The organism is Novosphingobium sp. TK71 (assembly GCF_055361505.1).
Map to the genome: position 1 here is coordinate 693057 of NZ_JBSZKA010000001.1, position 115343 is coordinate 808399.

A 115343-nucleotide genomic window follows, 5' to 3' on the forward strand; every position below is an offset into this window, starting at 1 on the left:
GGGGGTGGGGAAGGGTGCCCGGAATATGGTTCGGGTCCAACAACACGTCGCAAGCGAGAATTGTCCCATGGAATACGATTACGTTCCCCTTCCGCAGCGCCAGCCCCTCAAGTGGCCGAACGGCGCGCGGGTTGCCCTGATCCTGACGTTCAATCTCGAAACCTGGGACCTCACCAAGGATACCGACAAGCCCTATTACGCGGGCGGCCCGGCGATCCTGCCTGACGTGCTGCCGGGCAACACGCCCGATTTCCCGAACTTCACCTGGCGCGAATATGGCCAGCGCGTGGGCATCTGGCGCCTGTTCGACCTGTTCGACGAACTGGGCGTTCCGGCCAGCTGCACCACCAATGCCGTGACCTTCGAACGCCGCAAGGCGATGACCGACGCCGTGCTCGAACGCGGCTGGGAACTGCTGACCCACAACTGGGAACAGGGCGAACTGCTGACCAACTTCGCACACCAGCCGGAAAAGGAGCGCGACATCGTCCTGCGCAGCCTTGAGCAGTTCGAGAAGTACACCGGCCGCAAGTCCAAGGGCTGGCTCTCCTCCAGCCTGCGCGGCACGATGCAGACCGCCGATATCCTCGCCGAGCAGGGCTGCACATTCTACTGCGACATCATGAATGATGATCAGCCGTTCCTGCTGCGCACGCCCAACGGCCCGATTGTTTCGGTGCCATATTCCAATGAAATCAACGATTTCACTTTCATTACTCGAAAGAACTTCACCACCGACCAGTTCCGCGATGCGCTGATCGAGGAACTTGATGTGCTTTATGAAGAAGGCGGCAAGACCGGCCGGATCATGAACGTCGGCCTGCATCCGCACGTCTCCGGCCGTGCCCACCGCGTTCGCGCGCTGCGGGAGTTCATCGAACATGCCAAGTCGCTCCCCGGTGTCTGGTGGGCCACCCGCGAAGAGATCGCCGAATGGTATCTCCAGAACCATGAGAGCCACATTCCCGGTCAGTTGACCGGCGGATCGGCAGCCTGACGATGGCGCGCGCCGAAAGCATCGTCATTGTCGGCGGTGGCATCGCGGGCATGACCGCCGCCGCCGCTCTTGCGCAGGAAGGCTTCAAGGTCACGCTGCTGGAAAGCGCGCGTGAATTCGGCGAGATCGGGGCGGGCGTTACGCTCTCCCCGAACGCCATGAAGGGCCTCGACTTCATCGGCGTCTGCGAGGAAGCGGCGAGCGCGGGCGTGGAGCCCAGCCGCCAGCGCATCCAGCACTGGCAGGACGGCCGCACCATCGTCGCCAAGGACCGTTCGGACCAGCGCGACAAGTACGGCGCGCCTTACGTCACCATCCACCGCGCCGACCTGCACGAAGTCCTGCTGGGCGCGGCGCGGCGGGCGGGCGTCGATCTGCGCACCAGCGCGGGCGTGGTCTCCAGCGAAGGCAATACGGTGACGCTGGTGGACGGTTCGACCGTGACCGGCGACCTGATCGTCGGCGCGGACGGTGTGAAGTCGGTGATCCGCGAACGGTTCGAGACCACGCCGCCGCACTTCACCGGCCATGTCGCCTGGCGCTGCCTGGTGCCGGTGACGCCGGAATTGCAGGAACTTTCGGACTTCCCCGGCATCATCATCGGCCCCGGCGCGATGATCACGCGCTACAACATTCGCGGGTCCACGGCGATGAACCTGGTGTTCTTCTCGCGGCAGGACGGCTGGAACGAAGAGGGCTGGACCACTCCGGTCGATCCCGGGGAGGTCCGCAAGGTCTACGAAGGCTGGTGCACCGATGCGCAGAAGCTGATCGCCGCGGCCTGTGAGCAGCCGATGTACAAGTGGGCAATCAACGCCCGCACCGCGCTGCCGGGCTGGATCATCGACGACAACGTGACCCTGATCGGCGATGCCGCCCATGCCATGACGCCGTTCCTCGGCCACGGCGCGGCCTGCGGGATCGAGGACGGCGTGGTCCTTGCCCGCGCGCTGGCGGCATCGGCCACCATCGGCGAGGGTCTTCGTCGCTACGAGGCGGCGCGCCACGAACGCGCGACTTTCATCCAGGCGGAAAGCAACGCCAACGCAGACCGGATGCAGGGCCAGAACACCGACTTCTTCGGCCTTGAAGGCACCAAGGACGAGGAATCGCTGGGCCTGTTCAACTACGATTGCAGGACAGTACCGGTATGAGCGCGGTTCCCTTTGCCCCCGTTCCCTTTGATGGCCATAAGATCGCGCCTGAAACCGAGGCGTTTCTCGGCCAGACCCACAAGCTGCTGATCGGCGGCGAATGGGTGGAAGGCAGCGGGGAACTGGCCAGCCGCGATCCGGCGACCGGCCTCGAACTGACCCGCGTGCAGACCGGCGGTGCGGCGGAAGTGGACCTTGCGGTTGCCGCCGCGCGGCGCGCCTTCGACGGGCCGTGGTCGCGCAAGACCGTGGCGGAGCGTACCGCGCTGATGCACCGGCTGGCCCGGATCATGGAGCAGAACGCCACGCTGCTCAGCCAGCTCGACATTCTCGACAACGGCATGCCCGGTTTCATCGCCGGGCTCACCACCGCCAACTGCGTCGAGATGATCGACTATTATGCCGGCGCGGTGATGCGGATCGAGGGCACCACCACTGCCCCGCCGCGCCATATCGCGGCCGAGACCGAGGCGCTGACGTATACCCTGCGCGAGCCTGTGGGCGTGGTTGGCCAGATCGTGCCGTGGAACGTGCCGCTCTCCACCGCGATCCTCAAGCTGGCCCCGGCGCTGGCGGCGGGCTGCACGGTCGTGGTCAAGCCTTCGGAAGAGACGCCGCTTTCGGTATTGGCGCTGGGCCAGATGGTGCTCGATGCGGGCTTCCCGGCGGGTGTGGTCAATATCGTCAACGGTCTTGGCGGTGATGCCGGGGCGGCGATCGCGGCGCATCCGGGGATCGACAAGGTCTCGTTCACCGGCTCCACCGCGACCGGGCGCAAGATCGTTTCGGCGGCGCTGGGCAATCTCAAGAAGGTCAGCCTCGAACTGGGCGGCAAGAGCCCGGTCATGATCATGCCGGATGCCGACCTTGCGCTGGCGGTGCCGGGCACGGCGATGGCCACGTTCTTCCTGCAGGGCCAGAACTGCATGGCCGGAACGCGCATCTTCGCCCATGCCGATGTGCATGACGAACTGGTGGCGGGGCTCAAGGCTTTCGCGGAATCGATGACGCTGGGTCACGGGCTGGACCCTGCGACGATGCAGGGGCCGATGATCTCCGACGCCCATTGCGCCAAGGTCATGGGCTATATCGAGGGGGCCGAGGCGGCCGGGGCCAGGCTGGTGACGGGCGGCGGGAAGCTGGACCGTCCCGGCAACTTCGTGCGCCCGACGATCTATACCGAATGCCGCCCGGACATGGCGCTGGTGAAGGAGGAGATCTTCGGCCCGGTGATGGCGGTGATGAAAGTGGAGACCACCGACCTCGACGAGCTGGCGGCACTGGCCAACGACACGCCTTACGGGCTTTCCGGCTCGGTCTGGACGAAGGACCTGTCCACCGCGCACCGGCTGGTGAAGCGTATCCGGTCGGGCCATGTCTCCATCAACTGCCACGGCGCGGTGGGGACGAACATTCCGTTCGGCGGCTACGGCCAGTCCGGCTGGGGCCGGGAGTTCGGCAAGGAAGGGCTGGACGGTTACCTGGAAACCAAGGCGGTAACCGCGCGGCTCTGAACGGGCGCTACATCGGGAAACAGGAAAGGGAGGCCCATCGGGACCTCCCTTTTTTTATCCCGGGCTTCAGGCATTTCCCATCGGAACGGGGTTCGACAGATCGTGGCTGATCGCCGCCGCCGTCGACTTGAGATCGTCTAGATAGAGTTCCAGCGCCTGCGACAGGCGCATGGCGGCCACGAAGAACACCATGGTCATCGCCGCCTCGAAGTGGCCGTTGCGGAAGATCGGCACCGAGACCGACGAGGTCTTGCCCGGCGTGAGGTTGAAGTGGTTGCGGCCCTGCACGGCGTAGCCCTCGGCGCGGATGCGATCGACATCGAGGCTGACTTCGGCGGTGGCGAGGTAATTGAGGTCGATGTCCTGCGAGACGCGCATGAAGCGCAGGATCATCTCGCGCTCGTCATCAGGCGCATAGGCCATCGACACCTTGCCCGAGGCGCTGTCGAGGATCGGCAGGGTGAAGCCGGGGTAATAGTGTTCGAACGTCAGCGAGGAGTTCGAATGGGTGCTGTCGCGCAGCATCATCTCGCGGCCCACGCGGATGGCGATCGACACCGGCCAGCCGAGCCGCTTGGTCAGGCCCACGATGTGCGGCCGGGCAAGACGGACCAGTTCGTCGTCATGCTGGAAGCCGGTTGCCAGTGTCTGCACCATGGCCGTGGCGCGGTAGCGCTTGCGCGAGGGTTCCTGTTCGATCAGGCCTTCATAGAGCAAGGTCTGGACGATGCGGCAGGCGGTGGGATAGGGCACCTCGGATGCCTTGGCGATCTCCATCATGGAGAGCGAGCCGTGGCGGTTGATCGCCTTCAGCGCCGCGATTGACCGCGTGATAGAGCGAATTGGAACCCCTTTTTCCATCGTCAGACCCCGTCCGTTTTTTGTGTTATCGGAAGAGTGACAAGGGAATGACGTTTGCTCGAAATAATCAAGACGATATCCGCCTGTCGGATAGATATGCCGACAGGCGGAACCAAAACGGGTTCATAGTTTTCCGCCAGCGCCCTTTTTCTTGATCGGAACGAAAATTAATTTCGCGCCGGGCCAGCGGGAGGGCCTGATCGCAAAGGCCGGCGCCTCCATGCGGTAACGATTCGCTGCTTACCAGCCGGGCACGATCACCTGGCGGATCGCCTCGCCCGAGGCGAGCTTGTCCATGGCCTCGTTGATCTCCTCCAGCGGGCCGACCGAGGTCAGCAGCTTCTCCACCGGCAGCCGTCCCGCGCGCCAGAGCTTGATGTAGCGCGGAATGTCGCGTGCGGGGATCGAGGAGCCCATGTAGCTGCCCATCAGCGTCTTGGCGTCCGCCACCAGCGACAGTGCGTTGATGGCCAGATCCTCCGACGGGTTGGGCAGGCCCACCGTCACGATCCGGCCGCCGCGCCGGGCAGAGCGATAGGCATGGGCCAGTACGGCGGCCTTGCCGACCGTTTCCACCACCACGTCGCTGCCCATGGCCGCATCGTCCTCTCCGGGGGCGGAAGCGCTTGCCGCGCCCAGTTCCAGCGCCAGCGCGCGTTTGGCAGGGGACGGGTCCACCGCATGGACCGGCTGCGCGCCCGCCGCCAGCGCGCCGAGCAGCGCGGAAAGCCCGACGCCGCCCAGCCCGATCACGGTCACGCTTTCGCCCGGCTGGACTTTGGCCGTGTTCATCACCGCGCCGACCCCGGTGAGCACTGCGCAGCCGAACAGTGCGGCGGTCTCGGGCGGGATATCGGCGTCGATCTTCACCAGCGAGCGCCGGTCCACCACCGCCTGCGTCGCGAAGGCCGAGACGCCGAGATGGTGGTGGACGACGCCGTCCTCGCAGGAGAGGCGGCTGCCGCCGCGCATCAGTTCGCCCTTGCCGTTGGCGGCGGCGCCTTTCGCGCAGAGGTAGCCCTCGCCCGAAAGGCAGGCCGCGCATTGCCCGCAGCTCGGCAGGAACACCAGCACCACGCGGTCCCCCACCGCGAGGTCCGGTTCATCGGGATCGCCCAGCGCCAGCACGGTGCCCGCCGCCTCGTGCCCCAGCGCCATCGGCATCGGCCGGGGCCGGTCGCCGTTGATGACGGAGAGGTCCGAGTGGCAGATCCCCGCCGCGTCGATCCGCACCAGCACTTCGCCGGGCAGCGGATCGGAGAGATCGAGCGGCCGGACCGCCAGCGGCTCGTTCTCGGCATAGGGCCGGGGATGGTCCCCGGAGCGGGAGAGGACGGCGGCGGCGATCCGGCGCTTCATCGGCTTACTTCACCGGAGCCGGAGCAGGCGCCCACTGCTTCTCGAAGTCCCACACTTCGTCGAAGCCGATCAGCGAGCAGAACTCCTTGAAGTTGAAGATGCCCTCGGGCTCGCCGATGCCGTGGTCCTTGAGATCGCGCAGCGACTTCTCGATGGCGGTGCAGGCGACCAGGCTGGTGAGCGAGGGGTAGATCGCATAGCCATAGCCGATCTCCTCCAGCACCGAGGCGAGCGGGATCGGCGTGGAGCCGCCGTTCGCCATGTTGGCCATCAGCGGCTTGTCGAAAGCGGCGCAGGCTTTCGCCATTTCCTCCTCGCTTTCCAGCGCTTCGGGGAAGAGGACGTGGGCGCCCGCCTTGTCGTAGGCTTCGAGGCGGCGCATCACGCTGTCCAGCCCCTCGCTCTGGCGCGCGTCGGTGCGGGCGATGACGAGGAAGTCCTCGCTCTCGCGCGCGGCGATCGCCACCTTGATCTTCTCCACCATGTCTTCCACCGGGATCACCCGGCGGAACGGCGTGTGGCCGCACTTCTTGGGGAATTCCTGATCCTCGAGCTGGATCGCGGTGACGCCGGCGGCCTCGTAGCCCTTCACGGTGTGATGGACGTTGAGCAGGCCGCCATAGCCGGTATCGCCGTCCGCGATGACCGCCGCATTGCTGGTGCGCACCAGCGTTTCCATGCGGTTCTTCATCTCGGTGTAGGTGGCGATCCCGGCGTCGGGCAGGCCCCAGGCCGAGGCGGTAAGCCAGTAGCCGGTGCCATAGACGAGATCGAAGCCGACCTTGTTGGCGATCACCGCGGTGATCATGTCCTGGATGCCGGGAATGACGAAGAACTTGCCGCTCTCCAGCTTCTGGCGGAAAATCGGATTGGCCATGATGGTGCTCTCCTGTGTTCTGTTTATTCGGCGGCTTCTGCGAAAGCAGGAGCGGCCACATGCGTCCACTGCGGCGCGATGGGGGCGGGAAGGCCGGTTTCGGCAAGGCAGTTGGCGCGCAGCGTCTCGATGTCCGGGCCGAAGTTGAACACGCCGATTTCGCCGCGGGCCTTGCGCATTTCGGCGCGCAGGGCCTGCGTCGCGGCTTCGTCCACCGCGCCATCCACCAGCACCACGCCGTAGTCCTTCGCGCCTTCGGCGGTGACGAGGCCCTGCTTCAGTTCCTTGGCCAGCAGCGCGGGATCGCGGTCTAGCGGGTCGCCCCAGCCGCCGCCGCCCCAGGTGATGAACTGCAGCTCGTCACCGGCCTCGACCGGATAGTCCTCCAGCTTGTTGCCGACCACGATCTGCGTGCCGTCCGCCTTGGTGAGGATCTTCTTCGCACGCTTGCCCGGAAGGCCGCCGTTGACGCCCCAGGGCGGAACGAACCAGCGGTCGTCATGGATCGCGATCACGCCGCTCTCAAGGAAGCGGTAGACCATGTTGATGCCGTTGCCGCCGCGATGGAGGCCCGCGCCGCCCGAATCCGCCACTGTCTCGTACTTGACGATCTCCAGCGGGAAATAGCGTTCGAGGAACTCGTTGGGGACGTTGGTGAAGCCGGGGAACAGCGAGTGTCCGTCCGGCCCATCGCCCAGCGGACGGCCGGGGATGCCGCCGAAGCCGATCTGGAACAGCTGGAACCACTTACCGGCCTTGTCGTGCCCGGCATAGAACAGGTGCGGCGAGGACGAGAAACCGGCGGCGTTGAGGAATTCCGGCGTCTTCTGGCCGAGCAACCCGCCCAGGATGTCGAACAGGCGGCCCAGGACGTGCGTGCGGCCCGAAAGCGCGGCCGGGAATTTCGGCTTGAGCAGCGAGCCTTCCGGGATGCGCACGTCGATCAGGTCGTAGTAGCCATCGTTGAACAAGATCTGCGGATCGAAGATCATGATCATGTAGATGCCGAAGAACATGCGCATCATGTTCTCGTTCAGCAGCATGTTGATCGAGGCCTTGGACTGCGGGTCGGTGCCGTCGAAATCGAGCACCACGCGGCCGTTTTCGCGCCACATCGTGCACTTGATCCGGTAGGGACCGTAGCCCATGCCGTCATCGCAGATGTAGTCTTCGAACGTGACCTTCTCCTCGCCGATGGAGGTTTCGATCAGGTGCTTCATCGCGCGGTGGTTGCGTTCGAGCAACATTTCCGTGGCGGAGACGAACACGTCGTCGCCGAAGCGTTCCACCATTTCCACCACGCGGTGCGCGGCGACGCGGCACGAGGCGATCAGCGCGTTGAGATCCGCCTTGCACCAGTCCGGCGTGCGCGACTGGTGCATGACCAGCTTGACCAGATCCTCGTTGTATTCACCCTTCTTCCAGATCTTCACGGGCGGGATGCGCACGCCTTCCTGGAAAATCTCGGTGGCGTGGATCGGCATCGAGCCGGGGACCATGCCGCCGATGTCGCTCTGGTGGCCGAACATCGAGGTATAGGCGATCAGGCGCCCGTCCTTGAACACCGGCAGCAGCACCAGCCAGTCGTTGCAGTGGCTGATCGCGCCGCCAACCGAGTAGGGGTCCGACAGGAAGATCAGGTCGCCGTCTTCCACGGTGCCGTCGAACCCTTCGAGGAAGGGGCCGATGTAGGAACCGAACTGGCCGACGATCATCTTGCCCTGATGGTCGGCGATCAGCGGGAAGGCGTCTCCCTGTTCGCGGATGCCGGGCGACATCGCGGTGCGCACCAGCGTGGCGTCCATCTCGATGCGGGCGTTGCGCAGGGCGTTCTCGATGATGTCGAGGGTTACGGGATCGACGGGAACCGTCTGGAACGGGGCTTCATTGGCCTGAATGATACGTGCGGGCATGGTCTTGGCTCCCCTCAGGCGAGGTTGATGAGGATGTTGCCGGCGTGATCGACGGTACCGACGCAGTCGGCCTCGATCAGCGTGGTGGAGTCCATCTCGGTGACGACGGCGGGTCCGGGGATCACGTCTCCGGCGCGCAGCTTCGCGCGGTCGTAGATGACGGCGGCCTGCATTTCGGTGCCGGTCCACAGTTCGTGGTCGCGGATCTTGGCGCGGATCGGATCGCCGTCTCCCTGCTCCAGCGGCGGCGAGGGCAGTTCGAGGGCAGGGCCCATGGCGACGGCGCGCAGGTTCACCAGTTCATGGGCGCTGTCCATGTTGAAGGTGAAGAGGCGCAGGTGCTCGGCATCGAAGCGGGCGGTGACGCCGGCAAGGCCATTGGCGCGCAGCGTTTCCGGGTCGATCGAAAGCGGCACTTCGAAGGCCTGGCCTTCATAGCGCACGTCGAGTTCGAACTGGCTGGTGATGTCCGCCTCGGCAATGCCTTCGGCGGCGAGTTCGGCGCGGGTCTGCGCGGCCATTTCCTCCAGCAGGGCCAGCACGTCGGCCTCGCTGGTGTCCGCCACGCGCTGCGAGAACGAGCGCGCGGTTTCGGTGCGCATGCGGGTGGTGGCATCCCCGAGCGCGCAGAGCACGCCGGGCGAGACCGGCGAGACGGCGGGCCAGGAACCCATCAGCTTGGACACGGCATTGACGTGGAGCGGCCCGGCGCCGCCGAAGCCCATCACCGCGAAGTCGCGCGGGTCGTAGCCCTGCTGCACCGAGATCATGCGCAGCGCGCCGAACATGTTCTCGTTGACGATGTCGATGATGCCGCGCGCCGCTTCCATCAGGCCGATGCCGAGCGCGTCGGCAATGGTCTGGACGGCCGCCTTGGCGCCTTCGCGGTCGAGCTTGAAGGTGCCGCCGAGGAGGTTCTCGGGCAGGTAGCCGAGCACGACGTTGGCGTCGGTCACGGTGGGCAGCTTGCCGCCCTTGCCGTAAGCGACCGGGCCGGGCACCGCGCCTGCCGATTGCGGGCCGACGCGCAGCGCCTTGGTCAGTTCCGGCACATAGGCGATCGAGCCGCCGCCCGCGCCCACCGTCTTCACGTCCAGCGCCGAGGCGCGGACCGAGAGGTGGCCGACTTCGGTGGTCCGCTGGCGGCGCGCCTCCAGGTTCTCGATCAGCGCCACGTCGGTCGAGGTGCCGCCCACGTCGAGCGTGAGGATGTTCCTGATCCCCGCATTGCGGCCGACCCAGATCGCGCCAGTCACGCCGCCTGCCGGACCCGACATCAGCAGCGAGACGGGGTGTTCCTCCGACTTTTCGGAAGACATCAGCCCGCCGTCGGAGCGCAGCAGCGAGAGCGAACCCGCCATGCCGGCGCCGCGCAGCGATGCGCGCAAGTTGCGCACGTACTTGCCGACGACCGGACGCACCGCCGCATTGGCGACCGTGGTGAGCGTGCGTTCGTATTCCTGCATTTCGGGCAGGACCAGATGGCTGAGCGAGATCGGCACCTCGGGCATGATCTCTGCCGCCAGTTCCGCCACGCGCGCCTCGTGCGTGCCGTTGAGATAGGCGTTGACGAGCGCGACGGTCAGCGCCTCGACGCCGGAAGCCTTGAGCGCTTCGAGCGCGGCGCGGATCTCGCCTTCGTCGATTCCGGCGGTTTCCTGTCCGCGCGCGTTCATGCGGCCGCTGATCTCGAAAGTGTCCTCCAGCGCGGCCAGCGGCTCTGGCTTGGGCCAGACGATCCAGCCGGCCAGGCCGCCCGGCACGAAGGAACGGGCGATCTGCATGACCTGCCGGTAGCCCTGCGTGGTGATGAGGCCGACGCGCGCGCCCTTGCCTTCAAGCACCGCATTGGTGGCCACGGTGGTGCCGTGCAGGAAGAATTCCACGTCGGACGGGGCGATGCCGCCCTTTTCGCAGACCGCGGTGACACCGTTCAGGATGCCTTCGGAACTGTCGTGCGGGGTCGAAGGCGTCTTGTGACGCCAGAACTCGCCGTTGTCCTGGTTGAAAAGAAGCAGATCGGTGAACGTCCCTCCGACGTCCACGCCCAAACGATAGGTCATGCGTTCCCCATCCGGCTTTGCCCTCAGGCAGTGTTCGGTTCCGGATCTCGGGCGCGGATTGCGGCCGACGACTCCGGGTGATGAAATGGTATATTGATATGACAATACGGCAAGGCCGCATTGCAGTCTGCGTACCGCGCCGGGGGTCGGGCGCTGCGGTTTCGGACAGAGTTATCCGCCAAGCGAATTTTTGGGGTGGCGGGGGGCCGCCGCGCCGTTCACCAGATTAGGAAAGGTCGCAACAAAGGAGACAGCCATGCCACTCGACTTCAGCACGCTTCGCCCCGGCACGAAGGAGTTTCTCGCCCGCCGCGCGGGCGGTGAGGGCCTGCTTATCGGCGGGGCATGGGGCACGGCTGCGCAAGGCGCCACCTTCGCTACCCTCGATCCGGCCACCGGCAGCGAGCTGGGACAAATCGCCAAGGCGGGCGCGGCCGATGTCGATGCCGCCGTTTCGGCCGCCCGCGCGGCGCTGGCCGGCTGGGGCGCCACCGTGCCGGTGGAGCGCGCGCGCATCCTGTGGAAGATCGCCGACCTTATAGAAGCGAACATCGACGACCTTGCCGAACTGGAAACGCTCGACCAGGGCAAGCCGCTGTTCGTCGGCCGCTGGGCGGAGATTCCCGGCGCGGTGAACCAGTTCCGCTTCTTCGCCGGGCAGGCCATGGCGATCGAGGGAAGCACCCTCGAAAGCTCGATCAACTACCAGCCGCAGGGCAAGCAGATGCGGACCTGGACCGTGCGCGAGCCGGTGGGCGTGGTGGCGGCCATCGTGCCGTGGAACTCGCCGCTGGTGCTCACCGCGATGAAGCTGGCGCCCGCGCTGGCAGCGGGCTGCACGGTGGTGCTCAAGCCCGCCGAGGATACCTCGCTCACCGCGCTGCGCCTCGCCGAGCTGATGGTCGAGGCGGGCGTTCCGGCGGGCGTCATCAATGTCGTCACCGGGCTTGGCGGAGAGACCGGCGCGGCGCTGGCCGCCCATCCGGGGGTGGACAAGATCGCCTTCACCGGCTCCACCGCCACCGGCCGCGCGGTGCTCGATGCCGCCAAGACCAACTTCAAGCGCGTGACGCTGGAGCTGGGCGGCAAGTCGCCCTCCATCGTCATGCCCGACGCCGATCTTTCGCTGGCGATCCCCGGCGTGGCCAATGCCATCTACTTCAACGGCGGGCAGGTCTGCATCGCCGGATCGCGGCTCTACGTCCACCGCTCGGTCCATGACCAGGTGGTGGAGGGCGTGGCGGAATATGCCAAGGGCCTGAAGCTCGGCCACGGCCTTGCCGCCGATACGCAGATGGGCCCGGTGGTCTCGCTGCGCCATGCCGAGCGGGTCGAAGGCTTCCTGCAGCGCGCGCGGGCCGAGGGGGCGACGATGCTGGCGGGCGGCGAACGCACCGGCGAGGCGGGCACCTTCATCACCCCCACCGTGGTCGTCGACGTGAAGCCCGGCATGGAGATCGTGCGCGAGGAAGTGTTCGGCCCGGTGCTGGTCGCGCAGGCGTTCGACGATGTGGAGGAAGTGATCGCCGCCGCCAACGACAGCGAATATGGCCTTGCCGCCAGCGTCTGGACCGAGGGGCTGTCGAACGCCCACCGCATGTCGAGCGCGATCAAGGCGGGCACGGTGTGGATCAACTGCCATGCCATGTATGACGCCACTCTAGCCATCGGCGGGGTCAAGCAGTCCGGATGGGGCCGGGACAGCGGGCGGCAGGCGCTGGAAAACTACCTTGAATGGAAGACCGTCTGCGCGGTCGTCTGATCGGGGGCATCATCGCGGGTTGAGGGAGGAGGGGCGCATCGCAAGGTGCGCCCCTTTTCGTTGTCCTGCCTGCGCCGCTCCGTGCCGGCTGCCCCCCCGGACCGGCTGCGCGCGGGCGGAGTGTCCGCCAACCGGCGCGCCTCCCCGAACCTCGGATAGTTCCGCGACTTCGCCCGCCCCGCCGGACCGCCCGGTCCATAGCGGGGAACGGAACAGGAAATGGAGTCTGCTCGATATGGCGGCAGTTGAACGGTGTCAGGTGGCGATCGCGGGGGCGGGACCGGTCGGAACGGTTCTGGCGACGCTGCTGGCGCAGGCGGGTATCGACGTTGTGGTGCTGGAAGTGAACGGCGATTGTGCGCAGGATCTGCGCGCCTCCACGTTCCATCCGCCGACGCTGGAAATGCTCGACCAGATCGGGGTCACGCCGATGCTGCTGGAGAAGGGGCTCAAGGCGCCGGTCTATCACTGGCGAGACCGTCACTCGGGCGAAGTGATCGACTTCGACCTTGCCGAGATCGACGACGTGACCCGCTACCCTTTCCGCATCCAGTGCGAACAGTATCACCTGTCGCGCGCGCTTGCCTCGGGGCTTGAGAAGCAGGGCAATGCCGATGTCCGCTTCGGCCAGCGCCTGCTGACCTTCGAGGAGGACGCGGACGGCGTGAACCTCGCGGTCGAGACGATGACCGGCATCGCGCAGATGCGCTGCGATTATCTGATCGGTGCGGACGGCGCGAATTCCATCGTGCGCAAGTGGCTGGGCATCGAATTCGACGGGTTCACTTATCCCGAACGCTTCCTCTGCCTCTCGACCGCGTTCGAACTGGGCGACCACATCCCGAACCTGGCCTGGGTCAACTACGTGTCCGACCCGGACGAATGGCTGGTGCTGCTGCGCGTGCCCACGCTCTGGCGCGTGCTGGTGCCGACCGACGGTTCGCTCAGTGACGAGGAACTGCGCTCGGATGCGATGAAGAACGCGATCTTCGGCAGGCTGGTGGGCGACGGGGAGATGGTGAAGACCGAGCACCGCACGCTCTACCGGGTCCACCAGCGCGTGGCGAAATCCTTCCGCGAGGGCCGCGTGCTGCTGGCGGGCGATGCCGGGCATCTCAACAACCCGCTTGGCGGCTTCGGCATGAATTCGGGCGTGCATGATGCCTTCAACCTGTTCGAGAAGCTGCTGCCGGTGCTCAAGGGGCAGAAGACGGGTTCGGGGGCAGAGGAGAACCTCGCGCTTTACGACCGGCAGCGCCGCGAAGTGACGCACAGCTTCACGCAGATGCAGACCAAGGAAAACATGGCGATGATCCGCGGCGGGCAGGACGAGGCGCACAAGCGCCGCCGCGAAGCCATGCTGGCGATCAAGCAGGACGATACGCGCCGCCGCGCCTACATGCTGCGGCAGGCAATGTACGAGAGCCTCGCCCAGGCGGCCGAGATCCGCTGAACCAGGTCGTAAACCAGACCCCCGGCACCCCATCAACCAGCGGCACCGGCACCGGTCCGCAACAGGAGTATCTGCAATGGGAGACGTTCTCGGTTGGCGAAAGCTGCTGGGTGTCATCGCCCCCTCCACCAACACCGTGGTCCAGCCGGACATGGAGCGCATGCGCCCTGCGGGCGTGACCAACCATTTTTCGCGCATCTATGTCAAGGACCCGCTGGCGCTCTCGAACGAGGATTTCATCGCCGGAACCACGGCGATCGCCGAAAACACGCTGGACGCGGTGCGATCGGTGATGACCTGCAAGCCGGACTACCTCGTGCTCGGCATGTCGGCGATTACGTTCTACGGCGGGGTCGAGGGTAGCCGGAAATGGAAGAGGCAGGTCGAGGAACTGGCGGGCGTCGGCGCGTCTACGGGGGCGGAATCGGTGGCGGCGGCGCTTCATGCCTACGGCGCGAAGACGGTGAGCTTCGTTTCGCCCTATTACCCGGTCGCCAATGCCGAAGTGCGCAATTTTCTGGAGGAATCGGGCTTCACCGTGAAGCGCGACGTGCCGCTGGAATGCCGCTGCTGGACCGACATCGCCAAAGTCGGCCCAGACCGCCTGCGCGAGGTGATCGAAGAGCTGGACGGGGATGACGTTGACGCCATCGTGCAGGTCGGCACCAATCTCTCGATGGTGGACCTTGCGGCCGAATACGAGGCGAAACTGGGCAAGCCGGTGATCGCGATCAACACCGCAACCTACTGGCACGCCCTGCGCGCGCAGGGGATCGCGGACCGGATCGAAGGCATGGGCCGCCTGCTCGCCGAATACTGAGACATGCGCCGCCCCGGACCTGCTCCGGGACGGCGCAAAGGATCGCCGGTCACGAACCCGAAGGCATCGACAGTTCGAAGACCGTCAGGTTCTTGTCCGAGCTGACATGTACCGTGCCGCCGTGCGCCTTGGCGATTTCGGAAACGATGAACAGCCCGAGCCCCAACCCGTTCCCCCGCTCGTTCCCGTTCGCCATGGTGAACGGTTCGAACAATGTGGGGACGAGCTCCGGGGCGATCGGACCACCTTCATTGGCGATCGACAAACTGAACCGCCCTTGCCCGCTGCGCGCGTGCACGGTGATCGGCCGGTTCGGCGTTCCATGGACGAGCGCGTTGCCGACCAGGTTGGAAAGCAATTGCGAAATCCGGGAAATGTCGCAGATGATCGGTTCTTCCAGATCGAGGATCACATCGATCGATGCCTCTGGATGAACAATCTGCAATTCCTCGATCACCTCTCGAACGGGCGCTTCCAGCGAGTCCGTCGTCTGCAGATCGAGGAATACGCCGTCGCCCAGGCGGCCGCGCGCAAAGTCCAGCAGGTCGTCGATCAGCATTTCGATGCGCCGGGTGCTCTGGCCCATTTTCTCGATCACCAGGGCGGCCCGAGGTGAGGGATCCATCCTTGCAAGCAGCCTCATTCCCGAAACCACGGCGGCGAGGGGATTGCGCAGATCGTGGCCGAGGATGGCGATGAAACGTTCCCGGATCAAAGCGGAACGATCCGCATTCGCCAGTTCCTGCTCCTTGCGGTGCAGATCGTCCTGAAGGTCGAGTTGGAGGCCGATCAATCTGGCGAAATTCTCGAATGTGGCTACGATTCCCGGATCGGACAGTTTGGCGGGAAGCGGGTCCAGCGCACAAAGGGTTCCGAAGAAACTGCCGTCGCGGCGGAAGATCGGGATCGAGATATAGCTTTCGAATCCATATAGACGCGGCGTGTGGTGATTGTGGAATATCGGGTCCAGGGCCACGTGATCGATGATCACGCCGGTTCCCGAATCCCGGATCTCGTCGCAGATCGTCGTCTTGAGATCGAGCGAGCCGCCCACTTCCAGGCCGAAGGCAATTTCGTCCCTGACCGCACAGGCCGTCCAGCTGGTGCTGGTAACCCGGGCCACGGCGGCGAAGCGCAGGCCGGTAATGCGGCAGGCTATCTCCAGGATGGAGGGCACCGCGTCGATACGGGCGACCGCTTCCATATCATTTGCGATCAGGTCCGACATCGCGTGCATTTGCTTCCCTAGCCTTGAACCCGATTGGCCTAGCTCAGTATGACTACGCGATCAAATTCAAGTCTGGGCCTTCATCCTTCCGGCTGCAGGGCGCGGGGGCGGCGCCCCGGAAACGGAAAGCTCAGGCCCCTACCGCGCCTTGCGCGACGAGGGCTTCGATCCGCTCCGGCGCATAGCCCAGCGTTTCGAGCACCGCGCGGCTGTTCGCGCCGGGGGCGGGCAGCGTCACCGGCGCGCCGGGGCGCAGGCCGCCCATCTGGAGCGGGATCGTCGGCAGGCGGGTTTCCTCGCCGGTGTCGAGCACGACCGGCTCCAGCCCGCCTTCGGCCAGCTGCGGATCGTCGAACATGTCCTCCGGACGGGCGATGGGGGCGAAAGGCAGGCCGGTGCCTTCCAGCTTCGCCACGATTTCGGCCCGCGTCATCGAGGCGACGAGCTGGCGGACCTGCGGCAGGATACGGTCGCGGGCGAGCACGCGCTGGTTGTTGGTTTGCAGGCTCTGGTCGGCCCAGAGCTCATGCAGTTCGAACAGGGCGCAGAACTTCTGCCACAGCACGTCGGAAACCACGCCGATGAACACGGGCTCGTCGCGGGTTTCGAACACGTCGTAGATCGCCCAGGCCGAGATGCGCGCGGGCATCGGCGCGGCGGCTTTCCCGGTGACGGCGAACTGCGCCATGTGCTGGCCAACGAGGTAGGCGGTGGTCTCGAACAGGCTGGCGACGACCTTCTGGCCGCGCCCGGTGCGATGGCGCTCCTCCAGCGCGGCGAGGATGCCGATCACGCCGAACATGCCGCCGGTCACGTCGATCACGCTGGAGCCCGCGCGCAAGGGACGTCCCGGCGGGCCGGTCATATAGGCAAGGCCGCCCATCATCTGCGCCACTTCGTCCAGCGCGGTGCGCTGTTCGTAGGGGCCGGGCAGGAAGCCTTTTTCCGAGCAGTAGATCAGGCGCGGATTGGCCTGTGCCAGTTCCTCGTAGGACAGGCCGAGCCGGTCGAGCGCGCCGGGGCGGAAATTCTCGATCAGCACGTCGGCGCCCTCGGCAAGGTCGCGGGCGACCTGCAGGCCCTCGGCCGACTTGAGATCGAGGCAGATCGACTGCTTGCCCCGGTTGTACATCGGGAAATAGCCCGAGCCCGAGCCGAGCAGGCGCCGGGTCTGGTCCCCGCCGATGGGCTCGATCCGCACCACTTCGGCGCCCAGCCCGGCGAGGATGTGGCCCACGGCGGGGCCCATGACCATGTGCGTGAATTCGGCGACGCGGATGCCGGCCAAAGGCTGCGGGACCGCTGGCTGCGGGGCGTTCTCGCTCATCGGGCGATCCTTTCGTTGTAGTCGAGCATCGGCCCGGCATCGGGCGTGAAGCCGTAGAGCGGTTCGCCGGGCAGGGCGGCGGCCAGGATCTGGCGCACTTCCAGCAGGCGTTCGAGGTCGATGCCGGTATCGAGCCCCATGGCATTGAGCATGAGCACGAGATCCTCGGTCACGAGATTGCCCGAGGCCCCCGGCGCGGCGGGGCAGCCGCCGAGCCCGCCGAGCGAGGCGTCAAGCGTGGTGATGCCCTCCTCCAGCCCGGCCAGCGCATTGGCGAGGCCCAGCCCGCGCGTGTTGTGGAGGTGGAGCGTGGTCAGCATGTCCGCCCCCACCGCGGCCCTGACCTTGCGCACCAGCCGCCGGACCTGCGCGGGGTCGGCATAGCCGGTGGTGTCGGACAGGCTGAACTCCTGCGCGCCTGCCTCGGCCGCGGCAAGGGCGAGGCGCACGACCGTATCTTCCGCCACGGCGCCTTCGATGGTGCAGCCGAACGCGGTGGCGAGGCCGACGGCGAAGTGAACGCCTGCCGCCCTTGCGATTTCGGATGCGGCCGCGATTTCCGCCAGCATCGCCGGATGGTCCTTGCGCACGTTGCGGATGGAGTGGGTCTCGCTCATCGAAAGGGGGATCGACATGGCGTGGACACCCGCCTCCACCGCCCGCTGCGCCCCTTTGGCATTGGGCACGAGGGCGACGACGTTGAGCCCCTCGATCCCCCGCGCGAAGCGGACCAGTTCGGCGGTGTCGGCCATCTGGGGTAGCAGGCTGGGCGGCACGAAGCTGCCCACCTCGATCTCGCGCACCCCGGCGGCGGCCTCTGCGGCGATCCACGCCTTCTTGGCCTCCAGCGGCATGATCGCCTTGATCGACTGCAACCCGTCACGCGGGCCGACTTCGGAAACGAGTATCTGCGTCATGGTGTTCTTTCGAGAGTGGCCCCGAGGTAGACCCAGGGCCGCGCCTTGCGGTCGGCCGAGGTCCAGTCCTCGATTTCCGGCAACGACTTGAGGGTGAGGTCGATGGCATCGAGCCCTTCGAGCAGCATCTCGCGCGGTTCGGGCTCGATGGCGAAGCGGTGGATGGCGGCGCCGCAGCGCACTTCCTGCGCGGGCAGGTCCACGGTCACCTCCTGCCAGGCCATGGCGGCGATGGCCGCTTCGGGCAGGACCACGGGAAGAAGCCCGTTGCGGATGCAGTTGGCCCGGAAGATCGGTGCGAAGCCTTGCGCGATCACGCAGCGCATGCCGTACTCCGCCAGCGCCCAGACGGCATGTTCGCGGCTTGATCCGCAGCCGAAGTTCGCCCCGCCCAGCAGCACTTGCGCGCCCGCCGCTTCGGGGCGGTTGAGCGGGAACGCCGGGTCCGGCACGCGCGCGGCGGCGTCGATATAGCGCCACGGCGCGAACAGCCCGTCGGCAAGGCCGGTGCGCCCGGTGCTTTTCATCTCGCGGCTGGGGATGATCGCGTCGGTATCGACATTGTCGCGCAGCAGCGCGGCCGCGCGCGAGGTGAGGGTGGTGAACGGGGTCATCGCGCCGGCTTCCGGGTCATGAGTTCGCGGGGATCGGCGATCGCGCCGGCAATCGCGCTGGCAACCACGGTCTCCGGGCTGGCGATATGGGTGCGGATGCCCGGACCCTGCCGCCCCTCGAAGTTGCGGTTGGTGCTGCTGATCGTCCGGCTGCCTTCGGGGAAGCGTTCGCCCCCTGCGAAGAAGCATAGCGAGCAGCCGCTCTCGCGCCATTCGAACCCGGCCTCGGCAAAGATCGCGTCGAGCCCCTCGGCCTCGGCGGCGCGCTTCACGGCGGAGCTTCCGGGCACCACCATGGCCTTGCGGATCGAGGGCGCGACATGGCGCCCCTTCATCAAAGCGGCGGCGCGGCGCAGGTCCGAGAGACGGGCATTGGTGCACGATCCCAGGAACGCCACGTCGATCGGCGTGCCCAGCAGCGGGCTGCCGGCATCGAGGCCGATATAGTCGTGCGCCCGCGCCGGTCCCTGCGGCACCGTGCCGTCCACCGGCACTGCATGTTCCGGGCTGGTGCCCCAGCTCACCATCGGGGCGAGCGCGGCGGCGTCTATCACGATCTCGCGGTCGAACCGGGCGTCCTCGTCGGTTTTCAGGCCGTGCCAGTATGGCTCGCCGAAGTCCTCCGGCGCATAGCGGCGGCCCGCCAGATATTCGAAAGTCTTCGCATCCGGCGCGACGATGCCGGTCATGGCCGCGAACTCGGTGGCCATGTTGCACAAGGTCATGCGCGCCTCGATGTCAAGCGCGCGCACCGCCTCGCCCGCGAACTCCACCACATGTCCCGCGCCGCCGCCCGCGCCGTGCGCGGCGATGAGCGCCAGCACCATGTCCTTGGCGGTGACGCCGGGCGCAAGCGTGCCGGTATAGGTGACGCGCATCGTCCCCGGCCGGTCCAGCCGCAGCACGCCGGTTGCCATGGCATGTTCCGCCTCGCTGGAGCCGATCCCCCATGCCAGCGCCCCCAGCGCGCCCTGCGTGCAGGTGTGGCTGTCGGGCGCGACAAGGGTGACGCCGGGCAGGACGATACCAAGCTCGGGCGAGATGACGTGGGTGATGCCCTGGTCGCGGTCGTTCACGTCGAACAGGGTGATCCCGGCGGCCCGCGCGGCGGCGCGGGTCTCGGTGATGAAGGCGGAGCCGCCCTCCATCAGCGTGCCGTCGCCGCGGCCGGGGCGGGTGTCGACGATATGGTCCATCACCGCGAAAACGCGCGCCGGATCGCGCACGGGGCGCCCCGCCGCCGCCATCGCCTTGAGCGCGGCGGCGCCGGTCCGTTCGTGCAGGAACACGCGGTCTATGGCGATGAGCGCGGCCCCGGTCGCACTGTCCGCGACATGGTGGGCCTGCCAGATCTTTTCGAAGAGAGTCTTGCCTGTCATGTGTCGTCGCACCCGCTTTCGCGCGGTTTCAGTCGTCCTGTCCGGCAAGGTCGACCACGACCTTGCCCATCGATCGGCCCGAGAGCAGCCGCTCCACCGCGCCGAACACGCCCTCGATGCCGAGGTTGGGCTGATCGTCGAACCGCACCTTGATCCGGCCTTGTGCGTAAAGGTCGAAAAGCCGCTCGCGCGCATCGGCCCAGTGGGGCGTGAGCAGCCCGTTCATGAAGCCGCGCACCGATGCGCCCTTGTAGTAGATGGCATGGGCGATGCGCGGGCCGGTGACGATCTCGGGCTTGCCCTCCAGGTCCGAGGCGGCGCCGCCCACCACGAGGCGGCCATGATTGGCGAGATTGGCGAGGAAGGCATCGAAGATCGCGCCGCTCACCGTGTCCACCGCCACGTCGAGGCCGCCGGGATATTCGGCCGCCAGCACGGCGCCCACATCCTCGGACTTGTAGTCGATCACCCGTTCTGCCCCGAGCGAGGCGACGAAATCGCATTTCGCCCGGCCGCCCGCCACGCCGATCACCCGCGCGCCCATGAGAACGGCAAGCTGAACCAGCAGGTGGCCAAGGCCGCCCGCCGCCGCCGAGATGGCCACGGTTTCGCCGCGTTTCAGCTCGCCGATCCGCTCCAGCGCGACAAGCGCGGAAACCCCGGTGGAGGCCAGCGCCAGATATTCGCGCGTGGCGGCGGGCGCCTTCACGAACTGGCTGGCGGGGCCGGTATTGGCCTCGCGGTAGCCGCCGGTGAAGCGCACCGTGACCGCCGCATCGCCCACCGCGAAGTCGCTCACACCTTCGCCCACCGCCTCGACCGCGCCGATGGCCTCCACGCCGGTGAAAGTGGGCAGGGCGATCTTCACATAGTCCACCGCGTTGCGGGCGATCTGGGTGTCGAAGATGCCGTTGACGCCGCAATGCAGGTTGCGCACGCGGATCTCGCCGGGGCCGGGCGCGGCCAGCGGCAGTTCGACGATCTCGCTTCCTTCGCGGAACGAGGGCGCGACGCGTTCGAGGCGGATGGCGCGGTAGATCTCGCTCATTGCGCGATCTTTCCCTGCGGGAAGGCGAGCCCGCCCGGATTGAACAGGCCCTTGGGGTCCATCACGTTCTTCACCGCATCCAGCACATCGAGGAACGCGGGATCGCGCGTCTCGCGGTAAGGATAGGCGCGGCCGATCTGGAAATGGGCGGCGCCGTATTTCTTGCAGATCGCCTTCACCTGCTCGCGCGCTTCGGCGACCAGCGCGGTCGCCTCCGGCGCGGGGCCAAGCTGCTTCAGGCGCTTGAGGTGCTCGGGCTCGACCATGGATTCGTGGACCGGGCGATAGCCTTCGGGCCAGAAGAACACCGGCTCGATGACGATGGCATTGGTGGAGAGCGAGGAGAACAGGAAACCGTTGTGAATGCCCAGCGCATCGAAGCGGGCCTTCATCGCATCGAAGTAGGCGCGGATTTCGCCGAACATGGCAGGCGCGGTGGAAAGCGAGGCCTGTCCGTGAACCGGCACCCAACTTTCGCCTTCGGGGCCGAGGATCGAGTTCGGCGCCGGGAACGGCATGGCGCGGATCACCTTGGCGATCGAGTTCTCGATCTCGGTGCCGCCGAAGCGCCTGGCGATATCGCGGGCACTGGCGATATCGGCGGCCACCGATTCCTTGCAGCGGCCCTCGGCGGTGATGTGAAGCGGGTAGTCGTCCTCCGGGATGAAGTCGCGCCCGCCCATGGCGATCTTGGCGGCGGCCAGCAGGCCCTTGCCCAGCGACTTCTCCTTGGCCACGACTTTGCCCAGCGTCTTCACGTCGCTGGCGAGCGACATGCGGCGCATGCGGACCTTGGTGAGGCCGGGGTCGAAGCCGCAGGTTTCCGAAGCGATGCCGGCGCGGGTCATTTCCGCCAGCGCCTCGATCATGATCTGGCCGGTGGGGAACGAGAACGAGACCGAATCCTCGAACCGGGGCGTGCGGATCAGGCGGAAGGTCACTTCGGCCTTGAGCCCCAGCGTCCCGGAATCGCCGCAGAACAGCCCGGCGAGATCGGGGCCGAAGTGGCGGTAGTGCGGTGTGTCGCCGTCAGGGCCGCGTGCGCCGGTGCGCAGCGTCCGTCCGTCCGCCAGCACCATGGTCACCGCGATCATGCTCTCGCTGGAGGTGCCGTGGTGCCCGGCGCCGAACATCGCGTTGAGCTGCGAAAGACCGCCGCCGATGGTGGAATAGATGCCCGACATCGGCCCCCAGAAAGGGGTGCGCAGGCCGTGCGGCGCGAGCGCCTCGTTGAGCGCGCGCCAAGTGCAGCCGCACTGCACGGTCACCGTCATGTCCTCGGGGCTGATCTTCAGCACCTTGTCCATGCGGGTGGTGTCGATGGTGACGGTGTCGTCCGTGACCGGGAGATAGCTTTCGGTATAGCTCATGCCCGCGCCGCGCGGCGCCAGCGCCACACCTGCCTCGTTCGCGGCCTTGACCACGGCGGCGAGCTCCGCGGTGGTGGCAGGCGCCACGGCCAGCATGGCGACGTGATCGGCGCGGGTCCACACGTCCTCGCTGAACAGGCGAAGGCGCGCCTCGTCGTCGCTGACGTTCTCCGGCCCGACGATGGCCACCAGCGCGGCGCGCAGGTCGGCGGGGCAGGGGGCGATCCCGGACAGGGTTTCGTTCGTGGCAGGGTTGGCGGACATGGCTTGGTTCCCCGGACGCTGGAAGCCTTGAATTGGCTTTGTCTTAGATCAATTGAACGCGGGTTTCGCGATTGCCCGCCTGTCGGATGAACATGGTCACCTGTCGGACAGTTCGGCCTCTGCGAAAGCGCTCCCCACGCGCGCGGCGCCCATCCCGGCGAGCCGCCCGAAGGTCACTGCCGTGGCAAGGCCCATCGCGGGCAGGTAGCCCCAGTAAGACGGTCCCGAGACCGACCTTGCGGCGCCGCCGCCGGCGAAGAGATTGGGCAGCTGCGTGCCATCGGCGCGCAGGACGCGGGCCTCGCCGTCGATCTGGAGGCCGCCCTGCGTGTGGAAGATCGCGCCCACCACCCTGAGCGCCCGGTACGGGGCGGCAGGCGGCAGGTCGGTTCCCCAGACGCGGCCGAAGGGGTCGGCTCTACCCTCGCTCTGTGCCGTTTGTGTCGCTTTCAGTGTCGCCTCGAGCGCGGCGGCAGGAACGCCCATCGCCTCGGCCAGATCGGCGATGGAATCGGCCTTTTTCAAGGCGTTGAGGGCCTTGAGCTGCTGCATCTCGGGTATATAGTCGGCAGCGGCCTCGATCCTGGCGTCGAACACCACCCAAACGTGATCGCCCTCCTGCCGAAGCACCGGATGGACCATGCCGGCGATGTCGGCGGTCTCGTCGGTAAACCGCTCGCCCGCCATGTTGACGAGCACGCCGCCCTCCACCGGAACGCCCGGCGGCACCGGGATTCCCTGCGGTTCGGTCAGCATGGCGTAGCCCTGGTAGGCCCCCATGTCGCCCAGGGCGGCGCCCAGCTGCTCGCCCACCCGCACTGCCGTTCCCCGGCTGCCTTCGTGGCCGTTGTTCCGGGCATGGGCCATCTCGGGCATGTACCGGGCGACCATGGCGTGATCGGCGGCAAAACCGCCGCAGGCCAGCACCAGCGCGCCGCAGCCCACACGCTCTACCGAGCCATCGCGCCGGGTCAGGGAAACGCCCAGAATTCGGCCGTTTCCATCGGATTCTACCCCGGAAAGCCGGGTGGCCGCCATCACGTCCACCCCGGCGTCATCAAGCCGCCGGTGCAGCAGTTCCACCATGTCCTGCCCCGAATGGCCGCGCCATCCGTGAACCCGGTAAGTGCTGTTGCCATAGGCCGGGCGGAAGCCGGTATCGAGCTGCCACGGCATGTCGAGAGCGCCGACCATCCAGTCCACCGTCGGCCCTGCGTGATCGGCGATGGCGCGGGCCAGCACCGGGTCGGTCTGCCCGCGGGTCTTGGCGATGATATCGGCGTAATAGCGCTCGGCATCATCCTCGATCCCGTGCTCTGCCTGCGACCGGGTGCCCGCCGCGCAGATCAGGCCCTGCGACATTCCGGTGGAGCCCATGGGCCGCTCGTCCTGCTCGACCAGCAGCACTTCGGCACCGGATTCCCGCGCGGAAAGCGCGGCAATGCAGCCGCATGCCCCCCCCCCGACCACCAGGACCGGGACGCTGAATTCGAAGGCCTCGCCGCTCATACCTCGCTCGCGAGTTCGTCGCCCACATCGCCCGAGGCGACATCTTCGGCGAGCATGGCGGCCTCGTTCTCCTGCTGCACGATGCGCAGGATGCGGGCGATATATTCCTGATTCCACATCTGCCGCTCGGCCGAGGCAGCGCGGTCCGGCGTGAAGGCGTCGATCTCGCCTTCCGACAACACGCCCTTTTCGAGCAGCAGGCGTTCCAGCGTGTCCGCGCGCTGGCGGGTAACCGCCAGTTCCTGCGCCACCGCCATGGTGATGGCGAGGACCCGCTCCACTTGCGGTTCGAGGAAATAGGGGCGTTTTCCTGCTGGTTTGGCGCCGGCGTGGTTGAGGGCGTCGGTAAAGCTCATGCCACGGCTCCGATCACGTGCCAGGCCGCCTTGCGGCCGTAATCCTCGGTTTCGTCCTCGGCCGCATCGGGGAACAGTTCGCGGTCGACGACGCCGAACACGCCGCCGTGGATCAGACTGTCGGCGGCGAACCCCGCGGCGACCATTTCGGCATCGAGGTCCATCTCGTGCATCCGGCTCCAGAACGGCTCGTTGTTGTAGAAGGCATCCCAGTCGCGCATGGCCTGCTCGAAAAGCGGCATTTCAGGCGCGTACTGCGGCTGCTCCACGTGAAGGACGACGCCGCCGGGCCGCAGCAGGCGGCGGGTCTCGGCGAAGATATTGCGCAGCGCCCTCGTCGAAAGCTCGTGCAGGAACATCGTCGTCTGGATCCAGTCGAAGCTCTGGTCTTCGAACAGCGAGAGATCCTCGCCGCTGGCCTGCACGAAGCGCACGTTGTCAACGCCGAGCGACTTGGCGCGCGCAAGACCGTAGCGCAGGACCGGCGCGCCGAGATCGGCGATCGTCAGTTCGGCATCGGGAAAGGCCTGGGCCAGCGGCAGGCTGGAATGGCCCACCGTGCCGCCGATTTCGAGGATCCTGCGGGGCTTGAAATCCGGAAGGTTGCGGCGGACCCAGTTGACCACGGCATGCCCGCCGCCGTCCGAATACTTGCCCAGCAAGCCGCTGGTGGTGACGAAACCGGCGTGGTCGTAATTGGCGCCGTTGGTCACGTCGCCGGGGAAGTATTCCGTGTGGTAACTGCCCGGCATGCAGTGATGATCCACGGCCGAGACGTAGCGCGGGATCGCCAGCGCGGGATCGAGGGCCAGTCGCTCGTCGCCATCGGTAAGATCGGCGGCGATCCGGGCGAGCCGTTCGTTCTGGCGCAGCGCGGTCCAGCGCCCGGCCTGCTGCCGCTGCTCCATCGTCATGCGGCGCAGCGCCGACCAGGTCTGGAACGCCGGGTCATCGAGCATGGCCTTGCGCGCTTCGTGGCGATTGGCGAGCGGACGGCCGTTCTGCGCGGCGAAGCCCGGCGCAACGCGGTTTTCAAACGATGCCTTGACCCCCGGCACCACGCGCGCGGCGAGATGGCGGTTCATCTGCGCGAGGAAGTTGATCCGCTCGATCTCGTCATGGCTGGTCTCGGGGAAAACCGCGTGGCGGCCAATCACCCGATAGTCCGGCGGGCCATCGTAGGCCGCGTTAGGGTCGTTGCCGGCCGGGGCTGGGGAATGGGGTTTCTGAGACGTCTTCACGGCCTACCTCATTTGTTATAGAGATATGATATAATGGCCGGGCGCCGGAAGCAAGCACGCTAAGCGGCGATGACCGGCAGGCGACAAGAAAGGGACGAAGAATGCTGATTTTCGCGCTGTTCAACCTGAAGCCGGGGGTCTCGGTCGAAGCCTATGAGAGCTGGGCCCGCGAATCGGACCTCCCCACGGTGAATGCATTGTCCTCGATCGAGAGCTTTCGCGTTTTCCGCACGACCGGCGTGCTCGGCAGCGATGCGCCGCCGCCGTTCGGCTATGTCGAAGTGCTGGACGTGAAGGACATGGAGCAGTTCGGCGCCGAAGTGGCTTCGGCGGCGATGCAGGAAGTGGCCGCTGCATTCCAGGGCATGGTCGAAGTGACATTCCTCACCACCGAGGAAGTGACCATCGGAGAATTGGCCGCATGAGGTTCGCGGGCAAGGTTGCGGTCGTCACCGGGTCGGGCCGCAAGGGCGGTCTTGGCGAGGCCATTGCGCGGCGGCTGTCGGAAGAGGGGGCAAGGGTCGTCATCTCGGACATCGGCGGTTCGCGCGATGCGGCGACGCCGGATGGCATGATCGGCGGAACCGAGGAAATGCGCGAGATTGCTGCCTCGCTGCCCTCCGGCGGCTCGACGTTCGCCTGCGACGTGCGCGAACCGGACCAGGTCGAGGGATTGGCCGATCATGCCATGGAAAAGCACGGTTCGCTCGATATCTGGGTGAACAATGCGGGCATTGGCTACATCATGAAGCCGCTCGCCGAAGTCTCGCCGGAAGACTGGCGCGCGGTGATCGATGTGAACCTGAGCGGGGCGTGGTTCGGCCTTCAGGCGGCGGCGGCGCGCATGGTGCGCCAGGGGCGCGGCGGCCGCATCGTCAACATCGCCAGCCAGGCCGCCAAGTCGGGCTTTCCCCATGCTCAGGCCTATACGGCTTCCAAGCACGGGCTTGTCGGCCTTGTGCGGTCTGCCTCGATCGAGCTTGGACCGGAAGGGATCACCGTCAACAACGTCTGCCCGAACCATGTGACGACCGGCCTTGGCAAGTGGCAGAACGAGCATTTCGCCGAAGTCCAGGGCATCTCGGTGGAGGAATACCTCAAGCGCATGGCTGCGCGTATTCCGATGGGCCGCCCCGGCCTGCCGCAGGATACCGCAAGCGCGGTCGCTTTCCTGTGCTCGGATGAAGCGGCCTATATCACCGGGGAAAGCATGAATGTCTCGGGCGGTGAGGAACCGCACTGAGATGAACGAAAATCCCGCCGAAGTCCTGATCGATCACGCCCTGTCGCTTCGCTGGGAGGCCATTCCCGGCGCGGCGCACGAGCGGGCGTCCGTCTTCCTGCATGACAGTCTTGCCGTGGGGGTGGCCGGACGCAACGCCGCCCATGCCGACGGCGTGCTGGAAATGGTGAAAGGTTGGGGCGAGGGCGGCGCCGCTGGTGTGCTGGGGCGGCCGGGGCTGCGCCTTCCGGCGGCTTCGGCGGCTTTCGTCAATGCCTTCCAGATTCACGGGCAGGAGTACGACTGCGTCCACGAACCGGCGGTGCTGCATCCGATGGCGACCGTGCTGGCAGCCCTGCTGGCCGAGGCCGAGCGCGGCGCGCCGGTGAGCGGGGAACAGTTCCTGACCGCCATTGTCGCCGGCGTGGACGTGGCGGTCACGTTGGGTATCGCCGCGCCGGATGCGCTCCGGTTCTTTCGTCCGGCCACGGCAGGCATCTTCGGCTGCGTCGCTGCCATCGCCAGCCTCAGGGCGATGCCGCGCGTCATGGCGCTCGATGCTTTTGGGCACGCGCTCGCGCTGGCTTCCGGCACCATGCAGGCGCATGTCGAAGGCAAGCCCGCGCTGCCGGTGCAGGTTGCCGGTGCCGCGCGCTCCAGCCTTGTCGCCATCGATCTCGCGCGTGCCGGAATGCCGGGTGTCGCGCACCCGCTGGACGGCCCTTTCGGCTACTTCGCCCTGATGGAGAAGCGCGAGGAACTCGGCGCGGCGCTTGCGCGGCTGCAGCAGGGGCACCGGATCACCGAAGTGAGCTGGAAGCCGTTTCCGACCGGGCGGGCCGGCCATGGCGGTATCGTTGCCGTCCAGAGGCTGATCGAGCGGGGACTGATCGCGGGCGCGCCGGGTGCTGAAGGGCTGGAAAGCCTTGAATATCACGCGCCGCCGCTCATCCACCGCCTCGTCGGAAGGCCCGCCAGGGCGGCGATGGAGCCGGGCTATGCGCGGCTTTGCCTGCCTTTCCTGGCGGCGGTGACACTGCTGCGGGGAACCGTTTCGCTTGGCGATTTCCAGAGGGAGACCCTCGACGATCCGCAAGTCCTTGCGCTCGCCGCCCGGATACGGGTGGTGGCTGACGACAATCCCGATCTTGCCGCCTTCGTTCCCGCAAGAGCGGTGGCGCGAACCCGCGATGGCCGGGAATGGACGGAAGATGTCGCCGCGCAGTTCGGCTCGCCCGAGTGGCCGCTGTCCGGGGCAGAGCATCTCGCCAAGGCGCGCGCCTGCCTTGCCTATGCAGGACTGGAGCATCGGCACGAGGCTCTCGCCCAGGCCATCGCGGACATGCCTGGCTCTGCCGATGCGGTGGCACTTCTGAACGATGCCGGCGTGATGGGCTGAGGGGTGGTTTCTCCGCTGTGCGGAGAGCCGTGCCGCAGGGCGGACAGGTCATGTGCAGGCAAGGCACGATTGTCACTTGCATTATGATATAAAACTATATCAAATAATCGAGCGGATCGGGCAGGGAAGCGAAATGACCTTACTCAAGTGCGCCACTCACGTCGTTGCGGACCTTCCGGCGGCGGTGGATCGGTATCGGGACTGGATGGGCTATCGCCTCGTCGAACAGGGAGCGGTTCCCCCCGATCTCGCTGCCGCCTGGCAGGCACCTGCCAGTGCCGGACGCGGCTATGCGCTGATGCAGCCCGCCTCGGGCGAGGCGGTGTTCCTGCGCTTCGTCGAAGGCGATCCGGTACCCGGCTACGCGCCGATCCGCAGCTATGGCTGGGCCGCCATCGAACTGTGCGTTTCCGATGTGGAAGCGGTGAACCTGCGGATGCTGGAAAGCCCGTTCGAGGTGATCGGTCCGCCCAGGGAACTGGACGGTTTCGCCACCGTGAAGCCGATGCAGGTGCGCGGGGCAGACCAGGAGACCGTCTACCTCACCGAAATCCTTGCTCCGGGGCCGGAAACCGGCCTTCCCCAGCCTCGCTCCCTCGTCGACCGGCCCTTCATCATGGTGCTGGCCTGCCCGGACCTGCGCAAGTCGGCGCAGTGGGTGAAGGACGTGCTCGGATTGCCGGTAATCGATCCGGTGGCGATCCGCTATTCGATGATCACGCTCAGCTTCGGTCTCGACGAGGATGCGAAGACGGAACTGGTGACCGCCAAGGGCGCGGGGCAGGTCTTCCTTGAGCTCGACCAGTATCCCGAAGGTGCGACCGAGCGTCCGCGCCATCCCGGCGCTCTGCCGCCGGGCGTTGCCATCACGACCATGCTTCATCCCGATCTTGCGCGGCTCGAAGGGCACTGGGCCGCGATGCCGGTGGTGCGCGAAGGGCCGCTCTATGATGGCCGCCGCAGCGGGGTGCTGGTGACGCCGGAGGGCGCGCTGCTCGAAGTGATCGAAGGCGGGGAGCTTTGACGATGAATACGCAGATCCGCATCCGGCGCGGTTTCGCCGATCTTGCGCAGGGGCAGGTTCACTACAGGGCGGCCGGCACGAAAGGCGCGCCGCTGCTCATCCTTCACGCCTCGCCGGGCAGTTCGCGCCAGCAAGTGCGCCTGATCGAGGATTTCGCGGGCGAAGCCATGGTCTTCGCGCCCGACACCCCCGGAAACGGCGATTCCGATGCGCTTTGCGCCGAGGAGCCGGAGATTACCGCGCTGGCGGCAGCCATGGTGGACTATCTCGACGCAATGGGGCTGGAGCGGGTGCGTCTCTACGGTTCGCACACCGGCGCCGCCATCGCCGCGGAACTGGCGATACTCGCTCCGGAGCGTGTCAGCCATCTCGTGCTTGACGGGGTGAGCCTGATCGAAGGCGCCGAACTGGAAGAGATTCTCGCCACTTACGCTTTCCCGTTCGAGCCCGACCTCGACGGCGCCTATCTGGCGCGGCTGTTCCAGTTCTGCCGCGATCAGTACCTGTTCTTCCCGTGGTATCGCCGCACCCGCGCCGGGCGGCGGGACGGCGGGCTGGGCAGCGCGGAGGACCTGCACGCCTGGGTCACCGAAGTGATGAAGGCGAGCACGACGTACCATCTCAATTACCGGGCGGCCTTCAAGTGGCCCGCAGACCGGCGCCTGTCGCTGATCCAGTGTCCCTCGCTGGTGACGGCGGCGACCAACGATCCGCTCTACGATGCCAGCGTGCGGCTGGCGCCGTTGCTGCCGAACGGCCGCTTCCTGGAACTGCCGCGCTTCGACGATCCCACATTCCGCGCTGTTCGCCATGACGCGATGGCCGCCTTCTTCGCAGGACATTCCTGAACCATGGATATCGGTCTTTCGCTGCTTACGCTGCTTCACATCCTGATTCCGGTCTACTGGCTGGGCGGCGATCTTGGCGCATTCTACGGTTCGCGCTTCATGGTCGATCCGAAGCGTTCGGTGGCAGAGCGCATGATGGCGCTCAAGATCCTCAACAATATCGACATGGCGCCGCGCACCACGCTGATCCTCGCATTTCCGACCGGTTTCGGGCTTGCTGTCGCCAAGGGATGGCTGGATCTGCCCGCAAGCTGGGCGATCCTCGCAGGGGTGCTGGGCCTGGCATGGCTGGCGCTGGCCTGGACGGTACACCTCAAGCACGGCCCGCAGGGACAGGCGTTCAAGCGCTTCGACATTCTCGTGCGCTACATCGTGCTGGCCGGGCTGGCGGCGGCGGTGATCCTGGGACTTTCGGGCGAGATCGCGCTGCCGCTGTTCATCACGCTCAAGATGCTGGCGCTGGGCGCCTGCATCACGCTCGGTCTTGTCGTGCGGCGCCAGTTGGTGCCGCTGTTTCCCGCCATCGTGCAGATGCGCGAAAGCGGCCCGACGCCCGAGACCGACCGCGTGATCGCCGCCGTCAACGGCCGCGCGCGCATCAGCGTCCTCACCATCTGGGTGCTGGTGCTGATCGCCTGCTTCCTCGGCATTGCAACCCCTCTCTGACTTACGGAGCAACCATGCAGCAGCATCGCACGATCAGCGGAAAGATCCTCTACACCTCGCGCAAACCGGGCCGTGAAGGCCAGGAACGCGGGCGCGAATGGTTCACTTTCACGGACCACACCGACGGCAAGCGCTCCCTGCGCGCACGATGCGAGATCGACGAGCCCGCGCCCACCGTTCACCGCGACGTGGTCTACAGCCTCGACGAGAACGACCGTCCGATGGATTGCTTCGTCCGCCTGACGATCGGCGACAGGTTCATGGGTTCGGGCCTGTTCATCATCGGCGAGGACACGGTGGAATGCGAAAGCTACGGTCCCTCGATCGGCCGTATTTCGCAGAAGATGCCGATCGGCGGCGATTTCGACGGCTTCGGCACGCATCCGATCTCGGGCGATGCCTATATCACCAAGAAGATCGACCGCTCGCTGGGCGTGCACAAGCGCAATTTCCGCTGCTTCCTGCCTTCGCCCGACCATCGCGGCGCGACGCCGCCGCTGATCGCGGAATCGAACATCGATCTCGGCTTCGTCGGAGAGGAGACCGTTACCGTCGCGGCGGGGACGTTCGATTGCTACAAGTACCAGTTCACCGACGATGCAGGCGGCATGATCTCTGTCGATGGTCATGCCCATCCGCCCTACGAGCTGTGGGTGACGGCAGACGATGATGCGATCTTCGTGCAGGGCGGTGTCGGCGGATATATGCAGACATGGTATGAACTTGTCGAACTAAGTCGCTGATAAAAGTTATTCAGGCTGAGCCGGATGGAACCCCGGCTCAGCCCAGTTCGAGCGCGCCGGGGTTCATCAGCCCTTGGGGATCGACCGCGCGCTTGAGCGCTTCGAGCAGCGCGCGCGCTTGCGGGCGCAGGACCGAGGCATAGGGATAAGTGCGCCCGATCTGGTTCGACGCTGCGCCCAGTTGCGCGAACAGGGCGATCAGTTCCTCGCGAACTTCCATGACCAGCGCGCGTGCATCCGGCGCGGCGGGCGGCTCCTCCAGACGGCTCGCCGGGCCCAGCACGTCGCGGTGCAGCGGCAACCAGGCATCGCGCCAGTTCAGGACCGGCTCGTAACTGAAGGCATGGGTGCCCATCACGGTTATGAGGCGCGAGACGGTCACGCCGGCGGCGTCCAGTGCGGACTGGCGGCGGGCCAGCAGCGCTTCCACCGCCGCGGTGAGGCGCTGCGCCTCGCTGTGCGGGACTTTGGCGTTAAGGGCGATCCAGCGGTCTGCCAGGGGGCCGAGGATCATGTCCCTGACCGGCGGGAACAGGTCGGCGCGGCCCGCGCGCGGAATGGAGTCCGGCAGTTCGCGGCCGCCGAAACGGGCGGCGATTGCCCGCGCCGCGTGCCTGTCCGCCGCGATGGCCGCCTCGCTGCGGCCGGCGAGGACGAGGTGGAGCGAATGGCATCCCGCCGCGATGAACGAGCGCCCCGCCAGGGCGAGTTTCGCACCGGCCCTCAAGCCCTTCAGGAGCCCGCGTTCCTGCCCGGCGACCTTGGCCAGCATCCGGGCGTCGCGGAGGAGATCGGTCGGGCCGGAGAGAGCGCTGCGGGTCTTGTCGGCGTCCATCAGGTAGGCATCTTCGGCAAGGTCGGCGCGGGCGACTTCGCAAAGCGCGGCGATGCCGTCGGCCTGTCGCTCGAAACCGAAGGAGAGATAGCCGAAGTGTCCCGGGGCGCGGATCAGGCGCAGGGTAATGCGGGCCTTGATACCCAGCGCGCCTGCGTCATGAACGAAAAGGCCGGTGGTATCGGGGCCGAAGGTGCGCAGGAACGGGCGCGGGGCGCGGGCGACGGCCCTTTGTCCGGTATGGAGGATCGAACCGTCCGCCAGTACCACTTCCATGCCAACGACCGCTTCCGCCGCCGAGACGTGACGCGCGGTGCCGAGGAACAGCGCGCCGTTCGACAGGCCGCCGCCCACCGTGGCCCGGCTGCCGGAAAAGGTCCCGAAAAACGGCAATCGCAGGCCGAGCGGAGCAAGCGCATCGTGGACCTGCTTCCATGTCGCGCCGGCCTCCACGGTGATGGTCATGTCCTCCTCGCTCACCGCGATCACGCGGTCGAGGCGGGACAGGTCGATGGCGGCGAAGCGGCGGTCGGCGGGCGTATAGCCGCGAACATAAGTAAGGCCGCCGCCGCGCGGGGCCATGGCGATCCCGGCCCGCCCGATCAACCCGACCGCTTCCGCAAGCGCCTCCACCGTAGCGGGGCGGACGACAAAGGCGCAGTCCGCGCCTTCGTCCAGCAGGTCCGAGCCATGGAGGCGCAGGCTGGCGGGATCGGTGAGGATGCCGTCCGGGCCGAGCGTCTCGGCCAGTCGGTCCAGCAGCGGGGCGAGGCCGGTCATGCCGTTTCTCCCGCAAGTTCGGCGGCGGCGGCGCGGAAGCTGCGCCGCGCCGCCATGAGGACGAAGAAGGCGCCGAGGCCGCAGCCGAAGAATACGCTTCCCAGCGACCAGGCGATGCCGCTCCTGCCGGTGAACACCGTGTCCGACAGGAAGCCGACGATGAAATTGCCCGCCGTGAGCGCGATCAGGCCCGAAGCGATCGTCTGGAGCGCCATGACCTGCGCACGCAGGGCATTGGGGGTTATCTGCGCGAAGCCGGAATAGACGGCCGAGGTGTTCCAGTTGAGGAACAGGGCGTTCAGCAGATATCCCGCCAGCGCAAGGCTGCCGCTTGGCGCAAGGCAGGCAAGCGTGCCGAATACCGCCATCGAGGCGGCGCAGCCCATCGCGCAGAGGATCGGTGCGTCGGCATGCCCGCGCCGGGCCAGCCAGGCGATGACCCAGCCGCTGTTCACTGCCGCGAAGATCGAGACGGGAAAGCCGTAGAGACCGAGAATCTTCCCGGTTTCGGCGGCGCCCCAGCCATGCACGCGGATGAACAGCGCCGGGAACCAGCCGACGATGGCATAAACGCAGACGAGGTTCAGGACCGATCCCAGCATGAACAGCGCGAATGCGCCAGGACGGCGGGCGAACAGGCGAAGGATCGGGCGCAGGCTGATCGGTTCGGTCGCCCTTGCGCCGCCCTGCCGGGCCGGTTCCCGCGCCGTGAGCCAGAGCAGCAGGGCAAGAACGATGCCCGGCGCTCCGCAAAGCACGAAGACCACCTGCCAGGTCTGCATGCCGCCGAATACGGCGGGCAGGCCCGCGATCAGCCCGTCGGCCCAGTCGAGGAACAGGCCGCCCAGCGCCATGGCTCCGGCCGTGCCGAGCGAACTGCCGGTCACGAACAGGCCATAAGCCTTGGGCCGCACGTCCGGTGCGAAGTAGTCGGCGATCAGCGATGTCGCGACCGGCACCAGCGCCGCTTCACCCACGCCCACCATCATTCGCGCGGCGAAGAGTTCGTGAAAGGTGGTGGCGAGCGAACAGCCGATCGTTGCCAGGCTCCAGAGCGTAAGCCCGCCCAGCAGCAGCGGCACGCGCCGCCAGCGATCGCTCAGCATCCCCAGCGGTAGCCCCAGGACGCTGTAGACGACGCTGAACGCCATGCCTTGCAGAAGGCCGAACTGGGTATCGTCAATCGCCAGCGACTTTTGCAGCGGTTCGATCAGCAGCGCGATCGAAACCCGGTCAAGGATAGCCAGCGCATAGGCCAGCGTCAGGAGCGCGAGGACGTACCAGGCATAGGACCGGCGCGGGAACGCGGCGGCGAGCGGCGCTGCGCTCTCGATGCCGGCGCTCACGATGCGGCCGGGACGGCGGCGCCGAGCACGGCGGTCAGGATGGCCGCGCCTTCCTGCGGCGAGGCGGGCAGGACGAAGGTTTGCCCATCGCGCAGGAGGCCTGCTACTTCCTCCGCCTCGCGCTGGGCCGGATCGTCGCCAAGGGTCACGAAGGTCGGGACCGTGACTTCCCGCCACTTCTCTGCAGAGGCGGCAGTCAGGGCGGCGGCCACGCAGTCGCCATAACGCGGGAGTTGCTTGAGCACGCCGGTCAGCGCGGCGTGCATCTGCGCCGGTTCGGGCAGCGCCGCGGACTTGCGCGCTGCGCCTTGCGTGCCGTCGAACCATGGCCACTGCACCTGACTGTCCCGCAGCATATGCCAGATGCGGTGGAGATGGGTTCCGGCATGGGCATCGAAGGGGATGACCGGGCAGCAGGCCGCGTTGAACGCGGCGTCGATGTCCATGTGGGGCGCGCCGTGGATCACGAGGGCTCCCACCAGATCGGGACGCCGCGCCGCCAGCCTGGCGCCCAGCGGCGCGGCAAGGCCGATGGCGAGCACGTCCACTTTGCCGAGAGCCAGATGCTCGATGACTTGGGCCAGGCTATTGGCCAGAAGGTCGGCATCCGGTTTGGCCAACGGATCGGAATCGCCAAATCCGGGCAGGTCGGGCACGAGTGTCGGGCGCGAACCGGCGAGGGCCTGTGCCCATGCCTGCGCTTCCAGGGTGGTCGGCGCGGAAAGCGCGAGCACCGTTCGGCCGCTGCCCGACAGGTTCCGGCGCCAGTGAAGTTGACCTTGCGGAAGGTCCACATAGCCGGCCTGCGCATCCGGTGCGGCTTCAGGCGGGGGTGGCGATGCCGCTCCCGCTCCCGCTCCCGCTCCCGCAAGCGTTTCCGCCAGCCAGTCCAGCCATTCGTTGCGATCGCTGCCGAGCCTTTCGACCGTCAGCCTGTCGTTCTGATCGACGGGTACCTTGCCGAGAAACCCGTAGAGCACGTCGTCGCTGCGGGCGGCCACCCGGGTCGGCACTTGCACGGTGCGCAGGTCTTCCAGCGGGTTCCAGCGCATCGCGGCGGCATAGGCGTCGGAATAGTGCGGTCCGGCGCTGAACAGGTCGATACCGTAGTCTTCCAGCCATTCCGGCGCGGGGGCATCCATCGCCATGCGGCTCTCGGCCTTGCGCGAGAACCAGGGGAACCAGCGCAGCATGTCGCGGGCATGAACCCATTCCGCCGCGAGGTAGGCCCCGTCGGCATCCGGGCGGAAGGGTCGCATATAGGCGTTGATGAAGGTTTCGGGGGCGGGGGCGTCGGGGATCGAGAGGCCGTCCAGCACCAGCAGCGGCATCTTGCCGCCCCGCGCGGCGAGGGCCAGCGCGATCTTGGCGCTGGTGTGCGTGGCGTAAAGCGGGGCTTCCTCCAGCCCCAGCGCCGCAAGCGCTTCGCGCAGAGCCTCGGCGAAATCGGGGATCGCCGGATCGATCAGGCCGAGCGGCTGCGAATTGCCGTAACCGGGCGTGTCGAGGGCGAAGACGCGAAACCGGCTGGCGAGCATTTTCATCGTGGCGGTGTGCAGGCGGGAGGATCGCGGGGAATCGTGAAGCATGACCACCGCCGGCCCTTCGCCGCAGACCCGGTAGTGAACCAGCCGGCCTGCTTCCGCTCCCTTGCCGATCGCTTTGCCGGCAATCGGGGCAGTCACGTAGCGGCGCCTGATGGTGCTGGCGGTGGTCATGCGGCCCGTCCTTTATGGTATATCAATATGACTATTACTGTGTCAGGATCGCGGCCTTGTCCAGTGTCCGTCCAGAGCGGGGCGGCCCAATCTCCGACAGGTGAAAAATGCGTTCGAATTCGATGGTGACAGCAGCACCGTCTTCTGCGGAGATAGGGCCTTCATCTCCCGAAGCGACGTCCGATCGCAGCCTTCCGGCGCGAGACAGCGGCGCGGGTTGGGTCGTGGTCTTCGCGGCGATGGTGGGACTGGCGATGGGGCTGAGCCCCTTGCCGTTCTATACGGCGGGCATGTTCGCGCCGGAGTTGCAGAAGGCTTTCGGCTGGAGCTTCGCCGCGCTCATGGGCGCGATTACCGTGCAGTCGCTGGTGGTCATGGCGACCGGGCCGATGGCGGGCTTTGCCGTGGACCGTTTCGGTGCGCGGCGGGTGGCGCAAGTCTCGCTGCTGCTGTTCGGCCTGACTTTCATGAGCCTCTCGCTCAGCGACGGCACGCTCTGGATCTATTACGGCCAATGGGTGCTCATGTCGGTGGTCGGCGCCGGAACCCTGACGGCAACGTGGATGCATGCCGTCAACGGCTGGTTCGACCGTCACCGCGGGCTCGCCATCGGCGTGGCCAGCACCGGCACGGGCATCACCGGTTTCCTCGTGAAGCCCTTGGCTGCCTGGCTGATCGGTGACTTCGGCTGGCGCTGGGCGTTCGTGGCGATCGGGGCGCTGCCGATCGTGATCGGCTTCCCGGTGGTTTCCCTGCTGTTTCGCGAAAGGGGCGAGCGGTGCGGTTCGGGCGAGGAAGCATCGCCGGTCATGGAAAGCGGGCTGACCCTGCGCGAGGCGCTGCGTGACAGGCGCTTCTGGATCATGACTTTCGCCTTCCTGCTGATCGCCTTCGCGCTTACCGCGCCTACGCCCAATCTTGAGAATATCCTGCGCACCCGGCACTTTGCGCTGGCGGAGATCGGCGCGATCACGGCCGGATTCGGGCTTTCGGTGATGGCGGGACGGGTGATCGGCGGCTGGCTCCTCGACCGGTTCTGGGCGCCCGGCTGCGCGCTGGTGATCCTCGCCATGCCCGCCACCGGCAGCTTTATGATGGCGCAGCCGCAACTCGACACCACCCATGCCGTGCTTTCGGTGATTGCGCTGGGCCTTGGGGCGGGCTTCGAGTTCGACCTGCTGGCCTATCTCATCGCGCGCTACTTCGGGCGGCGGAACTACGGCACGATCTACGGCTGTTTCTATACCGTGATCGCGCTGGGCGGAGGCCTTGGTCCGGTGGTCTACGGGTGGGCCTTCGACACGATGGGGCGCTACGATCCGGCGCTCATGGCGGGGGTCGGGTGCCTGGTGGCGGGAGGGTTCTCGCTGCTGCTGATGGGCCGCTATCCGGTCTGGCGCGTGGCGGCGGCGACTTGACTAAGCGGGGGCTGGCTCCGAAGAGCAGGGTCGGACCAAGGCGGGCGTCCTTGGCCCGACACCTCCCGGGGGAATGACGTGCTCGATCGCGATGCGGCAGTGCCGCTCTATCACCAGATCTACCTCATGTTGCGCGACGAGATCCTGAGCGGCCAGCGTCCCTTTGGCAGCGCCATGCCCACGGAGGCGGAAGTCTCCGAAATCTACGGCGTCTCGCGCATTACCGCGCGCCGCGTGCTGAACGATCTGGCCGAGCAGAACTATGTCGAGCGCAAGCGCCGCCTTGGCACGCGCGTGGTGTTCAAATCCCCGGCCAAGCCGCTGGAGGCCAACATCGACCAGGCGGTGGATTCGCTGCTGGCGCTGGGGCAGGGCACCACGGTCAACGTGATCTCGGTCGAAAGGCGCGAGGCGACCGCCACCGTGGCAAGCGCGCTGGGGCTGGGCGTAGGGGCCGAGGTGGTCCGGGCGGTGCGCGTGCGCTGTCTTGACGGGGTGCCGATCGGCTATGTCGTCAGCTACGTTCCGGGCGAACTGGGCGCGGTGGTCAACGAGGCGTCGCTGGTGCGCGCCCCGATCCTCAAGCTGCTGGACGAGGCGGGTCACCACGCCGCGCGGGCGGAACAGACCATCGGCGCCATGCTGGCCGACGTGCTTTGCGTGGAGCGGCTTCAGGTGGAGCCGATGTCCGCGATCCTGCGCATCACCCGCACCGTCTATGATCGGCAGGACCGGCCGTTCCTGCGCACTTACGCGCATTATCGTTCGGACAGGTTCAATATCCGCATGGATCTTCAGAACCCCGGCGCGGAATGAGGCCACTGGCTCGCCGTTTCGCGGCGCTGCTCTGGACCTTGCCGCTGCTGGGCCTTGCCGGGCCCGGCGCCGCGCTCGATCCGGCCCGCAGGCTCGATCAGTTCCGGCATACGCGCTGGTCGCTGGGAGACGGCGCTCCGGGCAATATCCGCGCGATGGCCCAGGGGCGCGACGGGGTCCTCTGGCTCGGCACTTCCACGGGGCTTTACCGCTTCGACGGCATTCGCTTCGAACGGGTCAATCCGGTGGACGACGATCCCGGCCGGTCGATACAGGTCACGGCGCTGCTGGCGGCCCGCAACGGGGACATCTGGGTCGGCTATGATTTCGGCGGCATCGCGGTGCTGCGCGGCAGCGGTCCTCATCGCGGCGTGCTGCGAGGGGCGAACCCGCGGCCGCCTTCGGGCGGGGTGGACGGCATCCGGCAGGGCCGCGACGGCGCCGTCTGGATCGCGGTTGACCGCAAGGGCGTGATGAACCTGTCGCGCTACCTCAACGGACGATGGACCTATTTCGGACCGGCGCAGGGCTTTGCCGAGGCGGCGATGGGCTCGATGCTGAGCGCATCGGACGGCAGCTTCTATGTCGCCCAGCCATCGCGCGTGCTCCGCCTTGCTCCGGGGGCCTCGCGCTTCGAGCCGCTGGGGGCCCGCGCCGGTTCGTTCGCTGCGCTTGCCGAGGATTCCCGTCATCGTATCTGGCTGGCCGACGAGGGCGGGCTTCGCAACCTGTCGGGCGGCGGGCCTATCGCCCCGCTGTCTCCCGTCAATACCCCCTACGTTCGCCGGCAGATCGCCTTCGATCGCGGCGATGCCCTGTGGATCGCCGGTCAGGATGATGGTCTCGCCCGGGTCGTTCCCTCCACGGCGGCGGGGAGGCCCGTGTTCGATCGGCTTCCCGACCGGGACGGGCTGACCGCATCACTTGCCCTGTCGGTTCTGGAAGACCGCGAGGGCAATGTCTGGGTCGGCACCGAATCCGGTCTCGACCGGTTTTCCGCCAGCAATGTCGCCCGGCCGCGCAATCACGAGGCGGTGGTGACGGGGTTCGTGGCCGATCCGCGCTCGGGGCATGTGTTCTATGCCGGGCTTTCCGGTGTCTACCGGGCCGGGCGGGACCGCGAGGAGCCGGAACTGATCTTCCGCAAGGCGTCCCTCGGCGTCCTGTGCGGCGATGCGCGGCGCCTGCTGGCCATCGGCCTTGACGGGAATTACCTGCTGACATTGCGGGGCGACGGAACCGTCGCGCAGTCCAAAGCGATAGCAGGTCCGCTTTCGGTATCCTGCACCGTGGACGATACGGGAACGTTCTGGACCGGCATGGACCGGGTCTATCGGCTTTCAGGCACTCGGCTGGAGCCTGCCTCCGGTCCGGCAGGAGACCGGAACGGCACCGTGCTGACCCTGCGCCCCGATGGGCCGGGCACATTGCTCGTCGGCCGCAGCAAGGCCGGATTTCAGCGCATCGCGGGCGGCTCGGCGATCAGCCTCTGGCCGGCAGGCACAAACCGCATCGGTTCGGTCAACCTCGTCGTCGGGAGCGGGGGGAGCTTGCTGTTCGGCGGGCAGAAGGGCATCGCGCGGCTGCGGGGCACGCGTCTCGAGAGCCTTTCCGAGCGGGACTATCCCGTGCTGGCCGGCGTGACCGGCATTGGCCGAACTGGGGACGGTGCGGTCTGGACCATCGGGGCGACGGGGATCGCACGCATTCCGGCCAAGGGGCTGGACCGCGCCTTCCAGAGGCCCGGCGCCGCCCTGCCGTTCGACCTCTTCGGCCATGAGGAAGGGTTCCGGGCAAGATCCAATGTGTTCGGCACCAATGACCTGGCGGCAGATGGCGGCGGGCGGCTCTGGCTGGCGTCCAACCAGGGGCTGGCCTGGATCGATACGGAACGGCTGACGCGCAACGACGTCGTGCCGCCGGTGATGATCCGCTCGCTGATTGCGGGCAAGACCCTGCATGCTCCGTCCGATAGCGTGATCGCACTGCCGGTCGGCACGGACCGCGTAGAGATCGAATTCGCCGCTCTCAGCCTTACCGATGCCGGTGCCAACCGATACCGCTATGTCCTGCGCGGCGCTGACGGCAACTGGGTCGATGCCGGGCACCAGCGCCAGGCGCTTTACACGAACCTTGGTCCGGGGAATTACGAGTTCCGCGTCATCGCCTCGAACAACGACGGCGTCTGGAACCGGCAGGGCGCGAAAATCGCCTTCACCATCGCTCCGGCCTTCTACCAGACGGGCTGGTTCCTCGCTCTCGCATGTCTGGCGATCGGCGCGGCGGTCTGGGCATTCTATCGCTGGCGCCTGCGAACGGTGGCGGCGCAGGCCAGCAGCCGATTGGAGGCCCGCCTCTCCGAGCGGGAGCGGATCGCGCGGGAGCTTCACGATACCCTGCTGCAGGGTTTCCAGGGCCTGATGCTGCGGTTCCAGTCCATCGTTGAACTGCTCCCCAAAGGAGACAAGGCCCGCAGCGCGCTGGAGGATACGCTGGAGCGGGCGGACGACGTGCTGCTCGAAGGGCGCGACCGCGTCCGTTCTCTGCGGGAGGACCGCGAGCCGGTGCCGCTGGCGCCCTTGCTGGCTCCGCTCGCGGCCCGCATCGTACCTTCGGCCCTGCGCTGGACGATCGTGGAGGAAGGCAGCGTCCGGCCGATCCGCGCCTCGGTGGCGGACGAACTGGCCCGCATCGTCGGCGAGGCGCTGGCCAATGCCGTTCGCCATGCGGAGGCTTCATCGGTCGAAATCCGTATCCGGTATGGGGCGGACAAGCTCACCCTCTCCATCGCGGATGACGGTATCGGCCTGCCCGATGCGATCCGGGAAGCGGGGCGCCGCGAAGGTCACTATGGGCTGGTAGGAATGCGCGAACGCGCCGTCCGGCTGGGCGGCACGCTGGAATTCCGCGCCCGGCAGCCGCACGGCACCGAGGTCTTTACGGCAGCGCCTTCGCGCCTGGTATGAGGCCGGCGTTCACCGGGAGCGTGCTGCCGTCATCAGCTTGTCCTTGAACCAGATCATCCCTGCATCGGTGGTGCGGGCGGCATGGTACTGGATCATCTCGCGCATCGCCGGCATGGCCATCGGCGCCGGACGGATTTCCAGCGGCAGCAGCGGCGCGAAGACCTGGGCAAGGCGTTCGTGCATCAGGGCCAGCAGGTTCGTGCCGGGCAGCAACCATGGCACCAGCGAAAACGATGGCGCCGTCACCTCGATCCGGCGGCGGTCTTCCGATGCCAGCAGGTGGCGCTCGGCAAAGGAGGGAACGCCGGTGATCCGCACCGCGACCTGACCGCAGGACAGGAACGCCTCCTCTGTCATTTCCTGCCGGAACACTGGATTGCCCGACCATCCGACAACGACGTGCCGTTCCTCGAACAGGAGTTCGCTGGGGTGGTCGGGGCTCAGGTATTGTTCGGGCGTGAGCTGGAAATCGAGCTTGCCGTCTTCCAGAAGCGCGCTCGATTCCCGATTGGGCAGGACGACGTTGATCTCCACCCCGGGCGCCTCGTGCTTGAGCTGGGGCAGCAGCGGACTGAGGAGCACCGTCGAGATATAGTCCGAAGCCGCGATCTCGAAGCGGCGATCGGACGTGGCGGGATCGAAGGCGGTCGCGCCCGAGATCAGCACGCGAAGATTGCGCACCGCTTCCGATACCATCGGCGCCAGCGCCAGCGCATGGGGCGTGGCCACCATCCGGCGGCCGTGCGGCACCAGCAGTTCATCGTTCAGCGCCAGTCGAAGCCGACCCAGCGCGGCGCTCATCGCGGATTGCGTCAGGTTCAGTCTCTGTGCCGCTCTGGTGACGTTCTGTTCCTCCAGCAGCAGTTCAAAGGCGATCAACAGGTTGAGGTCGAACTTGTCCAGGCGCATCAGGTATCGATTCCATCGTTGGTAATGGACAAAAACAAAAAATTTGATCTGTGGCAAGCGGTCCTGCAATCCCTCCGGCAACGGGCTCGCGATGGGCATGGGAGAAGAATGGCGGCGCATCGTGGCGGATGCGGATGGCGTTCCTGAAAGCAGGTATATGGAAAAACTCGATATTCTCGTGATCGGCGGTGGCATCGGCGGCCTTTCCGCCGCGATTGCGCTCCTTCGCAAGGGGCATCGCGTCACCGTGATCGAGCGCGATCCCGAGTGGTCCGTCTATGGCGTCGGCATCATCCAGCAATCGAACGTGGTCCGCGCGATGGACCAGCTCGGCGTGCTCGAAGCCTTTCTGGATGCGGCCTGCGGGTTCGATGCCGTGGAGATCTACCTTCCCGACGGGACCCGCGTGGCCCGTATTCCCACGCCGAGACTGGTGGAGGGCAGGCCCTCCAATGTCGGTATCGGCCGCCGTGCCCTGCAGAAGGTGCTTGGCGACAGCGCCCGGGCCCTCGGCGCCGAGATCCGCCTCGGCGTGACTGTCGAACTGCTGGATCAGGATGAAACGGGCGTTTTCGTGCGCTTCTCCGATGGCTCCGACGGCCGCTATGATGTGGTGGTCGGCGCTGACGGCGTCTATTCGCAGACCCGCCGCATGGTCCTGCCTCAGGCGGAAAGCCCGGAATTCACCGGTCAGTCGGTCTGGCGCTACAACTTTCCGCGCGCTGAAGGGCTTGATGCGCTTCACGTCTACAACGGACCTACCGGCGTCGGCCTCGTGCCGATGTCGGCCGACACGATGTACATCTATGCGACCACGCCGGAGCCGGACAATCCCCGCTATCCGGTGGATGGCCTGGCCGCGGCGATGCGCGCGAGGTTGTCCGGGGCCGCACCGGCAATCCGCGAACTGGCCGAACATATCACCGATGACGAGGGCGTGGTCTACCGCCCGCTCGAAGGCATGATGGTTCACGGCCCCTGGCATGCAGGCCGGGTGGTGCTGCTGGGCGATGCCATTCACGCCACCACGCCGCATCTGGGGCAGGGCGCCGGCATGGCGATCGAGGATGCGCTGGTTCTGGCCGAGGAACTCTCGGCGCACACCGCTCCCCAGGAGGCGTTCGCGGCCTATCGCGCCCGTCGTTACGAGCGCTGCCGCTACATCGTCGAGGCTTCGCTGGCGATTTGCCACGGCCAGATCGGCAAGGGCCCCCCGGTCGATAACCACAAGGCCACCGCTGAGATGTTCGCGGTTGTCAGCCAACCCATTTGACCATTTCATTCAAGGAATTGCAGCCATGAGCCGAGTGACCGAAATCCGCTATGTCGGATATGGCGTTCAGGATTTCGACGCCGAGCGCGCCTTCTATACCCAGGACTGGGGCCTCGTGGAGGTCGCCGCGCAGGACGATTTCGCCTGGTTCAAGACCCACGGGCATGACGAGCACCATGTCGTGCGCCTCCACAAGTCGGATGCCGACCATGTCGAGGTGATCGCGTTTGCCGCCGATACGCGCGGCGATGTGGATGGTCTGCACGAGAAGGTCGTGGCGGCAGGCTGCAAGGTGATCTTCGCCCCGCGCGAACTCGATGCCCCCGGCGGCGGCTATGCCTTCCGCTTCTTCTCGCCCGACGGCCTCCCCTTCGAGATTTCGGCGGAGGTGGAGAAGCTCGGCAAGCGGGCGATGGAGCGTTGGGAAGGCGTGCCGGTGAAGATCAGCCACATCGTCATGCACTCGCCCGATCATCAGGCGCTGGTGGCCTTCTTCACCGATGTGCTCGGCTTCAAGATCAGCGACTGGCTGGGCGACTTCATGTGCTTCCTGCGCTGCAACGGGGCGCACCACCGCGTCGCCATCCTGCCCGGTCCGCCCTGTCTCAACCATGTCGCCTACGATATGCTCTCGGTCGACGACATGATGCGCGGCGTCCATCGCCTCAAGCAGCGCGGCACGGACCTGCGCTGGGGGCCGGGCCGCCATACGGCGGGCAACAATACCTTCAGCTACTTCACGACGCCCGGCGGCTTCGCGGTCGAGTATACGTCCGAGCTGGAAGAGGTCGATTTCGAAACGCATCAGCACAAGGTCCACATTCCGGGCCCGCAGATCATGGACCAGTGGGGCATCGGTGTCGGGGGCCCGCAGACGATGCCGCATCCCGCACCCGATGCGCGCCTGTTCCAGCCGGCGGAGGCCTGAACCATGGCTCTGTTCGAATACTTTCCGAACTACATCTGGAACCTCTCGGTTTCGATCGCGATGGAATCGGGCGCGCAGCTTGGCGAGATCATCGACATGTGCCAGCCGATCCGCGACGCGGCGGCCAGCGGCGCCGATGCCGGTACGCCGCAGTTCATGAAGGCATGGGCGGCGATGGGCGACAAGCTGCTCGAACTTGCCGCCGAGGACGAGGCTGCGGGGCGCAAGTTCTCCGCCTCGAACAAGCTGGAGCGCGCCTCGCTCTACCTCATCACCGCGGAACGCATGCAGGGCCACGGCCATCCCGGCCGTCAGGAAACTTACGCAAGGGCGCGCGAAGCGTTCGACCGTTCGACCGCGCTGGGCCGGATCAACCGCGAGCGCGTGGAAATCCCGCTGGAAACCGGCACGATGCCTGCGCTGTTCACGCGGGCACCCGGAGAGGGACGCCAACCGGTAGTGGTGTTCTGCAACGGTCTCGATAGCTGCAAGGAACTGCTCTACTGGACCCGCCTGCCGCAGGAACTGGCGCGGCGGGGCATCTCCACGCTCTGCGTCGACCAGCCCGGATCGGGCGAGGCGCTGCGCCTTCAGAACCTGCCAGTCGATCCCAATTCGGAAAGCTGGGCGAGCAAGGCGGTGGACTGGCTGGAGCAGCAGCCGGACGTCGATCCGGCGCGCATCGGCATGACCGGCATCTCTCTCGGCGGCCACTTCGCGCCGCGCGCGGTCGCTTACGAGCCGCGTTTTGCATCCGGCGCGGTCTGGGGGGCCAACCACAACTGGCGCGAAGTCCAGGACAAGCGCATGGCACGCGAGGGCGAGAACCCGGTGCCGCACTACTGGGCGCATGTCCACTGGGCCTTCGGTGCCGAGGATCAGGACGATTTCCTGGCGAAGTCCGATGCGATGAACCTCAACGGCCACATGGACCGCATCAAGGTGCCCTTCCTCGTCACTCACGGCGCGCAGGATCGCCAGATCAGCGTGAACTACGCCAGCGATCTCTACGACCAGCTGGTCAATTCGCCGCGCCGCGAGAAGGTGATCTTCACGCCCCGCGAGGGCGGTGTCGAGCACGTCGGCGCGGACAACATGGCTTATGGCCGCGATCTGATTTCAGACTGGTTCGCCGAGACGCTGGGAGGAAAGACCGCATGACTCGCCGTTTCGTCGATCTCTCGATCTCGCTCTGTAACGATGTCGTCAGTGATCCGCCGTTCCTGAAGCCGGAGATCACCTACCAGACCCATGCCGAAACGGTGGGTGAACTGAACATGTTCTTTCCCGGCGTGACTGCCGAGGATACGCCGGATGGCGCCGGTTTCGCTGCTGCGGAATGGGTCAGGCTGACCACGCACAGCGGCACGCATCTTGACGCGCCTTATCATTTCCATCCGACCATGAACGGCAAGGACGGAGAGCCTGAGCGTTCTCTCACCATCGACGAAGTGCCGCTGGAATGGTGCTTCCAGTCCGGCGTGAAGCTTGATTTCCGGCACTTCCCGGATGGCTATGTGGTTACGGCCAGGGATGTCGAGGACGAACTGGCCCGCATCGGCCATACGTTGAAGCCGCTCGATATCGTCCTCGTCAACACCGCCGCCGGCAAGGCGCTGGGCGAGCCGAACTATGTCAACCGCGGTTGCGGCATGGGCTACGAGGCGACCATGTACCTCACCGAGCGGGGGGTACGGGTGACGGGCACCGATGCCTGGTCATGGGATGCGCCGTTCAGCTACACCGCTGAAAAGGTCAAGGAAACCGGCGATCTGTCCCTGATATGGGAAGGCCACAAGGCAGGCCGCGATATCGGGTATTGCCACCTCGAAAAGCTGCACAACCTCGAAGTGCTGCCCGACCATGGCTTCACCGTCTCGTGCTTCCCGCACAAGATCAAGGGTGCCTCGGCGGGCTGGACCCGCGCCGTCGCGATCTTCGAGGATTGAGCATGCGCCTTGCAACTCTGGAAAACGGCCGCCCGGATGGCGCGCTGGCGGTCGTCTCGGCCGATGGTGCACGCTATCTGGAGGCGGCCGGGCTGAGCCTGCTGTCGGCCATGGAGGACTGGCCGGCGGCCGAGCCCGATCTCCTTCGGCTTGCCGCGGCGCTTGAGGGCGGAGCGGGCGGACGGCTCGATCCCGCCTGCCTGCGCGCGCCGCTGCCGCGTTCGTGGCAATGGCTCGACGGGTCGGCCTTCGGCACGCATGGCGAACTCATGCAGGTCGCTTTCGGTCTGCCTCCGGTCGATAGCGACCGGCCGCTGATGTACCAGGGTGTTTCCGACCGCTTCTACGGCCCGAGCGACGCGGTGCCGTTTGCAGACACTGCCCACGGCATCGATTTCGAGGGCGAGTTCGGCGTGATCGTCGATCACGTTCCCATGGGCACCCGCGCCGAGGATACGTTGAAGCACATCAGGCTGGTGGTCCAGATCAACGACTGGTCGCTGCGGACCCTGGCGCCGGTGGAGATGAAGACCGGCTTCGGCTGGATCCAGGCCAAGCCGCCGTGCTCGATGGCGCCGTTCGCCGTCACCCCCGCCGCGCTCGGCAATGCGTGGCGCGATGGGCGTGTCTGCCTGGATCTGGAGATAGATCTCAATGGGCAGCGGTTTGGCGCGGCGAGCGGTTCGGCCATGGATTTCGGCTTTCATGAACTGATCGCCCATGCCGCGCTGACGCGCGATCTCGTTGCCGGAACGGTGATCGGTTCCGGTACGGTGTCCAATGCGAACTACGCCGAAGTGGGATCGAGCTGCATTTCCGAAGTCCGTGCCATCGAGATCATCCGGGAGGGCAGACCCGTTACGCCGTTCATGGTGCATGGCGACACGATCCGCATGACGGCAACCGGCGTGGACGGCACCGCGCCGTTCGGTTCGATCGATCAGGAAGTCGTCGTTATCTGATTTTCCATAAATTGCGATTGGTTCGCAATAAGTGATCTGCTATCCGTCCCGGCCATGGATCGAGCAGACAGGGAAAACGGAGCATCGTCCGATGGCGAACTGCTGCGCGTCTTCCTGGCGCAGCGTTCCGAACTCGTCCGTTATACCGCGAACATCGTTGGGGACCGGGCCGGGGCGGAAGACATCGTCCAGGAGGCCTGGCTGCGTTTCAATGCCGCGGCGAAGAAGCAGCTTATCGGCGAACCTCGGGGATTCCTGTTCCGCATCGCCCGTAACCTTGCGCTCGATGGCCGGCGCCGCCGCAGCTTCGAGCAGAAGCTGTTCAGCGGCGACGACAGCGGCGTGGCCGAACTGATTGCAAGCGACGAGCCTTCCGCACAGACCCGGCTGGAGGCGATGGATGAGCTTTCGATCATTCGCACGGCCATGGACGCCCTGCCGGAGCGGACGCGGCTGGCGTTCACCATGCACCGGTTCGAGGGCGCGCGCCTGATCGACATCGCGGAGCGGCTCGGCATTTCCAGGAGCCTGGCGCAGGAACTCGTGGTGGATGGTCTGGAGCGCTGCCGCAAGGCCTTGCGGCGGCGGCCATGACGATACCTGCATTTTTATCCGGATTCCCGGCGGCGTCGTTCGTCTCAATCATGTGGAGTCTCGTTGGCGACAGGAAATGCGGCAAGACCCGTGATGAATGACGAAGTGGATATGGGCGCGGTAGAGCGAATGGCATCGACCTGGCTGGTTCGTCTCGATGACGATCCGGAGGACGCCGGATTGCGCGCGGAATTCGAGCAGTGGTTCGATGCCAGCCCTGAGCATCGCCGGGTATGGGCGGAAACGCGGGATCTCGATCTCCTGCTTGAGGCTGCAAGGCCGGTGGATGCCGTAGCGCTGCCTGCCGGGAATGTCGTTCCGCTGAAGCTTCGCCGCAAGGCGCGGGGCAAATGGCGTGTGTTTGTGCCGCTCGCGGCAGCGGCCTGCCTTGGGCTGGTTCTGGCGGCCGACATTCCGGTCTGGATGCAGGCGCAGGATATCGCGCGCACCGGAGAGGTTCACAAGGTGGCCTTGCAGGACGGCAGCACCGCCTGGCTCGCGCCCGGCGGCGCCATGGCGTTCTCGATGGACGCAGAGGGCCGGCGCCTGAAACTTCTGCGCGGAAAGGGCTATTTCGACGTGGCCCACGATCCTGCCCATCCCTTCCGCGTGGAGGCCGGAGACGGGGAGGTGAAGGTTCTCGGCACCGCGTTCGAGGCAGGGTTCAACGAGCAGGGTATGGCGGTTTCCGTTCGGCGGGGGCTTGTGGAGGTTTCCTATCCCAAGGGCCGGGTGCGAGACCGGCTGCGCCCCGGACAATCGATCGCGGTGCCCTGGGCCGGAAGCCCTTCGCGCGGCCAGGTCCGGCCGGACCGGATCGCGGCGTGGATGAACGGCCGCCTTCTGGTCAACGATCGACCGGTAAGGGACGTGCTCGAAGCGCTGCGTCCCTGGTACGGAGGCTATATCGTCGCGCGAGGGCCGGGGCTCGACACGCGGCGGGTAACGGGCATTTACGATCTGCGCCATCCGGATGCAGCGCTTGAGGCGCTTGCAAGAGCCCACACCATCGCGGTGCGCGACATTACGCCATGGCTGAGGATCGTCACCGTAGAGTGAGCCGGGGGATGGCCGGCAGGCGCTGAGAAGGCTGCTTTTCCATGCAGTTTCCCTTAGGCTTCAATTAATTCACCGCTCACTGCATTTTTTTCCGGAATTTCCTGAGCCTCGCCCGTCGTTAGGATATGCGACTGACTTGCATTAGCATTTTAGTCGCCCGTTTGACGAATGGGGGATTTTGACGGTGATTGCGGGGGTGAAGTTTTGCGGGATGGGGCGGCGCGGTGCCTGGGCGGGAGCGCTTCTGGCGTCGGTATCCGCAGGAGGGCTGGCTTTTCCCGCTGTGGCCGCAGCGCAGGCCAGCACAAGCGGCGAAGCACGGGCGTTCAGCATTCCGGCGCAGTCCCTGGCCGATGCGCTGACGGATTTCGGAGAGCAGTCCGGCCTCCAGGTCAGCGTCAATGCGGATGATGTGCGCGGCCGTTCGACCGGCGGCGTGAGCGGCCGCATGGCTCCGGCGCTGGCGCTGGGGCGCCTGCTGGCGGGCACCGGCCTCGGTTATCGCATCGAAGGCAGCGTGGTCAGCCTCTCGAAATTGCCTGCCGCATCCGACGGAAGCGTCCAGCTCGGCCCGCTGCGGGTCGAAGGCAGCGTGAGCAACGCGGCGGAGACCGGCGCTGAGCGCGATACCCGGCAGCGCGATGCAGTCTACGATCAGGATATCTCTTCGACTTATGCGGGCAAGGAGGAGGTCGAACGCTACAAGGGCGTGAATACCGCCGACGTGCTGAAGGGCATGGTCAATGTCTTCAGCGGCGATGCCCGTAACGGCGGCGCGCTCGACCCCAGCATTCGCGGCATCCAGGGGCCGGGCCGCGTGCCCGTGCTGATCGACGGAACCGAGCAGGCGCTGACGGTCTGGCGCGGATACAACGGCGCCAGCAATCGCAGTTACATCGATCCCAGCCTGATCTCGGGCGTGCAGGTGCTCAAGGGGCCGGTTTCCACCCGCGGGGTCAACGGATCGACCGGCGGTGCCGTGGTCATCAACACGCTCGACGCCAGCGACATCCTCCAGCCCGGGCAGAGCTTCGGCGTGGAGATGCGGCTGGAAGGCGGCAACAACTCCACCGATCCGCGCCTGCCGACGCTGCTGACCGGGCAGGACTATCGCGATATTCCCGGCTTCGTCGGCACCGGCGTGGGCGCTTCGCCGACCTATCCCTATGCGGACCCTTCGTTGCGGGTGAACCTGAAGGGCAGCGACGACAACGAATTCGTCTCGTTCGGCGATCGTGCCGCGCGGCTGGCCGTGGCGGGGCGCGTGGGAGACTTCGAACTGTTCGGTGCTTACGCCTACCGCGAGCGCGGCAACTACTTTTCGGGCAAGACGGGGGCCGGTTATTACCAGCAGGAAGACCTGCCGCTGAACGCCGATACTTATGTGCGAAAGCTGGGCCTCAATTACGAACCCGGCAACGAGGTTCCCAATACCTCGAGCGAGCTGGAATCGTGGCTGCTGAAGGCGACCTGGAAGATCGCCGACGATCAGGCTCTCCAGATCGGTTTTCGCGACAGTCGCTCGAAGTTCGGCGAGATCATGCCATCGCGGATCATGACCGCCGGAGGCGGCTATTTCGGCAATATCCAGTGGCCGCTCAGCAAGGTCCATGCACAGGCCTGGAACGGGGAGTACAAGTGGGACCCGGATAGCCGCCTGATCGATTTCAAGGCCAATCTCTGGGCGACCCATACCGTTGGCGATACCTACAGCGCGGGCGGCTTTCCCAATGCCGCTTCGGAGGCGGACCCGATCATCACCAATACGGCGCTCTCCAACTCGCGGAACAACCGCTATGGCCTGACCGCCAGCAACCAGTTCGAACTGACCTCGACGCTGGACCTGCTGATGGAGGGAAGCTGGCAGCACGAGAAGCTGCGTTCGGACGACGAATATTCGGAGGCGATGGCCAACGGCTGGCGTCAGTTGCCGCGCGCGGGACGGCGCGAGGAATATCGCCTCAGCCTCAAGGGCGAATGGCGGCCCGCGCAATTCCTGAAGTTCAATGCCGGACTGACCTATTCGGGATATTGGGCGAAGGACGATTTCCTGCCCAAGTATCTCGAACTGCAGGGCGGTTCGATCTCGCAGTATGTCACGCCCTCGTGGAAGACCACTTATGAAACGGAGGAATCCGGCGCCGCCGCGTGGGAAGCCTATCGCCGGGCCTATTGGACCGGGCTGAACATGCCGCAATCGGTGATCGACATCATCCTGCCGATCGAGATCGCCAGCTACGCGGCCAATCCCTATACTTTCGTCGTCAGTCACGACGGCCCGGACTGGACCCCGGATGCCTCGGGCAACTTCCACCGCGCGGACAATTTCTGCCTGAACGGTTCGACCGACAGCATCGCCGGCTTCGTGGCGGGCCGCTGTGTGGTCAGCGCCCAGAACGAACTGGTCGCGATAACGCAGGCCAAGCGCAAGTCGGGCAGCGGCTGGGCGCCGACGCTTTCGGCCACCGCTTACATCAGCAGCGCCAGCCGGGCCTATCTGCGCTATGCCGAGGCCTATCGCTTCCCCAGCATGTTCGAGAGCACGATCGGCTTTTCAGCCTCGATCAACCCCTCGCGCGATCTGAAGCCCGAGCGCATCCGTTCGTGGGAAGCGGCCTGGATACAGGACCTGCGCCCGCTGTTCGGCCTGAACGACGGCCAGTACGCCGACCTCAAGCTGACCTGGTATCACAACACCACCCGCGACGTGATCGAGCGCGACATCCACCTGATGTTCAGCAATCTCGGCAAGCAGGTGATCGCCGGCTTCGAGCTTCAGGCGCGGTATGACAACGGGCGCTTCTTCACCGATCTGAGCGCCGGCCATATGACGACCAACAAGGTTTGCGACGAGAGCCAGGCGGCGACCATGGACCCGAGCCGGGGCCGGGTGCCCGACTGCGTGAAGTACGGCTTCATCGCCGGTTTCCTGCTCACACAGGCCACGCCCGAGGATACGGTGAACTGGACGGTGGGCGGCCGTTTCCTCGACCGTCGGCTCGAACTGGGCGGCAGGCTCACCTGGTATGCGGGCTACGACAACCCGCAACTGGCCGAATTCACCAACGAGGCGGACTGCATCGGCGGCTGCGCGCTCAATATCCCGTACACCTGGGGAGAGATCGTGACCCTGGATGCCTTCGCGAAGTTCCGCATCAACGACCGGTTCAGCGCCGAGCTGACCGGCCTCAACCTCAACAACCGCTATTACCTCGACCCGCTGTCGCGTTCGTTGCTGCCCGCACCGGGACGCACCGTGAAGCTCAGCGTGACCGGCCGGTTCTGAGGAGAATTTCAGGACCGCCGCCGGTGCCCTTGATCCTGACAGAGCAGGGCACCGGCGACGATCCTGGATCAACGCGCCCGAACGATCGGGCGCACCAACTGCAGGAGAAGTAGAATGAAGTCTGCCTATCTCAAAGCAATTGCTGCCGCCTTCACCCTTTCGACCGCGCTGGCCGGTACGGCCCAGGCGCAAGTGGTCGGTGCATCGAGCGACACGGCGAAAGTGAAGATCGCCGCCAGCACCGTCAGCGGCGGACCTCACGTGGCCGGACGCGTGGGCATCAACGTGCCGAGCCTGACCAGCGTGCAGTACGTCGATTTCCAGGGCCTTCAGGCCTATGCCGCAGCTGATGCCAACGGCGTGACCTCGGTTGCGCAAGTCACCGGCACCGTCACCGACCACAGCAAGTACGGCCGTTTCGACTTTGCCAAGGTCGGCACGCAGGATGTCTACTTCGGCGAATGGTCGCAGACCGGCAGCGCCACCGCCGGCGATCACACCGTCTACTACGGCGGCACCGGCCAGACGAGCGCAGTGCCCAACAGCGGCGCCGCCAGCTACTCGGTCAAGGGCATCAGCGACTATGCCAACAAGGGCATCCTGACCGGCACCTTCAACGCGACGTTCACGGGCGGCGGCACCGGCATTCTGACCGGCAGCCTCAGCAATGCATCGGGAAGCTACGGCGTCAACATCGGTACGGCGGGCATCAGCGGAGGCGCCTTCTCCGGCACTACCGCCACGGCTACCAGCGGCACCACCACGGTCGCCACGAACGGCGCCGTCAGCGGCAGCTTCTTCGGCACCAATGCCGATGCGCTGGCCGGGATCGTCAACTTTGCGTCGGCCCGCCAGTACAACACCGCGTTCGGCGGCACCAAGAACTGATCCGAGCGTGAAATCGGGATCGGGCGCCGCCGTGCGTCCGGTCCCACCACGCGCGAACGGGATAGACACGATCCTCATGGCCGCCTTTCGCAAGTACCTGCTGCTGCTCTGTGCGGGCATCCCGTTTGGAGCCCCCTCGGCAGTGGCACAGAGCGGGAGCGGGCAGGACACGCGCCTGCGCCTGGACCAGCAGATCGACCGCCAGCAAGCCCAGCGCGAAGCCGAAGCGCGGGAGGACGCCGAAGCACTGGACGAAGTGCCCTCTTCAATGGTGATCGACGGCGAGACCTATGCGGTCGGCAACAATGCCAGCGACATCGGGCAGGCGCTCTACATTTCCGTCTCTCGCAAGCAATGGCGCGACGTGCGCCGTTTTCTGGCGGCCTACCGCAAGCTGGAAGATCGCGATCCGATGCTGGAGCTTTACGCTCTCGGCGCGCTTGCCCGCAGCGAGGGCAAGCTGGCGCAGGCGGAACGCGATTACCGTGCGCTGCTGGACCTCAAGCCCGATTTCCTGCCCGCGCAGCTCGAACTGGCGCGAACGCTGTTCGAGAACCGCAAGGACCGGGAGGCCGCCCGCATCTTCCGCGCCGCGCGGCTTCAGGTGGCCGGAGGCGGGCCGCAGGGCGAAGGAGTGCTGCGCTCGATCGACGCTTTCCTCTCCGCATTGAAGACGCGGCAGGGCTGGCAGGGCAGCCTGGCGCTTGGGCCGGGCTACAGCACCAATCTCAACCAGTCCTCGGCAAGCTATACCTGCCTGCTCGCCGCCGATGACGGCACCTGCCTGATCGATCGCAAGGTGCCGGATGCGATCGCCTCCACCGGGATCAACATCGAGGGAACGCTCAGCCGCCGTATCGCGCTTGGCGGGCATGGCGGGCTGCGGGCAAGGGCGATGCTGTTCGGGGACATCTATCCCGAGCATCACGCCTATTCGCAAACCACCGCGATCATGCGGCTCGGCTACGATTACCAGACGGCGCGAGACGGTGTGGCCATCTCGCCCTCCTTCGATCTGGGGACGTTCGGTTCCTCGATCCTCTACACGGCCTGGGGCGTGAATGCGGAGTGGACGCATACCCTTTCTCCGCGCGCGCTGTTCAAGCTGGAGGGCAACTACCGCCGGTTCGACTATGCCCTGGCCGGCTACGACACGCAGGACGGCGGGCTGGCCGATCTGTTCCTCACCGGCTGGTATACCCTGCCGCACGGCTTGACCCTGCTGGGCGGGCCCGATGCGCTCGACAAATCGGCGGGCGATCCCGTCGATGCCTATCGCCAGCTGGGTGCGCGCCTCGGCGTGGCGAAATCCTTCGGCAGTGCCGCCAGCCTGCTCCTGCTCGGCTCCGCGAGGGAGCGCCGCTACCGGGCCTACAGCGAACTTTTCGAAGCGAAGCGCCGGGACCGGGAGCAGGTCTATACCGCAATCCTGCGCGTGCCGGCGCTCAAGCTGGCGGGGCTCGTGCCCGAGGCGCTGGTCCAGCACAACCGGGTGAAGAGCAATATCGACTGGCTCTATTCCTACCGGCGCACGACCGTCAGCCTCCGGCTTAGCCGCTCCTTCTGAAACCGATCCCCGAAAAAGGAGAATTCGATGACCATGACCACCGATACCGTTCCCCTTCCGCTCTCGAAGCGTCTCAAGGCGGAAACCGAAAGCGTTCACGAGGCGCTGGACAAGCGCATCATGTCTGCCGATCCATTCGCGGACCGTGAGCGCTACGGGCGCTTCGTTGCCGTTCAGTACCTGTTCCACCGCGATATCGATGCGCTTTACGAGCAGCCGGCGCTGGCCGCCTTGCTCCCCGATCTTGCCGACCGCCGCCGACTGCCGCTGATCGCGGTCGATCTCGCCGATCTCGGCCTTGCGGTTCCCGAGGCGAGCGCGGCGCCGGTCTTCGGCGCAGGCGCGGACATTCCCACGGCGCTGGGCTGGCTCTATGTTGCGGAAGGCTCAAACCTGGGGGCGGCGTTCCTGTTCAAGGCGGTGGCGGCACTGGGTCTGGACGAGAATAGCGGGGCGCGCCACCTCGCCGGTCATCCCGAGGGCCGCGCACGGCACTGGCGCAGCTTTACTGCCGCACTGGACGCGGCGGCGCTTTCCCCGGCAGAGCAGGCCCGCGCGCGCGCCGGAGCGGAAGCGGCATTCCTGCGGGTGAGGGGGCTCGTCGAGGATCATCTCGCCCGTGCCTGATCGCACGGCTGGGCAGGCAGGTTACGCTCCGGCCCGCAATCCGGCTGCATTCGGGCTGAGCGTGGCGCTGCATCTGGCTGTTGCCGGGGCCATGCTGGTGGTCTGGCGGGAGGCGCCGAGGATACTGTCCGCCTCCACGCCTGCGCTCACGGTCAATCTCGTACCGCTTGCGGCGCCCGACCCGGTCCGCGATGTCGCGCCCGGGCCGGAGCAGGTCGAGAGGCAGGAGGAACGGGTGGAGGTCCAGGCCGAGGAAGCCCCCGTATTCACGCTGCAGAAGGTTTCCATCCAGCCTCGGGAGGAGCGGCAGGAAGTGGCCGAGCCTGTCGATCCCGGCCCGCCGATACCGGAAACGACCGCACCGAAAAGCATCCAGGCGCCGCCTGCGCCGCGGCTTTCGAACATGGCCGAGCCGGACTGGGAAGCCCGGCTTCTTGCGCATCTTGAACGGTTCCGCCGCTATCCGGCGCGCGCCCGCTCGGCGCGGCAGCAGGGGACCGTTCTGGTGCGCTTCAAGGTTACGCGCGGCGGGCAGGTTCTTGCTGCCGTCATCCAGCGCAGTTCTGGCTTTTCGGGACTGGATCAGGCGGCGCTCGAAACCTTTGGGCGCGCGCAGCCGCTGCCCCGTATTCCCGAAGACCGGCCGGACCCGCTGGAACTGACGGTTCCAGTGGAATTCTACTTGCGCTGAAAAGAGAAGGGCCGGGCGCTCCCCGCGCCCGGCCCTTCCTTCGTAGTTGTATGAAGACCGCGATCAGAACGTGATCTTGGTCTGGATACCGGCCGTGCGCAGTTCCGGCAGGCCCAGCATGAGCGCGGAATAGCGCGCGGTGTAGCTGAACGTCGGGTTGAACACGAAGTTGTCCGATACCGAGATCGGCGTGTGGTTGTTGAACAGGTTGTTGACGAAGGCCTCCACCGTGATCTGGCCGTGAGTGATGCCGGCACGCACATTGAAGAGGTGCAGGTCCGGCGTCTTCGCGAGGTTGGCCTCGTTCGACCATTGACCGGACTTGAAGTTCCAGTCGCCGCGCACGAACCAGCGTCCTTCGTCCCAACCGGCGATCTCGGTACCCAGCGTCACGCCGACGTTGGCCGAATACTTGGAGGTGTTCTTCATCTCCTTGCCGGAGAAATCGTAGATGCCCGTCAGCGCGCTGATGGTGGTGCTGGTGAACTTCTGGATGTCGGTTTCGTTGACCGCACCGGCCGCATCGATGGTGATGAAGTCGGCCGGCCGCCAGGAAACCTCGCCCTCGACACCGTAGAGATCGACGTCGCCCGAGTTGGCCGAGGTGTTGACGAAGCTGAACCCGGTAGCCTGCGTGGAATCGGGCGCGACGATGGTCACCGCGTTGATCTGGTCGCGCCACTGGGCGTAGTAGGCCGCCAGGCTGTAGCGCAGGTTGCCGCCCAGCGCCTTGCCCTTGAGACCCAGTTCGTAGTTGGTGATCTTCTCCGGCTTGATCGAGAGCTGGCCGCCCGCATCGAGCGCGGCCTGCTGCACGGTTGCCGCGTTGGATAGGATCGAGGTGTTGAACTGGGCGGGATTCACGCCCTTCGACCACGAAGCGTAGACCATCATGTCGGGCGAGATCTGCCAGTTGATGATCGCACGCGGCGTGAAGTTCTTGTAGGTGGCGCTGGCCAGCAGCGAACCGCCTTCGTAGAACCCGGCCGGGATGAAGGCGCTGGAGGCAACGGTGAGCCCGGATGCGGTGGCGAAGGCCTGCAACTTGTCGATCTGGTAGCGACCTTCGACACTGGCCGAGATGGTGTCGGTCAGGTCATAGGTCAGGCCGAAGAAGAAGCCGGTCGTCTTGTTGCGGCTGAGACCGCCGGGGAACATCGACGCGGTGAGCAGAGAGCCGGTGCTGCCACCGTTGCCCTGGATCTGGTCGGCGCTGAGGTAGCTGACACCGGCGACGCCGCGGAACGGCCCCTTGGTGTAGGACAGGCGCCCTTCGAGCGAGAAGTCCTCGATCTTGCGCTCGATGAGGTAGGGATAGTCGAAGTAGCCCTTTCCGTAGTTCGCGGGCGGATCGTAGGAGTCGTTGCTGAAGGCGCGGGTATCGTAGCCGTCGAGGTCGATCAGCGTGGTCCAGACCTCGCGGTTGTAACCGGCGAGGGCGGAAGCGGTAAGGTTGTCTGTCAGGTCCACGTCGATGGTGCCGTGGACGTGGCGGGTCTTGCGCAGCAGGCCGTAGCCCGAGACGGTATCGTCAGGCGAGACGACGCGGCCGCGCGTGCTGGCCAGGAACTGGCGCACCTGGTCGGTATTCTCGACGTTGGCGGTGACGGGGTTCGCGATCGTCGGGATCGTGCCGCAGAAATAGGGATTGCTGACGGCGGTACCGATCGGCTGGCCCGTGGTGGGATCGAGCACGCCGCGCGTATCGCCGGTCAGGGTGCAGTTCGACTGGCCCTGAAGCACGACGCTGCCGTTGGGGGCGGTGACGGTATAGGCGCTGAGGCGGGTCTGTGCCGCCGGGCCGTCCTTGTCCTCGCCCATCATGCCGAAGAGCTTGATGGTGACGGAGGAGGAGGGGGTGATCGCCAGCATCGCGGTGCCGACGGTGGAGGACTGGTCGCCCAGCGTGCTGCCGTCGTAGTTCTTCCACGAGCCGCTCTTCGACCACTTCTCGCCAGTCACGCGGAAGGAAATCAGGTCCTCGATGATCGGCCCTTCGACCGAGCCCTGCAGGCGCCAGTTGTCGCGCGTGCCGACCATACCGAGGATCTGGCCGCCCCAGTCGTTGCCGGGCACCTTGTTCACGACGTTGATGGCGCCTGCAAACGTGTTGCGGCCGAAGTAGGCGCTTTGCGGGCCCTTGAGGATTTCGATGCGCTCGGGATTGCTGATCGCGCCGACCTGCGAGGGTGACGAGACAGGCACGCCGTCAATGAAGGTCGAAACCGTGGTCGCCAGCGTCGTCGACGGCGTGAAGCCGCGCAGCACGACCTGCTGGAACGAGCGATCCGCATGGCCCGAGGAGCTGTTGTTGATGTTGATGCCCGGCGTCGAGTTGGCGACATCCACCATCGAGACGATGCCCTTGGCTTCGAGCGTCTCGGACGTGATCGCCGTCACCGTGACCGGCACCTTGAGGATGTCCTCGCCGGTCTTGCGCGCGGTGACGACGATGTCGCCACTGGTGTTTTCGGGAGCTTCGGCCATGGCCGGTGCCGACCATGTCATACCGGCGACGAGCGCCAGGGTTGATAGCGTGGAAGCGAGACGGATGGTGTGAGAATTGCCAGTCATGTTTTCCCTCAATGCTGATCGAAAGGACACGCAAGGGCGCATCGCTTCAAATTGAGTCCCTGCTGCTTGAACACTTTGTTCTTGCAAGGCGTCAGGATCGCGCTTCAGCGCTTGTCTCCGGATGTTCGCCCGATTTGTTCTTCAGATTGTATTCTGGTTGTTTTTACGTGTTCTTGGGGTGTTGTTTGGCGGTCCCGATATTTGTCCGGGTTGTCGCCATGATTGCTTCTTCCCTCTTTTTGTCTTGCGTCCCGATCGAGCGGGCCGCTGCTTTTTTGTCAGTGATAGATTTACTTGAGTCTCGTCAGAATGACGGCGAATCTGGTGCGTATTCGCCTGTCGGATGAGCGTGCGCGGCGCTCGCGGCCGGCCCATGCGCTGCGAACCCGCGCGGGCTGGGCCCGGCGGGTTCGGCATGTGATCGTGCTGGGAATGCGCCTTTTCAGGCGCGCCGATTCAGCGGCTCAGGCCCCCGAGGAAGGCAATCGTCTCCGCCTCGCTCACGACGTCCGCGTATTTTGCGTTCATGTCGAAGAGGTTGGCATCGTGCGGCGCCGCGTGACGGTCGCCGCAGGCCTCGGCAACGACGGCGGTGCGGAAGCCGTGGCTCATCGCATCGACGCAGCTCGCGCGTACGCAGCCGGAGGTCGTGAGGCCGGTGAGGATCACGCTGTCGATCCCTGCCGCCGTCAACGTCGAGGCGAGCGATGTGCCGAAGAAGGCGCTCGGATATTGCTTGGACACGACGAGTTCGTCATCGAACGGTTCCAATCCCGGTCCGAAGGCGCCCATCGGGCTGCCCTTCAGGAAGTTCTTCAGCGGCATGGCTTTTTCGTAGAACCGGCCGCCGTCGAACCCGGTGGGGTGATAGACGACATTGGTCAGCACCACCGGCACGCCCGCCGCCCGGGCGGCCGCGCGCACGCGCAAGGCCGATTCGAGAGCATCGTCGACTTCGGAATAGAGCGCGTTACCCGGTTCGAAATAGGCCTGGCAGAAGTCTATCAGGATCAGCGCCGGACGCGATCCGAAGCCGACGCGGTTGTCATAGGCCTTCCTGTAGTTGGCCAGCAGGTCTTCCTCGCTGCTCATGCGTCCTGTTCCTTGTGATGCAGCCATGGCTGCGTGCGGCGCTGCCGCTGTTCGAAAGAGTCTATCTCGGCGCCGTACTGGTTGACGATCTGGTCGGTCTCGTCCCACCCGTTCAGCATGGCGAGGCGCCGTTCGGGCGGAACTTCGAATGCCCGCGCGGGGCGCCCTTCCACACCGAGTTGCTGCGCATCGAGATCGACCGTGAACCGGGCGCCGCTCTCCGCTGCATCCATCAGCGCGGAAACATCGGCTTCGGGCAGCACGATCGGGACCACGCCGTTGCGCAGGCAGTTCGAATAGAAAATCTCGCCGAAGCTGGAAGAGATCACCGCACGGGTACCGCGGCCGAGCAGGGCCCAGACCGCCTGCTCCCGGCTGGACCCGGAACCGAAGTTCGCCCCTGCGACGATCACCGGCGCATCGCGGAACCTGTCCGAATTGAGCACGAAGCCGGGTACTTCCTTGCCGTCCGCGTCAAATCGGCGGTCATGGAAGGCATATTCGCCGAGCCCGGCCCGCGCGGTGATGAGCAGGAAGCGGGCGGGGAAGATGATGTCGGTGTCGATATTCTCCTCGCGCATAGCGGCGGCGAGGCCGGAGACGGTGACGAAAGGCTGGTTCGGCATCAGGCGAAGTCCCTCACGTCGGCCAGGTGGCCGGAGACGGCGGCGGCGGCGGCCATGGCCGGGCTCATCAGGTGCGTGCGCCCGCCGGGGCCCTGCCGTCCCTCGAAGTTGCGGTTGGACGTGCTGGCACAGCGTTCGCCCGGCGCGAGGCGGTCATCGTTCATGGCCACGCACATCGAACAGCCCGCAAACCGCCACTCGAATCCCGCGTCCCGGAACACGCGGTCCAGCCCTTCGGCCTCGGCCTGCGCGCGGGTCGCGGCGGAGCCCGGCACGACCAGCGCGCGGACGCCTGCGGCGACCTTGCGCCCCGCTGCGATCCGGGCGGCAGCGCGCAAGTCCTCGATGCGGCCATTGGTGCAGGAGCCGATGAAGACGTGATCGATGACCACCTGCGATAGCGGCTGGCCGGCCATGAGGCCCATGTAGGCTAGCGCCTTCTCCGTCTCGCGGCGCTCCGAGGGGTCGGTGATTGCCAGAGGATCGGGAACGAGGGCGCCGATCGGCAGCGTCTGGTTGGGGCTGGTGCCCCAGCTCACCTGCGGCTCTAGCCGGTCCAGGTCGAGCGTGACGACCTTGTCGTAGACCGCGCCGGGATCGCTGGCGAGCGTGCGCCAGTAAGCGGTGGCCGCATCCCACATCTTCCTTTCGGGCGCGAGACGGCGGCCGGCCAGATAGGCGAAAGTCACCTCGTCAGGCGCGACCAACCCCATGCGGCTGCCGGCCTCGATGGTCATGTTGCATAAGGTCATGCGCTCGGACATCGCCATGCCCGCCACTGCCGCCCCCACATATTCGACCGCGTGGCCGACCGCGCCGTGCGCGCCGATTTTCGCGATCAGGGCCAGGGCGATGTCCTTGGCATCGATCAGGGGATGGCGTTCGCCGAGCAGTTCGACCTTCATCGTGCGGGCCCTGGCCTGCGGCAGTGCCTGCGCCGCCATGACCGTGCCTTGCTCGCTTGCGCCGATCCCGAAGGCCAGCGCGCCGAACGCGCCGTGGGTGGTCGTGTGGCTATCCCCGCAGACGATGGTGGTGCCGGGCAGGGTGAAGCCGGTTTCCGGGCCGATGACGTGGACGATGCCTTGTTCCGGCCCATCGAGCTGCGCGTAGGGCACGCCGAACTCGGCGACGTTGTCCTCCAGTTCGGCCACTTGCGCGCGGGCCTGCGGATCGGCGATTTCGCCGCCGCGGCTCCGGGTCGGCACCGCGTGATCGGCTACGCCGAGGTGCGTCTCGGGACGGCGAAGCTTTCGCCCGCTCTCGCGCATGGCGACGAAGGCCTGCGGACTGGAAACTTCGTGGACGATGTGGCGATCGATGTAGAGCAAGCTGGCGCCGCCGGGCATTTCGGCGACGACGTGGCTGTCCCACAGCTTCTCGTAAAGCGTGCGCGGTGCGGTCATGCCCTCTTACTAGGCCGGAACCGGACGGGAAGGAGGGCGGGGCGGCATAGTCTCCGAACAGCGGGCACTCGGCGCCCGCCCCGGCTACCGCGCCGGATCAGGCGTCCCCGCCTCGACATAGGCGGCGATCAGCTGGGCGAAGCGGTCCGGAACTTCCAGCGGCGGATAGTGGCCCACGTCAGGCATGATGACCTTGGAAATCTGGGCATGGGAAAGATAGCGCGTGATCGCGGTGACCGCCGATTCCGGCAGGAGCGGGTCGGCACCGCCCCAGATCAGGAACGTGGGCTTGTCGACCTTGGCCATTTCTATCGAAGCCTGCTTGCCGTCGCCGATGCGGGCGATCAGCGCGATGAGGTTCTTTTCCGGCACGCGGCGGTAGAAATCGTAGTATTCCTTGCGCGTCTGAGTGGAAATGCGGGAGGCATCGCCGGCGAAATAGCTCAGGAACTCGTTCCAGAAATCCTGGTCGCGAAAGCCGGTCTGCCTGGCCCGGGCCTGCGCATCGAGAAAGCTCTTCGGCATGACGAGATGGCTGGTATCGACAGGATCGGAAGGCGTATTCGACAGGATCAGCCGCTCGACCATGTCCGGCCGTCTGGCCGCAAGGTACATGCCCATGGTGCCGCCGCTGGAAACGCCCACGAAAGTGACCTTCTTCACGCCCAACCGGTCCAGCAGGGCGATGGGGACGTCGGTGGGTGAGAGGGTCTTCGCCGCCTCGTCGGTCGCGCCGTCCGACAGGCCGTAGCCGGGCAGGTCGAAGCGGATCACGCGGTATCGGCCCTTGAGCACTTGTGCGATACGGTCCCAGGTCCGCAGGCTGCTTTCCGACCCATGGACCATCAGCAGGACGGGCGCACCGCGCGGGCCTTCGTCCTTGTAGTGGATGGAGAGCCCGCCCACGGTGAAGAACCGGCTCTGCCTGTCCGTGTAGGTCTTGCGAAGCTGCGCGACGGTCAGCCATGGATGGGCCTGCGCCGCGGCATCCGGCGCGGCGGTCTGGGCGAGGGCGGAGGGCGCAACCGACAGCGACAGGGCCAGCCCGGCGGCGAGCACCGCCAGAGCGCGGTCGATGTTTCGCTTTATCGTCATGAGGTTCCTCCGGGGCGGTCTGTTCGCGGGCGCTGTTCTTTCCAGAAGCCGGTTCTGCCGGTGCCGCTGTCGCTGTCGAATGCGCGAGGATGAAATGTCCGCCTGTAGGATAGTCCGTCCTCCACGGATCAAACGGCGGCGGGTATCTCGATCTCCACCCTGAAGCCGCCTTCGGGCAGGTTTCGGGCGGTGATGAGCCCGCCGTGCACGGCGATGGCCCGCGATGCGATGGCCAGCCCCAGTCCGAGGTTCTTCCCGTCCGGCCTGCCGCGCACGAAAGGGTCGAAGATCGTGTCCACCAGTTCCGAAGGAACGCCGGGCCCCTCGTCGTTCACCGAAATCAGGAAGCGGTTCTCCCGCTCCCGGTAGGTGCAGCACACGTCGATATGTCCGAGCGGCGCCGAAAAGCGCAAGGCATTGCGAACGATGTTGTCGATCGCCCGGCGAAGAAGCTCGGAGCTGCCGCGAACGGGCGGAAGTTGCTCCGCCATGGCGGCGGGCGGTTCGAAGGAGATTTCGATGCCGCCGGGCTGCGCTTCATAGCGTGCATCGGCCACCACGCTTTCGGCGATCCCGGCGATATCGAAATACTCGTCGCCCGGATTTTCCTCGTTCTCGACCCTCGCGAGGATCAGCAGTTCGCCGACGAGCCCGTCTAGCCTGTCGACCTCGCGCTCCATCCGTTCCATCGCACTTTCGAACCGCTCGGGGGCCTGGCGTGCGAGCGCGATGGCGAGTTGCAGCCGGGCCAGCGGCGAGCGCAACTCGTGCGAAACATCGTGCATCAGCCGCTCACGGCTTTCGACGAGTTTTTCGAGCCGACGCGCCATGCGGTCGAACTCGCGTGCGAGGTCCGCCACTTCGTCGCGCCGGCTGCCGATCGCCGGCGAGACGCGGGCGGTCAGTTCGCCGCGTGCGAGCCGCTGGAAGCCGCGGCGGAGGTGCTCGATCGGGCGCACCAGATACCAGGCGAGGAACGCGCTGAACAGCAGCCCGGCGATGACGCCGATGAAGAGAAGTTCGGGCGGGACATTCAGCCGCCAGGGCTGCCTGTCCCGGTGGTAGCGGAAGCGCACGACGAAGGGGTTTCCGGCCTGGTCGGTCACTCCGCGCTCCATCGCGGCATTCTCGGGATCGTCCGCGAGAGGCGCCGGGACCGGCTGCCTTGCATCGAAGATGTCGAGACGGCGGCGCTGGTCCTGCGGCAGGTGGCTGGCCATCTCGTCGTACCGCGTCCTGCCGCCTGCCGCGACGGCCTGGGTGGCCGCCTCCAGCACGGCGGGGCCGATCTGCTGCGTCACCAACCATTCGGGAAACTCGCGGTCGTCACGCAGGGCGAACAGCAGCCATACCGCCTGCGTCATCAGCAGGAACGTCACCAGGAAGCCCAGCAGGATCTTCCAGAACAGCCTGCGCCGCATCATCGGACCTGAAGCCGGTAGCCTACCCCGCGGATCGTCTCGATCGAGGCCGCACCCTGCGAGGCGCCCTCCAGCTTGATGCGCAAGTTACTGACGTGGACGTCCACGCTGCGGTCGTAGGACTGGCGCGCGCGGCCCAGCCCCCTCAGCGAGAGTTCGTCCTTGGTCGAAACCGCCTCGGCCGCACGGGCCAGCACGAGCAGGATGTTGAACTCCGATGCGGTCAGTTCCACCGCGCTGCCCAGCCATAGCGCCTTGCGGGCGGCCACCTGCACTTCGAGCCCGCCTGCCTCGACGACCGGGGGCGGCAGCGGCGTCCGGTCGGCCGGGTAGTGCCGGCGCAAGTTGGCACGCAGGCGCGCGACGAGTTCGCGCGGGTAGCAGGGTTTCGCCACATAATCGTCCGCGCCGAGTTCGAGCCCGATCACCTTGTCCACCTCGTCGCCGCGCGCCGAAAGCATGATGACGGGCACCTCGTTGTTCTCGCGCAGCTGGCGCAGCACCTCTATCCCGTTCAGGCGCGGCAGCATGATGTCGAGTACGACCGCGTCATGTTCTCCGGACAGGGCGCGGCGCATGCCGTCCAGACCGTCCGTCACGATCTCGACCCGGAACCCTTCGCTTTCGAGATACTCGCCGAGCATGGCGCCCAGTTCGAGGTCGTCGTCGATCAGCAGGATGCGTTTGGCTTCCTCTTGCACACCCCCTGATGGCGCAGTCCGCCGCGAATGTCAGCCTTTCGCGTTGCGCCTTACGAAAACTTTACGATGCGCTTGCGAACTCTTTACCCACAAATGCACCGCCTCGCGCCATATCCTCATTACTCGGACAAATAGAGGTCCGGGCTAGTTTGAAGGGGCATGGTATCGGCCAGCCCCTCAGGGAGGGTTGATTCATGGCGCTCAAGCCATTCGCGTTCTGCACCGCATCCGTTCTCGCTCTCGGCCTTGCCGGGATGGCCCAGGCGCAGGACGCCGGGTCAGGCCAGGGTGCGGCGGATAATGCCGCCAGCGACGACAGTTCGCAGCCGACAGCGGAAGATATCATCGTCACCGGCGTGCGGGCCTCGATTGTCGGCGCGCTCAACGTGCGCAAGGAGAATATCCAGATCGTCGACTCGGTGGTGGCCGAGGACGTGGGTAAATTGCCGGACAATAACGTTGTAGAAGCACTCCAGCGCGTGACCGGCATCCAGATCACCGACCGTGCCGGCGGCGAGGCGGGCACCGTTACCATTCGCGGGCTTCCCGATGCGGTGACGACGATGAACGGCCGCAACATCTTCACCTCGACCGGGCAGTCCTTCGCGCTGCAGGACATTTCCGCCAACCTCGTGAAGCAGGTGGACGTTTACAAGACGCGCTCGGCCGATCAGCTCGAAACCGGGCTGGCCGGACAGATCGACGTCAAGACCCGCCGTCCGTTCGATTTCGATGGCCTGGCGGTTTCCGGCCTCGTGCGCGGCATCTACAACGAGGTTTCTGACAGCTTCAATCCGAACGTGGCGCTGCTCGTGTCCGACCGCTGGGAGACACCGATCGGCGAGATCGGCCTGCTGGTGAACGGCAGCTACAGCCAGACGAAGTATCGCAACGAGACCGTCACTGCCGGCGCACTGGTGCCCTTCGCCACCGAGAACCCGACGGAAGGCTCCGGCCTCTCCCCGCTGGAACGCATCTTCTCGGGCTGGACGCCCGGCCTCAACGAAGGCCTGCCGACCACGCCCGGTTCGACGATTAACTACAACGGCGTGGAGGTGCCTTACTACCTTTCGCGCGATGCGGTGTTCTCCACCGACCAGTACGGCAAGCGCAAGCGCCCCTCGTTCAACGCGGCGCTCCAGTGGGCCCCCAACAGCAGTTCGGTCTACACCGCCGAGGTGTTCTACACCGGCTATCGCAGCTCGCTCTACAGCGACATGATGTTCAGTTATGTCGATTACTGGAGTAATCCGGGCGCCTTCGAGCTCTACCCCGACACGAACATCATCAAGTCACGCACGACCGACGACGTCTACGGCTTCAACAGCGGCGACTATACGAGGTCGAAGACCGACAGCTACGTCTACGCGCTTAATGGCCAGTGGGATCTGGGCGATCGCGGCAAGATCACCGGCGACCTCGCCTATCAGACCAGCACCGCGAAGACCTCGTTCATCGCCATGCGTACCGATCGCACGGCAGACCAGATTTCGGTGGACTTCAACTCGGGCGGCGGCGTGCCCTCGTACCACTTCGACGACGATTCCCTGCTCACCGATCCTTCTGCCTGGAACGTCGCGCAGCTTTACGACAACGCCAACAAGGACAAGGGCAGTGCCGTCACGGCCTCGCTCGATGGCTACTATACCTGGGACGAAGGGTTCATCCGCCGCATCAAGGCGGGGCTGCGCTACGACGATCGCAAGGCGTCGAGCTACGTGCGCACCGCCGATGCCGCCAGCCTCGGCACCAGTCTGACCACGCTGCCCGAAGCCGCCTATTTCACCAACTCCGGTTTCATGAGCGGCGAGGCCGACGTGCCGCGAAGCTGGGTGACGGTCGATGGCGCGTGGCTTTACAATAACGCCGACTATGTGCGCAGCCTCTATGGCCTGCCGACCTCGGAATCGCTGGTCCTCAACAAGACCTTCGACATCGACGAGATCACCATGTCGGCCTACCTGCTGGCGGATGGGCAGGTCTCTGTCTTCGGGCGTCCGCTGGATATCGAGGGCGGCGTGCGCTATGTGAACGTGGCGACCGACTACAACTTCTTCGACCGCTATAACGATTATGCCCGCAGCCGCGCCAATTCGGGCTCGGCGAAGTTCCTGCCGAGCTTCACCGCGCGTTATGCCATCACCGACCGCCTGCGCCTGCGCTTCAACTATGGCGAGACGCTGCGCCGCCCGAACTTCAGCGACGTGAACCCGACCTATTCGCTCACGGGCGATCTCACCAGCGTCGGTTACGGCAGCGGCACGGCGGGCAATGCAAGCCTGAAGCCCACGCATTCGAAGAACTACGACGTGGCGCTGGAATGGTACTTCGACCGCGACAGCGCGATCACCGTGACCGCTTTCCGGCGTGAGATCGACGGCCTCGTCGTCAGCCTGCCGGTCATGACCTACATCCCCGGCAACGGCATCGTCGCGGGCGCTACGGACTATTTCGTGGTGACGAAGCCGGTGAACGCATCCAACGGCGTGCTGAAGGGCGTCGAAGCGGGGCTGACCTACTTCCCGCACTACCTGCCCGGTCCGCTGGACGGGCTCGGCTTCCAGGGCAGCCTGACGGTGCTCGATTCCAGCCAGACCATCCCGGTGACGGACTCGGCCGGCACGATCACCGGCTATTCGCGGTCGGCGTTCTTCGACGTCTCGAAGCTCTCGTACAATGCCACGCTGGCCTACGACCGGGGGCCGTTCAACGCGCGCCTCTCCTACATCTGGCGCAAGGGCTTCCTGCACAACAACGAGTCCAGCCTCTTCGCGAACCCGATCGGCATCTGGTACAAGTCCGAGGAGAGCCTCGACTTCCAGCTGACCTGGAACGTCACCAAGGCCATCGGCGTGACTTTTGACGCCACCAACCTCACCAAGTCGAAGCAGCAGAGCTACTACAAGTTCGCCGATGCCGGCGGCTCCACCACCGACAATCTCGGCACGACCCTGCTGGCGCGGACGTTCGCGATCGGTGCGCGCTTCACGTTCCAGTAGGACGGACTTGGCCGTTCGTCTTCCTTCCGGCAGCCAGCGACGTACCGCCATTCTGTCGCCGGTGGCCGAGGGTGCCCGTCCTTCGCGATTTTCGCGGAGGACGGGCGTCTTCCCCTTTCCATCTCGCGGGTGCGTCGCGCTTGAAACGGACCTGACCGGATGAACAAGATGACCTTTTCGCTCACGCCCGAGCCTGACGCCCTTGCAGCTGCGGGGCACGGAAGGCTGCATCACGACGTGGCTCGTCGCCTGGCGCTGCGGATCGTTTCGGGCGAATATCCCACGGGCCATCTGTTCACGGCCGAAGTGGAACATGCCGATGCGCTGGGCGTCTCGCGTTCGGTCCTGCGCGAGGCGTTCCGCATGCTCACCGCCAAGGGGCTCGTCTCGAGCCGGCCCAAGGCGGGAACCTGGGTCAACGAGCGCAAGCGCTGGAACCTGATCGATCCCGACGTGCTCGCCTGGCAGCTCCAGTGCGGCGCCAGCGATGCGTTCCTGAGGGACCTGTTCGAACTGCGCAGGGTGGTGGAGCCCCAGGCCGCCGAAATGGCCGCGCTCCGCCGCGAGGAAAACCAGCTTCTGGACATGGCCAATGCGCTCGACACGATGGAGCATCACACGCTCCAAAGCGAAAAAGGCCGCGCCGCCGACTTGCGGTTTCACGCCCTGCTCATGGAAGCCACGCACAACGAGATGCTGCTGGCGCTGTCGAATTCGATCCTCACGGCAATCGCCTCGACCACGGCGGTCAAGCAGCACATCCATGTCCATCCGCGCGACCCGATGCCGGAGCACCGCGAACTCCACCGGCATATCGCCGATCGCAGCCCCGGCCGTGCACGGCGTGCCATGCGCAAACTCATCGACCTGGCGCTGGCCGACATGGAAATGGCGCTCAAGCATTTCTGAAGGCGGGCATTTTCCTGGGATGACCGGCGGCAAGGCGCGATGACGGTCCAGCAACACTTCGCAACCCTTTCCTTGCGATAACTTTACAGTTCGCTTTCGAACTCTTTACCCACAACCGCCTCGTCCCTCGCCATACCGCAGGACATGTCGACCAAGCGCCGTCTCGTGATCGGGGGCATTCTCGTTGCCGCCGCCCTTGCCCTGCTCCTTGTCTGGAAGCTCTTCTCGGGACCGGCCGAACCCGTCGTCGCCACCGCGAAAGTGACGCGCGGCACGATGGAGCAGACCGTCGAGGCGACCGGTACGCTGGAGCCCAAGGAACTGGTCAGCGTGGGCGCGCAGGTTTCCGGGCGGCTCGAACAGCTCAACGTCGCGGTGGGCGACGTCGTGCATCAGGGCGACCTTATCGGCCTGATCGATCCCCGCACGCAGACCAACAGCCTCGAAACCGCCAGGGCCGACTTTTCCAACATGCAGGCCCAGCTTGCCGGAGCGAAAGCCACGCTCGCCAAGGCGCAACTGGCGTTCCGGCGCCAGCAGGCGCTCGGCGCGGGCGAGGCGACCTCCCAGGCCGATTTCGAGGCTGCGCGGGCAGAGCTCCAGTCGGCGCAGGCCAGCTTCGATGCCTTTCAGGCGCAGATCCGCGCGGCCGGGGTCAGCGTCGATACCGCGCAGGTCCAGCTTGGCTACACCAAGATCACCGCGCCCATGGACGGGGTGGTGGTTTCGGTCGTCACCAAGCAGGGGCAGACGGTCAACGCCAACCAGTCGGCTCCCACCATCGTCATCCTCGCCAAGCTGGACGTGATGACGGTGAAGGCCGAAGTTTCCGAGGCCGACGTGATCGACGTGAAGCCGGACCTGCCCGTCTACTTCACGATCCTGGGCGATCCTGACAAGCGCTACGAGGCAAAACTGCGGCTGATCGAACCGGCACCGGAATCGATCGTCAACGAAGTGGATTCCTCGTCGACCACCTCGTCCAGCAGCACCACGGATTCGGCGATCTACTACAACGCCCTGTTCGAGGTTCCAAACGAGGACGGCAGGTTGCGCGCGCTGATGACCGCCAAGGTCAGCATCGTTCTGGCCAAGCGCGCCAATGCCCTGATGATCCCTTCGACCGCGCTCGGCGCCAAGGGCAAGGACGGCACATATTCCGTGCGCGTGAAGGGCGAGGACGGCAAGATCGCCGCCCGCAAGGTGCGCATCGGCATCGACAACAATATCAGCGCCGAAGTGCTCTCGGGCCTGAAGGAGGGCGAATCCGTTGTGGTGGGCGAGGCCAGCACCGCGGCCAAGACCAATCAGGGGCCGATGGGCCCGCCCCCGGTCTGAGCCGCCGGCCCGTTCGATGACCAGCACCCCGCTCATCACCCTGTCGCACGTCCGGCGCGAGTATCCCTCGGGCGACGGTGTCTTCGCGGCGCTCAAGGACATCGACCTGTCGATCGAGGCGGGAGAGATGGTTGCCATCGTCGGCCAGTCCGGCTCGGGCAAGTCTACCCTGATGAACATTCTGGGTTGCCTCGACCGGCCGACTTCGGGGTCCTACCGCATCAACGGGCGGGACACCGGAGACCTCGAACCCGACGAACTGGCCGCGCTGCGCCGGGAGCATTTCGGCTTCATCTTCCAGCGCTACCACCTGCTGACCGACCTGTCGGCCCTCGGCAATGTCGAGGTGCCCGCCGTCTATGCCGGCCGCGCGCGCGGGGAGCGGGCAGGGCGGGCCCGCGAGATACTCGCCCGTCTCGGCCTTGCCGAGCGTACCGGCCATCGGCCGGGGCAGCTTTCGGGCGGCCAGCAGCAGCGTGTCTCTATCGCCCGCGCCCTGATGAACGGCGGCGAGGTGATCTTCGCCGACGAACCGACCGGCGCGCTCGATTCCGCCAGCGGCGTGGAAGTCATGGCCATCCTAGGCGAGCTTCATGCCGAGGGCCACACCGTCATCATCGTCACGCACGATATGAAAGTGGCCGAGCACGCGGACCGGATCATCGAGATCCGCGACGGCGAGATCATCGACGACCGCCGCACCCGCGAAAACGCGGTGCGCCCGGCCGTGCAGAAGGCCGCGCCGGTCGCCAGCGGCTTCCAGCAGGTGGCAGACCGCTTCCGCGAAGCCTTCCGCATGGCGGTGCTGGCGATGTCCGCCCACAAGCTTCGCACGTTCCTGACGATGCTGGGCATCATCATCGGCATTGCCTCGGTGGTTTCGGTAGTGGCGCTGGGCGGCGGCGCGCAGGAGAAAATCCTCTCCGATATCAGCAGCCTGGGCACCAACACGCTGACGATCTATCCGGGCAAGAGCTTCGGCGACATGCGGTCGGCCAGGATCGAGACGCTCAAGGATGCCGATGCCGATGCGCTCGGCCAGTTGCCTTACGTCGACAGCGTCACCCCCAGCGTCTCGACCAGCGTGACCGCCCGCTATCGCAATGTCGCGGCGACCGCGCAGGTCAGCGGCGTCGGTGCCGACTACTTTCGCGTGCGCGGGCTGGAACTGATCTCGGGCGGCCTGTTCGATGCCCAGAGCGTGCGCGAACTGGCGCAGGACGTGGTGATAGACGAGAATTCGCGCGATACCCTGTTCCCCAATGGCGAGGACCCGCTCGGCAAGGTCGTGCTGCTGGGCAAAGTGCCCGCGCGGATCGTCGGCGTGGTCGGCTCCCAGCAGCAGGGCTTCGGCGGCAGCGACAGCCTGACCGCCTATGTGCCCTACACCACGGCGATGAGCCGGATGCTCGGCCAGACCTACCTGTCCAGCATCACCGTGCGCGTGAACGACGATACCTCCACGGCGGCGGCGGAATCGGCGGTGACGCAGCTTCTCGCCAAACGGCACGGGACCACGGACTTCTTCATCAGCAATTCCGACGATATCCGCGAGACCATCACGAACGCCACCAACACGATGACGCTGCTGATCGCCGCCATCGCGGTGATCGCGCTGATCGTCGGCGGGATCGGGGTGATGAACATCATGCTCGTTTCCGTGACCGAGCGTACCGCCGAGATCGGCGTGCGCATGGCCGTGGGCGCGCGCCAGTCGGACATTCTCCAGCAGTTCCTGATCGAGGCGGTGCTGGTCTGCCTGATCGGCGGCGTGATCGGGGTGGGCCTGTCGCTCGCGGTCGGCGTTGCGATCTCCTTTACGCCGATCGACTTTCGCATGGCCTATTCGGTCACTTCGATCGTCGCCGCCTTTGCCTGTTCCACGCTCATCGGCGTGATCTTCGGCTTCCTGCCCGCCCGCCGCGCGGCCCGGCTCGACCCGGTCGATGCCCTTTCGAGAGACTGACCCCGTGCCCCAGCAGACCAAGCCCTTCCGCCCTGTCCTGCTGGCCACGCTGGCGCTCGCGCTCAGCACCGGCGGCTGCGCGGGTGTGACGCGTTCTCGCTATGCCGCCCCGGAACTGCCGATCGCGGATGCATGGGACCAGCCCTCGCAAGGCGCGGCCCGAACGGCGGGGGCCCCGTGGTGGAACGAATTCGGCGATCCGGCGCTGAGCGCGCTTGTCGATCAGGTGCTGGCCGCCAATGCCGATCTGGCGGCGGCAGGCTTGCGGCTGAAGCAGGCCCGCCTTTCCGCCGAACAGGCGCGGCAGGGCCTGTTCCCGAGCGGCACTGCCAGCCTCTCGTCCAGCGGCTCGAAAGCGCTGGACGGCGGGGCGGGTTGGACGAAATCGAGCGCCGCCTCGCTCGGCGTGTCGTGGGAACTGGACCTCTTCGGCCGCCTTGGCGCCACTGCCGATGCCGCGAAGTGGGAAGAACAGGCTAGCGCGCAGGATCTGGCCGAAACGCGGCTCTCGCTGATCGGCACGGCGGCGCAGGCCTGGTGGCAGCTCGGCTATGCCAACGAACAGATCGCCATAGGCGAGGAAAGTCTGGGCTATGTCCGCCGTGCGCTGGACCTCGTGCAGCGCCAGTACGATGCGGGCGCGGTGTCACGCCTCGAACTGCGCGATGCCCAGCAATCGGTTGCGGCGCAGGAAGCCTCGCAGACCCAGCTCGTGCAGGCGCGTGTCTCGGCATTGAAGACGATCGCCGCGCTGATGAACCGCCAATCCTACGAAGGGACCGAGCTTCAGGCACTTCCCCGGCAACCGCTGCCGCAGATCGCCGCAGAGGCGCCGGCCTCGCTGCTGTCTCGCCGTCCCGACCTCGCCGCCGCCGAACTGCGCCTGCGCAAGACGCTGGCCGCCAGCGATGCCACCGTCGCCGGCTATTACCCCAGCTTCAGCCTGACGGGCGGACTGGGCACGGCCAGCTCGGCGCTGCTCGGGTTCTTCAGCGATCCCGCAGCCAGCCTTGGCGCGGTGCTGTCACTTGCCGAACTCAACCCGGAGAAAATCCGCCTCGGCACCGGCATCGCCCGGGCCGACTACGAAATCGCGGTGCAGGATTTCCGCCAGACCTTCTACGATGCCTTGCGCGATACGCAGGTCTCCCTCTCGGCGCGGGAGCAATATCTGAAGCAGGCGGGCTTCGTGGAGGCGAACTACGCTGCCGCGCGTGACGCGGAGAGGCTTTATGAACGGCAGTACCGGGCCGGGGCAATCCCTTTGCGCGACTGGCTGGACGCGCAGGAACGCCTGCGCAGTGCCCGCACCGGCCTGATCCAGAACCGCTATAATCAACTAGTGACACAAGTGCAGGTATATCAGGCACTTGGTGGAGATATTTCACCAGAAAGCTGAGATCTATCCGGCCTTTTTGATCCTGCCGCTCCGGGAAGCCGGAACCCGGCCGCCGTTCGCGATTTTACGCTGCCGATCACGACGTTTCCGATCCGGGGGCCTAATGCACGGTGTGATTTCCGGCCGACGATCCTGCAAGATTGCCCCGGCACGCGCTTGCGCGGAACCGCGCCCGGCGCAAACGCGCTCCTTCCGGCCGGACTTCGCCTGCAGATACAGTCCCACATATCGGCCTACGTGCCTGTTATCCTGACCGGCATCCATCCTCCTACCCGCAAGGGGAACCGATGACATTTGCATTCGCCAAGCCCGACCGCCAGTACCATGAACTCGGCGCGGAATTCACGGGGGACGGAACGCACTTCGCGGTCTTCTCCGAAAATGCCGAGGCGATCGAGCTCTGTCTCTATTCGGACGATGGCGACGAGGAACTGGCGAGGCTGGAAATGCCGAGCCGGGAGGGGGCGATCTTCTCCGGCTACGTTCCGGGGGTGCGGCCCGGCCAACTCTACGGCTACCGCGCGCACGGCCCCTATGCGCCGGAACAGGGCCACCGCTTCAACCCCAACAAGCTTCTTCTCGATCCCTACGCCCGCGAGATCGCCGGCAGCCTGAAATGGGACGACGCGCTCTGGGGCTACGACCTTGCCTCGGGCGACGACATGACTTTCGACACCCGCGATTCCGCGCCGTTCATGGTCAAGGGCGTGGTCCAGGACCCCGAATTCGACTGGGAGGGTGACAATTCCATCCGCCACCCATGGAATGAAACCGTGGTCTACGAAGCCCACGTCCGCGGCCTGACCATGTCCCATCCCGACGTGCCCGAGGAATTGCGGGGCACTTATGCCGGCATGGTCAGCGAGCCCATCCTCGATCATTTGCGCAAGCTGGGCGTATCGGCGATCGAACTGCTGCCCTGCCAGTATTTCCTCGACGACCGGATGTTGCTGGACAAGGGACTCTCCAACTACTGGGGCTACCAGACGCTGGGCTACTTCGCGCCGGAGCCCCGCTATCTCGGGCCCAAGCGGGGCAAGGCGCCGGCGATCCGCCAGTTCAAGGACATGGTGAAGCGTTTTCACCGGGCCGGGATCGAAGTGATCATGGACGTGGTCTACAACCACACGGCCGAGGGTTCCGAGCGCGGTCCGACATTGTGTTTTCGCGGGCTGGACAATGCCAGCTACTACCAGCTCTCCCCGGAAAACCCGCGCTACAGCTTCGACCAGACCGGTACCGGCAACACGCTCAGCGTGGCCCATCCGATGGTCATCCGCATGGTGCTGGATTCGCTGCGCTACTGGGTGCAGGCAATGCACGTCGACGGGTTCCGCTTCGACCTCGCCTCCACCCTCGGCCGCGAGGCCATGGGTTTCGACAGGGAAGGCGGCTTCTTCGACGCGATCAGGCAGGACCCGATCCTCTCCGGCGTGAAACTGATCGCGGAGCCATGGGACGTGGGCAGCGGCGGCTATCAGGTGGGCGGTTTCCCTTATCCGTTCCGCGAATGGAACGACAAGTTCCGCGATACGGCACGCGGCTTCTGGCGGGGCGATCCGGCGCTTGTGGGCGATCTGGCCAACCACCTGATCGGTTCGCCCGAACAGTTCAACCATTCCGATCGGGGGGCGACGTCCTCGGTCAACTTCCTCGCCGCCCATGACGGCTTCACTCTGCTTGACACGGTTTCCTTCAACGATCGCCATAACGAGGCGAACGGCGAGGGCGGGGCTGATGGCCATGACAACAACCTGTCCGACGACATGGGCGCCGAAGGCGCGACCGGGGACGAAGCCATCAACGCCGCCCGCGCGCGCCGCCGCCGCGCCATGCTGGCAACCCTGCTGCTCAGCCAGGGCGTGCCGATGATCCTGGCCGGGGACGAGATCGGCAACAGCCAGCAGGGCAACAACAACGTCTACTGCCAGGACAACGAGACGGCCTGGATCGACTGGCCGGGGCGGGATGACGCCCTGCTGGAGTTCTGTGCGCGGATGATCGGGTTCCGCCGGGACCATCCCGTGCTCTCTCAGGACAACTTCCTCAACGGCGAGCCTGCCGAGGACGGCCGCGTGGAGATCGCGTGGCACCAGCCCGACGGGCGGCAGATGGACGCGGAGCTATGGGGGCAGGCCGAGCTGCGCATCCTGGGCTTCTTCCTGAGCTACTCGGCGCAGGAGGCCTTCGTCGAAGGCGAGCGGCCGCTGTTCATCGTCCTGAACGCGGGCGATGCCGTGGACTTCGTCCTGCCGGCGCATAACGGGGTTTTGAAATGGCACCGCGTGCTGGACACCTCGCGCGATCTCGCTTTCGAGCCTGAGCCGGTCGAAGGAGAGGCGGCGACCATTCCGCCGGCCAGCGTCTGCGTCTTCGCACCGGAATGACGGGGCCGGAGTTGGCGATGCCGCAGGATCTCGACTGGACCTGGGGAGCGCGGCCCCTCGGCGGCGGCAACTGGCGGTTCAGGCTCTGGGCCCCGGATGCGGGAATGGTGGCGGTGGAACTCGCCGATGGGCTTGTGCCGCTGGAGCGCGGGGAGGGCGGTTGGTGGAGCATCGACACCCGGGCCGCATGCGGGGATACATATCGGTTCCGGGTGGACGACGCGGCCTTTCCCGATCCGGCCGCCCGCGCGCAAGAAGGCGATGTTCACGGGGCCTCGGTTCTGGTCGATCCGGCGGCATATGCTTGGCAGGCGGAGTGGCGGGGCATCCCGTGGTCGCAGGCGGTCATCTACGAGCTGCACCTCGGCACGTTCACCGAAGAAGGCACTTTCGCCGCCGCCGCCGGGAAGCTGCGTCATTTGCGCGATCTCGGGGTAACGATAGTGGAAGTGATGCCGGTGGCCCAGTTCGACGGCGAGCGGGGCTGGGGTTACGACGGCGTCCTGCCCTATGCGCCCCACAACGCCTATGGATCGCCCGGCGATTTCAGGCGCTTCGTGGACAAGGCGCACGGTCTTGGCATGGGTGTCCTGCTGGACGTGGTCTACAACCACCTGGGGCCCTCCGGTAACTACCTTGCCGCGTGGGCGCCTTCGTTCTTTCATGCCGACCGCCGCTCGCCCTGGGGACAGGGCATCGCCTATGAGCAGCGCGCGGTCCGCGACTACTTCATCGAGAACGCGCTCTACTGGCTGGACGAATACCGGCTGGACGGCCTGCGCCTCGATGCGGTCCATGAGATCAAGGATCGCTCCGAGGTTCATTTCCTGGACGAACTGGCCGAGCGGATACGCGCGGCACCATGGGGCCGCCCGGTTCATTTGGTCACCGAGGACGAGCGTAATCCCGCGTCCGGCTTCGGGCCCAGCGAGCCCTTCGACGCGACGTGGAACGACGACTGGCACCACGCCTTGCATTGCCTGCTCACCGGCGAGGACGAGGCCTATTATGCCCCATTCGCCGTCGACCCGCTGGCCGATATCGAAACCGCGCTGCGCGACGGTTATGTAGAGCAGGGCCAGCCTCGCAAGGGGGCCTCTCATCCGCGCGGGGAACCTTCCGCCGGGATGGCGCGAACCGCCTTCATCAATTTCCTCGGAAATCACGATCAGGTGGGCAACCGGGCAAGGGGCGAGCGGCTGCACCACCTCGTCCGAGACCGGAACGCGCTTCGCGTGGTTACGGCGATGACGCTGCTTTCGCCTTCCGTGCCGATGATCTTCATGGGCGACGAATTTCTCACAAGTGCCCCGTTCCAGTTCTTTGCCGACTTCACCGGCGATCTCGCCGCAGCGGTACGGACGGGGCGGGCCGAGGAGTTTGCCGGTTTCACGGCGTTCGGCGGGGAGGTTCCGGACCCGATCTCGCCGGACACCTTCCTCGCCTCGAAGATCGGACATGCCGTTGGCGCGGATCAGGTCTCACACGAGGCATTCGTCCGCGACCTCCTGGCGCTGCGCCGGGACCGGATCGTGCCGCTGCTCGCCGCGGGCGCCCATCCTCAAGTGAAAGTGACGCGGGACGGCGGCGCGATCGACGTGACCTGGACGTTCACCGAGGGCCGCCTGCTGATGCGCGCCTCCCTCGGCAGCGGGACGTTTGTGCCGCACGATGATCCGCTCATCGAAGTGGGAGGCGGGGCAAGCCGCTTCGCATTCTCCGCAGCGCTTGGGAACGGATGACTTACATGGTTATCGTATCCAATTATTCATACGATATAACAGCTACATACAGATTACAGCTGCGAAACGGTATGAGCCTTGATGACGCGCGTGAGCTTCTGCCTGAACTGGGTACGCTTGGCGTCAGCCATCTCTATCTCTCGCCGCTTTTCAGGGCAGCGACTGGCTCTACCCATGGTTACGACGTGATCGATCCCAACGAGGTGGACCCGGTGCTGGGCGGGGAGGAAGCCTTCATCCGCCTGAGCGACGCAGCAAGGATTGCCGGGATCGGGATCGTTCTGGATATCGTGCCGAACCACATGGCCTGCGTACCGGAAAACCCGCTGCTGTATGACCTCATGAAGGGCGGCCGCGATAGCGCCTCCAGTGAGATTTTCGATATCGACTGGAACAAGGGGCCGCTGCATTTCCCGGTGCTTGACGGCACGCCGGACGAAGTCCTTGCCGCAGGGCAGATCGCGATGGGGCGATTGGGCGATGATACCGTGCTGGAGGTCTACGGTCAGAGCTATCCGCTCGCCGATACGCCCCTGTCGCGGGAGCTTGCGGAGCGCGGCGCCCTGGATGCGTCAGCGCTTGCCGACCTGCTGGCGGAGCAATGCTGGTCCATCGGAGACTGGCGGCAGTCCGCTCAATCCATAAATCACAGAAGATTTTTTAATATCAGTAGTTTGATCGGTGTTCGTCAGGAAAATATAGGAGTATTCCGGCTTACCCATCGCTGGATTTCGCGGCAAGTCGAAGCCGGCCGAATTCAGGGGCTTCGGGTCGATCATGTCGATGGTCTGGCGCGGCCCGGCGGCTATCTTGCCCATCTGCGCGAGCTTGTGGGACCGGATGTGCCCGTGTGGGTGGAGAAGATCGCCAAGGAAGGCGAGGAGATCCCGGACTGGCCCGTGCAAGGCATGAGCGGGTATGAGTTCATGACCCCGATCACGCAGTTCCTCACGCAGCCGGATGGGCTTGCCGCGATGCGGGCAGCGGCCCGCCATGCCGTGCCTGAAGATTTGGCGGATGAAGTGCGGAACGTCAGGCGGGCCTTGCTGCACGGCACTTTCGTGCCCGAGCACGCGCGCGTCACCGATGCGGCCATGGCGGCACTGGGCTGTGCCGAGGCGATGTGGGGGGCGGTCGAGGATGGGGTCGAGGCGCTTGCGCTCGTCTGGCCGGTCTACCGTTCCTACACGGCCGACGGTCTGCCGCTCTCGCCGGAATTCGCGGGGCTGCGCTCCGCCGGGGGGATGGCGGGGGCATTGCTGGACCTGCTGCAAGCCGCTGCCGGAGATCCGCAGGCCCGGCAGTTCGCAGCCCGGTTCGAGCAGTTGACCGGAGCGCTCACCGCCAAGTCCGAGGAGGATACCGTCTTTTTCCGTGCGGTATCCTACCTGCCGTTCTGCGAGGTGGGCGCCGAACCCGAACTTCAGACCATTTCGAGGAGTGCGTTCGAAGCCTTGATGAACCGGCGCGCGGCGCGGACGCCTTACGGGCTCAACGCGCTTTCGACGCACGATACCAAGCGCTCGGCCGATGCGCGTGCGGCGATCGTCGCGCTCTCGTACTTTCCCGCGCTCGCTAGCCGGTTTTACGCTCATGCGGGCGCACGCGCTTCTGTGTGCGGTTTGGCGCCGCGCTGGGGCATTTATGCGATGCAGACGGCTCTTGCCATGCGGGAGGAACCCGATGCGCAGGCCCGCCTGATGCAGCACATGACGAAGGCAGCACGCGAGGCCAAGGATTTGTCCAGCTATGAGAACCCGGATGAAGGTGCCGAGCGGCAACTCGGCGCGCTCGCTGCCGGGCTGCTGGAGGAACTTGCCGGGGATGGCATCTGGAGCGGGAAGGAGGAAGTGTCGTTCCATGAGGTGCTCGATGCGGTGATCCTGGCTCAGGTCGCGCTCCAGATCACCGCGCCGGGCATCCCGGACATATATCAGGGCACGGAGTGGGTCTCGGCAAACCTCACCGATCCGGACAACCGCCGCGCCGTGGATCGCCGGGCCGAACACGCCGCCGGCTCGCTCCCGGAACGGAAGTTCTCCCTCACCGCCCGTTTGCTGGCTTTACGGAAATCGGCGCCCGAGCTTTTCGCGAGAGGGAGCTATGAACTTCGCGCCGCAAAGCGGGAATGGATCGTCAGGCGGACATGGCAGGGGCAATCCGCCGAAGTGCCGGTTCCGCGCCCTTTGCCTCCGGATTGAGGGCGGGCGCGGAACCGGTGATTCATCGGGCCTCCGGCGCGGGTACGGTTTTCGCCGGAGCAGGATGGTTCTCTACCGAGTGATCGGGGTAGGGCATGATGAGCTTGCCGTCGGGTGAGGCGGTGTAGGTCGTCTGGGTCGGATAGGGGATGGAGATGCCCTCGGCGGCGAAGCGCCGCATGATCGACACCAGCAGCCGGTCGCGCAGCGGATGCGCGACCGACCAGTCCGCACCGGGCACGTCCACCAGCAGGGTGAAGTCCAGCGAACTCGCTCCGAACGCCTCGAACCCGGCGCGAGCAGCCTTGCCGCCTTCGGCTTCGACCAGTTCGGACAGGATGCCCGGTATGCGGGCGAGCGTGTCGGGCGGGGTTTCGTAAGCGACACCGATGGTGAACTGCAGGCGGATATGATCGCGCCGCGTGACGTTGAGAATTTCCTTGTCCAGCAAACTCTTGTTGGAAATTACTCGCAATTCACCTGAATAGGCGCGGATGCGCGTGGACTTCAGGCCGATGGCTTCGATAGTCCCGGTGCTGGTGCCGAAGCTGATTGCATCCCCCTTGCTGAAGGGGCGGTCGAAGATGATGGCCAGCGCCGCGAACAGATCCGCGAAGATGCCCTGCGCAGCAAGGCCGATGGCTATGCCGCCAACGCCGAGACCCGCGACCAGACCCGTCACGTTGACCCCGAGGTTATCGAGCAGCACCACCGCCGCGACGGCGAAGACCACCACGCTGACGAGGAGGCGGATCAGGCCCATCGCATTGATGATCGCCTCGCCCTGGAAATGTTCGGCGGAGGTGCGGTGTTCGATTGCGCCGAGGATCAGTTCGCGCGCCCAGATCGCGCCTTGCAGGACCGCTGCGATCGTGAACAGGAACGTTACCAGACCGTCGAGCGCGGGCGGCGTCTGTGCATAGCCGTCCACCACGCGGATCGCGACCATGACGATGAAGTAGTTCGTGGTCTTGGTCACGGCGCGGCCGATCACGGTCAGCCAGGCACCCCTGCCGCGTTCCGCCCGGCAGAGGCGATTGCCCAATCCGCGAAGAGCATAGAGGCCGGAGGTTATGGCAATGGCGATCAGTCCGGCGACGATGATCTGGAGCCAGTAGGTCTGGAACCACGAGACCGTGGCGCTCGACAGGTTATGGACCTGTGTGGCCACGTCCGGCACGGCGTGTGCGCCGGGGCTGGGGCTCGGGGGGGAAGTGGGGGTGCTCATCCTGCGCTCAATCCATGTTCGTTTCGGCGACCGTGGCTGCCGCCGATATCGCGGCATGCCGACATGCGAACGGCCTTACCGTGCAAGACGGTCAGGGCTCAACGTCTTGCAATGGCTCGGTGGACGAGTTGTTCCTTGCGTTTTTCGGGAGTTCGGTTGCGCCGCAGCGGCGAGCGGCCCGGCCACAGGGCTCGGGCCGCGCCTGCATCAAGGCGTCAGCCGCGGTGGCCGATTTCCTCGACCTGATCGAGATAATCGCCGTAACCCTCTGTTTCCATGTCTTCACGCGGCACGAACCGCAGGGCGGCCGAATTGATGCAATACCGCAATCCGCCCCGATCGCGCGGCCCGTCCTCGAACACGTGGCCGAGGTGGCTGTCGCCGTGTGCGGAGCGCACTTCGGTGCGGATCATGCCATGGCTGATGTCGCGCAGTTCGCTGACGTTGGCCGGTTCGATGGGCTTGGTGAAGCTCGGCCAGCCGCAGCCGGACTCGTACTTGTCCGAGGAGGCGAACAGCGGCTCGCCCGAAACGATGTCCACGTAGATTCCGGCGCGCTTGTTGCCAAGGTATTCGCCTGAGCCGGGGCGCTCGGTCCCGCTGTGCTGGGTGACGTGGAACTGCTCGGGGGTCAGGCGTGCGATCGCCTCGTCGGTTTTCTTGTAGGTCGGCATGGATCGTTCTCCTTGGCGCCCTAGATGGGGAGAACGCGGGCCGGGGTGAAGTCCTTTTTCATTCATTGCTGTCATCGGAGGCCGCAATTGCCGCCGCGTCGCCCGGGGGCCGCCTGTCGGCAGCCCCGCCCGGCGGTGGGGTCAGAAGTGGTAGGCTACGCCGACAAGCGCCTGATGGCGGTCGAAGTCATGGTCGTTGTTGCCGAGATCGGAATAACGATACTCGATGCGGGCCGTTACGTTCTGCAGGATCGCGCGCTCCACGCCGCCGCCCACGCTCCATCCATCGAACGTATCATGACCGGTCGCCGTGCCATCCGAAATGCGGGCGCGCATGTTCTCGTAGCCGCCGCGCACATAGAGCAGCGTTTCCGGGGTCACGAGGTAGCCGGCGCGGGCCGACAGGTCGAAGGAATGGTTCGGGTCGATCACGGCTGCGCCGCTGCGCAGGGCATCGTCGGCGCCGATGTCGAAGCTGCCTTCCGCGCCGATCACGACATGGGGCGTGAGCCTGTAGTTGTAGCCTGCAAAGGCGCCGCCGATGAAGCTGTCGCGGGAATCGCGCACGTTGACTTCGCCGATGTCGGTATCCGCGCCGCGCGCGCGGTCGTGGTTCAGGCCGGCCTGAACGCCGACATAGGGGCCGTCGAACGTTTCGGCGAAGGCGGGGGAAGCCGCCATCACGGAAGCTGCGGCCATGATCCCTGCGATAATCCTGTTCATTGTCTTGTTCCCTGATTCATGTCCGGATCGGACAGGAGCGATATGGCCCTCGAACAACAGGCGGATAATCCGGGATGATCGAGACAGACTGATTCCCTCAGGGAGACAATGCGACCGGCTCATACTTTGGTCAGGGTTGCCCTGCGCCGGGAAAGCGCGCGTTCTGAAACCGGGGTTGCAGGGATCGCACGGCACTTCCGCGGCCTCTGACCGTTCAGAAGGTTTCCCAACAGCCGCGCGCGGCGAACGACGAGGAGTTGCAGATGGCCAGGAACGTAGCGGACCAGTTCATCGCCACGCTGGAGGCAGCGGGCGTGAAGCGGATCTACGGTCTCGTCGGAGACAGTCTGAACGGACTGACCGATGCCATCAGGGCTCGCGGCACCATCGAATGGATCCATGTCCGCCATGAGGAAGTTGCCGCCTTCGCCGCCGGGGCCGAGGCGCATCTCACCGGAAGCATCGCGGTTTGCGCGGGAAGCTGCGGCCCGGGCAACCTCCACCTCATCAACGGACTGTTCGACTGTCATCGCTCGCGCGTGCCGGTGCTGGCCATCGCCGCCCATATTCCCTCGCCGGAAATCGGCTCCGGCTATTTTCAGGAAACCCGTCCGCAGGACCTCTTCCGCGAGTGCAGTCATTACTGCGAACTCGTGTCAGATCCGTCGCAAATGCCGCGCAGCCTTGAAATCGCCATCCGCACCGCGATCGGGGAAAAGGGCGTCTCCGTTGTCGTCATTCCCGGAGACGTGGCCTTGCAACCGGCGACCGCCGCTGCCGAGCCCCCGCCCGGCTCGCTCCTGCCCCGACCGCCCGTGGTGGTCCCGGACGAGCCGGACCTCGCGGCGCTGGCGGCGATGTTCGACGACGAGAGCCGTGTCACGATCCTGTGCGGCTCGGGCTGCGCCGGCGCTCACGCGGAAGTGGTGGCCCTGGCCGAGCGGCTCCAGGCGCCCATCGTCCATGCGCTGCGGGGGAAGGAACATGTCGAATACGACAACCCCTACGACGTGGGCATGACCGGCCTGATCGGATTTTCCTCGGGCTACTACGCGATGATGGATACCGACGTGCTGCTGATGCTGGGCACGGACTTTCCCTATCGCCAGTTCTATCCGGCGGGCAGCGGCGTGCGGACCGTGCAGGTCGATATCCGGCCCGGCCAGCTCGGCCGCCGCACTTCGCTGGACCTCGGGGTGGTGGGCGATGTCGGCGCTACGGTGCGGGCCTTGCTGCCCCGCCTGCGGGCAAGGACGGATGGCAGGCATCTGGAAAAGGCGCTCAAGCATTATCGCCGCGCCCGCGAGGACCTCGATTCGCAGGCGGTAGGCCGTCCCGGCAAGACGCCGATCCATCCGCAGCAGGTCGCCAGGGCGATCAGCGATCTTGCGGCGGACGATGCGGTGTTCACCTTCGATGTCGGGCTGCCTACCGTATGGGCCGCCCGCTACTTGCGGATGAACGGCAGGCGCAGACTGATCGGTTCGCTGTGGCATGGCTCCATGGCCAATGCGATGCCGATGGCCATCGGCGCCCAGAGCGCCTTTCCCGGCCGGCAGGTGATCTCGCTATCGGGCGATGGCGGGCTGGCCATGCTGATGGGAGACCTGCTTACCCTGCGGCAGAACCGGCTCCCGGCGAAGATCGTGGTCTTCAACAACGGCACGCTCGGTTTCGTGGAGGTGGAGCAGAAATCGACCGGCTTTCTGCCGTTCGGAACCGATCTCGACAATCCCGACTTTGCCGCGATGGCCGAGGCGATCGGCATCAAGGGCATTCGTCTCGAAGACCCTGCCGATGTCGAGCAGGGGATCCGCCGTGCGTTCGAGCATGACGGCCCGGTCCTGATCGACGCGGTCGTCGCGCGGACGGAACTGCCCATTCCGCCCAAGATCAATGCCGAGATGGCCAAGGGCTTCACCCTCTACATGGTCAAGGCCGTGATGAGCGGCCGGGGTGACGAGATCGTCGATCTGGCGCGGACCAATCTCTGGCATTGATCCGCTGGCGGGATAAAGGAAGAGCAAAGCTTACGGAAAAAGGGAAAGACCATGCCCACCGACAGGGGCGATGCCCTGCTGATCGCCTGCCCGCACTGTGCGGCGCGCAACCGGGTGCCGTCCGATCGGCTTGCCGCGGGCGGGAAATGCGGGCGCTGCGGCCAGCCGCTTTTCGCCGGCGTGCCGATCACGCTGACTTCGGCCAATTTCGATGCTCATGCCGCGCGCTCGGGCATCCCGCTGCTCGTCGATTTCTGGGCGAGCTGGTGCGGGCCATGCCGGCAGATGGCGCCTGCCTTTGCGGCCTCGGCCCGGCTGCTGGAGCCGCAGGTCCGCCTCGGCAAGCTCGATACCGAGGCGGAAAGCGCGATTGCCGGGCGCTATGGCATACGCTCGATCCCCACGCTCATCCTGTTTTCGCAGGGCCGGGAGATCGGGCGCCAGTCCGGCGCCATGCCGGAGCGGGCTATCGTGGACTGGACGCGGGGGCTGCTTGGCTGAAGGTCTGCCCCCGCCCGCCTCAGTCGAACGCGATGGAGATGCGCGGAATGTCACCTTCGATCGCGCCATGAGGCACGGGATAATCCGTGACGGTGACGCCGAGATCCCGCCCGATGTCCAGCGTCTCGCCGCCGCCCGCCGGGGTCAGGATACTGGTGGGCAATGAGCCGCGCGCCAGTTCCTCGCCGCCGGTGCTCAGTGCGATTTCGGCGGGGCCGCCCGGCTTTGCCACGGCGAAGCGAAGACGCAGGGTCGTGGACCCCTGCGGCAGCGCATGGGCGGCGCGGACCCTGACGATCTCGTCCGGGTCTGTGGAGCGGGCCCAGATGAAAGTCGGCACTCCGCGATCGAGGTAGAGGCTCCAGCCGCCGAAGCGGCTGCCCAGCGCCACGACGGCACCGGAGGCTGAGGTGGTGTCCAGCCTCAAGTCCGCATCCAGCGTGAAGGAACGACCGATCAGCACGGGTTCCGTGGTGGAGGGGATCGACACGTCCTTGCCCCAGAACGTGAACTGCTTGCGCCCGCTGGGGCGCATGGCCGCCACGGCGCGGGCCATGGCGAAGCGGTGATCGAGCGGGAAGACGTTGTTGCGCCGTGCTTCCTGCTGCCACAGCTCCAGCATCCGTTTCAGCCTTTCCGGCTCCTTCGCGGCAAGATCGGTGGACTGCGAGAAATCCTTCGAGAGATTGTAGAGCGACCATTGCATGCGGGGCCGGGGCCCTTCGGGCGGCAGGTTCTCCCAGGCCATCCGGCCATCGTCGCCCGATAGGAACCAGCCGTCGTGATAGAGGCCTACCTTGCCGCCGATTTCGAAATACTGGGTGCGCGGCATGGCCGGATCGCAGGAAGCGAGGCCGGGCAGGAGGCTGCGGCCGTCGAGCGGCTTCTGCGCCGAGCCGAGCACGTTCGCCGGCATCGGCACGTGCGCGGCATCCAGCAGGGTCGGCACCATGTCCACCAGATGGCTGAACTGCCCGCAGATGCTGCCGGGCCGGGCGACGTGTCCCTTCCACGACAGGATCATCCCGTTGCGGATGCCGCCCAGCATGGAGGCATATTGCTTGGTCCAGCGCAGCGGCGTGTTCATTGCCCAGGTCCAGCCCGCCGGGTAGCTTTCGTAAGTATCCGGCCCGCCGAGCCGGTCGAGATTGGCCGTCATCCAGGCTTCGGCCTCATCATGGCGGCCCATGCTGCGCATCTCGTTGATCGTGCCGCGCGGGCCGGCCTCGGCGCTGGCGCCGTTGTCCCCCTCGATGATCGCGACGATGGTGTTGTCCAGCTGGCCCATCCGCTGGAGTTCGTCCAGCACCCGGCCCACCTGCTCGTCCTGGAACACGAGCTGCGCCGCGGCCACTTCCATGGTTCGCGCCGCAAAGGCCTTCTGCGCCGGGGTGAGCGTGTCCCACGCGGGAATTTCCGGCGGGCGGGGCGTCAGCCGGGTTCCTTCGGGAACGATGCCCATCGCGACCTGGCGGCGGAAGGTCTCTTCGCGCACCTTGTCCCAGCCCTGGTCGAACTTGCCCTTGAAGCGCGCGATATAGGCGGGCGGCGCCTGATGCGGCGCATGCGTGGAGCCGGGGGCGAGATAGGCGAGGAACGGCTTGTCCGGCGCTCCGGCCTTCTGGTTGTGAATCCAGCGGATCATGTCGTCCGCCAGCCGCTTGTCCAGCAGTTCGCGCGGGCCATCCTGCGGATCGGCGCGCTGGACGCCGCGATAGAGCATCGGCGAATACTGGTCGCTGTCGCCGCTGACGAAGCCGTAGAAATATTCGAAGCCAAGGCCCGTGGGCCATGCATCGAACGGGCCTGCCTCGCTGCGTTCGTTCGACGGGGTGTTGTGGTGCTTGCCGAACATGGCGGTGCTGTAGCCGTTGAGCCGCAGGATCTGCGCGACGGTGGCGGTTTCGGGCAGGATCTTTCCGCCATAACCGGGGTAGGGGGAGGGAACGTCGCTCAGCCAGCCCACGCCGGCGGCATGGTGGTTGCGCCCGGTCAGCAGCGCCGCGCGCGAGGGGGAGCAGATGCCGGTGGTGTGAAAGCGGTTGTAGCGCTGGCCCTGCGCGGCGACCCGCTCGAAATTGGGTGTCGGCACCGGGCCGCCGAATGCGCTCGACATGGCGAAGCCCACGTCGTCGCTCATCATCACGAACATGTTCGGCGCGCCGACAGGAGCGCTGACGGGTCTTGCCGTGCCCGGCCGCGCGTCAAGGACGTTTTCGGCGAATGTGCCGTCGAACGGCGCGGTCGGTACGGGCAGCACCGCTCGCCCGGTTTCCTCCTGCGCATTCGCCGTCCCGCCCGAAAGCACGGTGGCCGCCAGCAGCCACCCCATCCATCGATTTCCCATTGCCCGCCCTCTTGCCCGCTGTTGTTTCAAGCGGCGTGTTTGGGCTTGGCGCGCCATTACGTCCAATGCATATCAATGCGATATTCCATGCCCCATGGTAATGGAAAGGGAGTGCTGCCTTGGAACATGTCCGTCTTCGCCACATCCTCGCGGTCGCGCGTACGGGCAGCTTTTCGCGCGCGGCCGAGGAAGAACGGATCACCCAGCCCGCCCTCAGCCGCAGCATCGCCGCGTTCGAACAGCGCCACGCGGTGATCCTCTTCGATCGCGGGCGCGGCGGGGCGCGGCCGACCCCGGCGGGCGAACTGGTGATCGAGCAGGCGCGGACCCTGCTCGCCGCCGCAGACGATCTGGAACGCAGCCTGCGGCTCTATGGCACGGGCGATGTCGGCCGCGTCGCCTTCGGGCTCGGCCCGATGCTGGCAAGCCTGCTGCTTCCCGATCTCGGGCAGGCGCTGCTCCGGGCGCGGCCGGGGCTGAGGATCGTGACCGTCACCCGCCCCCCGGAGCAATTGCTGCCCGAACTGCTGGACGACCGGATCGAGATGATCGTCGGCAACAACTGGAAGATGAGCCACGTTCCCGGCACGGAAAAGCGCGATCTGGGCAGGGTGCGGCTGGAGGTGATGGTCCGCGCGGGCCATCCGCTGGCGGGCCGGACTGCGGTGTCCACGCCGGACCTCGACGGCTATCCCACCGCAAGCGCCGTTGAGCTGTCCTCCGGCGGTTTCGGCGGGCGCGGGGGATCGTTCGTCTGCGACAACTTCCACGTCCTGCGCGACTTGGTGCTCAGGACCGATTGTGTCTGGCTGTCCTCGCCCGCCTTCGTGGCGGGGGAGCTTGAGCAAGGCAGCCTTGTCCGGCTGGCGGTAAGCGATCTGGCGCCGATCGACAGCGAAATCTGCATGCTCCTGCGGCGAGGGCGCTCCCGCTCACCCGCCGCGCTGGTGGTGGCGGCAGAGATAGAGGCCATGCTCGGCCGGATCGGCGGGGATACCGCGCTTTCCGCCGCCTAGGCGGGCTCGCGCTTCGTTTCGCCGTCCGGCTCGGACTGGACATGTCCGCTGATCTCGCCGCCCGCCTCGGGCGCGAAGCGCAGGTTCCAGAGCGTTGCCGTCAGCGAAATGGAGGTCACCACCCAGAATGCCGCCGAAAAGTCGCCAAGGGAGGGCGTCTCGTTCCCGCTGGCGAGCATGGCAAGGTGCAGCGCGATCGCCGCGACGCAGATGCCCAGCGAAAGCATGAGCTGCTGGAAGGTCGAATAGAACGCGGTCGCGCTGCTCATGTGGCGCTTGTCCACGCCGTCATAGGCGATGGTGTTGTAGGCGGTGAACTGGAACGACATGAAGAAGCCGGACAGCGCCAGCACGCAGAACATCGTCCACACCGGCCAGCTTGGGCGGAACAGGCCGCAGATCGCATAGCCTGCGGTGGCGATCACGCCGTTCCAGATCAGCGCGCGGCGAAAGCCGAAGCGGCGCAGCAGGCGGGGCGCGAAGCTCTTCATGGCCAGCGAACCTATCGCCGTCGCTACCGTGATCGTGCCGCTGCGCGCGGCGGAAAAGCCGAAGCCGACCTGCATCATCAGGGGTAGCAGGAAGGGCTGGGCGCCCTGCGTGATGCGGGTGATCGAACCGGCGATCACCGAAAGCCGGAAAGTATCGTCCTTGAGCAGGGCGAGATCGAGGATCGAGCCTTCGTGCCGGCGGGCGTGGAGGATATAGAAGAACCCGGCCACGGCTCCGACGGCGATCAGTCCCGCCGCGATGGCGCCTTCGCCGGGACGGCTCACCATTTCGAAGCCGAACAGCAGGCAGCCGAGCGAAATCCCGCTGAGGACGAAGCCAAGGGTGTCGAACCGGCCGGGTTCGTCCTCGCGGATATTGGCGATGTAGCGGCTGGTCAGCCAGAACCCGAGCATGCCCATCGGCAGGTTGATGTAGAAGATCCAGCGCCAGTCGAGATAGGTCACGATGAACCCGCCGAGCGGCGGCCCCACGATCGGCCCGATCAGCGCGGGCACCAGCAGCCAGGACATGGCATTGACCATGTCCTGCTTGGCGACCGAGCGCAGCAGCACGAGCCGCCCCACCGGGATCATCATCGCGCCGCCGATCCCCTGCACGAAGCGGGAGGCGACCATCATCTCCAGCGATCGGGACTGGCCGCAAGCAAGGCTGCCCAGCACGAACAGCACGATCGCGGCACGAAACACCGTTCGCGATCCGAAGCGGTCGGCCAGCGAGCCGGAAGCCGGAATGAATACGGCAAGCGCTAGCAGGTAAGAGGTCAGCGCCACGCTCATCTCTTGCGGGCGAACGCTGAAATCGCGGGCCATGGTGGGAAGGGCGGTGGCGAGCACCGTGGCGTCCACGAATTCCATGAACAGTGCCGACGCGATGATGAGCGCGACGAGCCGGTAGTTCGCTCCGGATTCGGCTGGGCCGAGATCGCGGGTCTTGGCGATGGAGCCGGCGGCCGGGACGATGCCGTCACGCACTTCCGCGTTGACGGAGGCGATACCGCGCCGCCTGGGCCTCAGCATGGGGCCTCGGGGAGATTGGCAAGCTGGATCATGGGCATGTTTCCGGTTGGCGTACTGACAAGGACGTCCCCCCAAATCCAAGGCCGTCCATCTTCTGTGCGGGCGTACCGGTGCCGACCATATAGGTGCAATGCAGCATTTTGAAACCCACCGCCTGACGATAGGCTATTCGTTTGCGCTAACTCTGCCGTCGTACCGGGCGCCCTGCTGAACGGCGGGAAATGCGGCAGGGAATAGGGCGTTGCCATGGCGCCGGTGATCCCATAGTCGCCTTTCGTTGGGGGATTTCGGGTGGGAGAGCATCACCGAAAGAATCTCGATAGCGTCTCAGGATTGGCGAACAAGTCTATGAAATTGCGTGGTGCGATGAAGGAGTTTGCCCGGCATCGGAATCTCGGCGTCGTTGCCGGGGTCATGCTCGCGCTCCTTCCGGACGCGGCGACCGGGAATGCCCCTCCTGCTACGGCAAACAAGGGCGCGGTTCCGCATCGCATCGTATCGCTCAATCTTTGCGCCGACCAGTTGCTGGTGGCTCTGGCTGACCGTGACCAGATCGCCGGACTTACGCGCTATGCTTCCGATCCCGAAATGTCCGCCGTGGCGTCTCAAGCGAAGGGGCTGCCCGTTTTCGGAGGGTCGGCGGAGGAGGTCATGGCGGCGGATCCAGATCTCGTGGTGGGCATGCCGGCAAGACGCAATCCGGCCATCGCGGTGCTGCGGAACCGCCATTTTCGCTCGCTCGATCTCAAGTCGGCGCATGACTATGGCGAGATCGTCGCCTCTATACGCGACGTGGCGCGGGCGGTGGGACATCCGCAGCGCGGAGAGGCACTGATTGCGCGAATGAACGCCGATCTCGCCGGAATTCCCCGCGCGCGCGGCGGCAAGGTTGCGGCCTATTACCAGCGCCGGGGCTATCTCACCGGCACCGGCACGCTGATCGACGACCTGATGATGCGGGTCGGCCTCGTCAATCTGGCAGGAAAGCTAGGAAAACCGTCGCTTTCGCAGATGAGCCTGGAGGAAATGGCGATGGCGCGTCCGGACTACATCGTGATCGACAGCGCCACGCAGAAGGTCTCGGATCAGGGCACCGAGATGATCCATCATCCGATCCTGCGCGACATTCCGCGCGTCGCGATCCCGCAGGCCTGGACGGTCTGCGGCGGTCCCGCCTACGTCAAGGCGGCGCGCAGCCTTGCGCGGCAGGTCAACGCTCGCTGACGTTCGCTCGCCAGTCGAGCCGCGCCTGCCAGCCCCGCCGCTGGAGTTCGGGGACCATGTCCGGTTCCTCGGGGTGGCCCAGGCACAGCAATGCGATGAAACGCCAGCGCGGCGGCACGCCCAGGAGCGCGGTGACGAAATCGGGCTCGACGATGGAGATCCAGCCCAGCCCCAGCCCTTTCGCCCGTGCCGCCAGCCAAAGCGTATGGACGGCGAGCACCACCGAATAGGCCCGCGTCTCCGGCATTGTCGCCGCGCCGAGGCCGCCGCCCTCAGCGGCTCCTTCGTCGCAGAATACCGCAATGATCTCCGGTGCCTCGCGCAGACCGTGGAGCTTGAGCGAGGCATAGGCGGCACGCCGCGCGGGGTCTGCCAGGCCCGATCCGGCGGCGGCCTTTTCGGTATCGGCGTGCTCCGCCAGTGTTTCGCGCAAGTCCGCCGAGCGGACGCGCACGAACCGCCAGGGCTGCGAGTTGCCCACCGACGGGGCAAGCTGCGCCGCCGCCAGCAGTTCGGCCACCACGCTTTCGCCCAGCGGGTCCCTGCGGAAATGGCGGATATCACGCCGCCATGCCAGCAGCTCGCCCAGCTGCTCCCGGAATTCGGAGCCGAAGCGCGGCGGCATCTTCAGAATTCGATGCCGGCCTGCGCCTTCACGCCCGAACGGAACGGATGCTTCACCAGCGTCATCTCGGTCACGAGATCAGCGGCTTCCATCAGCGCTTCGGGGGCGTTGCGGCCGGTGACGAGCACATGCTTCATCTCGCCGCGCGCGGTCAGCACGTCCAGCACTTCGTCCAGCGGCAAATAGTCATAGCGCAGCACGATATTGAGTTCGTCCGCCAGCACCATGTCATAGGCCGGATCGGCGACCATCCGCTTCACTTCCTCCCACGCCTCGCGCGAGAGTTCGATGTCGCGGGCGCGGTCCTGCGTGTTCCAGGTGAAGCCTTCGCCCATCGGCTTGAATTCGACCTGATCGGGGAAGGCATCGAAGACGACCTTCTCGCCGGTGGTCATCGCGCCTTTCACGAACTGGACGACGCCCACTTTCTTGCCGTGGCCGATGGCGCGCACCACCATGCCGAGCGCGGCGGTCGTCTTGCCCTTGCCCTTGCCGGTGTGGACGATCAGCAGGCCCTTTTCGACCGTCTTTCCGGCCATGATCTTGTCATGCGCGGCCTGCTTCTTCTTCATCTTCTCGGCGTGCTGTTCGTCGCTGCGTTGCACCATGGTCATGCTCCTGAGAGGGCCGCGAGCGTCAGGCCCGCGCTGTTCGATCGGGGTTTCCAGAGGCCGCGCTCGAGCGCCTCGGCAAGGCGTGCGGCGGTTTCGCGCAAGGCGGCGGGATTGGCCTGCGCCATGAAATCACGCACCGCCTCGTCCTCGATGAAGGCGGCGTGGACGGCGTCGAAATGATGGTCCTTCACCGCGTGGGTCGTGGCGGCAAAGGCGAAGAGGTAGTCGACCGAGGCGGCGATCTCGAACGCGCCCTTGTAGCCGTGGCGCATGACGCCGGCGATCCACTTGGGATTGGTGACGCGCCCGCGCACGATGCGGCCGATTTCATCCTCCAGCGTGCGGACGACCGGGCGTTCCGGGCGGCTGTGATCGTTGTGGTAGCTGATCGGCGCGCGGCCTTTCAGATGCTCGACAGCGGCGGCGATGCCGCCTTCGAACTGGTAGTAATCGTCGCTGTCGAGCAGGTCGTGCTCGCGATTATCCTGGTTCTGGACCACGGCATCGACCGAGGCGAGGCGATTGGCGAACAACTGGCGCTCGGCATCACCCTCCACGCCGCCGCCATAGGCGTAACTGCCCCAGTCGAGATAGACATCGGCCAGATCGCTACGTTCGTGCCAGATCTTCTCGTCGATCATGGCCTGAAGTCCGGCGCCGTAGGCACCCGGTTTCGATCCGAACACGCGCACACCAGCACGGCGGGTGGCCTGCGTTTCCGCCTCGCCGCTTTCGATGAGCCCCGCGGTTTCGGCGCGGTGGCGCTCGGCGGCGGGATTGTCGCCCAGCGGTTCGTCGAGCGCCATAACCGCGCGCGCGGCGCTGTCGATCAGGTCGATCTGTTCGGGGAAGGCGTCGCGGAAGAAGCCGGAGACGCGCAAGGTCACGTCCACGCGCGGGCGGCCGATTTCGGCCACGGTCATCACCTCGAAGCCGACCACGCGGCCTGAAGCCCAGTCCCAGCGCGGGCGCACGCCCATCAGCGCGAGGGCCTGCGCGATGTCGTCGCCGCCGGTGCGCATGTTGGCGGTGCCCCATGCGGAAAGCGCCATGGCCTTGGGGTATTCGCCCTCGCGCTGGAGGTAGTCTTCCACCAGCAGATCGGCGGACTTGCGGCCGAGTTCCCAGGCAACGGCGGTGGGCACGGCGCGGGTGTCGACCGAATAGAAGTTGCGCCCCGTGGGCAATACGTCAGGCCGCCCGCGCGTTGGCGCGCCGGAGGGGCCGGGCAGAACGAAGCGGCCGTTCAGACCGGCCAGCAGGGCCTCGGCCTCGCGTGGGCCGCACAGGTCAATGCGGGGGGCGAGGTCGGTGCGGATGGCGTGAAGGACGGCGGCGGTTTCGCTGCCGAGGTTGCCGCTGGGCGTATCGACCATTTCGGCTGCCAGCAGTTCGAGCCGCTCGACGGTATCGCCATGCGTGCGCCAAGGCTCGCCCGAAATCGCCGCCAGCGCTTCAGGCCGAGCGCCGTCCCAGCGATCGCCCATGCGGCAATCGAGCGGATCGAAGTCCAAGCCTAAGTCGATAGCCATCGCGCGCAAGAGCGAGGCCTGTCCGGCATGGTCATAGCCGCGCGGGGTGCGCGCGAGCGCGACCAGCAGGTCGCGCCGCAGGCGGCCTTCGGGCGACTGCGTGAAGACATGCAGACCGTCGCGAATCTGCAATTCCTTCAGTTCGCACAAGTAGTTGTCGATGGCTGAAAGCGCGTCGTCATCGTCTCCGCTGGCCCCGGCATCGCGGTCGAGACCGTGGCTGCGCGCCAGATCGAGAATGTCCCGTCGCAAGCGGTCGAGACGGCGCGGGTCCATGCCGGCGGCGAGGTAATATTCGTCCACCAGCGCCTCAAGCTGCTTGAGCGGGCCATAGGTCTCGGCGCGGGTCAGCGGCGGGGTGAGGTGGTCGATCACCACCGCGCCGATCCGGCGTTTGGCCTGCGTGCCTTCGCCGGGGTCGTTGACGATGAAGGGGTAGAGCTGCGGCAGCGGCCCGGCGCAGATCTCCGGGAAGCACTCGCGCGAGAGCGATATGGCCTTGCCGGGCAGCCATTCCAGATTGCCGTGCTTGCCGACATGAACCACCGCCTGCGCGCCGAAGTCCTGCGCCAGCCAGACGTGGAAGGCGAGGTAGGCGTGCGGCGGCGGCAGGGCCGGATCGTGATAGCTGGCCTTGGGATCGATGTTATAGCCGCGCGCGGGCTGCACGGCGACGGCGAGATTGCCGAAACGGTGGACCGGCAGGCGGAATGCGCCGTCCCGCACGAAGGGGTCGGCGGATGGCGCGCCCCAGCGCTCGACCATGGCCTTGCGCGCGTTTTCGGGCACCATTGCGAAGGCGGATTCGTAGGCCGAAAGCGGTAGCGAAACTTCGCCCGCGCGTTCCAGCGATGTCAGATCGTTGGTCACGCCGCCGGTCATCACGCGCATCAGCGCGGCGCCGTCCTTTGGCGCTTCGCCTGTATCATAGCCCGCCTCGGACAGGGCAGCGATGATCGCGGCCGTGCTGGCGGGGGTATCGAGGCCCACGCCATTGCCGATGCGTCCATCGCGGTTGGGGTAGTTCGCCAGCACCAGCGCCACACGGCGCCCGGCGGACGGGGTGCGGCGCAGGCTCGCCCAGTTGGCGGCGAGATCGGCGACGAAGGCCACCCGGTCCGGTGCGACGCGCGGGACGACGATGCCGCACTGGGTCACGTCGTCGAAGCGCTCGGCGGCCTTGAAGGCGACGGCGCGGGTGAAAATGCGGCCGTCCACTTCGGGCAGCGCCACATTCATCGCAAGGTCGCGCGGGCCAAGGCCGCGTGCGGCGCTCTGCCACTCGCTTTCCAGGACACCCGCAAAGGCGACTTGCAGGATCGGGCAGTCCGCCTTTTCGAGAATGCCCGGCTTGCGATCGTCACCTGCGGAGGAGGAGGCGAAGCTGGTGGCATTGACGATCACATCGGGCGCGATCTCGCCCAGCAATCCGCCCAGCCAGTCCACCGCGAAAGGTTCCCGCAAGGCGCGGACGTGAACGGCGGCGACGTTGAAGCCGCGCTCCTGCAGCGCTACGATCATCGCGTCCACGGCGTCCAGCGTGCCCGCGATCATCAGCGCGCGGTAGAACACCAGCAGGGCGAGCGGGCGGCCTTCGGTCCAGCCTGCCTGCACTTCGGCAAGCCCGGCGCGCTCGGTGCCTGCAAGGTAGAGCCCGGCATCTGCCACGGGCACCGGATCGTCCGGTTCGCCTGCGTCATGGCCGATGGTCCGCGCGGCGGTGCGCAGGAACGAGAGGGCATTGGCCATGCCGCCCTGCCGGAGATAGTCGCGCATCCGCTCGCGGACCTCGGCGGGCAAGGTGGAGGCGCGGTCGAGTGCGGGATCGGCCTCGCGCCCATCGGCGATGGCGGCGAAGGCAATGCCGTTCTCCCGCGCGACACGGGCGATCTCGTCGATCCCGTAGCCCCAGTAGCTCTTGCCGCCGAGCAGGATCACGCAGACGAATCGGGCCTTCGCGATCACTTTCTCGACATAGAGGTCTATCGAGTAGGGATGGCGCAGTTGCAGCAGATTGGCGAGGCGAACGCTCGGCCCACCTTCCGGCAAACGCGCCGCCGCGCCCGCGAGGCAGGCGAGTTCGCTGTCCGCCACGGTGAGGATCACCATGTCGCCGGGAGACTGGTCGAGGTCGATCGCCTCCTCGCCGTTGGAGATCGTCCCCGGCGTGGCGGACAGCAGGTGCATCAGGCGTCTGCTGTAGTGGCCACAGGGCCGAGAACCCCGGCAAGCCCTGCTTCGATGGCGGTGCGGTCCAGCCCCTTCTGGCCGATGACGACAAGCTGGGTGCGGCGCAGTTCCTGCGGCAGCCAGGCGCGGTCGTAGAAGTGCTGGATGCGCGGACCGACGGCCTGCACGACAAGGCGGCTCGGCTTGCCGCCGACCGCGACCATGCCTTTCACGCGCAGAATGTCGTACTCTGCGATCAGGCCGTTCAAACGGGCGAGAAGAGCGTCGAGATCGGCCACATCGCCGCCGGAGACGACGAAGCTGTCGAAGTCGTCATGGTCGTGATCCTCGTCCAGCCCGTCGATGTGCGAGGGGCGGGAATCGAGATCGTCCTCGGCCGCGGCAGTGATACCCAGCAGCGCGGCGATGTCGACGGCGCCGTGATCGGCGCGCACGATCTTCACGCCGGGGCGCGTTTCGGCCAGCACCAGCGTTTCGACATGGGCAAGGGCATCGGCATCGACGAGGTCGGTCTTGTTGAGCACGACCATGTCGGCGCAGCCCAGCTGTTCCTCGAACAGTTCTTCCAGCGGGCTTTCGTGGTCCAGCATCGGATCCGCCGCGCGGGCCGCCGCCAGCGCGGCCTCATCGGTGGCGAAACGGCCCGCTGCAACGGCATCGGCGTCGATCAGGGCAACCACGCCGTCAACGGTGGCGCGGGTGCGGATGTCGGGCCACTGGAAGGCCTTCACCAGCGGCTTGGGCAGGGCAAGGCCGCTGGTCTCGATGATGATGTGATCGGGCTTGTTCTCGCGGTCCAGCAGCTTCTGCATGGTCGGCAGGAAATCGTCGGCGACGGTGCAGCAGATGCAGCCGTTGGCCAGTTCGACGATATCGTCTTCCGGGCAGGCTTCGTCGTTGCAGCCCTTCACCAGTTCGCCGTCCACGCCGACATCGCCGAATTCGTTGATGATGAGGGCAAGGCGGCGGCCCTTGGCGTTTTGCAGCAGGTGGCGGATCAGCGTGGTCTTGCCGGCGCCGAGGAAGCCGGTGATGACGGTGGTGGGAACTTTGCTCATGTATCGTCTCCCGCGCGCCAGCGACCTGAAGCGGCGGGGCTTTCCGCCGCGACCTGCGACGATTCCGGCGTGCCGCGTCGGACCGGCGCACGGGCGCCCGACGCGATATGCCGCTGCGGCCCCGGCCGCATGCATCACGTCGCTCAGACGGAAGAGTTACCGTGCCTTGGCCATCCCCTGGACCCGGGCAAGAGCGACATCGACGCAGGCAGGTTTCCTGGCTCGCGGGTCAGGGCGTGATGCACGGCCTTCCCAGGCCTCGCAGGATTTAGCGTCCGGCCCAGTGGCTGCGTCGGGAAGCGATTGTCCCGCCGCGAATGTGCATCGCGCTCACCGCTTACAGTTGCAGGGACAGCCCCGGAATCGAGCAAACTCTTTCGAGCAAAACTCTACCGGGTTCCCGTATTAAGCCCCTTGCGGGGCACCGGCGCGATCTTTGCCCGCGGCGTCCTGAAGGGCGAAACGGGCCCTGCGGCGATTAGCCGGGCAGGCCGCTGCCCGCAAGCCCCCCGGCAAGGCCAAGCGATTGCAGCCGCCACCTGCCGCTGAACGAAAACACGGTATGCGAAAGCGGCGCGATGTCTATCGCGAGCGTGGTGGAAAGCGGCAGGCAGAGCGCATGGGAAAGCGCCGCGCGCACGATCATCGGGTGCGTGATCCCGCAGGCCGGGCCGTCGTGACGGGCGATCTCGTCCATCCAGCGGCCGATCCGCTGCCGGGCGGTTTCCATCGATTCTCCCCCCGGAGCGCCGCCGAGCGGGTCTGCGATCCATGCCGAGAACGCGCCGGGCTCGTCCTCGTGCACTTGCGCAAAGGCGCGGCCGGACCAGCGGCCATGATCGATATCGGCCAGCGCGGGTTCCGTCCGCCCGGTAATCCCCATCGCCCCTGCGGTCTCGGCAGCGGCGAGGGCGGGGCTGGTGAAGGTGCTATCGCGGAAGCGATCGTTCAGCGCGGTGCGCGCCGCATCGCGCAGCCCGCCCTCGTCCAGCGATTCTTCAGGCCCTGCAAAGCCGCCGTGACGGGCCGGGGCCGTGGCGGCGATGCAGATCAGCAGGAGGGTCGTCGCCAAGGCCTGAATTCCATCGAGGTCGTTGACGCCGCCGGTAACCCGGTCCTAAGGGAAGGCGTCGAGGATTGAAGAAGCCGGTGGAATTCCGGCGCGGTCGCGCCACTGTAATCGAACGGGAACTTCCCCGTCGAGAGCCAGACCTTCCGCCTTGGCACAGATTTTCCGGGGACGCGCAATCCCGCCAAGGAGCATGAGCATGGCTGTTTCCGCCGCAATTTTCGATGACACCTTCATTCCGGTCGAAGGCGGCAGCGCCATCCCGATCGAGGACATCGCTCCCTGGGCCGTGCTGGGCACGCTGCTGGCCCTTATCTTCCTCTATTTCGTGAGCACCGAACAGGGCGCTTTCTCCCTGTTCCAGGGCATGTACGTTCACGAATTCGTCCACGACGGCCGGCACCTCCTCGGTTTTCCCTGCCACTGAGGTAACGTCATGACCCGTCAATTGCTTTGGCGCGGAATGCTTGCCGGCATTCTGGGCGCGCTTCTGGCCACGCTTTTCGCACGCGGTTTCGCGGAACCGCAGATCGATCTCGCGATCGGTTACGAGGAAGATCATGCGGCCCACGGCCCTCTGCCCGATTACCCGGCGCCCGATCACCCGGCACCCGATCATGCCGGAATGGCGATGGCATCTGCCCCGCTCGCACACCCGCATCCGGCGGACGAAGAGGAACTCGTCAGCCGCGATACCCAGAAGGGGGCCGGCCTCGTTACTGCGCTCGCGCTTTACGGCGCGGCGGTGGGGGGCATCTTCTCGCTGGTCTTCGCATACGGCTATGGCAGGATGGGCCATCTCGGCCCGCGCAGCTTCGCACTGCTTCTGGCGGCGCTGACTTTCGTGCTGGTGGTGGTGGTTCCCGCGATCAAATATCCGCAGACCCCGCCGGCCGTGGGCAAGCACGAGACGGTGGCGCTGCGCACGGCTGCCTATTTCGGCATGATCGCGCTGTCGCTCGGCGCGGCCGTGGTTGCCGGGCGCCTTCGCGGCAGGCTGGCGCGGCCGGGCAGGGGCTTCGATGCCACCCTGCTGGCTTTCGTCGTCTATCTGGGGATGGTCGGCCTCGGCCAGTTCCTGCTTCCCGCGATCAACGAAGTGCCTGCCGATTTCCCGGCGGTATTGCTCTGGAACTTCCGGCTCGCCTCGATGGGAACGCAGCTCGTGCTGTGGGCCACCATCGGACTGGCTTTCGGACTATGGGCGGAACGCGTGCTCAGGCGCCAGTCGGCCTGAGCACGGCCTGCCTCCCGGAAGGCTTGCTCACTCGCTCCGGTTGCCTGCCCCCGTGGGCGCCGGGCGCAGCGGCGCGCGGCTCAGCTCGTTACCGGCGCGCGTGGTCTTCTTCAGAAGTTTCAGGAAGATATCCTGTTCTTCTGATGTGAGATGAGAGACGATGTCGTCCTGCACCTGGTCCACCCATGGCGTTGCCGCGGCCAGAGCCTCGCCGCCCTGCCGGCTCAGCATCAGCACGCGGGCGCGGCGGTCGGTCGGGCTGACCTCGCGTTCGACCAGCCCTTTCTGCACGAGCCGGTCGATCACGCCGCCGATCGTCACCCGGTCATAGGCGATCATGCCCGCCAGCGTCTGCTGGTCCAGCCCCGGATGATCGCGCAGGGTCAGCATCGCCGCATATTGGACCGAGGTCAGGTCAAGCCCGGCCTCGGTCATGCGCGATGTGAAGCGCGCCACGGAAATCTGCTGAAGGCGGCGGATCAGGTGGCCGGGCATGGTCTCGAGGTCGCTCATGACAGCCACCTAGCTTGATAACGCCCGCCTGCTCAAGCCTCCCGTGTGCTGCCATGGCCGACCTCGGCCGGAAGGTTCAGCCCGCCGGTTCGGGAATGCGGGCGGCGGTCAGGTTGGCGGCGAAGTAGGCGGCCAGTTCCCGCGTGCCGTCAAGCGGAAGCACCTGTGCGATGTACTGGTCCGGGCGGACCACGATCATGCAGCCTTCCTCCCGGTTCACGCCGCGCATGTCGTAGATGTCGCCCGCGCCCGGATCGGCGCAGAACGCCTTTTCGTAATCGCGCAGGCCCAGTTCGCCCTTGCGCGGCCAGAGCAGCCCGGGAAGCTCGTCCATCGACAGCGACCGGTGCGATTGCTGGAATACCGCCCGCAAGTCGAACAGGGCGTCGGCATCGGCGCCCTTCGGCGTGTGGCGAAGCAGAGGCGAGGCTGGGTCGGTTTCCAGCGTGCGGCACAGCCGGGCAAGGCGGGAGCCGGGCTGGAGACCGTCATCGCCCGCGAAGAGGTAGATCCGCCAGCGCCCGTCCGCCTCGGCGGCGTGCCCGAGGTGCATCGGCTTTGCATCGGCAAGGCGCACGACGGGCGCCGAATGGAAGCGCATCCCGACCCTGAAACCTTCCGCAAGGTGCTGGTGCTCGCCGCTTCCGGTCAAGGCGGAGCGGCGATACTGCGTGGCGGTTCCTGCCGTGAAGCGACCCTGCTTCACGAAATAGCGCTGGAATTCGGCGGGATCGACACCGTCCTCGTCCTCGGCGGTTTTCGGCTTCGCACTGAACATCGCGGCGAATTCGCGGTCGAAATCGATCAGCTCCTGCGCGATCGTCTGCCGCTCGGCCGAATAGCTGTGCAGCAGTTCCGGCCCGGCCTGGCCGCGCAGCACGGCAGCAAGCTTCCAGCCGAGGTTGAAGGCGTCCTGCATGGACACGTTCATGCCCTGTCCGGCCTTGGGGCTGTGCGTGTGGCAGGCATCGCCCGCGATGAAGACGCGGGGGAGGCGGCGCTGCTCCGCTCCGGCGGGCACATCGTCGAACTTGTCGCAAAGGCGCTGGCCGATCTCGTAGACGGACCACCACGCCACTTCCTTCACGTCGAGCACGTAAGGATGGAGGATGCGCCGGGCGGCGTCGATGAGCTGTTCGCGCGTGATGTTCCGCGCCGCCACCCGCTCGTCCCGGCCGAGCTTGTCCAGTTCGATGTAGAGACGCACCAGATAGCCGCCTTCGCGCGGGATGATGAGGATGTTGCCCTCGTTCGCGGAATGGATCGCGCTCTTGAGGCGGATATCGGGAAAATCGCTGTAGGCGAGCACATCCATGACGCCCCAGGCCTGGTTGGCGGATTCCCCGATCAGTTCGCGGCCGATCGCCCGGCGGACCTGGCTGCGGGCGCCGTCGCAGCCCACGACATAGCGCGCCCGCACCAGTTCGGTGCCTTCCTCTCCCTCGGCCCCCACGCGCCGCAGCCTTGCGAGGACCGGCTCGGCCGGGTCTTCCGGTATGGTCAGGTCCGCCACTTCCATGGCGTAGTCCGGAACAAGGCGGGTTGGCGCATTGCGCATCGCTTCAAGGTAGAAGTCATGGACGCGGGCCTGATTGAGGATGACGTGGGGGAATTCCGAAAGCCCATCCTCGGTATCGGCAATGCGGCCGTGGCGGGAAATCCGGCGCGCTTCGCTGTCGTCCGGCTTCCAGAACGTGGTTTCGTTGACCCAGTAGGCTTCCCGCGCCACGCGGTCGGCAAAACCAAAGGCGTTGAACATCTCCATCGTGCGGCAGGCGATGCCGTCCGCCTGACCGAGCGCGAGCGGACCGTCCTTGCGCTCGACGATGCGGGTGCGGATCGAGGGGAACCGCGCAAGCTGCGCGGCCAGCGTCAGCCCGGCGGGGCCGCAACCGACGATCAGCACGTCCACATCGTCCGGCGCGCCGGAGGGCCTGTCGCTCCCAAGTGCGAGGGTGGGGGCCGGGGCGAGGTGGGGGACGGGTTCGGAAACGGCCGGGTCGCCGGTGCGGAATCCGTTCAGGTGAAATTGCATCGTCTCATCCTCTCCAACACAGGCAGGCTCCCGGTTCGGACGAACGGGTACCGCCTCAACGAATATAAGTAGTATGCTACCTATATTCCTGAGTCAAATGCGGGCGAGCAGCGGGAGAGCGCGGCGATCAGGGGTGCAGGGTATCTCCGTCGCTTACCGGCACCGTCCCGGGCTTGCGATGGGCGGCGATGCAGGAGATCACGCTGGGCACCAGCAGGGCGAAGGCGGCGGCCTCCATCGGGGTGGGCAGGCGCCGTTCCCAGACGAAGGCATAGACGAGCGCGAACAGCGTTTCGAACAGGATCATCTGCCCGGCGAGCGTCAGCGGAAGCAGGCGGCTCATGCGGTTCCACAGCGCATTGCCGAGGATCGAGGCGAGCACCGCCACGCCCAGCGAAATCGCGCCGAGGCGCAGCCACGCGGCATCGGTATGGTGCGCGGTATCGAGCAGCAGCGCGAAAGGCAGCAGCAGCAGGCTCTGCGCGCCGGTCACGAGGCCGGTCAGCAGGTTCCAGTCATGCGGGGAAACATGGTCGAGCCGCGCCAGCCAGCGGGAATTGCCCACCGCGAAGCCGGTCCACGAAATGAGCGCGCCCACCGCGCAGCCCAGGCCGATCAGTTGCTGCTCCACCGTGCCGGAAGAGGGATCGACAACGGCCTGCCAGCCGATGCAGATCGCGCCGGCCATGCAGAGCAGCAGCGAGGGGACCAGCCGCCGCAGCGGCACGGCGCCATGGTCGCGGCTGCCGATGATGGTTACGGCAACCGGCAGGAACCCCACGACAAGGGCGGTAAGTGCGACGCCGCCGTTCTGGACCGCGCTTGATAGCAGGATGAAATAGAGCGTGTTGCCGGTGAAGGCGAGCCAGCCCAGCGCCAGCCATTCGCGCCGGGTCACATGTGGGCCGAGCTGCCGCCAGCGTGGCAGGAGCAGAAGCAGCGAGAGCGCGCCGTAGAACAGGTAGCGCCCGGCAGTGAGCTGCAGCGGCGTGAAGTCTCCGGCCAGTTCGGGCGCCAGGAACACGAGCCCCCAGAACGCGCCCGCACCGGCGCCGCAGGCAATGCCGGCGATGGTGGCGTTGCCGGTCTTCTGGTTGCTCACTGGATATCGCTCCTGCGTTGGGGAGCGGGAGCCGTTCACCAGGCGGCGCGAAACGTCAATGCCCGCAGTGCCGCTTTTCGGCAATATCCTGTCGTCACTTCGGGCAGATTGACTGGTGCGCGTGCCTGTCCCGCGTGACACTTTGCCCAGCGCCGGGAAGCGGAGGGGGCGCCCCGCGTGTTTTCAGTTGAGCGCGAGTTCGCCCTGCCTGCGATCGCCCGAGATGGGGCCGGAGCGTCCCATCAGGCAGCGCGCCCGGCCGGTCAGGGTGTAGACGACGTGCCGCTGCGCCCCCCGGTTGTGATGGTCCACGCGAAAGCCCTGATAATGGCGCTGGATCAGGCCCGCCTTGACCAGTTCGGTGGTTGCCCGGCTGAGGTTGGTCTTGCCCGAACTGCGCACACGCTCGCGCACTTCGGCCTCGATCGCAGCTTCGGCGGCAGTGGGCTGCTGCGGGAGTTTTCCCGTCCGTTCCAGCTCCGCGCGCACTTTCATCATCAGCGCCTGTCGCTTGGGATCGCGCCCGCCCATCGGTGTCAGCGCGTCGCAGAGCCAGTCTCGCAGCAGGATGGAATGGCCGCGATGGGCGATGAAGGGCCCGGCGCTGCCGTCCGGGCGGGCGATCTCGGCGATCAGGCTGAGCACCATGAAGGCATAGCGGGGCCGGCTGCTGGCATGAGCGACCTGGTCTAGCAGGGCTGCCATGTCGCTGGCGGGGGCGCGGCGGGCGGGATCGGTCGGCGCGAGAAACATAACGGGAATCTATAGAGCACAGATCGCGAATCGTGAGAATCCCTGATCTTTCGCAATTCTGCGCTTTGTCGGCCGTGACACTTTACCTGCGGGCAAAGTGTCGAAAGTTAAACTTTGAAGATGGGCGAAAAATGGGGCGAAGGGGGAGCCGGGTGCGGGATTGCCCTTTCCGCACCCGGTTCCGCTAAGGTCGTAAACTCAGACCGCCTGAAGCCGGGGCTTCAGGCCGCCGGGTGCTTCGCCGATCTGAAAGCGCCTGGCATGTTCGGCAAGGGTGGTCGCGTCGGAGATCAGCGTGCGGGCGGCAGCGGACGTCTGCTCGACCATCGCGGCGTTCTGCTGGGTGGTGCGGTCCATCATGCCCACGGCGACGCTCACTTCGGAAATCGCCGAGGCCTGCGCGTCGTTGTCCCGCGCCATGGTTTCGACGAGGTGGTGAACCCGGTCGACTTCTCCGGCGATCCGTTCCAGCGAGCGGTCCACCCGCGATACCGTCTCCACCGCCCGGTCGATCTCGGAGCGCGTGGCCGAAAGGCCGTTGCGGGCCTTGCGGGCCTCTTCCTCGGCGCGCATGGCCAGCGAACTGACGAGGTCGGCCACGACCGCGAAACCGCGTCCGGCGTTTCCGGCACGCCCCGCCTCGATGGCGGCGTTCATGGCAAGGACGCGGGTCTGGAAGGCGATCTTGTCCACCCCCTCGATCACCTCGTCGATCCCGCGCGCGCTTTCGTGGACCACTTGCATGGCCTGCACCGCATCTTCGGCCACGGCGCGGCCCTGCTGCACGACGGAAAGCGCGCCGCCTGCAATGCCGAGGGTTTCCTGCGCGCCGCCGGCAGTGGCCTTCACCCGTTCCTCCACCCGCACGAGGGTGGCGGCGGTCTCTTCGAGATTGGCGGCGCTGCTTTCGGTGCGGCGTGCAAGATCCTCGGACGCGCGGGCGATCGCGCCGGATTCGCCGTAGATCGCCTCCGACGTCCGCACCACCGAGCCGATCGTGCCGCGCAGGTTCGCGAGGCTGCCGTTGTAGGACTGCTTGAGCGAGAGGAAGCCGCCGGGCAGGTCGTCGATGTCATGGATGAGATCGCCGCCAGCCAGCCGAGACATCGCGCGGTCCAGCGCGGCGATGGCCTGGTTGCGCTCTGCCTCGGCTTCTTCGAAGTAGATCGAGATCGACAGGTCCATGTCCAGCATGGCCGCCTTCATCAGCGCCCGGCTGAGCTTGCCGGGGCGCGAGAGGCCGAGCATCCGCTTCCACGGGCTGGCGCTGCGCTCCACCGCGCGCATGATTTCCTCAAGCACGAGCGCATAGCCGCCGATGTACCAGCGGGGCTCAAGGCCGATCCGGGCATGGACCTTCCCGATGCGGCTGACGGCGGCGTGGTAGCTCTCGTCGAAGCGGCCGGTGGCGATGCCCATCCAGTGCCCGAGCTGGGCGCTCTTGGCGGAATCGATGTGCCGGTCGCTGGTGAACATGCGCGCCATTTGCGGCGTGGCGCGGACCCGTGCGTAGAAATGGTCGAGCGCGGGGGGAATGCACTTGCGAAGCAGGGGCTGCGCCGCCGCGAGAACGCGGCGCTGCGCAGGGTCGAACTCGAGGAATTCCAGCCGTTCCTCGATCGTCTTGACTGTCAATTTGATCTCCCGTGCGGCGGCTGCTCGCCGGCCGTAATGAAATCCTTTGCGTCAATGCTTTATAGGAAAGCCGCGGCCCCGGCCGGGCGCTTGGCCGTCATAATTTTCCGCCTGGGGAAACTTCGCAATTGGGGGGCTGCTTGCGGGGACCGAGCCGTCCACTATAGTGCCGGGATGACGCAAGCTGACGATATCGACCGGCGCCTCGGTGGAGCATGTTTGACCATTCGTGATGCCGTACCGGCGGATATCGAAGGGATCACGGCCATCTACAACGACGCCGTGCTGAACACGACCGCGATCTGGAACGAGACCGCCGTCGACACCGCCAACCGGCTCGCCTGGCTGGCCGGCCGCAGGCAGGCGGGCTATCCCGTGCTGGTGTCGGTCGACGAATCCGGGACGGTGCTGGGCTATGCCTCCTTCGGGGACTGGCGCGCATTCGACGGCTATCGCCACACCGTCGAGCATTCGGTCTACGTCCGCGCGGACCGGCGCGGCGGCGGGATCGGCGAGAGTCTGATGATCGCCCTGATCGAACGGGCGCGGGCCATCGGCAAGCACGCCATGGTCGCGGGGATCGAGGCCCGCAACGAGGGCTCGATCCGCCTTCACGAAAAGCTCGGCTTCGAATCCGTGGGCCTGTTGAAAGAGGTCGGCTGCAAGTTCGGAAACTGGCTGGACCTCGCCTTTCTTCAGCTCACGCTCGACAGCCGCGAAGTGCCCGATCGGCTGCCGTAAGCTCAGGCAGGCACGAAACCGGCAAGGCGCAGCGCGCCGTCCAGCGAATCTCCGAGGGCAGGGCTCAGACGCTCTACCGTGCGCGAACGTAGCCACGGCTGCATCCGCGGGGCGAGACCGCCGACGAGCGTGCAGCGCGTGGCGCCGCGTTCGAAGATGGTCTCGATGAAGCGCTCGATATGGCCTGCCGCGTGTTCGACGATGGAGCGGGCGATGGCGTCGTCGGCCTCGGCATAGTCCATCACCAGCGGCGCAAAGGTGCCGTAATCGCGCGGGCTTGCATGGTCCATCCAGGCGATGGCCCGTGCGGTGTCATGCTCGAACCGTTCGGTCACGGCGGCGCTGAGCGGGGTCTTGCGGGTGCGCCCGTCCAGCGCGCGCAAGGCGTGGCGCATCGCGGAAAGGCCGAGCGCGGCGCCGCTCCCTTCGTCCGAGATCGGGAAGCCGTAGCCGCCGATGGTGAAATCGCGGCCGTCCACCCGCACCTGCGCGGCGCTGCCGGTGCCGATGATGAGGATTGCACCGTCCTGTCCGGCGTGCGCGCCGAGGTTGGCGATCTGCGCGTCCGTGGCATAGTTCACCGAAGCGAAGCCGAAATCGAGTTCGGCCAGCGCATCGCGCACGCCGGGGCGGGTGATCCCGGCGATGCCCATGCCGGCATGAATGGCGGCGCGCTGCCCATCGGTCAGCCCGGCTTCGGCCACGGCCTGATCGACCGTATCCTTGAGCGTTTCGTAAAGCGCTTCCATGCCGATCCGCGCATTGGCGGTGCCGGACCTGCCATGGCCGATCTCCTTGCCCTGCGCGTCGACCAGCCGGGCGCGGCAATTGCTGCCGCCTGCGTCGATGCCGAGGAAATAGGTCATGGGTGTTCTCCGTGAGTCCCCGTCCAGTCGCGGCCACGGGGGGTATGGCCGATGCCGGGGTTGAGCTGGTTGCGCGGGTCGATCTCGCGGTAGAATTCCGCCAGTTCGGGCCGCGCGACATAGAGGTGGCCGACGTTGTGCTCGGCCGGATAACGGGCGCCGCGCGCGTCGAGCAGCGCCCAGAGCGCGTGCTCGAAGCCGAGCGGGTCCGTGCCCTTCTTCACGATGTAGTCCTGGTGGAACACCTGGCAGAAGAAATGGCCGTAATAGAGCGTGTGGATCGTGCGCGCGGCAAGATCGGCGGGAAGCTGCTCCACCCATTCGCGGGTATTACGGGGCAGGGCGACATCGAGCGCGACGATGTCCTCCACCTCGCGGCGATGGACGGCGCGGTAGCGCACCGCCGCCCCCGCCGCGACGAAGCGGTGGAGGAAGGCCTTGGCGCTTTCCTGCGGCGTGCATTCGAAATGATCGCCATCGGCATCGCCGGGGAACAGCGCGGCAAGCAGCGCGCGCGCCGCCTCTACCTGATCGCGCGGCACCTTGAGGATCAGGTGATGCGCGAAGCGGGCGCGGTATTCGCGCATGCGGGGCGGGAGGTGCTCGGGGATGAACCGGCTTGCCCATTGCATCAGCCGGTCGGCAAGGCCGCCGCCGAACAGCCCGTCGAAGCGGGACTTGGCCGCGAACAGCGCGGGCAGGCGATCGGTGCCGAGCCGCTCGATGGCGTAGAACATGTCGCGGCCGTAGCGGTCCGCCACGTCGAAAGCCTCGGCGTGCATGTATTCGCCCGCGATCGGCAGGGTATCGAAGTCGCGCAGCATGGTGCGGCGCAGGTCGGTCAGCCGGTCGGGATCGCGGGTGCCGATGTAGAACGTGGTCGTCTCGTCCTCGCGCGCGAACGTGTCGAGGCGGACGGCGAAGACGATCAGCTTGCCCGCGCTTCCCGCCGCCTCGAACAGGCAGCGCGGATCGGCGTTGAAGCGGGCGGGCACCTCGCTCTCGATATCGCGGACGTGCCGCGCATAGGCATGGTCGTGCGCCCACTTGTCGCCCGCGGGGTCGATATCGGCCTCGGTATACTGTTCGCGGTCGAGGCGGGAGAGCATGGTCTCGGGCTCGTCGCCAAGATCGATGCCGAGGTGGTTGAACAGGCGCAGCGAACCGTCGGCCTGGACCTGCGCATAAAGCGCGAGCTGGGTATAGGCAGGCCCGCGCCGGATCAGCGAGCCGCCCGAATTGTTGCAGACCCCGCCCACGACCGAGGCCCCGAGGCAGGATGAGCCGATCACCGAATGCGGCTCGCGCCCGAAGGGGCGCAGCGCCTGCTCCAGCTTGTAAAGCGTGGTGCCGGGCATGCAAAGCACTTGGGTGCCGCGCTGGATCACCTTGAGCGCGGAGAGCCGCGTGGTGCTGATGATGACGAGACCGCCGGGATAGTCGTCGCCATCGGGGGTGGAACCGCCGGTAAGCCCGGTGTTCGACGCCTGCATGATGATCGACACGTCCGCCGCCACGCAGGCCTGTACCGCGCGCCACAGCTCCACCAGGGTGCCGGGGCGCACCACCGCGATGGCCGGGCCCTCGCCGGTGCGATAGCCCTTGCGGAAGCGCGCCGTAGCGCGGGGAGAGGTGAGCACGTCACGCTTGCCGACCGCGCCGCGAAGGGCGGCCAGAAGCGCCTTGTCCCGTGTGGTGATGCTCGCTGCCATGGTTCTTTCCCCGGTTACTGGGTCTGGACCTCGTCGTCGGTCATCAGGTCGGCGCCGTCGAGCCAGTGCAGGATCTCGCGCGCGGCGGGATGGTCTATGCCTTCGTAGCGCGCGCGAAGACGGCCGCCGCGAACGCCGAGCCGCTCGTAGCCCACGTCCTGGAGGGCCGGAAGGTCCTGCTGCAACATTACGGCGAATTCATCTCCGAGAAGCCGGCGGGCGGCGGCGGCGAAGGCGGCGCCATAGGCATAGTCGCCGCCCTGCGCATAGACCATCGGCAGCGTCAGCGCCGGGATGCAGCCGAGATGGGCCTGGATCGCCGGGTTGATCGCATGGCCGGAAACATGCTCCGCGATACCTGCCGGGCGGCCGGTGAAGGCGCGCAAGTGCAGGAAGCGCGACATGCGCGCGCCGTCGTTGACGGGCCAGTTGTCCCACAGGCAGACCTTGCGGCCCAGTTCGCCCGCCACGCGTTCGAGATGGGCCGGGCCGATTTCCTTCGCGCAGACTTCCTCGCCCGTCCAGTAGACCTGCACGGCCGGATCGAGCAGGCGGCCGAGCTTGCCGAGATAGTCCGCCGGGCGGTCCGCGAAGACGAGGTCCAGCACCGGATCGTCGGAATAGTACGTCGGGCAGGTATAGACCCGCGTGGCCCGGGTGAGCCCGGCGCAGAAGTTGACCACTTCGGCCTGACGCTCCGCAAGTTCCGGCATGTCGCCGCGAAGGTCATCGAACAGCACTGCAAGGTCGTCTATGCCGATGGCGTCAAGCTCGGCGACGCGGCGCGTCAGGTCGGCGCGGGCGGCATCGTCGAAGGGGTGCGTGGAGCCGACCGGCGTGATCGCCATGCCGAAGCGCATCCCGGCGGCCCGGCACTCGGCGGAAAGGCGGGCGAGGGATTCGGCCTGCGCGGCGTCATGCGTCTTTCGCCATTCGCGCCGCAGCGAGCGGTCCGCCTTGGGGCCGTAGTGGTAGAAGCCGTAACCGGCCTCCGCCAGCGTCCTGACCACGTAGCTGCGCTCGGCCTCGTTCCAGATACGGCCGAAGCGCCCTTCGATCAGGCCCAGTTCCGGCTGAAGCACGGGCTTGGCGGCAGGAGCTTGCCGGGTCATTCCCGGTGATCCTCGCGGGCGCCGCCGATCCAGGTCGAGCGGACCAGACGGTCATCGCCCAGGTGGACGAGATCGGCGCGAAGGCCGGGCGCGATGGCGCCGGTTTCATGATCCAGCCGCAGGAAACGGGCGGGATTGCCGCTCGCCATGCGCGATGCGGTCACGATGTCGCAGCCGATCATGTCCATCGCGTTGCGCAGGGCCTGCGCCATGGTGAGCGCTGAGCCTGCCAGCGTGCCGTCCGGCCCGGTGCACATGCCATTGGCGACCTTGATGTCCTGATCCATCAGCGTGAACTGCCCCAGCGTGCCGCCCACCGGCGGCATGGCGTCGGTGACGAGCATCACGCCTTCATCTCCGCGGGCCGAAACCGCCACGCGCATGGCGGCGGGGTGGACGTGGAACCCGTCCACGATCAGGCCGAAGTGGCTGGCGCGGTCCTCCAGCGCGGCGCCGACCATGCCGGGATCGCGGCTGAGGAACTGCGTCATCGCGTTGAACAGGTGCGTGAAGCCGGCCAGCCCTTCGGCCAGCGCCGCGCGGGCCTGGTAGTAATCGGCCAGGCTGTGTCCGGCGCAGACGAGAACGCCCGCCTCGGCAAGCGCGCGCACCGTGCCCTCGGCGGCGAGTTCGGGTGCCAGCGTCACCACCCGGCGACCGGCGGTGGGTGCGGAAAGCCGTGCGATCACTTCGGGATCGACCCGCGTGAAGCGGTTCTGGTCGTGAATGCCCTTCTTGGCGACGTTGAGGTGCGGCCCTTCGATATGGACGCCCAGAACTCCGGGAACGCCTTCCGCCAGCGCGGCTTCGCCCGCTGCGATCGCGGCTTCCACCACTTGCGGGTAATCGCTGATGAGCGTGGGCAGCAGGCCGGTGGTGCCATAGCGGCGATGTGCCTTGGCGATCGCGCGAATGCCCTCGATGCAGGGCATGTCGTTGAACAGCACGTCACCGCCGCCGTTCACCTGGGTATCGATGAAGCCGGGCAGCAGGTAGCCGCCGCCAAGGTCGACGACCGTGCAGTCTTTCGGCAGGGCGCCGGGCGCGGCAAGGCCGTGGATGCGCGCGCCGTCCAGGATCAGCGCCTCGCCTTCCACCACGCGGTCGGCAAGGACGATGCGCGCTCCGATAAGGGCTGTCAGGGTCATAGCGTGCGCGTTACCTTGTTGAGGTGCGGAGGGTTGTCCGGATTGCGACCGCGCGCCAGCGAGAGTTCGTTGGCGAGGCTGTAGAAACTCTGGATCTGCCCGATGGCGCCCAGTACCGGATGAACGTCCGTGCGCGAAGGCAGGACGAGCGCTGCCGGGGCGATGCCCTCGGCAAGCCCGGCGGCGATCACCCGCGCGCCGCGTGCCGCGAAGTCCTCAAGCCGTTCGCGCAGGCCGGTGCGGGCCACGTCGAGCGGGGCGAGCACCAGCACCGGATCGCCTTCGCCCACCAGCGTCATCGGGCCATGGGCCACTTCGGCGCTGCTGAAGGCTTCGGCGTGCAGGCTGGAGGTTTCCTTCAGCTTGAGCGCGGCCTCGCCCGCGATGGGAAGCGTGGGGCCGCGGCCGAGCACCAGCATCTCGCCGGCGTCCCTGAGCAGATCGACCGCCGCGGTCCAGTCCGCATTCGCGGCTTCTTCCAGCACTTCGCCTGTCGTCTCGAGCGCGGCGAGCAGCGCCTCGTCCTGGCTCCACTCGGCCACGAGATGGGTGAGGGCGACGAGCGTGCAGACGAAGCTCTTGGTGGCGGCCACGCTGGTTTCGGGTCCGGCGTGGACGGGAATGACGATCTGCGCCAGTTCGACGAGCGGCGATGCGGCGTCATTGACCACCGCGATCACCACCGCGCCCTTTTCGCGCGCATCCTGCGCCGCCGCCAGCAGGTCGGGGCTGCGGCCGGACTGCGAGATCGCGATCAGCGGCACGCCTTCGAAACGCGGCGAAGTGGCATGATAGAGCGAGCCCACCGAAGGCGCATGGCTCAGCGTAGGAACGCCGGCATGGGTTTCCAGCAGGAACTTGGCGAAAGCGGCTGCCTGATCGGAACTTCCGCGCGCAAGGGTGGCGGCGAAAGGCGGTGCCAGCGCGCGGAGTTGCCGTCCGGCCTCGCGAACGAGATCGGCATTGAGCCGCAGCTGCTCGACGCAGCGCTGGGGAGCCTCATGGGCTTCGCGGGCCATCTGCGTACCTGCCTCAGGTGCCGCTCTGGTCTCTTTAGGTGTCGCTAGAGTCATGTCGAGGACAGATACCAGTTTCGATTTTTGGCACAAGTGGCATTAAAGTGGTTTTATATTTTACCTTCGTCGTGATACCGGTCTTACATCGCAAGTGAATTGTGACGGGAGAATCCGATGCTCAGGATCGAGATTGCCGCCTCCGATGGGCAAGGTGAAGTCAATGAGGACCGCGTCGGCCATCAGGGCGATGCGGCATGGGTGATCGACGGTGCCACTGGCATCGGGCCATCGCTGCTCGGCGCGCCGAGCGACGCTTCCTGGCTGGCGCGCAAGGCCGGCGATCTCCTGGCTGACACGCTGGCGCAAGCGCCGGAAATTCCGACCGTGGAACTGCTCCGCCAGGTCATGGCCGGATGCGCCGAAGCGCTGGCACGCGAACAGATCAGGCCTGCGGACGGCCCGCACGAGCACCCCTCGGCCGCCTTCGCGATGGTGCGGATCATCGGCGGCGAGGCGGAATTCACGACCCTGGCCGACTGCCGAATCGCGGCATGCGAAAGCGGCGGCGGCGCCCGGTTGTTCGGCAGTTCCGCGCTCGATGCGATCGAGGCCCGCACGATCGAGGCGATGAAGGCGATTGTCGCGGAAGAGGGCGATCTCGGTTTCGAGGCGCTCAAGGCCCGGTTGATGCCGGGGCTGCGCGCCAATCGCCGGTTGATGAACCGCGATGGCGGCTACTGGGTGCTCGGCACCCAGCCGGCCGCTGCGGATCATCTCTGGCAAGTGCGGATGCCCGTGCGGCCCGGCCAGAGATTCGCCATCGCCAGTGACGGTTTTCTGCGCCTCGTCGAACTGTTCGGCGCGGCGGCACCGGCCGATCTCCTCGCCATTTCCGGGCAGGAGGACTGGGCGCGCTGGCTTGGGCTGCTGCGCGATCTCGAGGACGAGCCCGATTCGCTGCATCGTTTTGCCCGCGTGAAGCCGCGCGACGATGCCAGCCTTGTTGTCTGTAGCTGGGAGGATGCGCGCTGATGCTGGTCATGGGATACATGAGCGGAACCTCGCTCGACGGTGTCGATGTCGCCCTGATCGAAACCGATGGAGAGCGGATCGATGCTTTCGGGCCGTCGGCGATGATCGCCTTTTCGGCAACCGAACGCGCCGTGCTCGAAAGGGCCACGCATGAGGCGCTGGCGTGGGACGGGCAGGGTGAAGAGCCCCGATCCTTCGCGCTGGCGGCGGATGTGATCGAGGGCGCGCATGTCCGCGCCGGTTTCGACGTGATCGCGCGGGCCGGGCGGCGGCCGGACCTGATCGGATTCCATGGGCAGACCCTGCTCCATCGGCCGGAGCGCAAGCTTTCCGTGCAAATCGGCGACCCGCAGGTGCTGGCCGATGCGCTGGGAATTTCAGTCGTGGCGCAGATGCGGCAGGACGATCTCATGGCGGGCGGGCAGGGGGCTCCGCTGGTCCCGGCCTATCATGCCGCGCTGGCAGATCGGATCGGGCTCGATGGGCCGGTGGCTTTCCTCAACCTTGGCGGCGTGGCCAATCTCACCTGGATCGGAGCCGACGGATCGCTGGTGGCGTTCGACACGGGGCCGGGAAATGGTCTTATCGATCAGGTGGTTCAGGCGCACGGCGCCGGTCGCTACGACGATGGCGGCCGGATCGCGGCGGCAGGCACGGTCAATCGGGATGTGCTGACGGACCTGCTTTCGCACGCGCATTTCCGGGGAGAAGGCCCGAAGTCGCTTGACCGATACGACTTTCCTCTCGAATGGGCCGAGGCCTGTTCGCTCGAGGACGCGGCAGCAACGCTCACGGCCTTCACGGCGGAAGCGGTTGCACTGTCGCTCCGCACCTTGCCGCAGGCGCCGAATGTCTGGGTCGTCTGCGGGGGCGGGAGCCACAATCCCACGCTGATGCAGGCCCTGCGCGATCGGCTTGGAGACTGCCGGACGGCGGACGAAGTTGGCCTTCGGAGCGACTTCGTCGAAGCCGAGGCGATGGCTTTCCTGGCGGCGCGCAGCCTGCGCGGCCTGCCGCTCACCTTCCCCGGCACGACCGGGGTCGCCCGCCCGCTCACCGGGGGCACGATCTGGCGCCCGGAACCGGCCGCGCTCGAATTGGTCTGATATCCTGCCAAATTTTATATCACCACTTGAATACCACACCTTTACATATCCATGACAGGTATGCATGGTGCAAAAACGCTAAAAAGGCACGCCGTCGAGTCTTCGGGTCGCACCAGAAACGACGGGATCTGGGTCCAGGGAAACGAAAATGAGGAAGTCATAAATGGTTAAGTCTCAACGACATACCGTGGCAATCGCAGCTCTCGCCATCGCGCTCTCGCAGGCGCCGGGCACCGCTTTCGCGCAGGCAGCCGATTCGGGCGAAGACGCAAACACCACCGCGGACATCGTCGTCACCGGCACCCGCATTGCGGTAGCCGGCCTGACGTCCAGCAGCCCCGTCGCTTCGACCGGCGAAGAGCAGATCAAGCTGCAGTCGGCGCTCACCGTTGAAGACTTCTCCACCAAGCTTCCGCAGCTTTCCGGCGGCGTTCGCCAGGGTTCGCAGGGCAGCGACGCCTTCGGCGCGCAGGTTCTCGAACTGCGCAACTTCGGCCAGAGCCGCTCGCTCGTCCTGATCGACGGCACCCGCGCAACGCCGTTCAGCTTCCGCAACTCGGCCGACGTCAACGCCATTCCCGCCTCGCTGATCAAGCGCGTTGACGTGCT

At 66.4% G+C, this 115343-nt stretch carries 92 protein-coding genes and 1 riboswitch (1 of these 93 only partly in view); of the genes, 46 read left to right on the forward strand and 46 right to left on the reverse strand.

Going from position 1 to position 115343, the window contains the following annotated elements:
• Positions 1–67 precede the first annotated feature (67 nt).
• From ACXJ16_RS19385 to ACXJ16_RS19395, 3 genes are read left to right on the forward strand one after another with little or no spacing between them, the layout of a single operon-like run.
• Complete coding sequence (locus ACXJ16_RS19385; protein WP_054441874.1) at positions 68–997, forward strand: polysaccharide deacetylase family protein; 930 nt, start codon at positions 68–70, stop codon at positions 995–997.
• Between the two features lie 2 nt (positions 998–999).
• Positions 1000–2151 carry an FAD-dependent oxidoreductase gene (locus tag ACXJ16_RS19390; RefSeq protein WP_463923051.1) on the forward strand — a complete coding sequence of 384 codons (1152 nt, stop codon included), beginning with the start codon at positions 1000–1002 and terminating at the stop codon, positions 2149–2151.
• Positions 2148–3665, forward strand: a complete 1518-nt coding sequence (locus ACXJ16_RS19395) for an aldehyde dehydrogenase family protein (protein ID WP_463923052.1) — start codon at positions 2148–2150, stop codon at positions 3663–3665. The genes ACXJ16_RS19390 and ACXJ16_RS19395 overlap by 4 nt, the downstream gene beginning before the upstream one ends.
• A gap of 66 nt (positions 3666–3731) precedes the next feature.
• Here the strand turns inward: ACXJ16_RS19395 and ACXJ16_RS19400 are convergent, their stop codons facing one another.
• The 5 genes from ACXJ16_RS19400 to ACXJ16_RS19420 form a co-directional block, all read right to left on the reverse strand.
• A complete protein-coding gene (locus tag ACXJ16_RS19400) occupies positions 3732–4526 on the reverse strand; it encodes an IclR family transcriptional regulator (protein ID WP_054441876.1) in 795 nt (264 codons plus the stop codon).
• Between the two features lie 240 nt (positions 4527–4766).
• Positions 4767–5885: an alcohol dehydrogenase catalytic domain-containing protein gene (locus ACXJ16_RS19405; RefSeq protein WP_054441877.1), complete on the reverse strand. Its 1119-nt coding sequence runs from the start codon at positions 5883–5885 to the stop codon at positions 4767–4769.
• Positions 5886–5889: 4 nt separating this feature from the next.
• Positions 5890–6762, reverse strand: coding sequence for an isocitrate lyase/PEP mutase family protein (locus tag ACXJ16_RS19410; protein WP_185999630.1), 873 nt, complete (start codon positions 6760–6762; stop codon positions 5890–5892).
• 23 nt (positions 6763–6785) lie between these two features.
• Entirely contained in the window at positions 6786–8675 is a 1890-nt protein-coding gene (locus tag ACXJ16_RS19415) for a hydantoinase B/oxoprolinase family protein (RefSeq protein WP_185999631.1), read from the reverse strand.
• 14 nt (positions 8676–8689) lie between these two features.
• A complete protein-coding gene (locus ACXJ16_RS19420; RefSeq protein WP_463923053.1) occupies positions 8690–10738 on the reverse strand; it encodes a hydantoinase/oxoprolinase family protein in 2049 nt (682 codons plus the stop codon).
• 256 nt (positions 10739–10994) lie between these two features.
• On the opposite strand from ACXJ16_RS19420, the gene ACXJ16_RS19425 reads away from it, so the two are divergent.
• The 3 genes from ACXJ16_RS19425 to ACXJ16_RS19435 all read left to right on the forward strand — a co-directional run bounded on the left by ACXJ16_RS19425 (position 10995) and on the right by ACXJ16_RS19435 (position 14773).
• A complete protein-coding gene (locus ACXJ16_RS19425) occupies positions 10995–12500 on the forward strand; it encodes an aldehyde dehydrogenase family protein (protein WP_463923054.1) in 1506 nt (501 codons plus the stop codon).
• 235 nt (positions 12501–12735) lie between these two features.
• Complete coding sequence (locus tag ACXJ16_RS19430; protein ID WP_054441880.1) at positions 12736–13953, forward strand: FAD-dependent oxidoreductase; 1218 nt, start codon at positions 12736–12738, stop codon at positions 13951–13953.
• A gap of 76 nt (positions 13954–14029) precedes the next feature.
• A complete protein-coding gene (locus ACXJ16_RS19435) occupies positions 14030–14773 on the forward strand; it encodes a maleate cis-trans isomerase family protein (RefSeq protein WP_463923055.1) in 744 nt (247 codons plus the stop codon).
• Positions 14774–14822: 49 nt separating this feature from the next.
• On the opposite strand, the gene ACXJ16_RS19440 is transcribed toward ACXJ16_RS19435, so the two are convergent.
• The 10 genes from ACXJ16_RS19440 to ACXJ16_RS19485 form a co-directional block, all read right to left on the reverse strand.
• A complete protein-coding gene (locus tag ACXJ16_RS19440; RefSeq protein WP_463923056.1) occupies positions 14823–16010 on the reverse strand; it encodes a GAF domain-containing sensor histidine kinase in 1188 nt (395 codons plus the stop codon).
• A 121-nt stretch (positions 16011–16131) separates the two neighbouring features.
• Complete coding sequence (locus ACXJ16_RS19445) at positions 16132–17328, reverse strand: CaiB/BaiF CoA transferase family protein (protein WP_463923057.1); 1197 nt, start codon at positions 17326–17328, stop codon at positions 16132–16134.
• On the reverse strand, positions 17325–18245 hold the full coding sequence (locus tag ACXJ16_RS19450) for a hydroxymethylglutaryl-CoA lyase (RefSeq protein WP_185999636.1): 921 nt from the start codon (positions 18243–18245) through the stop codon (positions 17325–17327). The genes ACXJ16_RS19445 and ACXJ16_RS19450 overlap by 4 nt, the downstream gene beginning before the upstream one ends.
• Positions 18242–18859, reverse strand: a complete 618-nt coding sequence (gene leuD, locus ACXJ16_RS19455; protein WP_185999637.1) for a 3-isopropylmalate dehydratase small subunit — start codon at positions 18857–18859, stop codon at positions 18242–18244. The genes ACXJ16_RS19450 and leuD (ACXJ16_RS19455) overlap by 4 nt, the downstream gene beginning before the upstream one ends.
• Positions 18856–20238, reverse strand: a complete 1383-nt coding sequence (locus ACXJ16_RS19460) for a 3-isopropylmalate dehydratase large subunit (RefSeq protein ID WP_463923058.1) — start codon at positions 20236–20238, stop codon at positions 18856–18858. Before ACXJ16_RS19460 ends, leuD (ACXJ16_RS19455) begins: the two co-directional genes overlap by 4 nt.
• A 28-nt stretch (positions 20239–20266) precedes the next feature.
• The gene (locus ACXJ16_RS19465; RefSeq protein ID WP_463923059.1) at positions 20267–21286 is read right to left on the reverse strand and encodes a zinc-binding dehydrogenase; all 1020 of its coding nucleotides are present in this window, start codon (positions 21284–21286) and stop codon (positions 20267–20269) included.
• Positions 21283–22920, reverse strand: a complete 1638-nt coding sequence (locus tag ACXJ16_RS19470; protein ID WP_463923060.1) for an FAD-binding oxidoreductase — start codon at positions 22918–22920, stop codon at positions 21283–21285. Before ACXJ16_RS19470 ends, ACXJ16_RS19465 begins: the two co-directional genes overlap by 4 nt.
• 96 nt (positions 22921–23016) lie before the next feature.
• Positions 23017–24429: an FAD-dependent oxidoreductase gene (locus ACXJ16_RS19475; protein WP_463923061.1), complete on the reverse strand. Its 1413-nt coding sequence runs from the start codon at positions 24427–24429 to the stop codon at positions 23017–23019.
• Positions 24426–24785 (reverse strand): hypothetical protein, encoded by a 360-nt coding sequence (locus ACXJ16_RS19480; RefSeq protein WP_463923062.1) that lies wholly within the window; start codon positions 24783–24785, stop codon positions 24426–24428. The genes ACXJ16_RS19475 and ACXJ16_RS19480 overlap by 4 nt, the downstream gene beginning before the upstream one ends.
• Positions 24782–26026 (reverse strand): class I SAM-dependent methyltransferase, encoded by a 1245-nt coding sequence (locus tag ACXJ16_RS19485; RefSeq protein ID WP_463923063.1) that lies wholly within the window; start codon positions 26024–26026, stop codon positions 24782–24784. The genes ACXJ16_RS19480 and ACXJ16_RS19485 overlap by 4 nt, the downstream gene beginning before the upstream one ends.
• Before the next feature lie 101 nt (positions 26027–26127).
• On the opposite strand from ACXJ16_RS19485, the gene ACXJ16_RS19490 reads away from it, so the two are divergent.
• The 7 genes from ACXJ16_RS19490 to ACXJ16_RS19520 all read left to right on the forward strand — a co-directional run bounded on the left by ACXJ16_RS19490 (position 26128) and on the right by ACXJ16_RS19520 (position 31928).
• A complete protein-coding gene (locus tag ACXJ16_RS19490) occupies positions 26128–26451 on the forward strand; it encodes a RedY/HapK family protein (RefSeq protein ID WP_463923064.1) in 324 nt (107 codons plus the stop codon).
• The gene (locus ACXJ16_RS19495; protein ID WP_463923065.1) at positions 26448–27269 is read left to right on the forward strand and encodes an SDR family NAD(P)-dependent oxidoreductase; all 822 of its coding nucleotides are present in this window, start codon (positions 26448–26450) and stop codon (positions 27267–27269) included. The genes ACXJ16_RS19490 and ACXJ16_RS19495 overlap by 4 nt, the downstream gene beginning before the upstream one ends.
• A 1-nt stretch (position 27270) precedes the next feature.
• Positions 27271–28647, forward strand: coding sequence for an MmgE/PrpD family protein (locus ACXJ16_RS19500; RefSeq protein WP_463923066.1), 1377 nt, complete (start codon positions 27271–27273; stop codon positions 28645–28647).
• 133 nt (positions 28648–28780) lie between these two features.
• Entirely contained in the window at positions 28781–29671 is an 891-nt protein-coding gene (locus tag ACXJ16_RS19505; RefSeq protein ID WP_463923067.1) for a VOC family protein, read from the forward strand.
• A 2-nt stretch (positions 29672–29673) separates the two neighbouring features.
• Positions 29674–30519 (forward strand): alpha/beta fold hydrolase, encoded by an 846-nt coding sequence (locus ACXJ16_RS19510; protein WP_463923068.1) that lies wholly within the window; start codon positions 29674–29676, stop codon positions 30517–30519.
• 3 nt (positions 30520–30522) lie between these two features.
• Positions 30523–31185: a hypothetical protein gene (locus ACXJ16_RS19515; protein ID WP_054441891.1), complete on the forward strand. Its 663-nt coding sequence runs from the start codon at positions 30523–30525 to the stop codon at positions 31183–31185.
• Positions 31186–31199: 14 nt separating this feature from the next.
• Positions 31200–31928 carry a DUF3108 domain-containing protein gene (locus ACXJ16_RS19520; protein ID WP_463923069.1) on the forward strand — a complete coding sequence of 243 codons (729 nt, stop codon included), beginning with the start codon at positions 31200–31202 and terminating at the stop codon, positions 31926–31928.
• A gap of 37 nt (positions 31929–31965) precedes the next feature.
• Here ACXJ16_RS19520 and ACXJ16_RS19525 read toward each other — a convergent pair whose 3' ends face one another.
• Genes ACXJ16_RS19525 through ACXJ16_RS19535 form a run of 3 tightly spaced genes read right to left on the reverse strand, consistent with a single transcriptional unit; the run spans position 31966 to position 36607 of the window.
• Positions 31966–33543 (reverse strand): FAD-binding oxidoreductase, encoded by a 1578-nt coding sequence (locus ACXJ16_RS19525; RefSeq protein ID WP_463923070.1) that lies wholly within the window; start codon positions 33541–33543, stop codon positions 31966–31968.
• Entirely contained in the window at positions 33540–34889 is a 1350-nt protein-coding gene (locus ACXJ16_RS19530) for an MFS transporter (RefSeq protein ID WP_454798126.1), read from the reverse strand. Before ACXJ16_RS19530 ends, ACXJ16_RS19525 begins: the two co-directional genes overlap by 4 nt.
• A complete protein-coding gene (locus ACXJ16_RS19535) occupies positions 34886–36607 on the reverse strand; it encodes an alpha/beta fold hydrolase (protein ID WP_463923071.1) in 1722 nt (573 codons plus the stop codon). The genes ACXJ16_RS19530 and ACXJ16_RS19535 overlap by 4 nt, the downstream gene beginning before the upstream one ends.
• Positions 36608–36714: 107 nt before the next feature.
• On the opposite strand from ACXJ16_RS19535, the gene ACXJ16_RS19540 reads away from it, so the two are divergent.
• From ACXJ16_RS19540 to ACXJ16_RS19550, 3 genes are all read left to right on the forward strand, one after another.
• Positions 36715–38025 carry an MFS transporter gene (locus ACXJ16_RS19540; protein WP_463923072.1) on the forward strand — a complete coding sequence of 437 codons (1311 nt, stop codon included), beginning with the start codon at positions 36715–36717 and terminating at the stop codon, positions 38023–38025.
• Between the two features lie 78 nt (positions 38026–38103).
• Complete coding sequence (locus tag ACXJ16_RS19545; RefSeq protein ID WP_054441896.1) at positions 38104–38841, forward strand: GntR family transcriptional regulator; 738 nt, start codon at positions 38104–38106, stop codon at positions 38839–38841.
• Positions 38838–41807 carry a sensor histidine kinase gene (locus ACXJ16_RS19550; protein ID WP_463923073.1) on the forward strand — a complete coding sequence of 990 codons (2970 nt, stop codon included), beginning with the start codon at positions 38838–38840 and terminating at the stop codon, positions 41805–41807. Before ACXJ16_RS19545 ends, ACXJ16_RS19550 begins: the two co-directional genes overlap by 4 nt.
• A 9-nt stretch (positions 41808–41816) precedes the next feature.
• On the opposite strand, the gene ACXJ16_RS19555 is transcribed toward ACXJ16_RS19550, so the two are convergent.
• Positions 41817–42716: a LysR family transcriptional regulator gene (locus tag ACXJ16_RS19555; protein ID WP_054441897.1), complete on the reverse strand. Its 900-nt coding sequence runs from the start codon at positions 42714–42716 to the stop codon at positions 41817–41819.
• Positions 42717–42873: 157 nt separating this feature from the next.
• Between ACXJ16_RS19555 and ACXJ16_RS19560 the strand changes: the two genes are divergently transcribed.
• The 12 genes from ACXJ16_RS19560 (at position 42874) to ACXJ16_RS19615 (ending at position 56540) form a co-directional block, all read left to right on the forward strand.
• Entirely contained in the window at positions 42874–43989 is a 1116-nt protein-coding gene (locus ACXJ16_RS19560; RefSeq protein WP_463923074.1) for an FAD-dependent oxidoreductase, read from the forward strand.
• 25 nt (positions 43990–44014) lie between these two features.
• On the forward strand, positions 44015–44917 hold the full coding sequence (locus tag ACXJ16_RS19565; RefSeq protein WP_463923075.1) for a VOC family protein: 903 nt from the start codon (positions 44015–44017) through the stop codon (positions 44915–44917).
• Between the two features lie 3 nt (positions 44918–44920).
• Positions 44921–46078: an alpha/beta hydrolase family protein gene (locus tag ACXJ16_RS19570; protein WP_463923076.1), complete on the forward strand. Its 1158-nt coding sequence runs from the start codon at positions 44921–44923 to the stop codon at positions 46076–46078.
• Entirely contained in the window at positions 46075–46866 is a 792-nt protein-coding gene (locus ACXJ16_RS19575) for a cyclase family protein (protein WP_463923077.1), read from the forward strand. The genes ACXJ16_RS19570 and ACXJ16_RS19575 overlap by 4 nt, the downstream gene beginning before the upstream one ends.
• Positions 46867–46868: 2 nt before the next feature.
• Positions 46869–47828, forward strand: a complete 960-nt coding sequence (locus tag ACXJ16_RS19580; RefSeq protein ID WP_463923078.1) for a fumarylacetoacetate hydrolase family protein — start codon at positions 46869–46871, stop codon at positions 47826–47828.
• A gap of 54 nt (positions 47829–47882) precedes the next feature.
• On the forward strand, positions 47883–48422 hold the full coding sequence (locus tag ACXJ16_RS19585; protein WP_082370598.1) for a sigma-70 family RNA polymerase sigma factor: 540 nt from the start codon (positions 47883–47885) through the stop codon (positions 48420–48422).
• Between the two features lie 93 nt (positions 48423–48515).
• A complete protein-coding gene (locus ACXJ16_RS19590) occupies positions 48516–49481 on the forward strand; it encodes a FecR family protein (RefSeq protein WP_463923079.1) in 966 nt (321 codons plus the stop codon).
• Positions 49482–49677: 196 nt separating this feature from the next.
• A complete protein-coding gene (locus ACXJ16_RS19595; RefSeq protein ID WP_463923080.1) occupies positions 49678–52767 on the forward strand; it encodes a TonB-dependent receptor in 3090 nt (1029 codons plus the stop codon).
• A gap of 114 nt (positions 52768–52881) precedes the next feature.
• Positions 52882–53655 (forward strand): Slam-dependent surface lipoprotein, encoded by a 774-nt coding sequence (locus ACXJ16_RS19600; protein WP_165913204.1) that lies wholly within the window; start codon positions 52882–52884, stop codon positions 53653–53655.
• 7 nt (positions 53656–53662) lie between these two features.
• A complete protein-coding gene (locus tag ACXJ16_RS19605; RefSeq protein WP_463923081.1) occupies positions 53663–55222 on the forward strand; it encodes a surface lipoprotein assembly modifier in 1560 nt (519 codons plus the stop codon).
• Between the two features lie 27 nt (positions 55223–55249).
• Entirely contained in the window at positions 55250–55849 is a 600-nt protein-coding gene (locus ACXJ16_RS19610) for a biliverdin-producing heme oxygenase (protein ID WP_463923082.1), read from the forward strand.
• On the forward strand, positions 55842–56540 hold the full coding sequence (locus ACXJ16_RS19615) for a TonB family protein (RefSeq protein ID WP_463923083.1): 699 nt from the start codon (positions 55842–55844) through the stop codon (positions 56538–56540). The genes ACXJ16_RS19610 and ACXJ16_RS19615 overlap by 8 nt, the downstream gene beginning before the upstream one ends.
• Before the next feature lie 63 nt (positions 56541–56603).
• On the opposite strand, the gene ACXJ16_RS19620 is transcribed toward ACXJ16_RS19615, so the two are convergent.
• The 7 genes from ACXJ16_RS19620 to ACXJ16_RS19650 form a co-directional block, all read right to left on the reverse strand.
• Positions 56604–59114, reverse strand: a complete 2511-nt coding sequence (locus ACXJ16_RS19620; RefSeq protein WP_443478858.1) for a TonB-dependent receptor — start codon at positions 59112–59114, stop codon at positions 56604–56606.
• A gap of 456 nt (positions 59115–59570) precedes the next feature.
• A complete protein-coding gene (locus tag ACXJ16_RS19625) occupies positions 59571–60206 on the reverse strand; it encodes an isochorismatase family protein (protein WP_054441905.1) in 636 nt (211 codons plus the stop codon).
• Positions 60203–60832, reverse strand: coding sequence for a 3-isopropylmalate dehydratase small subunit (leuD, locus tag ACXJ16_RS19630; RefSeq protein ID WP_463923084.1), 630 nt, complete (start codon positions 60830–60832; stop codon positions 60203–60205). Before leuD (ACXJ16_RS19630) ends, ACXJ16_RS19625 begins: the two co-directional genes overlap by 4 nt.
• Complete coding sequence (gene leuC, locus ACXJ16_RS19635; protein ID WP_463923085.1) at positions 60832–62238, reverse strand: 3-isopropylmalate dehydratase large subunit; 1407 nt, start codon at positions 62236–62238, stop codon at positions 60832–60834. The genes leuD (ACXJ16_RS19630) and leuC overlap by 1 nt, the downstream gene beginning before the upstream one ends.
• An 84-nt stretch (positions 62239–62322) precedes the next feature.
• On the reverse strand, positions 62323–63333 hold the full coding sequence (locus ACXJ16_RS19640) for an alpha/beta fold hydrolase (protein WP_463923086.1): 1011 nt from the start codon (positions 63331–63333) through the stop codon (positions 62323–62325).
• 128 nt (positions 63334–63461) lie between these two features.
• Positions 63462–64757 carry a HAMP domain-containing sensor histidine kinase gene (locus ACXJ16_RS19645; protein ID WP_463923087.1) on the reverse strand — a complete coding sequence of 432 codons (1296 nt, stop codon included), beginning with the start codon at positions 64755–64757 and terminating at the stop codon, positions 63462–63464.
• Positions 64754–65455 carry a response regulator transcription factor gene (locus ACXJ16_RS19650; protein ID WP_454798141.1) on the reverse strand — a complete coding sequence of 234 codons (702 nt, stop codon included), beginning with the start codon at positions 65453–65455 and terminating at the stop codon, positions 64754–64756. Before ACXJ16_RS19650 ends, ACXJ16_RS19645 begins: the two co-directional genes overlap by 4 nt.
• A gap of 194 nt (positions 65456–65649) precedes the next feature.
• Between ACXJ16_RS19650 and ACXJ16_RS19655 the strand changes: the two genes are divergently transcribed.
• The 8 genes from ACXJ16_RS19655 (at position 65650) to treY (ending at position 80396) form a co-directional block, all read left to right on the forward strand.
• Positions 65650–68454: a TonB-dependent receptor gene (locus tag ACXJ16_RS19655; protein WP_463923088.1), complete on the forward strand. Its 2805-nt coding sequence runs from the start codon at positions 65650–65652 to the stop codon at positions 68452–68454.
• A gap of 159 nt (positions 68455–68613) precedes the next feature.
• Entirely contained in the window at positions 68614–69363 is a 750-nt protein-coding gene (locus ACXJ16_RS19660) for a FadR/GntR family transcriptional regulator (RefSeq protein ID WP_463923089.1), read from the forward strand.
• A 144-nt stretch (positions 69364–69507) separates the two neighbouring features.
• Positions 69508–70701 (forward strand): efflux RND transporter periplasmic adaptor subunit, encoded by a 1194-nt coding sequence (locus tag ACXJ16_RS19665; RefSeq protein ID WP_463923090.1) that lies wholly within the window; start codon positions 69508–69510, stop codon positions 70699–70701.
• A gap of 16 nt (positions 70702–70717) precedes the next feature.
• Positions 70718–72667, forward strand: coding sequence for a MacB family efflux pump subunit (locus tag ACXJ16_RS19670; RefSeq protein ID WP_463923091.1), 1950 nt, complete (start codon positions 70718–70720; stop codon positions 72665–72667).
• Positions 72668–72671: 4 nt separating this feature from the next.
• Complete coding sequence (locus ACXJ16_RS19675) at positions 72672–74066, forward strand: efflux transporter outer membrane subunit (protein WP_463923092.1); 1395 nt, start codon at positions 72672–72674, stop codon at positions 74064–74066.
• A 287-nt stretch (positions 74067–74353) separates the two neighbouring features.
• Complete coding sequence (glgX, locus tag ACXJ16_RS19680; protein ID WP_463923093.1) at positions 74354–76453, forward strand: glycogen debranching protein GlgX; 2100 nt, start codon at positions 74354–74356, stop codon at positions 76451–76453.
• A gap of 17 nt (positions 76454–76470) precedes the next feature.
• Complete coding sequence (gene treZ / locus ACXJ16_RS19685) at positions 76471–78195, forward strand: malto-oligosyltrehalose trehalohydrolase (RefSeq protein ID WP_463923094.1); 1725 nt, start codon at positions 76471–76473, stop codon at positions 78193–78195.
• A gap of 5 nt (positions 78196–78200) precedes the next feature.
• Positions 78201–80396, forward strand: coding sequence for a malto-oligosyltrehalose synthase (gene treY, locus ACXJ16_RS19690; protein ID WP_463923095.1), 2196 nt, complete (start codon positions 78201–78203; stop codon positions 80394–80396).
• Between the two features lie 22 nt (positions 80397–80418).
• On the opposite strand, the gene ACXJ16_RS19695 is transcribed toward treY, so the two are convergent.
• The 3 genes from ACXJ16_RS19695 to ACXJ16_RS19705 all read right to left on the reverse strand — a co-directional run bounded on the left by ACXJ16_RS19695 (position 80419) and on the right by ACXJ16_RS19705 (position 83021).
• Positions 80419–81624, reverse strand: a complete 1206-nt coding sequence (locus tag ACXJ16_RS19695; RefSeq protein ID WP_463923096.1) for a mechanosensitive ion channel family protein — start codon at positions 81622–81624, stop codon at positions 80419–80421.
• 215 nt (positions 81625–81839) lie between these two features.
• Complete coding sequence (gene msrB / locus ACXJ16_RS19700) at positions 81840–82298, reverse strand: peptide-methionine (R)-S-oxide reductase MsrB (RefSeq protein ID WP_463923097.1); 459 nt, start codon at positions 82296–82298, stop codon at positions 81840–81842.
• A 141-nt stretch (positions 82299–82439) separates the two neighbouring features.
• Positions 82440–83021 carry an outer membrane protein gene (locus ACXJ16_RS19705; protein WP_185999673.1) on the reverse strand — a complete coding sequence of 194 codons (582 nt, stop codon included), beginning with the start codon at positions 83019–83021 and terminating at the stop codon, positions 82440–82442.
• A 263-nt stretch (positions 83022–83284) separates the two neighbouring features.
• Between ACXJ16_RS19705 and poxB the strand changes: the two genes are divergently transcribed.
• Positions 83285–85021 (forward strand): ubiquinone-dependent pyruvate dehydrogenase, encoded by a 1737-nt coding sequence (poxB, locus tag ACXJ16_RS19710; RefSeq protein ID WP_463923098.1) that lies wholly within the window; start codon positions 83285–83287, stop codon positions 85019–85021.
• 51 nt (positions 85022–85072) lie between these two features.
• Positions 85073–85522, forward strand: coding sequence for a thioredoxin TrxC (gene trxC / locus ACXJ16_RS19715; RefSeq protein ID WP_463923099.1), 450 nt, complete (start codon positions 85073–85075; stop codon positions 85520–85522).
• Between the two features lie 19 nt (positions 85523–85541).
• On the opposite strand, the gene ACXJ16_RS19720 is transcribed toward trxC, so the two are convergent.
• Positions 85542–87854 carry an arylsulfatase gene (locus tag ACXJ16_RS19720; protein WP_463923100.1) on the reverse strand — a complete coding sequence of 771 codons (2313 nt, stop codon included), beginning with the start codon at positions 87852–87854 and terminating at the stop codon, positions 85542–85544.
• A gap of 134 nt (positions 87855–87988) precedes the next feature.
• Between ACXJ16_RS19720 and ACXJ16_RS19725 the strand changes: the two genes are divergently transcribed.
• Positions 87989–88885 (forward strand): LysR family transcriptional regulator, encoded by an 897-nt coding sequence (locus ACXJ16_RS19725; protein WP_132468841.1) that lies wholly within the window; start codon positions 87989–87991, stop codon positions 88883–88885.
• Here ACXJ16_RS19725 and ACXJ16_RS19730 read toward each other — a convergent pair.
• Positions 88882–90414: a DHA2 family efflux MFS transporter permease subunit gene (locus ACXJ16_RS19730; RefSeq protein ID WP_463923101.1), complete on the reverse strand. Its 1533-nt coding sequence runs from the start codon at positions 90412–90414 to the stop codon at positions 88882–88884. The two genes, ACXJ16_RS19725 and ACXJ16_RS19730, sit on opposite strands and share 4 nt — an antisense overlap.
• Before the next feature lie 414 nt (positions 90415–90828).
• Here ACXJ16_RS19730 and ACXJ16_RS19735 point away from each other — a divergent pair, with 414 nt between their 5' ends.
• Positions 90829–91638: an ABC transporter substrate-binding protein gene (locus ACXJ16_RS19735; RefSeq protein ID WP_463923102.1), complete on the forward strand. Its 810-nt coding sequence runs from the start codon at positions 90829–90831 to the stop codon at positions 91636–91638.
• Here the strand turns inward: ACXJ16_RS19735 and bluB are convergent.
• The 5 genes from bluB to ACXJ16_RS19760 form a co-directional block, all read right to left on the reverse strand.
• On the reverse strand, positions 91625–92263 hold the full coding sequence (gene bluB, locus ACXJ16_RS19740; RefSeq protein WP_463923103.1) for a 5,6-dimethylbenzimidazole synthase: 639 nt from the start codon (positions 92261–92263) through the stop codon (positions 91625–91627). The two genes, ACXJ16_RS19735 and bluB, sit on opposite strands and share 14 nt — an antisense overlap.
• A gap of 2 nt (positions 92264–92265) precedes the next feature.
• Positions 92266–92871, reverse strand: coding sequence for a cob(I)yrinic acid a,c-diamide adenosyltransferase (gene cobO / locus ACXJ16_RS19745; protein WP_454798155.1), 606 nt, complete (start codon positions 92869–92871; stop codon positions 92266–92268).
• A 2-nt stretch (positions 92872–92873) separates the two neighbouring features.
• The gene (gene cobN / locus ACXJ16_RS19750; protein ID WP_463923104.1) at positions 92874–96596 is read right to left on the reverse strand and encodes a cobaltochelatase subunit CobN; all 3723 of its coding nucleotides are present in this window, start codon (positions 96594–96596) and stop codon (positions 92874–92876) included.
• On the reverse strand, positions 96596–97657 hold the full coding sequence (gene cobW / locus ACXJ16_RS19755; protein WP_463923105.1) for a cobalamin biosynthesis protein CobW: 1062 nt from the start codon (positions 97655–97657) through the stop codon (positions 96596–96598). The genes cobN and cobW overlap by 1 nt, the downstream gene beginning before the upstream one ends.
• Before the next feature lie 190 nt (positions 97658–97847).
• A riboswitch (cobalamin riboswitch) is annotated at positions 97848–98100 on the reverse strand.
• 35 nt (positions 98101–98135) lie between these two features.
• Positions 98136–98729: a histidine phosphatase family protein gene (locus tag ACXJ16_RS19760; protein ID WP_463923106.1), complete on the reverse strand. Its 594-nt coding sequence runs from the start codon at positions 98727–98729 to the stop codon at positions 98136–98138.
• Between the two features lie 214 nt (positions 98730–98943).
• Between ACXJ16_RS19760 and ACXJ16_RS19765 the strand changes: the two genes are divergently transcribed.
• Positions 98944–99153: a CbtB domain-containing protein gene (locus tag ACXJ16_RS19765; RefSeq protein WP_054441987.1), complete on the forward strand. Its 210-nt coding sequence runs from the start codon at positions 98944–98946 to the stop codon at positions 99151–99153.
• Between the two features lie 9 nt (positions 99154–99162).
• The gene (locus ACXJ16_RS19770) at positions 99163–99963 is read left to right on the forward strand and encodes a CbtA family protein (RefSeq protein ID WP_463923107.1); all 801 of its coding nucleotides are present in this window, start codon (positions 99163–99165) and stop codon (positions 99961–99963) included.
• 27 nt (positions 99964–99990) lie between these two features.
• Here the strand turns inward: ACXJ16_RS19770 and ACXJ16_RS19775 are convergent, their stop codons facing one another.
• From ACXJ16_RS19775 to ACXJ16_RS19795, 5 genes are all read right to left on the reverse strand, one after another.
• Positions 99991–100476 carry a MarR family winged helix-turn-helix transcriptional regulator gene (locus ACXJ16_RS19775; RefSeq protein ID WP_324699622.1) on the reverse strand — a complete coding sequence of 162 codons (486 nt, stop codon included), beginning with the start codon at positions 100474–100476 and terminating at the stop codon, positions 99991–99993.
• 76 nt (positions 100477–100552) lie between these two features.
• Positions 100553–102511, reverse strand: coding sequence for an FAD-binding monooxygenase (locus ACXJ16_RS19780; protein ID WP_463923108.1), 1959 nt, complete (start codon positions 102509–102511; stop codon positions 100553–100555).
• 127 nt (positions 102512–102638) lie between these two features.
• Positions 102639–103613 carry a DMT family transporter gene (locus ACXJ16_RS19785; protein ID WP_054441925.1) on the reverse strand — a complete coding sequence of 325 codons (975 nt, stop codon included), beginning with the start codon at positions 103611–103613 and terminating at the stop codon, positions 102639–102641.
• A gap of 183 nt (positions 103614–103796) precedes the next feature.
• The gene (locus ACXJ16_RS19790; protein WP_463923109.1) at positions 103797–104366 is read right to left on the reverse strand and encodes a hypothetical protein; all 570 of its coding nucleotides are present in this window, start codon (positions 104364–104366) and stop codon (positions 103797–103799) included.
• 198 nt (positions 104367–104564) lie between these two features.
• Positions 104565–106001 (reverse strand): protoglobin domain-containing protein, encoded by a 1437-nt coding sequence (locus tag ACXJ16_RS19795; protein WP_463923110.1) that lies wholly within the window; start codon positions 105999–106001, stop codon positions 104565–104567.
• Positions 106002–106220: 219 nt separating this feature from the next.
• On the opposite strand from ACXJ16_RS19795, the gene ACXJ16_RS19800 reads away from it, so the two are divergent.
• Entirely contained in the window at positions 106221–106742 is a 522-nt protein-coding gene (locus tag ACXJ16_RS19800; protein ID WP_463923111.1) for a GNAT family N-acetyltransferase, read from the forward strand.
• 2 nt (positions 106743–106744) lie between these two features.
• Here the strand turns inward: ACXJ16_RS19800 and ACXJ16_RS19805 are convergent, their stop codons facing one another.
• From ACXJ16_RS19805 to ACXJ16_RS19825, 5 genes are read right to left on the reverse strand one after another with little or no spacing between them, the layout of a single operon-like run.
• Positions 106745–107608, reverse strand: a complete 864-nt coding sequence (locus ACXJ16_RS19805; RefSeq protein ID WP_324699626.1) for a glucosamine kinase nucleotide-binding domain-containing protein — start codon at positions 107606–107608, stop codon at positions 106745–106747.
• On the reverse strand, positions 107605–109320 hold the full coding sequence (gene dld, locus ACXJ16_RS19810) for a D-lactate dehydrogenase (protein ID WP_132468837.1): 1716 nt from the start codon (positions 109318–109320) through the stop codon (positions 107605–107607). The genes ACXJ16_RS19805 and dld overlap by 4 nt, the downstream gene beginning before the upstream one ends.
• 14 nt (positions 109321–109334) lie before the next feature.
• Positions 109335–110432, reverse strand: a complete 1098-nt coding sequence (locus tag ACXJ16_RS19815) for a beta-N-acetylglucosaminidase domain-containing protein (protein WP_443478884.1) — start codon at positions 110430–110432, stop codon at positions 109335–109337.
• On the reverse strand, positions 110429–111580 hold the full coding sequence (gene nagA / locus ACXJ16_RS19820; protein ID WP_463923112.1) for an N-acetylglucosamine-6-phosphate deacetylase: 1152 nt from the start codon (positions 111578–111580) through the stop codon (positions 110429–110431). The genes ACXJ16_RS19815 and nagA overlap by 4 nt, the downstream gene beginning before the upstream one ends.
• Positions 111577–112599 (reverse strand): SIS domain-containing protein, encoded by a 1023-nt coding sequence (locus tag ACXJ16_RS19825; RefSeq protein ID WP_463923113.1) that lies wholly within the window; start codon positions 112597–112599, stop codon positions 111577–111579. Before ACXJ16_RS19825 ends, nagA begins: the two co-directional genes overlap by 4 nt.
• Before the next feature lie 171 nt (positions 112600–112770).
• Between ACXJ16_RS19825 and ACXJ16_RS19830 the strand changes: the two genes are divergently transcribed.
• The 3 genes from ACXJ16_RS19830 to ACXJ16_RS19840 form a co-directional block, all read left to right on the forward strand.
• Positions 112771–113628, forward strand: coding sequence for a protein phosphatase 2C domain-containing protein (locus ACXJ16_RS19830; RefSeq protein ID WP_463923114.1), 858 nt, complete (start codon positions 112771–112773; stop codon positions 113626–113628).
• Complete coding sequence (locus ACXJ16_RS19835; protein ID WP_463923115.1) at positions 113628–114734, forward strand: anhydro-N-acetylmuramic acid kinase; 1107 nt, start codon at positions 113628–113630, stop codon at positions 114732–114734. The genes ACXJ16_RS19830 and ACXJ16_RS19835 overlap by 1 nt, the downstream gene beginning before the upstream one ends.
• Positions 114735–114897: 163 nt before the next feature.
• On the forward strand, positions 114898–115343 hold the beginning of the coding sequence (locus ACXJ16_RS19840) for a TonB-dependent receptor domain-containing protein (protein WP_463923116.1). 2281 nt of this gene lie beyond the right edge of the window; 446 of the gene's 2727 nt are visible here — the first part of the coding sequence; it begins with the start codon at positions 114898–114900; its stop codon lies beyond the right edge, outside the window.

Excerpts from the sequence above, each read along its gene's own strand:
- ACXJ16_RS19720 (WP_463923100.1), bottom strand. The coding sequence starts at position 87,854 with ATGGGGTGGCTGCTGGCGGCCACCGTGCTTTCGGGCGGGACGGCGAAT.
- ACXJ16_RS19415 (WP_185999631.1), bottom strand. The coding sequence starts at position 8,675 with ATGCCCGCACGTATCATTCAGGCCAATGAAGCCCCGTTCCAGACGGTT.
- ACXJ16_RS19790 (WP_463923109.1), bottom strand. The coding sequence starts at position 104,366 with ATGTTTCTCGCGCCGACCGATCCCGCCCGCCGCGCCCCCGCCAGCGAC.
- ACXJ16_RS19590 (WP_463923079.1), top strand. The coding sequence starts at position 48,516 with ATGAATGACGAAGTGGATATGGGCGCGGTAGAGCGAATGGCATCGACC.
- ACXJ16_RS19815 (WP_443478884.1), bottom strand. The coding sequence starts at position 110,432 with ATGACCCGGCAAGCTCCTGCCGCCAAGCCCGTGCTTCAGCCGGAACTG.
- ACXJ16_RS19520 (WP_463923069.1), top strand. The coding sequence starts at position 31,200 with ATGCAGCAGCATCGCACGATCAGCGGAAAGATCCTCTACACCTCGCGC.
- ACXJ16_RS19705 (WP_185999673.1), bottom strand. The coding sequence starts at position 83,021 with ATGAACAGGATTATCGCAGGGATCATGGCCGCAGCTTCCGTGATGGCG.
- ACXJ16_RS19565 (WP_463923075.1), top strand. The coding sequence starts at position 44,015 with ATGAGCCGAGTGACCGAAATCCGCTATGTCGGATATGGCGTTCAGGAT.
- ACXJ16_RS19405 (WP_054441877.1), bottom strand. The coding sequence starts at position 5,885 with ATGAAGCGCCGGATCGCCGCCGCCGTCCTCTCCCGCTCCGGGGACCAT.
- ACXJ16_RS19835 (WP_463923115.1), top strand. The coding sequence starts at position 113,628 with ATGCTGGTCATGGGATACATGAGCGGAACCTCGCTCGACGGTGTCGAT.
- ACXJ16_RS19580 (WP_463923078.1), top strand. The coding sequence starts at position 46,869 with ATGCGCCTTGCAACTCTGGAAAACGGCCGCCCGGATGGCGCGCTGGCG.
- leuD (WP_463923084.1), bottom strand. The coding sequence starts at position 60,832 with ATGCCGAACCAGCCTTTCGTCACCGTCTCCGGCCTCGCCGCCGCTATG.
- ACXJ16_RS19780 (WP_463923108.1), bottom strand. The coding sequence starts at position 102,511 with ATGCAATTTCACCTGAACGGATTCCGCACCGGCGACCCGGCCGTTTCC.
- ACXJ16_RS19550 (WP_463923073.1), top strand. The coding sequence starts at position 38,838 with ATGAGGCCACTGGCTCGCCGTTTCGCGGCGCTGCTCTGGACCTTGCCG.
- nagA (WP_463923112.1), bottom strand. The coding sequence starts at position 111,580 with ATGACCCTGACAGCCCTTATCGGAGCGCGCATCGTCCTTGCCGACCGC.
- ACXJ16_RS19535 (WP_463923071.1), bottom strand. The coding sequence starts at position 36,607 with ATGACCACCGCCAGCACCATCAGGCGCCGCTACGTGACTGCCCCGATT.
- ACXJ16_RS19480 (WP_463923062.1), bottom strand. The coding sequence starts at position 24,785 with ATGAGCTTTACCGACGCCCTCAACCACGCCGGCGCCAAACCAGCAGGA.
- poxB (WP_463923098.1), top strand. The coding sequence starts at position 83,285 with ATGGCCAGGAACGTAGCGGACCAGTTCATCGCCACGCTGGAGGCAGCG.
- ACXJ16_RS19660 (WP_463923089.1), top strand. The coding sequence starts at position 68,614 with ATGAACAAGATGACCTTTTCGCTCACGCCCGAGCCTGACGCCCTTGCA.
- ACXJ16_RS19505 (WP_463923067.1), top strand. The coding sequence starts at position 28,781 with ATGACCTTACTCAAGTGCGCCACTCACGTCGTTGCGGACCTTCCGGCG.
- ACXJ16_RS19400 (WP_054441876.1), bottom strand. The coding sequence starts at position 4,526 with ATGGAAAAAGGGGTTCCAATTCGCTCTATCACGCGGTCAATCGCGGCG.
- ACXJ16_RS19450 (WP_185999636.1), bottom strand. The coding sequence starts at position 18,245 with ATGACGCAGATACTCGTTTCCGAAGTCGGCCCGCGTGACGGGTTGCAG.
- ACXJ16_RS19570 (WP_463923076.1), top strand. The coding sequence starts at position 44,921 with ATGGCTCTGTTCGAATACTTTCCGAACTACATCTGGAACCTCTCGGTT.
- treY (WP_463923095.1), top strand. The coding sequence starts at position 78,201 with ATGGTTATCGTATCCAATTATTCATACGATATAACAGCTACATACAGA.
- ACXJ16_RS19540 (WP_463923072.1), top strand. The coding sequence starts at position 36,715 with ATGCGTTCGAATTCGATGGTGACAGCAGCACCGTCTTCTGCGGAGATA.
- ACXJ16_RS19585 (WP_082370598.1), top strand. The coding sequence starts at position 47,883 with ATGGATCGAGCAGACAGGGAAAACGGAGCATCGTCCGATGGCGAACTG.
- ACXJ16_RS19475 (WP_463923061.1), bottom strand. The coding sequence starts at position 24,429 with ATGAGCGGCGAGGCCTTCGAATTCAGCGTCCCGGTCCTGGTGGTCGGG.
- ACXJ16_RS19735 (WP_463923102.1), top strand. The coding sequence starts at position 90,829 with ATGCTCGCGCTCCTTCCGGACGCGGCGACCGGGAATGCCCCTCCTGCT.
- ACXJ16_RS19410 (WP_185999630.1), bottom strand. The coding sequence starts at position 6,762 with ATGGCCAATCCGATTTTCCGCCAGAAGCTGGAGAGCGGCAAGTTCTTC.
- glgX (WP_463923093.1), top strand. The coding sequence starts at position 74,354 with ATGACATTTGCATTCGCCAAGCCCGACCGCCAGTACCATGAACTCGGC.
- ACXJ16_RS19385 (WP_054441874.1), top strand. The coding sequence starts at position 68 with ATGGAATACGATTACGTTCCCCTTCCGCAGCGCCAGCCCCTCAAGTGG.
- ACXJ16_RS19825 (WP_463923113.1), bottom strand. The coding sequence starts at position 112,599 with ATGGCCCGCGAAGCCCATGAGGCTCCCCAGCGCTGCGTCGAGCAGCTG.
- treZ (WP_463923094.1), top strand. The coding sequence starts at position 76,471 with ATGCCGCAGGATCTCGACTGGACCTGGGGAGCGCGGCCCCTCGGCGGC.
- ACXJ16_RS19830 (WP_463923114.1), top strand. The coding sequence starts at position 112,771 with ATGCTCAGGATCGAGATTGCCGCCTCCGATGGGCAAGGTGAAGTCAAT.
- ACXJ16_RS19775 (WP_324699622.1), bottom strand. The coding sequence starts at position 100,476 with ATGAGCGACCTCGAGACCATGCCCGGCCACCTGATCCGCCGCCTTCAG.
- ACXJ16_RS19600 (WP_165913204.1), top strand. The coding sequence starts at position 52,882 with ATGAAGTCTGCCTATCTCAAAGCAATTGCTGCCGCCTTCACCCTTTCG.
- ACXJ16_RS19730 (WP_463923101.1), bottom strand. The coding sequence starts at position 90,414 with ATGCTGAGGCCCAGGCGGCGCGGTATCGCCTCCGTCAACGCGGAAGTG.
- ACXJ16_RS19420 (WP_463923053.1), bottom strand. The coding sequence starts at position 10,738 with ATGACCTATCGTTTGGGCGTGGACGTCGGAGGGACGTTCACCGATCTG.
- ACXJ16_RS19695 (WP_463923096.1), bottom strand. The coding sequence starts at position 81,624 with ATGAGCACCCCCACTTCCCCCCCGAGCCCCAGCCCCGGCGCACACGCC.
- ACXJ16_RS19500 (WP_463923066.1), top strand. The coding sequence starts at position 27,271 with ATGAACGAAAATCCCGCCGAAGTCCTGATCGATCACGCCCTGTCGCTT.
- ACXJ16_RS19515 (WP_054441891.1), top strand. The coding sequence starts at position 30,523 with ATGGATATCGGTCTTTCGCTGCTTACGCTGCTTCACATCCTGATTCCG.
- ACXJ16_RS19390 (WP_463923051.1), top strand. The coding sequence starts at position 1,000 with ATGGCGCGCGCCGAAAGCATCGTCATTGTCGGCGGTGGCATCGCGGGC.
- ACXJ16_RS19665 (WP_463923090.1), top strand. The coding sequence starts at position 69,508 with ATGTCGACCAAGCGCCGTCTCGTGATCGGGGGCATTCTCGTTGCCGCC.
- ACXJ16_RS19610 (WP_463923082.1), top strand. The coding sequence starts at position 55,250 with ATGACCATGACCACCGATACCGTTCCCCTTCCGCTCTCGAAGCGTCTC.
- ACXJ16_RS19640 (WP_463923086.1), bottom strand. The coding sequence starts at position 63,333 with ATGACGATAAAGCGAAACATCGACCGCGCTCTGGCGGTGCTCGCCGCC.
- dld (WP_132468837.1), bottom strand. The coding sequence starts at position 109,320 with ATGGCAGCGAGCATCACCACACGGGACAAGGCGCTTCTGGCCGCCCTT.
- ACXJ16_RS19560 (WP_463923074.1), top strand. The coding sequence starts at position 42,874 with ATGGAAAAACTCGATATTCTCGTGATCGGCGGTGGCATCGGCGGCCTT.
- ACXJ16_RS19645 (WP_463923087.1), bottom strand. The coding sequence starts at position 64,757 with ATGATGCGGCGCAGGCTGTTCTGGAAGATCCTGCTGGGCTTCCTGGTG.
- ACXJ16_RS19460 (WP_463923058.1), bottom strand. The coding sequence starts at position 20,238 with ATGACAGGCAAGACTCTCTTCGAAAAGATCTGGCAGGCCCACCATGTC.
- ACXJ16_RS19470 (WP_463923060.1), bottom strand. The coding sequence starts at position 22,920 with ATGTCCGCCAACCCTGCCACGAACGAAACCCTGTCCGGGATCGCCCCC.
- cobW (WP_463923105.1), bottom strand. The coding sequence starts at position 97,657 with ATGAGCAAAGTTCCCACCACCGTCATCACCGGCTTCCTCGGCGCCGGC.
- bluB (WP_463923103.1), bottom strand. The coding sequence starts at position 92,263 with ATGCCGCCGCGCTTCGGCTCCGAATTCCGGGAGCAGCTGGGCGAGCTG.
- ACXJ16_RS19395 (WP_463923052.1), top strand. The coding sequence starts at position 2,148 with ATGAGCGCGGTTCCCTTTGCCCCCGTTCCCTTTGATGGCCATAAGATC.
- ACXJ16_RS19495 (WP_463923065.1), top strand. The coding sequence starts at position 26,448 with ATGAGGTTCGCGGGCAAGGTTGCGGTCGTCACCGGGTCGGGCCGCAAG.
- ACXJ16_RS19805 (WP_324699626.1), bottom strand. The coding sequence starts at position 107,608 with ATGACCTATTTCCTCGGCATCGACGCAGGCGGCAGCAATTGCCGCGCC.
- cobO (WP_454798155.1), bottom strand. The coding sequence starts at position 92,871 with ATGGTGCAACGCAGCGACGAACAGCACGCCGAGAAGATGAAGAAGAAG.
- leuC (WP_463923085.1), bottom strand. The coding sequence starts at position 62,238 with ATGACCGCACCGCGCACGCTTTACGAGAAGCTGTGGGACAGCCACGTC.
- ACXJ16_RS19510 (WP_463923068.1), top strand. The coding sequence starts at position 29,674 with ATGAATACGCAGATCCGCATCCGGCGCGGTTTCGCCGATCTTGCGCAG.
- ACXJ16_RS19655 (WP_463923088.1), top strand. The coding sequence starts at position 65,650 with ATGGCGCTCAAGCCATTCGCGTTCTGCACCGCATCCGTTCTCGCTCTC.
- cobN (WP_463923104.1), bottom strand. The coding sequence starts at position 96,596 with ATGCACCTGCTGTCCGCCACGCCGGGGACGATCTCCAACGGCGAGGAG.
- ACXJ16_RS19670 (WP_463923091.1), top strand. The coding sequence starts at position 70,718 with ATGACCAGCACCCCGCTCATCACCCTGTCGCACGTCCGGCGCGAGTAT.
- ACXJ16_RS19465 (WP_463923059.1), bottom strand. The coding sequence starts at position 21,286 with ATGAGCGAGATCTACCGCGCCATCCGCCTCGAACGCGTCGCGCCCTCG.
- ACXJ16_RS19425 (WP_463923054.1), top strand. The coding sequence starts at position 10,995 with ATGCCACTCGACTTCAGCACGCTTCGCCCCGGCACGAAGGAGTTTCTC.
- ACXJ16_RS19445 (WP_463923057.1), bottom strand. The coding sequence starts at position 17,328 with ATGAGCGAGAACGCCCCGCAGCCAGCGGTCCCGCAGCCTTTGGCCGGC.
- ACXJ16_RS19625 (WP_054441905.1), bottom strand. The coding sequence starts at position 60,206 with ATGAGCAGCGAGGAAGACCTGCTGGCCAACTACAGGAAGGCCTATGAC.
- ACXJ16_RS19555 (WP_054441897.1), bottom strand. The coding sequence starts at position 42,716 with ATGCGCCTGGACAAGTTCGACCTCAACCTGTTGATCGCCTTTGAACTG.
- ACXJ16_RS19490 (WP_463923064.1), top strand. The coding sequence starts at position 26,128 with ATGCTGATTTTCGCGCTGTTCAACCTGAAGCCGGGGGTCTCGGTCGAA.
- ACXJ16_RS19575 (WP_463923077.1), top strand. The coding sequence starts at position 46,075 with ATGACTCGCCGTTTCGTCGATCTCTCGATCTCGCTCTGTAACGATGTC.
- ACXJ16_RS19620 (WP_443478858.1), bottom strand. The coding sequence starts at position 59,114 with ATGACTGGCAATTCTCACACCATCCGTCTCGCTTCCACGCTATCAACC.
- trxC (WP_463923099.1), top strand. The coding sequence starts at position 85,073 with ATGCCCACCGACAGGGGCGATGCCCTGCTGATCGCCTGCCCGCACTGT.
- ACXJ16_RS19525 (WP_463923070.1), bottom strand. The coding sequence starts at position 33,543 with ATGACCGGCCTCGCCCCGCTGCTGGACCGACTGGCCGAGACGCTCGGC.
- ACXJ16_RS19440 (WP_463923056.1), bottom strand. The coding sequence starts at position 16,010 with ATGCACGCGATGTCGGACCTGATCGCAAATGATATGGAAGCGGTCGCC.
- leuD (WP_185999637.1), bottom strand. The coding sequence starts at position 18,859 with ATGACCCCGTTCACCACCCTCACCTCGCGCGCGGCCGCGCTGCTGCGC.
- msrB (WP_463923097.1), bottom strand. The coding sequence starts at position 82,298 with ATGCCGACCTACAAGAAAACCGACGAGGCGATCGCACGCCTGACCCCC.
- ACXJ16_RS19435 (WP_463923055.1), top strand. The coding sequence starts at position 14,030 with ATGGGAGACGTTCTCGGTTGGCGAAAGCTGCTGGGTGTCATCGCCCCC.
- ACXJ16_RS19430 (WP_054441880.1), top strand. The coding sequence starts at position 12,736 with ATGGCGGCAGTTGAACGGTGTCAGGTGGCGATCGCGGGGGCGGGACCG.
- ACXJ16_RS19770 (WP_463923107.1), top strand. The coding sequence starts at position 99,163 with ATGACCCGTCAATTGCTTTGGCGCGGAATGCTTGCCGGCATTCTGGGC.